At 67.7% G+C, this 81,661-nt stretch carries 82 protein-coding genes, 1 tRNA gene, 3 pseudogenes and 1 riboswitch; of the genes and pseudogenes, 65 read left to right on the top strand and 21 right to left on the bottom strand.

From position 1 onward, the window contains the following. The 6 genes from sufB to Q4F73_RS00030 all read left to right on the top strand — a co-directional run. Positions 1–809, top strand: an 809-nt coding sequence (gene sufB, locus Q4F73_RS00005) for a Fe-S cluster assembly protein SufB (protein WP_303357289.1), incomplete at its 5' end; no start/stop codon positions are given. Positions 810–812: 3 nt separating this feature from the next. Further along, positions 813–1,994 (top strand): Fe-S cluster assembly protein SufD, encoded by a 1,182-nt coding sequence (sufD, locus tag Q4F73_RS00010; RefSeq protein WP_303357290.1) that lies wholly within the window; start codon positions 813–815, stop codon positions 1,992–1,994. Positions 1,995–2,024: 30 nt separating this feature from the next. Then, a complete protein-coding gene (sufC, locus tag Q4F73_RS00015) occupies positions 2,025–2,780 on the top strand; it encodes a Fe-S cluster assembly ATPase SufC (RefSeq protein WP_303357291.1) in 756 nt (251 codons plus the stop codon). Next, positions 2,780–4,027, top strand: coding sequence for a cysteine desulfurase (locus Q4F73_RS00020; protein WP_303357365.1), 1,248 nt, complete (start codon positions 2,780–2,782; stop codon positions 4,025–4,027). Before sufC ends, Q4F73_RS00020 begins: the two co-directional genes overlap by 1 nt. Position 4,028: 1 nt before the next feature. Then, the gene (gene sufU / locus Q4F73_RS00025) at positions 4,029–4,481 is read left to right on the top strand and encodes a Fe-S cluster assembly sulfur transfer protein SufU (protein WP_303357292.1); all 453 of its coding nucleotides are present in this window, start codon (positions 4,029–4,031) and stop codon (positions 4,479–4,481) included. Next, positions 4,482–4,871 carry a metal-sulfur cluster assembly factor gene (locus Q4F73_RS00030; protein ID WP_303357293.1) on the top strand — a complete coding sequence of 130 codons (390 nt, stop codon included), beginning with the start codon at positions 4,482–4,484 and terminating at the stop codon, positions 4,869–4,871. On the opposite strand, the gene Q4F73_RS00035 is transcribed toward Q4F73_RS00030, so the two are convergent. Further along, positions 4,868–5,380: a hypothetical protein gene (locus Q4F73_RS00035; RefSeq protein ID WP_303357294.1), complete on the bottom strand. Its 513-nt coding sequence runs from the start codon at positions 5,378–5,380 to the stop codon at positions 4,868–4,870. The genes Q4F73_RS00030 and Q4F73_RS00035 overlap by 4 nt on opposite strands. Before the next feature lie 32 nt (positions 5,381–5,412). On the opposite strand from Q4F73_RS00035, the gene Q4F73_RS00040 reads away from it, so the two are divergent. Further along, positions 5,413–7,044, top strand: a complete 1,632-nt coding sequence (locus Q4F73_RS00040) for an ABC-F family ATP-binding cassette domain-containing protein (protein WP_303357295.1) — start codon at positions 5,413–5,415, stop codon at positions 7,042–7,044. A gap of 10 nt (positions 7,045–7,054) precedes the next feature. Further along, positions 7,055–7,312, top strand: a complete 258-nt coding sequence (locus Q4F73_RS00045) for a 50S ribosomal protein L12 (protein ID WP_303357296.1) — start codon at positions 7,055–7,057, stop codon at positions 7,310–7,312. On the opposite strand, the gene Q4F73_RS00050 is transcribed toward Q4F73_RS00045, so the two are convergent. Both Q4F73_RS00050 and Q4F73_RS00055 read right to left on the bottom strand, forming a co-directional pair. Continuing rightward, positions 7,300–8,040 carry a glutamine amidotransferase gene (locus Q4F73_RS00050; RefSeq protein ID WP_303357297.1) on the bottom strand — a complete coding sequence of 247 codons (741 nt, stop codon included), beginning with the start codon at positions 8,038–8,040 and terminating at the stop codon, positions 7,300–7,302. The genes Q4F73_RS00045 and Q4F73_RS00050 overlap by 13 nt on opposite strands. 33 nt (positions 8,041–8,073) lie before the next feature. Beyond that, positions 8,074–10,737 carry a cation-transporting P-type ATPase gene (locus Q4F73_RS00055; protein ID WP_303357298.1) on the bottom strand — a complete coding sequence of 888 codons (2,664 nt, stop codon included), beginning with the start codon at positions 10,735–10,737 and terminating at the stop codon, positions 8,074–8,076. Between the two features lie 80 nt (positions 10,738–10,817). Here Q4F73_RS00055 and Q4F73_RS00060 point away from each other — a divergent pair, with 80 nt between their 5' ends. From Q4F73_RS00060 to Q4F73_RS00070, 3 genes are read left to right on the top strand one after another with little or no spacing between them, the layout of a single operon-like run. Continuing rightward, a complete protein-coding gene (locus Q4F73_RS00060) occupies positions 10,818–11,057 on the top strand; it encodes a PLDc N-terminal domain-containing protein (protein ID WP_303357299.1) in 240 nt (79 codons plus the stop codon). Next, positions 11,054–11,557, top strand: a complete 504-nt coding sequence (locus Q4F73_RS00065; RefSeq protein ID WP_303357300.1) for a DUF1990 domain-containing protein — start codon at positions 11,054–11,056, stop codon at positions 11,555–11,557. Before Q4F73_RS00060 ends, Q4F73_RS00065 begins: the two co-directional genes overlap by 4 nt. Positions 11,558–11,579: 22 nt before the next feature. Then, the gene (locus Q4F73_RS00070; protein WP_303357301.1) at positions 11,580–12,290 is read left to right on the top strand and encodes an NAD(P)H-binding protein; all 711 of its coding nucleotides are present in this window, start codon (positions 11,580–11,582) and stop codon (positions 12,288–12,290) included. Position 12,291: 1 nt separating this feature from the next. Here Q4F73_RS00070 and Q4F73_RS00075 read toward each other — a convergent pair whose 3' ends face one another. From Q4F73_RS00075 to acnA, 3 genes are all read right to left on the bottom strand, one after another. Further along, positions 12,292–13,026, bottom strand: coding sequence for a glutamine amidotransferase (locus Q4F73_RS00075; RefSeq protein ID WP_303357302.1), 735 nt, complete (start codon positions 13,024–13,026; stop codon positions 12,292–12,294). An 11-nt stretch (positions 13,027–13,037) separates the two neighbouring features. After that, a complete protein-coding gene (locus Q4F73_RS00080) occupies positions 13,038–13,604 on the bottom strand; it encodes a TetR/AcrR family transcriptional regulator (RefSeq protein WP_303357303.1) in 567 nt (188 codons plus the stop codon). A gap of 102 nt (positions 13,605–13,706) precedes the next feature. Further along, positions 13,707–16,484 (bottom strand): aconitate hydratase AcnA, encoded by a 2,778-nt coding sequence (gene acnA, locus Q4F73_RS00085; protein WP_303357304.1) that lies wholly within the window; start codon positions 16,482–16,484, stop codon positions 13,707–13,709. A 272-nt stretch (positions 16,485–16,756) separates the two neighbouring features. Here acnA and Q4F73_RS00090 point away from each other — a divergent pair, with 272 nt between their 5' ends. From Q4F73_RS00090 to Q4F73_RS00100, 3 genes are all read left to right on the top strand, one after another. Next, on the top strand, positions 16,757–17,254 hold the full coding sequence (locus tag Q4F73_RS00090) for a DUF6676 family protein (protein WP_303357305.1): 498 nt from the start codon (positions 16,757–16,759) through the stop codon (positions 17,252–17,254). A 447-nt stretch (positions 17,255–17,701) separates the two neighbouring features. Further along, on the top strand, positions 17,702–19,525 hold the full coding sequence (locus Q4F73_RS00095) for a DIP1281 family NlpC/P60 protein (protein ID WP_303357306.1): 1,824 nt from the start codon (positions 17,702–17,704) through the stop codon (positions 19,523–19,525). Positions 19,526–19,562: 37 nt separating this feature from the next. Then, a complete protein-coding gene (locus tag Q4F73_RS00100) occupies positions 19,563–20,633 on the top strand; it encodes a ferrochelatase (protein ID WP_303357307.1) in 1,071 nt (356 codons plus the stop codon). Here Q4F73_RS00100 and Q4F73_RS00105 read toward each other — a convergent pair. Continuing rightward, entirely contained in the window at positions 20,600–21,313 is a 714-nt protein-coding gene (locus Q4F73_RS00105; protein ID WP_303357308.1) for a hypothetical protein, read from the bottom strand. The two genes, Q4F73_RS00100 and Q4F73_RS00105, sit on opposite strands and share 34 nt — an antisense overlap. Before the next feature lie 33 nt (positions 21,314–21,346). Here Q4F73_RS00105 and Q4F73_RS00110 point away from each other — a divergent pair, with 33 nt between their 5' ends. The 3 genes from Q4F73_RS00110 to Q4F73_RS00120 are packed head-to-tail and all read left to right on the top strand — an operon-like array spanning position 21,347 to position 23,864. Further along, complete coding sequence (locus tag Q4F73_RS00110; protein WP_303357309.1) at positions 21,347–22,195, top strand: DUF3097 domain-containing protein; 849 nt, start codon at positions 21,347–21,349, stop codon at positions 22,193–22,195. A gap of 20 nt (positions 22,196–22,215) precedes the next feature. After that, positions 22,216–22,644, top strand: coding sequence for an NfeD family protein (locus tag Q4F73_RS00115; protein ID WP_303357310.1), 429 nt, complete (start codon positions 22,216–22,218; stop codon positions 22,642–22,644). A gap of 5 nt (positions 22,645–22,649) precedes the next feature. Continuing rightward, a complete protein-coding gene (locus Q4F73_RS00120; RefSeq protein WP_303357311.1) occupies positions 22,650–23,864 on the top strand; it encodes an SPFH domain-containing protein in 1,215 nt (404 codons plus the stop codon). Here the strand turns inward: Q4F73_RS00120 and Q4F73_RS00125 are convergent. Both Q4F73_RS00125 and Q4F73_RS00130 read right to left on the bottom strand, forming a co-directional pair. Then, the gene (locus Q4F73_RS00125; RefSeq protein ID WP_303357312.1) at positions 23,861–24,439 is read right to left on the bottom strand and encodes a MarR family transcriptional regulator; all 579 of its coding nucleotides are present in this window, start codon (positions 24,437–24,439) and stop codon (positions 23,861–23,863) included. The genes Q4F73_RS00120 and Q4F73_RS00125 overlap by 4 nt on opposite strands. Before the next feature lie 10 nt (positions 24,440–24,449). Further along, positions 24,450–25,151 (bottom strand): TVP38/TMEM64 family protein, encoded by a 702-nt coding sequence (locus tag Q4F73_RS00130; protein WP_303357313.1) that lies wholly within the window; start codon positions 25,149–25,151, stop codon positions 24,450–24,452. Positions 25,152–25,217: 66 nt separating this feature from the next. Here Q4F73_RS00130 and Q4F73_RS00135 point away from each other — a divergent pair, with 66 nt between their 5' ends. Next, the gene (locus Q4F73_RS00135; protein ID WP_303357314.1) at positions 25,218–25,643 is read left to right on the top strand and encodes a cupin domain-containing protein; all 426 of its coding nucleotides are present in this window, start codon (positions 25,218–25,220) and stop codon (positions 25,641–25,643) included. 128 nt (positions 25,644–25,771) lie between these two features. After that, entirely contained in the window at positions 25,772–26,140 is a 369-nt protein-coding gene (locus Q4F73_RS00140) for a helix-turn-helix domain-containing protein (RefSeq protein ID WP_303357315.1), read from the top strand. Between the two features lie 48 nt (positions 26,141–26,188). Here Q4F73_RS00140 and Q4F73_RS00145 read toward each other — a convergent pair. Then, positions 26,189–26,274, bottom strand: a tRNA-Leu gene (locus Q4F73_RS00145). Between the two features lie 185 nt (positions 26,275–26,459). Between Q4F73_RS00145 and Q4F73_RS00150 the strand changes: the two genes are divergently transcribed. Genes Q4F73_RS00150 through Q4F73_RS00165 form a run of 4 tightly spaced genes read left to right on the top strand, consistent with a single transcriptional unit; the run spans position 26,460 to position 30,741 of the window. After that, positions 26,460–27,998, top strand: coding sequence for an ABC transporter ATP-binding protein (locus Q4F73_RS00150; RefSeq protein ID WP_303357316.1), 1,539 nt, complete (start codon positions 26,460–26,462; stop codon positions 27,996–27,998). Continuing rightward, positions 27,995–29,749, top strand: a complete 1,755-nt coding sequence (locus Q4F73_RS00155; protein ID WP_303357317.1) for an ABC transporter ATP-binding protein — start codon at positions 27,995–27,997, stop codon at positions 29,747–29,749. Before Q4F73_RS00150 ends, Q4F73_RS00155 begins: the two co-directional genes overlap by 4 nt. A 41-nt stretch (positions 29,750–29,790) precedes the next feature. Beyond that, entirely contained in the window at positions 29,791–30,330 is a 540-nt protein-coding gene (locus tag Q4F73_RS00160; RefSeq protein WP_303357318.1) for a YbhB/YbcL family Raf kinase inhibitor-like protein, read from the top strand. A 12-nt stretch (positions 30,331–30,342) separates the two neighbouring features. After that, a complete protein-coding gene (locus Q4F73_RS00165; RefSeq protein WP_303357319.1) occupies positions 30,343–30,741 on the top strand; it encodes a hypothetical protein in 399 nt (132 codons plus the stop codon). Between the two features lie 56 nt (positions 30,742–30,797). Here the strand turns inward: Q4F73_RS00165 and Q4F73_RS00170 are convergent, their stop codons facing one another. The 3 genes from Q4F73_RS00170 to Q4F73_RS00180 are packed head-to-tail and all read right to left on the bottom strand — an operon-like array spanning position 30,798 to position 33,872. Next, positions 30,798–31,907, bottom strand: coding sequence for a quinone-dependent dihydroorotate dehydrogenase (locus tag Q4F73_RS00170; RefSeq protein WP_303357320.1), 1,110 nt, complete (start codon positions 31,905–31,907; stop codon positions 30,798–30,800). Between the two features lie 28 nt (positions 31,908–31,935). Beyond that, entirely contained in the window at positions 31,936–32,958 is a 1,023-nt protein-coding gene (locus Q4F73_RS00175) for a YncE family protein (protein WP_303357321.1), read from the bottom strand. 14 nt (positions 32,959–32,972) lie between these two features. Further along, the gene (locus Q4F73_RS00180) at positions 32,973–33,872 is read right to left on the bottom strand and encodes an aldo/keto reductase (RefSeq protein WP_303357322.1); all 900 of its coding nucleotides are present in this window, start codon (positions 33,870–33,872) and stop codon (positions 32,973–32,975) included. A 72-nt stretch (positions 33,873–33,944) separates the two neighbouring features. Here Q4F73_RS00180 and Q4F73_RS00185 point away from each other — a divergent pair, with 72 nt between their 5' ends. The 9 genes from Q4F73_RS00185 (at position 33,945) to Q4F73_RS00225 (ending at position 42,961) form a co-directional block, all read left to right on the top strand. Next, positions 33,945–34,772 carry an undecaprenyl-diphosphate phosphatase gene (locus Q4F73_RS00185; protein ID WP_303357366.1) on the top strand — a complete coding sequence of 276 codons (828 nt, stop codon included), beginning with the start codon at positions 33,945–33,947 and terminating at the stop codon, positions 34,770–34,772. Positions 34,773–34,788: 16 nt separating this feature from the next. Then, entirely contained in the window at positions 34,789–36,021 is a 1,233-nt protein-coding gene (mshC, locus tag Q4F73_RS00190) for a cysteine--1-D-myo-inosityl 2-amino-2-deoxy-alpha-D-glucopyranoside ligase (protein ID WP_303357323.1), read from the top strand. A gap of 24 nt (positions 36,022–36,045) precedes the next feature. After that, entirely contained in the window at positions 36,046–36,423 is a 378-nt protein-coding gene (locus Q4F73_RS00195; RefSeq protein WP_303357324.1) for a hypothetical protein, read from the top strand. 4 nt (positions 36,424–36,427) lie between these two features. Then, positions 36,428–37,120: an HAD family phosphatase gene (locus tag Q4F73_RS00200; protein ID WP_303357325.1), complete on the top strand. Its 693-nt coding sequence runs from the start codon at positions 36,428–36,430 to the stop codon at positions 37,118–37,120. 28 nt (positions 37,121–37,148) lie between these two features. Next, entirely contained in the window at positions 37,149–37,412 is a 264-nt protein-coding gene (locus Q4F73_RS00205) for a phosphoribosyl-ATP diphosphatase (protein WP_303357326.1), read from the top strand. A gap of 9 nt (positions 37,413–37,421) precedes the next feature. Continuing rightward, positions 37,422–38,267 (top strand): ATP phosphoribosyltransferase, encoded by an 846-nt coding sequence (gene hisG / locus Q4F73_RS00210; protein WP_303357327.1) that lies wholly within the window; start codon positions 37,422–37,424, stop codon positions 38,265–38,267. A 93-nt stretch (positions 38,268–38,360) separates the two neighbouring features. After that, the gene (gene aspA, locus Q4F73_RS00215) at positions 38,361–39,842 is read left to right on the top strand and encodes an aspartate ammonia-lyase (protein WP_303357328.1); all 1,482 of its coding nucleotides are present in this window, start codon (positions 38,361–38,363) and stop codon (positions 39,840–39,842) included. Between the two features lie 130 nt (positions 39,843–39,972). After that, on the top strand, positions 39,973–41,283 hold the full coding sequence (locus Q4F73_RS00220) for an anaerobic C4-dicarboxylate transporter (RefSeq protein WP_303357329.1): 1,311 nt from the start codon (positions 39,973–39,975) through the stop codon (positions 41,281–41,283). A gap of 16 nt (positions 41,284–41,299) precedes the next feature. Beyond that, positions 41,300–42,961: a formate--tetrahydrofolate ligase gene (locus Q4F73_RS00225; protein ID WP_303357330.1), complete on the top strand. Its 1,662-nt coding sequence runs from the start codon at positions 41,300–41,302 to the stop codon at positions 42,959–42,961. 20 nt (positions 42,962–42,981) lie between these two features. Here Q4F73_RS00225 and Q4F73_RS00230 read toward each other — a convergent pair whose 3' ends face one another. Continuing rightward, entirely contained in the window at positions 42,982–43,794 is an 813-nt protein-coding gene (locus tag Q4F73_RS00230; RefSeq protein ID WP_303357331.1) for a RecB family exonuclease, read from the bottom strand. A 35-nt stretch (positions 43,795–43,829) separates the two neighbouring features. On the opposite strand from Q4F73_RS00230, the gene Q4F73_RS00235 reads away from it, so the two are divergent. The 11 genes from Q4F73_RS00235 (at position 43,830) to Q4F73_RS00285 (ending at position 56,870) form a co-directional block, all read left to right on the top strand. Continuing rightward, entirely contained in the window at positions 43,830–45,092 is a 1,263-nt protein-coding gene (locus tag Q4F73_RS00235; protein WP_303357332.1) for a M18 family aminopeptidase, read from the top strand. A gap of 16 nt (positions 45,093–45,108) precedes the next feature. Next, complete coding sequence (locus Q4F73_RS00240) at positions 45,109–45,945, top strand: tRNA (adenine-N1)-methyltransferase (RefSeq protein WP_303357333.1); 837 nt, start codon at positions 45,109–45,111, stop codon at positions 45,943–45,945. A gap of 73 nt (positions 45,946–46,018) precedes the next feature. After that, positions 46,019–47,524 carry a proteasome ATPase gene (arc, locus tag Q4F73_RS00245; protein ID WP_303357334.1) on the top strand — a complete coding sequence of 502 codons (1,506 nt, stop codon included), beginning with the start codon at positions 46,019–46,021 and terminating at the stop codon, positions 47,522–47,524. 5 nt (positions 47,525–47,529) lie between these two features. Further along, a complete protein-coding gene (dop, locus tag Q4F73_RS00250; RefSeq protein WP_303357335.1) occupies positions 47,530–49,092 on the top strand; it encodes a depupylase/deamidase Dop in 1,563 nt (520 codons plus the stop codon). Positions 49,093–49,106: 14 nt separating this feature from the next. Further along, positions 49,107–49,295 (top strand): ubiquitin-like protein Pup, encoded by a 189-nt coding sequence (locus tag Q4F73_RS00255; protein ID WP_303357336.1) that lies wholly within the window; start codon positions 49,107–49,109, stop codon positions 49,293–49,295. A 21-nt stretch (positions 49,296–49,316) separates the two neighbouring features. Further along, positions 49,317–50,711, top strand: coding sequence for a Pup--protein ligase (pafA, locus tag Q4F73_RS00260; protein ID WP_303357367.1), 1,395 nt, complete (start codon positions 49,317–49,319; stop codon positions 50,709–50,711). Next, positions 50,712–51,665, top strand: a complete 954-nt coding sequence (locus tag Q4F73_RS00265) for a YafY family protein (protein WP_303357337.1) — start codon at positions 50,712–50,714, stop codon at positions 51,663–51,665. It begins immediately after the preceding gene. Further along, a complete protein-coding gene (locus Q4F73_RS00270) occupies positions 51,662–52,648 on the top strand; it encodes a YafY family protein (protein ID WP_303357338.1) in 987 nt (328 codons plus the stop codon). Before Q4F73_RS00265 ends, Q4F73_RS00270 begins: the two co-directional genes overlap by 4 nt. Before the next feature lie 26 nt (positions 52,649–52,674). Further along, entirely contained in the window at positions 52,675–53,031 is a 357-nt protein-coding gene (gene tatA, locus Q4F73_RS00275) for a Sec-independent protein translocase subunit TatA (protein ID WP_303357339.1), read from the top strand. A gap of 97 nt (positions 53,032–53,128) precedes the next feature. Beyond that, on the top strand, positions 53,129–54,037 hold the full coding sequence (gene tatC / locus Q4F73_RS00280; RefSeq protein ID WP_303357368.1) for a twin-arginine translocase subunit TatC: 909 nt from the start codon (positions 53,129–53,131) through the stop codon (positions 54,035–54,037). Positions 54,038–54,083: 46 nt separating this feature from the next. Then, entirely contained in the window at positions 54,084–56,870 is a 2,787-nt protein-coding gene (locus Q4F73_RS00285) for an RNA helicase (protein WP_303357340.1), read from the top strand. On the opposite strand, the gene Q4F73_RS00290 is transcribed toward Q4F73_RS00285, so the two are convergent. Further along, positions 56,867–57,475 carry a trypsin-like serine protease gene (locus tag Q4F73_RS00290; protein ID WP_303357341.1) on the bottom strand — a complete coding sequence of 203 codons (609 nt, stop codon included), beginning with the start codon at positions 57,473–57,475 and terminating at the stop codon, positions 56,867–56,869. The genes Q4F73_RS00285 and Q4F73_RS00290 overlap by 4 nt on opposite strands. Positions 57,476–57,504: 29 nt before the next feature. Here Q4F73_RS00290 and Q4F73_RS00295 point away from each other — a divergent pair, with 29 nt between their 5' ends. Genes Q4F73_RS00295 through Q4F73_RS00305 form a run of 3 tightly spaced genes read left to right on the top strand, consistent with a single transcriptional unit; the run spans position 57,505 to position 60,109 of the window. Beyond that, the gene (locus tag Q4F73_RS00295) at positions 57,505–58,614 is read left to right on the top strand and encodes a Xaa-Pro peptidase family protein (protein WP_303357342.1); all 1,110 of its coding nucleotides are present in this window, start codon (positions 57,505–57,507) and stop codon (positions 58,612–58,614) included. Between the two features lie 4 nt (positions 58,615–58,618). Then, positions 58,619–59,392, top strand: a complete 774-nt coding sequence (gene ygiD / locus Q4F73_RS00300) for a 4,5-DOPA dioxygenase extradiol (RefSeq protein WP_303357343.1) — start codon at positions 58,619–58,621, stop codon at positions 59,390–59,392. 3 nt (positions 59,393–59,395) lie between these two features. Continuing rightward, a complete protein-coding gene (locus Q4F73_RS00305) occupies positions 59,396–60,109 on the top strand; it encodes an SDR family oxidoreductase (RefSeq protein ID WP_303357344.1) in 714 nt (237 codons plus the stop codon). On the opposite strand, the gene Q4F73_RS00310 is transcribed toward Q4F73_RS00305, so the two are convergent. Continuing rightward, on the bottom strand, positions 60,106–60,726 hold the full coding sequence (locus Q4F73_RS00310; RefSeq protein WP_303357345.1) for a hypothetical protein: 621 nt from the start codon (positions 60,724–60,726) through the stop codon (positions 60,106–60,108). The genes Q4F73_RS00305 and Q4F73_RS00310 overlap by 4 nt on opposite strands. A gap of 29 nt (positions 60,727–60,755) precedes the next feature. Between Q4F73_RS00310 and Q4F73_RS00315 the strand changes: the two genes are divergently transcribed. From Q4F73_RS00315 to Q4F73_RS00330, 4 genes are read left to right on the top strand one after another with little or no spacing between them, the layout of a single operon-like run. Further along, on the top strand, positions 60,756–62,063 hold the full coding sequence (locus tag Q4F73_RS00315; protein WP_303357346.1) for a lipase family protein: 1,308 nt from the start codon (positions 60,756–60,758) through the stop codon (positions 62,061–62,063). Positions 62,064–62,072: 9 nt separating this feature from the next. Further along, the gene (locus Q4F73_RS00320; RefSeq protein ID WP_303357347.1) at positions 62,073–62,564 is read left to right on the top strand and encodes an FxsA family protein; all 492 of its coding nucleotides are present in this window, start codon (positions 62,073–62,075) and stop codon (positions 62,562–62,564) included. Continuing rightward, complete coding sequence (lnt, locus tag Q4F73_RS00325; RefSeq protein ID WP_303357348.1) at positions 62,561–64,048, top strand: apolipoprotein N-acyltransferase; 1,488 nt, start codon at positions 62,561–62,563, stop codon at positions 64,046–64,048. The genes Q4F73_RS00320 and lnt overlap by 4 nt, the downstream gene beginning before the upstream one ends. Positions 64,049–64,060: 12 nt before the next feature. Beyond that, positions 64,061–64,867 carry a polyprenol monophosphomannose synthase gene (locus Q4F73_RS00330; RefSeq protein ID WP_303357349.1) on the top strand — a complete coding sequence of 269 codons (807 nt, stop codon included), beginning with the start codon at positions 64,061–64,063 and terminating at the stop codon, positions 64,865–64,867. Positions 64,868–64,936: 69 nt separating this feature from the next. On the opposite strand, the gene Q4F73_RS00335 is transcribed toward Q4F73_RS00330, so the two are convergent. Further along, positions 64,937–65,323, bottom strand: a complete 387-nt coding sequence (locus tag Q4F73_RS00335) for an RNA polymerase-binding protein RbpA (protein ID WP_303357350.1) — start codon at positions 65,321–65,323, stop codon at positions 64,937–64,939. A gap of 115 nt (positions 65,324–65,438) precedes the next feature. Between Q4F73_RS00335 and Q4F73_RS00340 the strand changes: the two genes are divergently transcribed. The 4 genes from Q4F73_RS00340 to Q4F73_RS00355 all read left to right on the top strand — a co-directional run bounded on the left by Q4F73_RS00340 (position 65,439) and on the right by Q4F73_RS00355 (position 67,804). Then, a complete protein-coding gene (locus Q4F73_RS00340; protein WP_303357369.1) occupies positions 65,439–65,777 on the top strand; it encodes a hypothetical protein in 339 nt (112 codons plus the stop codon). 8 nt (positions 65,778–65,785) lie between these two features. Continuing rightward, positions 65,786–66,490: a YceI family protein gene (locus Q4F73_RS00345; protein WP_303357351.1), complete on the top strand. Its 705-nt coding sequence runs from the start codon at positions 65,786–65,788 to the stop codon at positions 66,488–66,490. 6 nt (positions 66,491–66,496) lie between these two features. Next, complete coding sequence (locus tag Q4F73_RS00350) at positions 66,497–66,670, top strand: hypothetical protein (protein ID WP_303357352.1); 174 nt, start codon at positions 66,497–66,499, stop codon at positions 66,668–66,670. A 381-nt stretch (positions 66,671–67,051) separates the two neighbouring features. Next, positions 67,052–67,804, top strand: a complete 753-nt coding sequence (locus Q4F73_RS00355) for an amidohydrolase (RefSeq protein ID WP_303357353.1) — start codon at positions 67,052–67,054, stop codon at positions 67,802–67,804. A gap of 88 nt (positions 67,805–67,892) precedes the next feature. On the opposite strand, the gene Q4F73_RS00360 is transcribed toward Q4F73_RS00355, so the two are convergent. Beyond that, entirely contained in the window at positions 67,893–68,423 is a 531-nt protein-coding gene (locus tag Q4F73_RS00360; protein ID WP_303357354.1) for an SRPBCC domain-containing protein, read from the bottom strand. 35 nt (positions 68,424–68,458) lie between these two features. Here Q4F73_RS00360 and Q4F73_RS00365 point away from each other — a divergent pair, with 35 nt between their 5' ends. Next, positions 68,459–68,842, top strand: a complete 384-nt coding sequence (locus Q4F73_RS00365) for a VOC family protein (RefSeq protein ID WP_303357355.1) — start codon at positions 68,459–68,461, stop codon at positions 68,840–68,842. Here Q4F73_RS00365 and Q4F73_RS00370 read toward each other — a convergent pair. Then, a complete protein-coding gene (locus Q4F73_RS00370) occupies positions 68,839–70,119 on the bottom strand; it encodes a class I SAM-dependent methyltransferase (protein WP_303357356.1) in 1,281 nt (426 codons plus the stop codon). The genes Q4F73_RS00365 and Q4F73_RS00370 overlap by 4 nt on opposite strands. 172 nt (positions 70,120–70,291) lie before the next feature. Between Q4F73_RS00370 and Q4F73_RS00375 the strand changes: the two genes are divergently transcribed. From Q4F73_RS00375 to Q4F73_RS00400, 6 genes and pseudogenes are all read left to right on the top strand, one after another. Continuing rightward, positions 70,292–71,713: an NAD(P)/FAD-dependent oxidoreductase gene (locus Q4F73_RS00375; RefSeq protein WP_303357357.1), complete on the top strand. Its 1,422-nt coding sequence runs from the start codon at positions 70,292–70,294 to the stop codon at positions 71,711–71,713. Positions 71,714–71,796: 83 nt separating this feature from the next. Further along, positions 71,797–73,680: pseudogene (locus Q4F73_RS00380) on the top strand (pyruvate formate lyase family protein); the annotation flags it as partial. Further along, a pseudogene (gene grcA2, locus Q4F73_RS00385) lies at positions 73,660–74,214 on the top strand (autonomous glycyl radical cofactor GrcA2). The pseudogenes Q4F73_RS00380 and grcA2, both read left to right, overlap by 21 nt. Next, a complete protein-coding gene (gene pflA / locus Q4F73_RS00390) occupies positions 74,207–75,070 on the top strand; it encodes a pyruvate formate-lyase-activating protein (protein WP_303357358.1) in 864 nt (287 codons plus the stop codon). The pseudogene grcA2 and the gene pflA overlap by 8 nt, the downstream one beginning before the upstream one ends. Before the next feature lie 17 nt (positions 75,071–75,087). After that, a riboswitch (TPP riboswitch) is annotated at positions 75,088–75,183 on the top strand. Further along, positions 75,165–75,962, top strand: coding sequence for a hydroxyethylthiazole kinase (thiM, locus tag Q4F73_RS00395; RefSeq protein ID WP_303357370.1), 798 nt, complete (start codon positions 75,165–75,167; stop codon positions 75,960–75,962). Its footprint overlaps the riboswitch before it by 19 nt. A gap of 2 nt (positions 75,963–75,964) precedes the next feature. Then, positions 75,965–77,470 (top strand): annotated as a pseudogene (locus tag Q4F73_RS00400) (bifunctional hydroxymethylpyrimidine kinase/phosphomethylpyrimidine kinase); the annotation flags it as partial. On the opposite strand, the gene Q4F73_RS00405 reads toward Q4F73_RS00400, so the two are convergent. Beyond that, positions 77,449–78,039, bottom strand: coding sequence for a bifunctional 2-polyprenyl-6-hydroxyphenol methylase/3-demethylubiquinol 3-O-methyltransferase UbiG (locus tag Q4F73_RS00405; protein ID WP_303357360.1), 591 nt, complete (start codon positions 78,037–78,039; stop codon positions 77,449–77,451). The pseudogene Q4F73_RS00400 and the gene Q4F73_RS00405 overlap by 22 nt on opposite strands. A gap of 14 nt (positions 78,040–78,053) precedes the next feature. On the opposite strand from Q4F73_RS00405, the gene corA reads away from it, so the two are divergent. From corA to Q4F73_RS00420, 3 genes are read left to right on the top strand one after another with little or no spacing between them, the layout of a single operon-like run. Continuing rightward, positions 78,054–79,118 carry a magnesium/cobalt transporter CorA gene (gene corA, locus Q4F73_RS00410; protein WP_303357371.1) on the top strand — a complete coding sequence of 355 codons (1,065 nt, stop codon included), beginning with the start codon at positions 78,054–78,056 and terminating at the stop codon, positions 79,116–79,118. 10 nt (positions 79,119–79,128) lie between these two features. Continuing rightward, a complete protein-coding gene (locus Q4F73_RS00415; RefSeq protein WP_303357361.1) occupies positions 79,129–79,488 on the top strand; it encodes a hypothetical protein in 360 nt (119 codons plus the stop codon). Further along, positions 79,481–80,581: a trans-acting enoyl reductase family protein gene (locus Q4F73_RS00420; RefSeq protein ID WP_303357362.1), complete on the top strand. Its 1,101-nt coding sequence runs from the start codon at positions 79,481–79,483 to the stop codon at positions 80,579–80,581. Before Q4F73_RS00415 ends, Q4F73_RS00420 begins: the two co-directional genes overlap by 8 nt. Here the strand turns inward: Q4F73_RS00420 and Q4F73_RS00425 are convergent. After that, entirely contained in the window at positions 80,568–81,017 is a 450-nt protein-coding gene (locus Q4F73_RS00425) for a PaaI family thioesterase (protein WP_303357363.1), read from the bottom strand. The two genes, Q4F73_RS00420 and Q4F73_RS00425, sit on opposite strands and share 14 nt — an antisense overlap. A 63-nt stretch (positions 81,018–81,080) precedes the next feature. Between Q4F73_RS00425 and Q4F73_RS00430 the strand changes: the two genes are divergently transcribed. Continuing rightward, positions 81,081–81,661 (top strand): NAD(P)-binding domain-containing protein (locus Q4F73_RS00430; protein ID WP_303357364.1); only part of this gene is annotated, 581 nt, incomplete at its 3' end.

Genomic DNA, 81,661 nt, shown 5'->3' on the forward strand with positions numbered 1-81,661 from the left:
CGCTGCAGGCCTACTTCCGCATCAACACCGAGAACATGGGCCAGTTCGAGCGCACCCTGATCATCGTCGACGAGGACGCCTACGTCCACTACGTCGAGGGCTGCACCGCCCCGATCTACAAGTCGGACTCGCTGCACTCCGCGGTGGTGGAGATCATCGTGAAGAAGGGCGGCCGCTGCCGCTACACCACGATCCAGAACTGGTCGAACAACGTCTACAACCTGGTGACCAAGCGCGCCAAGGCCGAAGAGGGCGCGACCATGGAGTGGGTCGACGGCAACATCGGCTCCAAGGTGACCATGAAGTACCCGGCCGTGTGGATGACCGGCCCCTACGCCAAGGGTGAGGTCCTCTCCGTCGCCTTCGCCGGTGAGGGTCAGTTCCAGGACACCGGCGCCAAGATGACGCACATGGCGCCGCACACCTCCTCGAACATCATCTCCAAGTCCGTGGCCCGGGGTGGCGGCCGCGCCGCCTACCGCGGTCTGGTGCAGGTCAACGCCAACGCGCACCACTCGTACTCCAACGTCGAGTGCGACGCGCTGCTGGTGGACAACATCTCCCGTTCGGACACCTACCCCTACAACGACATCCGCAACGACCACGTCGTCCTCGGCCACGAGGCGACCGTCTCCCAGGTGTCGGAGGATCAGCTCTTCTACCTCATGTCCCGCGGCCTGAAGGAAGAGGAGGCCATGGCGATGATCGTGCGTGGCTTCGTCGAGCCCATCGCCAAGGAGCTGCCGATGGAGTACGCGCTCGAGCTCAACCGCCTCATTGAACTGCAGATGGAAGGATCGGTGGGTTAAACCGTGACCACAGCCACCGCTGTCGACGCCGCCACCCCGCACAACACCAAGGGTGACCTCTTCTCCTCCTTCAACGTCGAGGACTTCCCCGTCCCGGCCGGCCGGGACGAGGAGTGGCGTTTCATCTCCCTGCGCCGCATCCGCGGCCTGCACAACGGCAAGTTCGACGAGGCCACCGCGCAGGACGTGCGTATCGACGTCCCCGCCTCCGCCGCAGGTTCCGTCACCGCCGAGACCGTCGCCAAGGATGACGAGCGCCTCGGCCGTGCCGCCGCTCCCGTCGACCGGGTCGCCGCCCAGGCGTGGACCTCGATGGAGGAGGCCTCCTACATCGCCGTCGCCAAGGACGCGCAGGTGTCCGAGCCGATCACCGTGACCATCACCGGCCGGGGGGAGGGTGTCACCTCGTTCGGTGCCGTCGTCGTCGATGTCGCCGCCGGCGCTGACGCCGTCGTGTTCATCCGCTACACCGGAACCGGCACCCACGCCGACAACCTCGAGTTCGTCATCGGTGACAACGCGCGCCTGACCGTCATCGTCGACGCCGACTGGGACGCCGGTGCCGTGCACCTGTCCGGCCAGCACGCCCTGCTGGGCCGCGACGCCACGCTGCGCTACAACGCCGCGACCTTCGGCGGCGACGTCGTCCGCATGGTCCCGCGCGTGAAGTTCACCGCCCCGGGTGGTGACGCCGAGCTGCTCGGCGTCTACTTCGCGGACGACGGCCAGTACTTCGAGAACCGCCTCCTGGTCGACCACGCCGTGCCGAACTGCCGCTCCAACGTCATGTACAAGGGTGCGCTGCAGGCCGATCCCTCCTCGGATCTGCCCGACGCCCACACCACGTGGGTCGGCGACGTGCTCATCCGCGCCAACGCCCAGGGCACCGACACCTACGAGGTCAACCGGAACCTGGTGCTCACCGAGGGTGCCCGCGCCGACTCCATCCCCAACCTGGAGATCGAGACCGGCGAGATCGCCGGGGCCGGCCACGCCGCCACCGTCGGACGCTTCGACGACGAGCAGGTCTTCTACCTCATGGCCCGCGGTATCCCCGAGGCCGAGGCCCGCCGACTCATCATCCGCGGCTTCTTCTCCGAGGTCATCAACCGCATCCCGGTCGAGTCCATCCGCGAGGAACTGGAGAGCCGCGTCACCGACGAGCTCGAGTCCGTCACCGCTTAACCCACCCCCACAGATCTGAAAGAGACGTACATGTCCACCCTGGAAATCAAGAACCTCCACGCACAGGTCATCCCGACGGACGGCAGCAGCGAACCGAAGCCGATCCTCAAGGGCGTCAACCTGACCGTCAACTCCGGTGAGACCCACGCCATCATGGGCCCCAACGGCTCCGGCAAGTCCACCCTGGCCTACGCCATCGCCGGCCACCCGCGCTACGAGATCACCGACGGCGAGATCCTTCTCGACGGTGAGAACATCCTCGAGATGGAGGTCGACGAGCGTGCCCGCGCCGGCATGTTCCTCGCCATGCAGTACCCGACGGAGATCCCCGGTGTGTCCTCCGCCAACTTCATGCGCTCCGCCGTCACCGCCGTCCGCGGCCAGGCGCCGAAGCTGCGTGAGTGGATCAAGGAGCTCAACTCCGCCCGCGAGGCACTGCAGATCGACAAGTCCTTCTCCGAGCGCTCCGTCAACGAAGGTTTCTCCGGCGGCGAGAAGAAGCGCCACGAGGTCCTGCAGCTCGACCTGCTCAAGCCGAAGTTCGCCATCATGGACGAGACCGACTCCGGTCTCGACGTCGACGCCCTGCGCATCGTCTCCGAGGGCATCAACAGCTACCAGGAGGAGACCAACGGTGGCATCGTGATGATCACCCACTACAAGCGCATCCTCAACTACGTCCAGCCGGACTTCGTCCACGTCTTCGCCGACGGCCGCATCGTCACCACCGGTGGCGCCGAGCTCGCCGACAAGCTCGAGGCCGACGGCTACGACCAGTTCCTGTGATGACGGGCCACCTCGACGTCGATAAGATCCGGGAGCAGTTCCCGATCCTCGCGCGCACCGTCCGCGACGATCAGCCCCTGGTCTATCTGGACTCCGGCGCCACCTCGCAGCGACCGCTGCGCGTGTGGAAGGCGGAGGAGGAGTTCGTGCTCCACACGTTCGCCCCGGTCCACCGCGGCGCCTACCAGCTCGCGGAGGAGGCCACCGACGCCTACGAGAACGCGCGCGAGAAGATCGCGGCGTTCGTCGGCGCGCTGGGGCATGAGATCGCCTTCGTCAAGAACGCGACCGAGGGGCTCAACGCTGTCGCCGCCGTCCTCGGCGACGACCGGGCAGGCAAGTACCGGGTGACCGCCGATGACACCATCGTCATCACCGAGCTCGAGCACCACGCCAACCTCGTGCCCTGGCAGGAGCTGGCGCGGCGCACCGGTGCGACGTTGAAGTGGTACGCGATGACCGACGACGGGCGCATCGACCTCGATTCCCTCGAACTCGACGAATCCGTCAAGGTCGTGGCCTTCACCCACCAGTCGAATGTGACGGGTGTGGTCACCGATGTCGCGGAGATGGTCCGCCGCGCGCAGGCCGTCGGCGCCCTCACCGTGCTCGACGCCTGCCAGTCCGTACCCCACATGCCGGTGGACTTCCACGACCTCGGCGTCGACTTCGCGGCCTTTTCGGGGCACAAGATGTGCGGTCCGTCCGGCGTCGGTGTGGTCTACGGACGCGCCCCGCTTCTCGACGACCTGCCGCCCTTCCTCACCGGAGGATCCATGATCGAGGTGGTGACCATGGAGGGCTCCACCTACGCCCCGGCACCGCAGCGCTTCGAGGCCGGCACCCAGATGACCAGCCAGGTCGTCGGACTGGGTGCGGCCGTGGAGTTCCTCACCGAGCTCGGCATGGACAACGTCCACGCCCACGAGCAGGAACTCACCGCCTACGCCCTGGAACGCATGCAGACCGTCCCCGGGCTGCGCATCGTCGGCCCGACCACGGCCGTCGACCGCGGCGCGGCCATCGCCTTCACTCTCGAGGGTGTGCACCCGCACGACCTCGGCCAGGTCCTCGACAGCCGCGGTGTGTGCATCCGTGTCGGCCACCACTGCGCGTGGCCGGCGCACCGGGCGCTCGGCGCGCAGTCGACGGCCAGGGCCAGCTTCTACATCTACAACACACGCGCGGAGGTCGACGCCCTCGTCGACGCCATCGGCCACGCGCGGGAATTCTTCGGGGTGAACTGAAATGAACCTGGAGTCCATGTACCAGGAAGTGATCCTGGACCACTACAAGAACCCGCAGCACGCCGGCCTGCGCGAGCCCTACGAGGCGGAGGTGCACCACGTCAACCCGTCGTGCGGCGACGAGCTCACCCTGCGGGTGCAGCTCTCCGCCGACGGGGAGCGTATCGACGACGTGTCCTACCACGCCGAGGGCTGTTCCATCTCGCAGGCCTCCACCTCGGTGATGGCCGAGGAGATCATGGGCCTGCCCATCGACGACGCCAACGCCAAGCTCGCCGAGTTCGAGCGCATGATCCTCTCACGCGGCACCGTGGACGGGGACGAGGAGCTCATCGGCGACGGCATCGCCTTCACCGGTGTGTCCCGTTACCCCGCCCGCGTCAAGTGCGCCCTGCTGGGATGGAAGGCCTTCCAGGCCGCCACCGCCGACGCCCTCCACGAAAGGGAGAAGTAAATGACCGAGCAGAACCCCACCGACAACATCCAGCGCCAGCGCCCGGAGACGCTCACCGAGGAGCAGGAGGCGCTCGCCTTCGACGTCACCGAGTACCTCTACGACGTCATCGACCCCGAGCTGGGCATCAACGTCGTTGATCTCGGCCTCGTCTACGACGTGTGGATCGAGGACCGCGAGGGCGAGGACGTCGCCATGATCAACATGACGCTGACCTCCCCGGCCTGCCCGCTCACCGACGTCATCGAGGACCAGGTCCAGGCGGCGCTGGTGGGCAACGGCATCGTCGACCACATCGACCTCGAGTGGGTGTGGCTGCCGGCCTGGGGCCACCACATGATCACCGAGGACGGCCGCGAGCAGCTGCGCTCCCTCGGCTTCGCCGTCTAGCCGGATCCGCTCGCCTCACCCAGGCACGCCGCCATGAACGCCGCGTTGGCCGGGGTGGGGGCGAAGGCGGTCGGCCACGTGGACACCATGCCGTCGAGGATCCCGCCGTCGTAGTCGAAGGAGCGCGCCACCTCCAGCCGGTCGGCGCAGTACTCCACGATGTCCCCGTAGGGCCGCTGCCCGGCCTCCTGCCCGAGGTCCGCGGCCTCCCCGGCCCGCATCATGCCGAGGCCGAACAGGCCGACGGCGACGGGGATGAGGATCCAGCCACCGCGGCGTCGAGAAGCACGAGGCAGCGCGGGAGCGGGCGCGGCCGCCGGCTGGGGCGCGCGCGCCGTCCCGAGCGGGCGGGCGCTGACCTCCTGGAGGGAGGCCGCCGTCAGGCCGTGGTCCACCAGTGCGGTGCGGATCTGCGCGTCCGAGGGATCATCGGCAAAGCGCAGCACCAGCGAGCCGTGCTGGAACTGTCCCACCGTGTACTCGACGATGTAGTCGCGACCGACGTTCATGCCTCCACCTTAGATTGATAGGATGGCCCCTTGTGATTGTCACCAATGACCTCGAAGTTCGCGTCGGCGCCCGCACGCTGCTGACCGCCCCCGGCCAGCACCTGCGGGTGCAGCCCGGCGACCGCATCGGACTGGTGGGGCGTAACGGTGCCGGCAAGACCACCACGATGCGCATCCTGGCGGGGGAGACCCAGCCCTACGGCGGCGAGGTGACCACCTCCGGGGAGATCGGCTACCTGCCCCAGGATTCCCGCGAGGGAAACGTCGAGCAGACCGCTCGTGACCGCGTGCTCTCCGCCCGTGGCCTGGACCGCATCCGTTCCTCCATGGAACGCCAGCAGGAGATCATGGAGGGGGCGGAGACCGCCGGCAAGCGCGACGCCGCGATCCGCAAGTACTCCCGCCTCGAGGAGCAGTACTACTCGCTGGGCGGCTACGAGGCCGATTCCGAGGCCGCCCAGATCTGCGACAACCTCGGGCTGCCCGCCCGCATCCTCGATCAGCCGCTGCACACGCTCTCCGGCGGCCAGCGCCGCCGCGTCGAACTGGCGCAGATCCTCTTCGCCGCCACCAACGGTTCCGGCAAGTCGCAGACCACCCTGCTTCTCGACGAACCCACCAACCACCTCGACGCCGACTCCATCACCTGGCTGCGCGGGTTTCTGGCCAAGCACGAGGGCGGGCTCATCATGATCTCGCACGACGTCGAGCTTCTCGACGACGTGTGCAACAAGATCTGGTTCCTCGACGCCGTCCGCGCCGAGGCCGACGTGTACAACATGGGTTTCGCCAAGTACAAGGACGCCCGCGCCCTCGACGAGGCGCGTCGCCGCCGCGAGCGCGCCAACGCCGAGAAGAAGGCCGCTGCCCTGCAGAAGCAGGCCGCGAAACTCGGCGCCAAGGCCACCAAGGCCGCCGCCTCCAAGCAGATGCTGGCGCGCGCCGACCGCATGCTCGGCTCCCTCGACGAGGTGCGCGTGGCCGACCGCGTCGCCGCCATCTCCTTCCCGGAGCCCGCGCCCTGCGGCAAGACCCCGCTGTTCGCCAAGGGGCTGACCAAGATGTACGGCTCCCTCGAGGTCTTCGCGGGAGTCGACCTGGCCGTGGACAAGGGTTCGCGGGTGGTCGTCCTCGGCTTCAACGGTGCCGGCAAGACGACCCTGCTCAAGCTGCTGGCCGGAGTGGAGCGCACGGACGGCGAAGGTGGCATCGTCAGCGGTCACGGCCTCAAGATCGGCTACTTCGCCCAGGAACACGACACCATTGATCCGGCCAAGTCCGTGTGGCAGAACACCATCGAGGCCTGCCCCGAGGCCGGAGAGCAGGACCTGCGGGGCCTGCTCGGCGCCTTCATGTTCTCCGGCGAACAGCTCGACCAGCCCGCCGGCACGCTCTCCGGTGGTGAGAAGACCCGCCTGGCTCTGGCCGCGCTCGTCTCCTCCCGCGCCAACGTCCTGCTTCTCGACGAGCCCACCAACAACCTCGACCCCCAGTCCCGCGAGCAGGTCCTCGACGCCCTGCGCACCTACCGGGGGGCGGTCGTCCTGGTCACCCACGACCCCGGCGCCGTCAAGGCCCTGGAGCCCGAGCGCGTCATCGTCCTTCCCGACGGCGACGAGGACCTCTGGTCCGACGAGTACATGGAGATCGTGGAACTGGCCTAGTCTGGGGCACATGTTCGGCAACTCAGCACAGCAGGCGCGTATCGACGAGCTCACCCGGCGGGTGGCCTCCCTGGAGAAGACCGTGGCCGCCCTATGTCAGCAGGCCGGCCTGCCGGAGCCACCGGCGATGGGGGTCGTGGCCTCCGCTGCCGTGCGGGCACTGGTGGCCGAGGGCAAGCCGATTATGGCCATCAAGAAGCTCCGGGAGGAGACCGGTCTGGGGCTGCGGGAGGCGAAGCTGATCGTGGATGAGATTCAGCGCGCGTAGCGCACCGCGAAGTTCCGCAGGATGCGATCGTCGACGGTGAGGTCCACCCCGCGGGTGCCGGCGAGGATCTCGTCGAGCTCGTGGGGCTCGTAGTAGCCGGCGTCGGCGTAGATGCGCAGGCGCTGCTCGAACTGCGCGGGAGCGAGCTCGGGGTGGAACTGGGTGGCGTAGATGTTGTCCTGTACCCGGAACATCTGGGTGGGGCAGTTCTCGCCGGTGGCCAGGACGGTGGCGACGTCAGGAAGCACCGCCACCGCCTCCTTGTGGCCGACCATGGTGTGGAAGGACTGTGGCATGCCGTCCAGCAGGGGATCCTCACGCACGATGCTCACCTGGATGACCTGGGGTTTTTCGCTGTAGGTCTCGTCGATACGCGCGCCGATGGCGGTGCCGACGGTGCCGACGCCGTAGCAGGCGCCGAACAGCGGGAAGTCACGGTCGAGGACCTCGTCCATCATCACAGCCAGATCCGCCTCGACGCGCATCTGCAGGGGGGATTTCACCGGGTCGGAGGCGTTGAAGGGGCTGCCGCCGAGGATGATGCCGGAATAGTCGCGGACATCCACGCGCCCGAGTTCCCGGGCCTCCAGACGGAGCTGGACGATGCCGGAGGTTCCCAGGCCCATCTTCTCCCGGAAGCTGACGAGCTCGGCGGCCGCCGCCACGTCCTCGGGGCGGGTGCTCAGCAGCAGGAAGGGCTTGCGGGGGTGGATGGTCGATCCGGGCATACCAAGCAGTCTAGTCAACCGCCCGGGGCACTCCTAAACGCGGCGGCGGATGAACTTGTCCGTCTCCACTGCGGCGAAGACTATGACACCCGCCAGGATCGGCACGCCCCAGCTGAGCAGGCTCACGGAGGTGGTGTCGAAGGCCGCCTGCATGAACGGCAGGTAGGCGAAACTCAGCTGGAGAGCCAGCATGACGCCCACGCACAGCCAGGAGACCGGATTCGTGGTGAACAACTCCCTGCGCAGTGCGCTGACGCGGGAGAAGCGGGCCGAGAAGAGGTAGAAGACCTGCCCGATGACCAGTGTGTTCACGGCGATCGTGCGGGAGACATCCACAGCGGCGCCGTTGGTCTGCAGGTACTGGAACACGGCGATCGTGGCGCCGCCGATGAGGACGGAGACATAAAGGATGCGCAGGATCGCCTCCGAGTCCAGCAGCGCGGCCTCGGGGTTGCGGGGACGCCGGCGCATGATGCCCGGCTCGGCGGGCTCGAAGCTCAAGGCGAGGGACAGCGTCACGGCGGTGATGAGGTTGACCCACAGCACCTGCAGGGGGGTGATCGGCAGGGTCATGCCGACGAGCATGGCGACGAAGATGACCAGGCCCTGCGCGCCGTTGGTCGGGAGCATGAACACGATGGCCTTGCGCAGGTTGTCGTAGATCGTGCGGCCCATCTTCATGGCGGCGGCGATGGTGGCGAAGTTGTCGTCGGCAAGCACGATGTCGGCGGCGTCCTTCGTCGCCTCCGTGCCCTTGATGCCCATGGCCACGCCCACGTCGGCCTGTTTGAGGGAGGGGGCGTCATTGACGCCGTCGCCGGTCATGGACACGACCTCGCCGTTGGCCTGGAGCGCGCGGACCAGCCGCAGTTTGTGCTCGGGGGAGGTGCGGGCGAAGACGTCGTAGTCACGGACGATGGTCTGCAGCTCGGAGTCGCTGGCGGCCTCGAGCTCTGCTCCGGTGATGGCGCGGTGGCCGGACAGACCGACCTCCCTGCCGATTGCGGCGGCCGTGGAGGCGTGGTCACCGGTGATCATGCGCACCCGCACCCCCGCGGCCTGGACGGTGCGGACCGCCTCGAGGACCTCGTCGCGGGGCGGATCAATGATGCCGTAGAGGCCGAGGAAGATGAAACCGCCGGCGTCGATGTCCGCGACCTCCACGGCGTGCATCCCGGCCCCCGGGCGGCAGGCGGCGGCCAGCACGCGCAGGCCGCGCGCACCGAACTCCTCGATCTTGTCCTCCCAGTACTCCCGGTCCAGCGGCTCGGTGTCGCCTGCGGGCGTGGTCTGCCGGTCGCAGCGGTCGAGCAGCCGGTCCGGGGCACCCTTGAGGTGGATGACCGGGCCGTCCTCCATCTCATCGAGGGTGGCCATGTACTTGAACTCGGAGTCGAAGGGGACTTCGTCGATGCGCCGGTGCGCGGTGTCCACCCCCGCCTTAAGCGCAAAGGTGCGCAGGCCCCCGTCGGTCGGCTCGCCGGTGAGGACCCAGCGCTCGTCGCGCTTTACGACGCCCGCGTCATTCGCGTACGCCGCCACCTGCGCCATCCGCGCCAGGTCGGGGTGGTCGGTGGTGGTGACCACGCGGTCGTCGAGAAGCATCGTGCCCTCCGGCGCATAGCCGGTGCCGGTGACCTCGTAGGTGTGGTTGCGGGTGTGCACGGCGCGGACGGTCATCTCGTTGCGGGTGAGCGTGCCGGTCTTGTCGGTGCAGATGGTGGTGACCGAACCCAGTGTCTCGACGGAGGTCAGCCGTCGGGTGATCGCGTTGCGGGAGGCCATCTTCTGTACGCCGAGCGCCAGCGTGATGGCCATGACGGCCGGCAGCCCCTCGGGGATGGCGGCGACGGCGAAGCCGATGGCCGACATGAGCACCTCACCCCACGCCGTGCCGTAGATGATCACCGAGACGCCGATCATGAGCGCGGCCAGCAACACCGCGCCGATGGCCAGGATGGAGGAGAAGCGGCTCATGGAGCGGGTCAGCGGGGTCTGCACTCCCTCCACCTCGTCGAGCATGGTGGTGATGTGACCGATCTGGGTGTCCGCTCCGGTGGCGGTGACCACCCCCAGGCCCGTGCCGGCGGAGACGGTGGTACCGGAAAACGCCATGGAGGTGCGGTCGCCGAGATCGGAGGCCTCCTCCACCGCTTCGGTCTGCTTGTCCGAGGGCACGGACTCACCGGTAAGTGCCGATTCCTCGATCCGCAGGCTGGCGGTCTGGAACAACCGCAGGTCAGCCGGGACCTTGTCGCCGGGACGCAGGCGGACCACGTCACCGGGAACCAGCTCGGAGGAGTCGACGCTCACCCAGGCTCCGTCGCGCAACACCTCGGAGGTGGGGGAGAGCATGTCGCGGATGGCGGCGAGCGCGTCGGCGGCCTTGCCCTCCTGGAAGAAGCCGACCGCCGCATTGATGATGACCACCGCGGCGATGACGATGGTGTCCACCACCTCGCCGAGCACCGCCGTGAGAACCGCCGCCGCGATGAGGACGTAGATCATCGGGTCCTGGAACTGGCGAAACAGTCGCTGCCACCAGGTTTCCTCCGCGGCCTGGGGAAGTGCGTTCTCACCGTAGTGCTCCAACGCGCTCGAGGCGTCAGCGCGGCTCAGCCCTTCCGGTCGACTGCCCACATCCTCGAAGACGTCAGCGACGGGGAGGGCATGGGCGGCGGGGGCTGGGGTAGTCACATACGCCCACTGTACCCGCGTGCGATTGCGCTTATCAGTCGCGCAGACCCCCGGCGGCGAGGCTGGCTAAGCTGGACTCCATGATTAGCCGCAACCCTTCCCTGTCCCAGCTCCGCACCGAATTCAACGACATGTCCACCACCGCGCGCGTGAGCCTCATCGCCGGTGTCGCCGCGGAACTCGCCGCCAAGGTCGGCGCGTGGGTGGACCTCTACCGCCGCCCGGCGTCCAAGGTCCGTGGCCCGAAGTGGGCGTGGGCACTGGCGCAGTTCATCAACGGCATCGGCCCGGCGGCGTACTGGTCTGTCGGACGAAAATGATCACGCGCGGCCACCTGTCCTATCCCGCCCATCTCCAGTTGGCGACCCTGCAGCTGGCCCGCGGACGCAGCCCCCGGGAACTGGGTCTTCACCGCTGGACGGTGACCGACCACACGGTGACCCTCGGCCGTGGCGCCGAGGTGTTCGAGGCAGCCAGCGAGCGCCTGCTCACCTGGCAGGCCCACGCCCACGCCCGCGTCCGGGTGCAACGCCTCGGCCCACTCGTGCGGCTGCGTTTCGGCCCGACCACCTCCTCGTGCCTGATCATCCACGAAGAGAAGTCCCCGACCCGCACGCTGCTGGTCTACGGAACGCTGCCGGCACACGTGGAGTCGGGCGAGGAGGCCTTCCTCATCGAGCAGGCCCCCGACGGCACCGTGACCGGCCGGATCATCGCCTTCTCGCGGCACTCCTGGTGGCTGGCCAAGTGGGGTGGTCCGGTGGCGCGGGCGGTGCAGCGCTGGGCCACCCGCCGATACGCCGCCGGAATGCGACCCTGAAACTTTCCGTAGGGTGGTCTGCATGAGCGACGCACGCAACTCAAGTCCGAAGAAGGTTCTCATCATCGGCGGCCACGGCAAGGTCGCCCAACTCGCCACCTCCCGCCTGGTCAAGGCCGGCATGGATGTGACCTCTCTGATCCGCAACCTCGACCAGGCCCCCGACGTCGAGGCGCTCGGCTCCACCCCCTTCATCCGCGATCTCACGGCACTGAGCGCCGAGGACTGGGCCGAGCAGCTCCGCGATTTCGACGTGGTCATCTGGACCGCTGGTAACGGTGGCAAGGACGGCGCCGCCGCCACCTACGCCATCGACCGTGACGGGGCACTGGCCTGCATCGTCGGCCTCGAGCAGCTGCAGTCGGCCGGCGTCACCCCGCCCCGCCTGCTCATGGTCTCCTACCTCGGTTCCCTCGACCACGGCGTCGACCCGGAGGATCCCTTCCACCCTTACGCGGACGCGAAGGAAACGGTCGACCGCCACCTCATGGACACCGACCTCGACTACCTCATCCTGGCACCGGCGCGGCTGACCCTGGAGCCGGCCGGGGGGCTGGCGGTCGTCGACAATGCCCGGCCCAGCGACGACACCGTGACCACCTCGCGCGAGCTGGTGGCGAAGGTGCTGGTGGAGATGGCGGGACGAGATGACCTGCCCCAGACGAAGATCCTGCCGTTCATCGACGCCCCGGGCGGCGCCGGTGCCGGAGACGGCGAGATCTCCCGCCTGTAGCTCAGGGGGTGTCGTGGCGCTTGCAATGGTCGACGAAGTTCTCCAGGAGCTTGTTCGACCACGTCGTGTCAATCGCGGGCAGCGCCGCGAGAATCGCCTCGTAATCGGCGGGGGAGAAGTAGCCGTAGTCGTAGTAGAAGTCCATGCGCGACCGCATGGCGACCGCGTCCATGTCGGCGTGGAACTGGGAGGCCCACACCCGGTCACCCCGCCGGATCAGCTGCACGGGGCAGCTCGGCCCGGTGGCCAGGACGGTGAGCCCCTCACCGAGTACCTCGACGTTTTCGGTATGCCCCGTCAGTGACGTGAACACCTCCGGCAGTCCCGCGCAGAGCGGGTCCTGCCGACCCGCGGCGGTCAGCTCGACCGTCGTCTCACCGGAGGGCTCCGCGTGGGAATGCCCGATGGTGCCGCCCCGGGAGTGGGCCAGCCAGCTCGTGCCGTAGCAGACGAGGAACACCGGTACCCCGGAGTCGCAGATGCGGGCCAGCTCGGCGTGCACGTGGTGCTGCCACGCGTCCCAGGTCTCGTTGGTGATGTTGAGCGAACAACCGCCGACGAGGATGCCGTCGTAGGCCGCCAGATCTCCGGCGGTGTCCTCCACGCTGCCGATGTTGACGTGCGTGAGATCTCCCGGGTGCATGCGGGTGGCCTGGAGAAAATCCCGTTCCTCGGCAGCGGCGATCTGCTCGGCGAGGTCGCCGGAGCGCAGGGAGACGAGGAGGAACTGAGGCATGGATAGACAGCTTATACGCCGCGTCGCACGGAACCCTCGACCAGGTCGAGGACCTGCTCGAGTCCCTGCGTCGAGCCCCCCGATGCCAGCCGGGTGATCAACCCGTCGAGGACCGTCTCCAGGTAGGTGTGGAGGACCTCCGGGGTGACGTCGGTACGCATGCGGCCGTCGGCGCCGAGACGGGCGAGGCGGCTGCGGACGGCGTCGTCAAGCACCTCCTGGTGGGCGTGCCACCGGGCGCGGAACGCGGCGTCGGTACGCAGCATCTTCGTGATCTCCAGGCGCGTGGCCAGCCAGTCGTGGCGCTCCGGGTGGCGGAGGATGTCGCGCATCACCTCGACGAGGCCCTCCGCGGCGACGAGCTCGGCCTGCCGGGCGACGTCCTCGCGGGCCAGCGCCAAAAAGAGTCGCTCCTTGTCCCCGAAGTGGTGGAAGATGGCCCCCCGTGACTTGCCCGTGGCCTCCTCGAGACGGCGCACGGTGGCGCCCTCGTATCCGAACTCGGCGAAACACCGCCGGGCTCCTTCGAGGATCTCGGCCTGTCGACGCGTGAGTTCGTTGTCGCTGACCACGGGCATGGGGGACTCCTGTAGAAGAGGGGAGAGGGGGCTGCCTCCCCGGTAGCCGGGGATGCAGCCCCCTCTCAGAGGCAGTTCACACTGCGCAGGTGGACCGGGCGCCTAGTTGGCGGCGGCGATCATCTGACGCAGGACGTACTGCAGGATGCCACCGTTGCGGTAGTAGTCGGCCTCACCGGGGGTGTCGATGCGGACAACCGCGTCGAACTCGACGGTGGAGCCGTCCTCCTTGGTCGCGGTGACCTTGACGGTCTTCGGGGTCACACCGTTGTTCAGCTCCTCGATGCCCTCGATGTCGAAGGTCTCGGTGCCGTCCAGGCCCAGGGACTCGTGGGACTCGCCGGCCGGGAACTGCAGCGGGATAACGCCCATACCGATGAGGTTCGAGCGGTGGATACGCTCGAAGGACTCGGTGATGACGGCCTTCACGCCGAGCAGGATGGTGCCCTTCGCGGCCCAGTCACGGGAGGAACCGGTGCCGTACTCCTTGCCACCGAGGACGACCAACGGGGTGCCGGCGTCCTTGTAGTTCATGGCGGCGTCGTAGATGAAGGCCTGCGGGCCGCCCTCCTGGGTGAAGTCACGGGTGTAGCCACCGGTGACGTCGACCAGCTGGTTGGCCAGGCGGATGTTGGCGAAGGTACCGCGGACCATGACCTCGTGGTTACCACGACGGGAGCCCAGGGAGTTGTAGTCCTTGCGCTCGACACCCATGGAGTCCAGGTACTGGGCTGCCGGGGTGCCCGGCTTGATGGAGGAGGCCGGGGAGATGTGGTCGGTGGTCACGGAGTCACCGAGCTTGGCCAGGACGCGGGCGCCCTTGATGTCGGTGACCGGCTGCGGCTCGAGCGGCATGCCGTCGAAGTAAGGAGCCTTGCGGATGTAGGAGGAGTTCTCGTCCCACTCGAAGGTCTTACCGGTCGGGATATCCAGGTTCTGCCACTGCTCGTCGCCCTTGAAGACGTCGGCGTAGTCAGCCTCGTAGAGCTCGCGGGAGATCGCGCCTGCGATGGTCTCCTCGATCTCCTCGGTGGAGGGCCAGACGTCCTTGAGGAAGACGTCGTTGCCGTCCTTGTCCTGACCCAGGGCGTCGGTCTCGAAGTCGAAGTCCATGGTGCCGGCGATGGCGTAGGCGATGACCAGCGGCGGGGAGGCCAGGTAGTTCATCTTGACGTCGGGGGAGATACGACCCTCGAAGTTACGGTTGCCGGACAGGACTGCGGTGGCGGCCAGGTCGTGCTCGTTGATGGCGGAGGAGACCTCGGCCGGGAGCGGACCGGAGTTGCCGATGCAGGAGGTGCAGCCGAAGCCGGAGAGGTAGAAGCCCAGGGCCTCCAGGTCCTTCCAGAGGTCGGCGCGCTTGAAGTAACCGTCGACGACCTGGGAACCCGGGGCGCAGATGGTCTTGACCCACGGCTTGGACTTCAGGCCCAGCTCGTTGGCCTTGCGGGCCAGCAGGCCGGCTGCGACCAGCACGGACGGGTTGGAGGTGTTGGTGCAGGAGGTGATGGAGGCGATGGCCACCATGCCGTGGTCGAGGGTGTACTCGCCACCCTGCGGGGACTCGACGATGACCGGCGTGGAGGCGCGGCCCTCGGCGGAGTCGGCGGCGGACTCGCCGTTGCCCGGGAAGGACTGGTTGTAGTCGTCGCCCTCGGCCTTGGTGGCGCGGACCGGCTCAGCGGACTCGTCGGACGCGTAGGTCGGCAGGTCCTTGCGGAACTGGGCCTTGGACTCGGAGAGCAGGATGCGGTCCTGCGGGCGCTTCGGGCCGGCGATGGACGGCACGACGGTGGACAGGTCCAGCTCGAGGTACTCGGAGTACTCTGCCTCCGGAGCATCCTCCAGGAGCCACATGCCCTGAGCCTTGGCGTAGGCCTCGACGCGGGCGATGTCCTCCTCGGAGCGGCCGGTGAGCTCGAGGTACTTGATGGTCTCCTCGTCGATCGGGAACATGGCACAGGTGGAGCCGAACTCCGGGGACATGTTGCCGATGGTGGCGCGGTTGGCCAGCGGGACGGACTTGACGCCGTTGCCGTAGAACTCGACGAACTTCTGCACCACGCCGTGGTTACGCAGCATCTCGGTGATGGTGAGCACCACGTCGGTGGCGGTGACGCCGGCCGGGATCTCACCGGTCAGCTTGAAGCCGACGACGCGCGGGATGAGCATGGAGACCGGCTGGCCCAGCATGGCAGCCTCGGCCTCGATGCCGCCGACGCCCCAGCCCAGGATGCCCAGGCCGTTCTCCATGGTGGTGTGGGAGTCGGTGCCGATGCAGGTGTCCGGGTAGGCGACGCCGTTGTTGTCGAACACGACGCGGGACAGGTACTCGATGTTGACCTGGTGGACGATACCGGTGCCCGGGGGGACCACGCGGAAGTTGGAGAAGGACTCAGCACCCCAACGCAGGAACTGGTAACGCTCCTCGTTGCGCTGGTACTCGATCTCGACGTTCTTCTCGAGGGCCTCGGAGGTACCGAAAGCCTCGACGATGACGGAGTGGTCGATGACCATCTCGGCCGGGTTGAGCGGGTTGACGTCATCCGGGTTGCCACCGAGGGTCTTCACGGCCTCGCGCATGGTGGCCAGGTCGACGGCACAGGCGACACCGGTGAAGTCCTGCATGAGAACTCGGGCCGGGGTGAACTGGATCTCGATGGAAGGCTCGGCCTTCGGATCCCAGTTGGCGATTGCCTCGATGTGCTCGGTGGTGATGTTGGCGCCGTCCTCGGTGCGCAGAAGGTTCTCGCCGAGAACCTTCAGGGAGTACGGCAGCTTCTCCATGCCCGGCACGGCGTCGAGTGCGAAGTAGTCGTAGGACTTCTCGCCGACCTCGAGGGTGCGCTTGGCGTTGAAGGAGTTCTTGCTTTCGGTCACAGGGAGCTCCATTTCCTCTTCATTGAACTGGAATGTTCGATACCTGCACCCGTCTACCCCGGTCAAGGCAGGCGTGTACCGGCAGAACGCGGTGGTACTCCTCCGAGTCTAGGGATTCGTACCAACGACCGTCGCTGATTCTAACAGTACGAGCGTTTTGTTTGTGGGTTTCGGCAGGCCGCGCGGCGCGTCATCACCCCCGCCACACCCGCAGGGGATAGAAATAGCGGTGTCCGAGACTCATTTCCACGGAGAAAGCGACGGTCCGACCGATGATCCCTGAAGGTGTCGACATCGACGACCTCTCCCTCCAGCTGGCGGAGGACTCCGTCGCCTTCGACGCTGTCGCCCCGGCGGAGCGCATCGATTCCCTGGAGCCGGGGCTTATCGACGCCGTGACCCACGCCGGCGATTCCGGCTTCGGGTCCCTGGGCGTCGTCGTCCTGACACATACGCCCGCTCACACTCCGGATCTGCGTGACGTGGCCCAGGATCTTCTGCTCGGCACCGACCTGGAGACCGTCATCGTCCGCGCACCCGGCTCCGGGGCGATGGTCAGTGAGGTCCATTCGCGCGGGGCGCTCGAGTCCGCCCAGCATCCGTTCCTGGCCAACCCGGACGTGGTCGGGGGAGTGTTCGGCGTCATCGACGACGTCAACGGTTGGTCGACGAACTGGCCCTTCGCACTGGCGGCCATGGTGGCGGCACTCGCTGTGCTGGTGCTGGCCACGGGGTGGAGCGCCTGGAAGAAGTCCAGCCGCAGGGCTTGACCGAAGAATAACTTTTCCGGACCAAACTGTAGCCGCATCGTTATATGCCGACGCGGCCACTTCGTCATGCACGGCCTTAGATGTGAGGTAAATCACAGTAACGTTATCATTTCGTCATTTCCCAGGTCATCCCCATGATGGAAGTCATGTGGTCAGGCTTTACTCCTGTGAAGTTTGATAAACAATGGGTCACGAGAGTCGCGCGTGTTCTATGGTGCCCTTATCGGCTCACGGGTCGATGGAAATCTCCGGCAGGAGCAGGTGTCACGGTCGTACGGATCGTCATCGTCATCGCACGGGCATGTGGGGAAGCACGCCAGGCGCGAAGAGTCACCGCACCTTGACGAGGGGTCTGGATACCCGTGTGCCTCCACCGATGATCAATCGATTCGGCACCCGCCTCGTCAAGGCTGCCAACTTGATGTCGCGGGTTCGTGAGGAGTACACGTGGCCCCGACCACCCTGACCCGCGCACGCCTGCGTACGGTCGTCGCCAGCGCCTTGTGCGCGGCGACGCTGACGGCCTTCACCCCGGCCGTCGTCTCGGCAACTCCGGCGACGGCGCCCACCACCGAGTCCGCTGCCGCGGGCCTCGTCAACGACGTCACCCGGACCCAGGCCGAGATGGACCGTCTCGCCCTGGAGATCGGCGGACTCCACGAAGAGGTCAACAAGGCTCTCGTCGACCTGCATGACGCCCAGGCCACAGCCGAACAGGCCCGTCAGGCCGTCATCGTGGCCCGCGCGCAGCTCACCGAGACCCAGGAGAAGATCGAGGTCGCGCAGGCCCGCCTCGACGAGATCTCCCGGGCCACCTACCGGCGTAGTGTCACCCCGACCGCGGTGGCCACCCTCGCCGGCGAGGAAGCCTCCGCGGATTCGCTGGACCGCCAGACGTATCTGCGTACCAACGCGGAGAAGCAGCGCGCAGCCATCGAGGAGCTGGATCAGCTCCGCACCGAGCAGGCGAACCGCGAATCCGAGCTCCGCCAGCTGCGCAACATCGCCGAGGAGCGCGAGGCCCGGGCCCTGGGCCGGGAGGCCGAGGCGCGCGCCGCGATCGACTCCAACACCGCTCTCATCGGTGAGCTGAGTGAGGAGCGCGATCGCCTCGCCGCCGAGCGTGATGCCGCTCAGGAGCAGTTGGACGCTGCTCGCGAGGAGATCGCGACCGGCAATGCGCAGCGCCAGGACGCCGAGGAGTACCGCTCCGCCGAGGCCACGCGCCGTGCTGCCGAGGATGCCGCCGCTTCAGATGAGGCGGAAGCCGCCGAAGCCCGACGCATCGTCGAAGAAGAGTCCGCTGCCGCCGCTGCCGCGCAGGAGGCCGCCGAGGCCGCGGCCCGTCAGGCGGCCGAAGCGGAAGCCGCCGCTCAGTCCGCAGCCGAGGCCGACGAGCGCGAGCGTCGGGAGGCGGAAGCCGCCGCCGCCCGCGAGGCCGCTCGCCAGGCGGAGGAGGAGGCGACCGCGCGTCGTGAAGCTCAGGAACGCGCTGAGCAGGAGGCCGCCGAGCGCGCCGCCCGCGAGGCGGAGGCGCAGGCCTTCCGCGACGCCGCCACGGCCGCTGCCGTGGCTGCGGCGGCCGCAGTCATCGCCGCGTCGCAGCCCGATCACACCTCCCTGGACAACCCGTACCCGTCGGTGACAGATGAGGAGGCGGACCCGGAGCCGATTGCCGCGGTCCAGAACCCCGAGCCCGAGGTGGTGGAGGTCGTTCCGGAGCCGGAGCCCGAAGTTGTGCCTGAGGTTGTGCCCGAGGTGGAGGAAGAGCTGTCCACCGGCCCGATCCTCGAGACGATCGAGGATGTCACCGAACAGGCCGCCGAGGAGGTCGCCGCGATCGGTGACCGGGAAGCACAGATCGAGGCCGTCATCGCCCGTGCCCAGTCGCAGGTCGGTGTGCCCTACGCCTGGGGCGGCGGCAACGCCAACGGCCCCACCCGGGGTATCCGGGACGGCGGCATCGCCGACTCCCACGGTGACTTCAACAAGATCGGTTTCGACTGCTCCGGCCTGACCCTCTATGCGTTCGCCGGCGCCGGGATCGCCCTGCCGCACTACACCGGTTACCAGTACAACCACGGCGAGAAGATCGATCCCAGCCAGATGGAGCGCGGCGACCTCATCTTCTACGGTCCCGGCGGCAGCCACCACGTGGCGATCTACCTCGGTGACGGCACGATGATCGAGGCCCCGAACTCCGGCTCCAACGTCAGGATTTCCCCGGTCCGCTGGTCGGGCATGGCCCCCCACGCCGTGCGCCTGATCTAGTGCGGATCTCAACCTAAAGGTTGATAGGCTCAGTCGCATGACTGAACTGAATTTCGACGCCCTCCTCGTCCTCTCCTTCGGTGGCCCCGAAGGTGACGAGGAGGTCGTCCCCTTTCTGGAGAACGTCACCCGCGGCCGCGGCATCCCCCGCGAGCGTCTCGCCCAGGTCGGCGAGCACTACTTCCATTTCGGGGGCGTGAGTCCGCTCAACCGGCTCAACCGCGAGATCATCGCCAACCTGGGCCAGGAACTGAGCGAGCGCGGTCATGACCTGCCGATCTACTTCGGCAACCGCAACTGGCATCCCTACGGTGAGGAGGCGGCCGAGGAGATGGCCCGCGACGGTGTGCGCCGGGCGCTGGTCTTCGCCACCTCCGCCTGGGGCGGCTACTCCGCCTGCCTGCAGTACAACGAGGACATCAAACGCATCCTCGGCCACCTTGAGGAGGCGGGCGTCGAGCCGATCGAGTTCACCAAACTCCGCCAGTTCTACGATCACCCGATCTTCATCCGGCTCATGAGCGATGCGCTGCGGGAGTCGCTGGAGAAGGTGCCGACCGATCGGCGCGCCGCCACCCGGGTGCTGTTCACCGCCCACTCCGTACCCACGGCCGCCGATGAGGCCGCCGGCGGGGCGGAGGATTCCCACCTCTATTCCCGCCAGGTCGCGGAGGCCGCGCGCCTCATCGCCGAGAACGTCGGCGTGGACACCTACGACGTCGTGTGGCAGTCGCGTTCGGGCAACCCGCGCACCCCGTGGCTGGAGCCGGACATCGTCGACCACACCACCGCCCTCGCCGCGCAGGGCGTGCGGGCGGTCGTGGTCAGCCCGGTGGGCTTCATCTCCGACCACATGGAGGTCGTCTGGGACCTCGACACCGATCTGGCCACTGCCGCCCGCGACCTGGATGTCCATGTCGAGCGCACGCGGACCGCCGGCCCGGAGCAGGATTTCGCGGCCATGGTCGTCGACATCATCGAGGAGCTGGTCAACAACGATCCGCCGGCCTCCCTCGGTGAGGTCACCGTGCAGGGATGCACCGTCAACGGGCAGGCCTGCCGCCCCGGGTGCTGTCAGGTCAGCCGCCCGAACTCCCGCACCGCGTAGGACACCCCGGCCATCCGCGCGGCCCGGATGTGGCGCCACAGGCCCAGCAGCTGCGGGTCGATGCTGTGGTCACCCATCCGGGTCTTGACCGTCTCGATGATCGCGGCGACCCGGTCCGCCCGGGCGAACAGCTTGGCCGCGCGCGGTGGCACGGCAGCGGGGAGTCCCGGGGTGTCGTAGAAGTCCGCCAGCGTCCCCACCGTCAGACGCGGGGACTCCAGTGCGTCCGTCCGGTAGCCGCTGGACGTGATGATCCGCGCCGCCTCGTTCGTCGCCCTGGTCAGCAGCTCATCCGCCTCACCCGGGCTCGACCACGTCGGTGTCGGCAGCGGTTCCTCCTCCACGAACCACCGCCAGTTCCCCTCCCTGTCGGGCACGAGAACATGGGTCTCGGCCAGGACCAGCGCCCCGCTTATCGACGCCGCCGCGGCCGCCGCCTGCCCGCCCGCGGGCAGGGCGGGGGCCTCGCCGGGGCCGGAGAGGATGAGGCGGATGGCGGGGGAGGGGGCGTCGAGAAGCGCACAGCGACGGATGTCGCCCAAGACCTCGACCAACCCCTCGGACCCCAGGTCATGGAGCGCATCGATGAGATGGTCGGTCGCCTCCAGACCGTGGAGCCAGGCACCGAGCCAGACGGCGGTGTTCTGCAGGGGTGACCAGACCTCGGCGCGGATATCCATGGCGGGGCAGTCTAGCCGATAAGGTGATCCGCCATGAGCTTCAACGACCCCTATTCCGGCGATATCCTGTCCGGTCATGCCCGTTCCCGTCCGCGCGAGTATCCCCGGGTGCCGGCGGAGCCGGGCCTGGTCGTCGAGGTCCGCGGCGAGGACTACGTGGGTGCGGTCGTCGGCTGGGAGCGCACCTACGACGGTGAATTCGTCCGCCTCGAGGACCGGCGCGGAGTCAAGCGGCTTTTCCAGCTCGTGTCCGGCGGTTTTCTTATCGACGGCCGCCCCGTCACCCTCATCCGCCATCTGCCGAAGAAGGCGGAAGAGGTGCGGCGCTCCAACTCCGGATCCCGTCGGGTGGACAACGTCGAGGCGAAGGTCGCTGCCCCCTCGCGCATCTGGGTGGAAGGTGTCCACGACGCGGCCATCGTGGAGAAGGTGTGGGGCCATGACCTGCGCGTCGAAGGCGTGGTCGTCGAATACCTCGAGGGGCTGGACAACCTGGAGTCCCGCCTGGCCGAATTCGGCCCGGGGCGCGGGCGGCGCGTCGGGGTGCTGGCCGACCACCTCGTCGAGGGCTCGAAGGAGACCCGGATGACGCAGGCGGTCGGGGAGCATGTACTGGTCACCGGTCATCCCTACATCGATGTCTGGGCGGCGGTGAAACCCGCCTCGGTGGGCATCCGCGCCTGGCCTGAGGTGCCCTACGGGGAGGACTGGAAGTCGGGCGTGTGCCGGCGCCTGGGGTGGTCGGACCCGCGCGAGGGCTGGAACCGGGTCTACTCGGCGGTCACCAGCTTCCGCGATCTCGACTCCACCCTCATCGGGGCCGTGGAGCGGCTGGTCGATTTCGTCACCACGCCTGAGTTGTCCAAGGCCGACCTCTCCTAGCCGCTGGTACGTTGGACCCCGTGGGAGCAATAGTCTGGTTCATCGCAGCCCTTGTCCTCGCCGGCCTCGAGCTGGCCGTGGGCGAGTTCACCCTGCTCATGCTCGCCGGCGCCGCGTTGGCGGCCGCCGGTGTGTCCCTGGCCGGGGCGCCGCTGTGGGGCTCGGTCCTGGCCTTCGCGATCTCCGCCTTCGGACTGCTCGTGTTCCTCAAACCCTTCCTGCGCCGTCGTCTGGCGGCCCCGAAGGCACTGGACACCTCCCCCCAGGCTCTGGTCGGTTCCACCGCTGAGGTGCTGGCCCCGATCGGGGAACATGGCGGCCAGGTCCGCCTCGACGGATCCATCTGGTCCGCCCGCTCCCTCGACCCCACCCACACGTTCGCCGAGGGTGATCGTGTGTCCGTGATCAGTATCGACGGCGCCACGGCAGTCGTCTGGAAGGAATCGTAGAACCCATGGCCGGACTCATACTCCTGATCGTCCTCCTGATCTTCGTCGCCGTTGTCGTCATCAAGTCGATCGCCCTCATCCCGCAGGGTGAGGCAGCGGTCATCGAACGCCTCGGCAGCTACACCCGCACCGTCGCCGGTGGACTGACCCTGCTCGTGCCGTTCATCGACCGCATCCGTGCGCGCGTGGACACCCGTGAGCGCGTCGTGTCCTTCCCGCCGCAGGCCGTCATCACCCAGGACAACCTCACCGTCGCCATCGACATCGTGGTCACCTTCCAGATCAATGATCCGGCCAAGGCGATCTACGGTGTGGACAACTACATCGTCGGTGTCGAGCAGATCTCCGTGGCCACCCTGCGAGACGTGGTCGGTGGCATGACACTGGAGGAGACCCTCACCTCGCGTGAGACCATCAACCGCCGCCTGCGCGGTGAGCTGGACGCCGCCACCTCCAAGTGGGGTCTGCGCATCAGCCGAGTCGAGCTCAAGGCCATTGATCCGCCGCCGTCCATCCAGCAGTCCATGGAGATGCAGATGAAGGCGGACCGCGAGAAGCGCGCGATGATCCTCACCGCCGAGGGTCGTCGTGAGTCCGACATCAAGACCGCCGAGGGTGAGAAGCAGGCCCGAATCCTGTCCGCCGAGGGCGAGAAGCACGCCGCCATCCTGCAGGCGGAGGCCGAGCGCCAGGGGATGATCCTCAAGGCCGAGGGTGAGCGCGCCGCCCGCTATCTGCAGGCACAGGGTGAGGCACGCGCAATCCAGAAGGTCAACGCCGCCATCAAGTCCTCCAAGGTCACCCCGGAGGTGCTGGCCTACCAGTACCTGGAGAAGCTGCCGCAGCTCGCCGAGGGCCAGGCCTCCACGATGTGGATGATCCCCTCCCAGTTCGGCGACTCCCTCGAGCAGTTCGCCCGTGCCTTCGCCAAGAAGGACGACGAGGGTGTCTTCCGCTACGAGCCGACCCTCGTCGACGACGAGACCCGTCAGATGGCCGGCGAGGAGGACACCGACGAGTGGTTCAACACCGCCACCGATCCGGAGATCGCCGCTGCCGTCGCCGCCGCCACCGCGGTGGCGAACAAGCCCGTCGACCCCGAGCCGCACGAGATCAAGGCCCAGAAGGCCGCGGGTAAACCGCGCGAGATCGAACCCACCGCTCCTGCCCCGACCTATGACTTCGGGGAGCAGCCGGAACCGCACATCGAGGAGCGCTAGCTCGTCTCACCCGCGTCCGCGCGGGTCAGCAGATTGACCGCCAGCTGCCAGCCGGCGGTCTCCGCCTGCCACCCGGCCGCCTGCAGGCGCTGGGACATCGCCTGCTTGGAGATGCCCAGTTCCTCGGCGGCCTCATTCTGATTCAGCCCCGAGCGCACCAGGGCAGTGGCCTCGCGGCCCTCCAGGGTTCGTTTGCTCAACACGTGCCCGATGAGGGCGAAGGCGGCGGCGACATCCCCGGCGAGGGACGCGTGTCGACGGCGGGCGACAGCGACTTTGACTGTGCCGGCACGCGCCGAGCCCTTGAGCGCCGCCGTCGCGGTGGCACGCGCGTCGGCGGCATCGTCGGCGGTCGGGGAGACCCCGATGCCGATCGCCCAGCTGCCGTCGGACAGCAGTGCCATGACCGTGTCACACAGGGACTCCGGGGAATCGACGATGGCGCAGATGTCCTCGACACCGAGGATCTCGAACTCGCCGACACCGTCCAGGGTGGACAGGGCCTCGGCGGAGCGGCGCACCAGGTGCGCTCGACGTACCTCGCGTCCCCGGTACCGGGCATGTATGGCCAGCATGGCCATGAGTCTACGGCACAGGCTTGACTGGAAGGCGATGGTCCACGGCGAGTCCCGCCAGTCCGATGACCGCCAACATCACGGTCAGCGACAGGACCAGGGGATCGACCTCACCGGTCAGGGCGTCACCCAGGACCACCGTGACCACCGTCCCCGGCGCGGAGCCGAGCAGGGTGGCGACCGTGAACATCCCCACGGGCACACTCGTCAACGCCGCCGCATAGTTCATGATGGAAAACGGCACACCGGCGATCATCCGCAGGCTCATCACCGCCAGCCAGCCGCGCTGCTGCAGGCGGGTGTTGATCCCGGACACCGCCGGATGAGTCAGCCGCGGAGCCATCCACTCACCGAGCAGTCCGCGGACAACCGTAAGACTCAGCGCCGCTGCCACCGTCGTGGCGGTGAGAGCCACGGCGATGCCCACCCACGGGCCGAAGAGCACACCGCTGGAGAGCGTGAGAATCGTGCGGGGGACGGGGAACTGCGTCACCACCACGTATCCGAGCCAGAACAGCGCCACAAACCAGGCGCCGGAGGCGTCCGCCCAGGTCCGGAGGGTGGTGATGGCGGGGACGTCGATAAGCAGCGTCACGGCGAGGAAACCTGCCAGTGCCGTCGCGACGGCCAGGCGGCGGGCCCAGGACCAGGCGCCGACGGCTGCGGCGGCGTCGCGGACGAGCGCCACCACGAACTGCCGGAACCGATTCACAAGCGGCCAGTTTACGCCGCGTCGCTACACTGGGAAGCCGTACGTCTACGAACACAAGGAGTAAACATGGCAGACCTTCGTACCGACCACGGACCCAACCCCTACGTCCTGGACATCGAGGACGTGACCAAGGAGAACGAGGCCTTCCGCGACACCCTGTGGACCGGCCGCTACCTCCAGATGACCGTCATGGCCATCCCCGCCGGCGGTGAGATCGGCGCCGAGGTCCACGATGATCACGACCAGTTCCTGCGCCTTGAGGCCGGCAAGGGCCGCATCATGATCGGCGACAGCGAGGACAACCTGGACATCGACCAGGAGGTCGAGGACGACTTCGCCATCTTCGTGCCGGCGGGCAAGTGGCACAACTTCGTCAACGAGGGCTCCGAGACGGTGAAGCTCTACTCGATCTACGCTGCACCGGATCATGTTCCGGGCACCTACCACGAGACGAAGGACGACGCGGACAACGACCCAAACGAGCAGCACTAGGTTGCCGCGATAGGGTCCCTCTGAGGGGAACGCTCGATTTCCTCGAATTCTCAATTCGAGGAAATCGAGCGTTTGCAGTTTCGCACCCTACCCGCGCGGAAACCGCGGTTCCGGCTTATGCTCATCGCATGAGCGCGAAGCGCGAGAGGCTCGTCCTGCAGGGCATCAGCGGCCTCCTGGCGGCGGGACCGGTACACCTCGAGGGAGCTGGCGGGGGGCGATTAGAGCTGCCGGAGGCATTGAAAAAGGACCTGGCCTCCCTCATTCAGGCTCACCTCAACAATGAGCCGGTGGAAATCGTGCGCATGGACACGATGATCTCCACACAGGAAGCGGCGCGCATTCTCGGCGTGGACCGGACGACGGTCGTGCGGCTGATCGACAATGGCCTGCTGACGAGCGTGCGACACTCTGAGAAGGGGCATCGGCGTCTGCGGCGCGCTGACGTGCTGGAGTGGCAGAAGGACGCGACCCGCGAACGGCGAACGACCTGGTGACGAAAAATCCCGGCCCCCCTTAAGTAGGGGACCGGGATCTGAACTCTGTGCCCGGAGGGGGACTTGAACCCCCACGTCCGTTAATAGGACACTAGCACCTCAAGCTAGCGCGTCTGCCATTCCGCCACCCGGGCTGGGTGTCATTCACTTGTCTGTGTCCACCCTCTCGGCTGGGCACCTGCACTACTGTAGCCGCACATCCCGGAGAGACACAAATCCGCATGTCAACGCTAGTTACACGCGTGTAAGTGGTAGCTTTTTCACCACTATGCAACGCAACTATCAACCCCCACGTCGGATGCCCATGTGGTCGTGGTTCGTGCCCAGAGCAGTGCCCTCCCGGGACGTGGAGGTGGCGCCGGAACGGTGGCGTTCCCGCGCGTCGGGAGCCTGGCGGATGCTCGGCCTGCACGGCCGGGCGGTGACGGTGCTGATGGTCTCCATCTCGCTGGGCATGCTGGCCTCGGTGTTCATCTCGGTGGTGGTGGCCAACGGCGGTCTGCGTGCCTTCGAGGCCGGCTCGCTGCAGATCGCGGGGATCGTGATCCTGGTGTTGGCGGGGACCATGGCGGCGTCGTGGGTGGCGGAGTCGACGGCCGATGCCCTCACAGACCTGACGGCGGCCCGCACGGTGCATTCCCTGCGCCTGAGCCTGACCCGCCGCCTGCTGCAGTCGGAGCCGACGGACATGACCCCCGGCGAGGTGCTCAACACCATCGACGGGGATTCTCACCAGGTGGGCGAGCTCAAGGAGATCCTCAACTTCCCGGTGATGATGGCCGCCTACCTGCTCGGGACCGCCGTGGCGGTCGGGTTCTCCCACCCGGTGCTGGGGCTGCTGGTCCTCCTGGCGGGCATCGTGACGACGGCGACGACCTTCGCCACGGCACGGCCGCTGGCGCGGGTGGCGGCGCGGCGTCGAGAAGCGGAGGGTGCGGCGCTGTCCCTGGCCACCGACCTCGCGCAGGGCTCGCGCGTGGTCAAGGGCCTCGGGGCGGTGGAGGAGTCGACGCAGCGTTTCGACGTCGCCACCGGCCGGGCCCTGCGGCTCATGCTGGTGGAGGCGCGGATGACGGGGTGGTTGACCCTGGTGCGTCAGCTCGTGCCCACCCTGTGTGTGGTGGGCATCGTCGTCCTGGCGGCCGTGATGCTGCGGGACGGGACCGTGGCCGCGGCCGATCTGGTGACCGTCTCGCTGCTGGTCCCGCCGGCGATGATGTACCTGGGGTTCTCGTTGAGCTTCGGCGTGGACTATTTCTCCCGCGGGCTGGTGTCCACGGGACGGATCCGCGATCTGGTGGCAGGCCTTGCGCCGCGCGCCACCGCGGCCACGCCCGGTGCGCGCCCGCCCGCCGGGCTGACGGTGTGGTCGGCCACCGGCGCCGCGGGAGTGGAACGTGTCCGGGCCCGTCTGGCGCAGTGGGAGGCGTGGCAGGACCCTGACATCATCGTGGCCCCGCATGCGGCCGCGGTGTTCGAGGGAACACTGGCGGACAACATCGACCCACTCGGCACCGCGGACCCGGAGAAGGTGCAGGCGGCGTTGTCTGCGGCGGCCTGCGGGGACATCATCACCCGCCTCGGCGGGATGGACGGCGACACGTTGCCGGCCTCTCCGATCGGTGAGGCCGGGCTCAACCTCTCCGGTGGGCAGCGCCAGCGCGTCGCCCTGGCCCGGTGGCTGGTCCGGGACCCGGAGGTGCTGGTGCTGGATGAGCCCACCACCGGACTCGACGCCGTCACCCTGGACACCGTGGCACGTAACGTCGCCCGCCTCCGCCGGGGGCGCGCAACGGTGGTGGTGAGCACCTCCGCTGCCTGGCGGGCGGTCGCCGATCATGTGGAGGAGCTGTCATGAGCCGCGAAGATGCCCTGGCGCCCGCCAGTGTCAGGGAGACGGGACGGACGCTGCGGGCGCTGCCCACCAGCCCCGGACCCGCATGGTTGCTGGGGACCACCGCCGTGTTCGTGCTGGCGGTGGCGGCGATGACCGTCTCGGCGACGCTGCTGGGGCGTGCCGTCGACATCGCGGACGGGCCGTGGGAGCCTTTCGTGTGGCTGCTTTCCGGCGTGGCTGCCGCACTGCTCGTCGAGACCGCCGCCCGCTCCGTCGGCGGCTGGCTGCTCACCGCGCGCACGCGCATGATGTCGGTGGATCTGCGCCGGCAGGCTCTGGGCTCGGTGCTGCGGGCCCCGGTGCCCGATGTCCTGGAACTGGGAACGGGCAACGTCATCACCCGCCTCACCCAGGACATCGACACCGTCGTGCGGATGATGTCGGCCACCGGCATCCGCCTCGCGGTGACCATCCTCATGTTCCCGGTGACACTCGTCGCACTGGTGCTGGTCCACCCGCTTTTCGCCCTCTCCCTGGTGCTGACGCTGGCCGTGGTCTACCCGCTCCTGCGCCTTGTCCTGCCGCGGATGCCGCAGGCGGCGAACATCGTGGCCACCGCCGAGGCCCGGCGTAACGCGATTCTGCTCGACACCGTGCGCAGCCTGCCCACCCTCCGGGCCCTGCGGCTGGGCCCCTGGGCGCTGGAACGCACCCGCCGCGCCTCCTGGGACGCGGTGCAGGCCCGCGCCGACCGCGCTCCGCTGTTCGTCCATCTGCTCGGCTACGGCAACATCGCCTACGTCACGCTGCTGGCGAGCACCCTGGGGCTGGCGACGTGGCTGGTCAGCCGCGGAGACATCACGATCGGCGCCGCCACCGCGGCGATGGTGCTGGTGGTCCGCCTCGAGGGCCACGTGTTCAACCTCCTTTTCCTGGCCGGGGACATACAGGAGGCCGGCACCTCCCTCGGACGCGCCGTCGCCCTGGCCCGGCTGGCTCCCACCGACAGCCGCGACATCCCCGACGACCTGGAGGCACCGCCGGAGATCCGCATCGAGCACCTGCGGTTTTCTTATCCGGGTGGGGCGGACATCCTCCCCGACATCACCGTCACCCTGCCCGCCGGCAGCACCACCGCCCTCGTGGGGGCCTCCGGCGCCGGGAAGTCGACGCTCGCGGGGCTGCTGGCCGGGCTGCAGCGCCCGGATTCCGGCCGCATCCTCATTAACGGCGTCGACACGGCCGAGGTCGACGACGCCTGGACCACCCGCCAGGTCACCCTGCTCACCCAGGATGTGCACCTGTTTTCCGGAGCGCTGCGCGACGATCTGCTCATGGCCGCACCGCACGCCGGCGACGAGATGCTCATCGACGCCCTCGCCGCCACCGGGCTGGCTCCCGGCACCGCGACCTGGGCCCGCCACCTGCCCCGGGGCCTGGACACCCCGGTGGGGGCGGGGACGGACTCCCTGCCGCCGGAGGTCGCGCAGCAGGTGGCCCTGGCCCGGGTGATCCTGCGGGATCCGCCGGTGCTCATCATGGATGAGGCCACCTCCGAGGCCGGCAGCGACGACGCCCGCACCCTCGAGCGGGCCGCCACCGCCGCCGCACGGGGGCGCACCAGCCTCATCGTGGCCCATCGCCTCGATCAGGCCATGGTCGCCGACCGCATCCTCGTCATGGATGCCGGCCGCATCGTGGAAGAGGGCACCCACGCCGAGCTTCTCGACGCCGCGGGGCGCTACGCCGAGCTCTACTCCCGCTGGTCCTGAGGATCCCGACGTGTGAGGGACATCTCAGGTACAACGGGTATATGACTTCCTACGCCAATGATTCCCGTTTCCCCGGCCCCGACCCCTACGCCCCGCTCAAGGATCTGCCCTCCTTCCCCCTGAGCTCCAATGATCTGGAGGAAGGAGCGAAGCTCGCGGAGGAGCAGTGCGCTCCGGAGAACGTCTCCCCGCACCTGGCCTGGTCCGACCTGCCGGAAGGCACCAAGTCCCTTGCCGTGACCTGCTTTGATCCGGACGCACCGACCGCCTCCGGGTTCTGGCACTGGGCCGCCTTCAACATTCCCGTGGACACCACGGAGCTGCCGACAGGCGCAGGCAGCCAGGAGGATCTCGGCATCGACGGTGTCATCGCCTTGGCTAACGACTCCGGAGGGCGGGAGTACTACGGTGCGGCCCCGCCGGAGGGCCATGGACCTCACCGCTACCTCTACGCGGTGCACGCGGTGGACGTCGAGAAGCTCGACATCGATCCGGATTCCACGGCGACAGTGCTCGGCTTCAACCTGTATTTCCACTCTCTCGGCCGGGCCATTCTCTGGGGCTGGTACGAGAGCAAGTAGGCTCTTGAGGCTATGAGCCACAAGAACTCCCGCCCCGAGCGAACTTTCCGGGTCCCCCTGGCGCTGCGTGTGGGTGGCGCCTTCATGGCGCTCGCCCTCGCGCTGGCCATCTTCGCCGTCGTCTCCGTCTTCGCCGACGGTTGGATGGCGCCTTTCGCTGTGACTCCGCGCTTCTTGGTCATCCTTGTCGCCGCGATCATCCTGGGTGCCTTCGCGACCATTCGCACCGATCAGGCATCCAGTCGCACGCAGGTCATCGCGCTGGCGGTGGCGGTGGGAATCGTCATCTTCTCGCGCTTCATCCCCAATGATCCGCTGACGCTCATGGCCCAGTACTGGTTGGCGATGTACGCGGCCTTCGCCGCCATGTGCGCACTCATCATCCGTCGTTCGCTCATCCCGAAGGGCTAGGGCGGGCACAGCATGAGACCCTCGATCTCCGCGGAGATCGAGGGTCGTGTCGTGTCTTAGTCCCGGGCGGGATTGGCCAGCCACGGCAGTCCGGAGCCGATGGCCTCGGTGATGCTGCCCAACTCGTGGCGGTGGATCTGATCGGCGATACCCCGGTGGATGTCGCGGATCCAGTCCGGCCCGCCGTAGATGAAGCCGGTGTAGCCCTGCAGGAGGGTGGCGCCGGAGGCGATGCGCTCCCACGCCTGCTCGGGGGTGGAGATGCCACCCACGGAAATGAGCACCAGTTTCTCACCCACCTTCGCGTACAGGCGCTGAAGCACCTCGAGGGAACGCTGCGCCACGGGCGGGCCGGAGACACCGCCGGCGCCCATGGCCTCCACCTCGGCGGCCGGGGTGGACAGTCCCGCGCGGGAGATGGTGGTGTTCGTGGCCACGATGCCCGCCAGGCCCAGATCCAGGGCCAGCTCGGCGACGGCGTCGACGTCCTCGTCCGACAGGTCGGGGGCGATCTTGACCAGCACCGGCGTCTGGGTCGACTGCTGGACGGCGGCGAGGATGGGGCGCAGCGATTCGACCGCCTGCAGATCACGCAGGCCGGGGGTGTTGGGGGAGGAGACGTTGACCACCAGGTAGTCGGCCAGGTCGCCGAGGAGGGAGGCGGAGCGCCGGTAGTCATCTACCGCGTCCTCGGCGGGCACGACCTTCGTCTTGCCGATGTTGATGCCGATGACATCGCTTGACTGCCGCCGACGCAGGTTCTCCGCGGCGGCGGCGGCGCCGTCGTTGTTGAAGCCCATGCGGTTGAGGATGGCCTTGTCGTCCGGCAGCCGGAACAGGCGCGGGGTGGGGTTGCCCGGCTGCGGGGAGGCGGTGACGGTTCCCAGTTCGGAGTATCCGAAACCGAGGGCGGTCCAGGTGTCCGCGGCGGAGGCGTTCTTGTCGAAACCGGCGGCCAGGCCCAGCGGGCGCGGGAACGTCACGCCGAAGACCTCCTGCTCCAGCACCGGATCGGTGACCGGGACCACCTTGCCCAGCAGACGGTTGACGGGGCCTGCCGACTGGAGGACACCGAGGCCCCCGGCGATCAGGCCGTGAATACGCTCCGGGCGCAGGGTGAACATGCCCTTGAGGGCGAGCTGGTAGGCGGAGTGGCGCAGAGACACGGGGGTCCTTCCTGGTGGGGAATTCGGGTTAGGAAAATTCGGGGTCGGTGATGATCTGCACACCGTCGCCGGTGGCGGAGGCGATGACGAGGGTGCCGTCGGCAAGCACCACAACGTTGTGGGCGTCGGCGACGGTGTCCACGGCGCCGACCGGCTCCGGCACACCGGTCGACAGCTCGAAGGCGTGGAGCTGATTGTCGGCGGTGGTCGACACCCAGGCCAACTCCCGCTCGGAGTCCCAGGCCACGGCCCAGGGACTGCCCGCGACGGGCACGGTCTGGTGCAGACGCACGACGTTGTCGGCGGTGTAGACCGCGAGCTGGCCACCCCGGTTGTCGGAGGCCAGGACCAGACCCCTGTCGCCGGCGGCCGCCTGACCGATGCCCAGGCCCACGCGCAGTGTTCCCCCCTGGCGGCCGTCGCGCCAGTGGACGTCCTGGATGGTGGTGTTCTCGTGGTTGGTGCGCACCACGGCGTCATCGGCACCTGCGACGGGGACGGCGAGCAGCTGGGAGGTCAGGCCCGCGACGGAGATCGAGTTCTCCTCGGCACCGTCGACGAAGACGACGACGCGGTCATTCTCGCCGGAACCGACGACGAGCTCGCCGGTGGAGGTGAGCACCGCGGAGGCTGCGGGGACGGCGTCGGAGTCGGACACCGGGTGGGTGTCGATGTCCCCGGTGGTGGCGTCGATAAGCAGCACCTCATCGCCGCAGGCGAGAACGAAGGTGTCGGCGGCGGCGGTGAGATCACCGCAGTGCTCGGGGACGGTGACGTCCCGGGTGGCACCGGAACGGAACTCCTCGACCGTGCCGAGGGCGAGAGTGCCACCGGCACGCAGACCGAGGATGTCGCCGGCGGCCTCCAGGTCGCTGACGTCGAGATCCAGCGCGAGAACCTCACCGGCCGGCGAGGTGGAGGCGTCGGAGGTCTGCGGCTCCGCGTTACCGAGGTCCGGGACCTCCGGATTCGTCGGGCTCGTCCCGCAGGCCACGAGCAGCAGGGAGGTGGCGGCCACAGCCGCCAGGGCAGTCACATGTCCGGCATTCACGCTTCCTGAGCCTATCAGCGCGACACGTCGTCCAGAGCCTTGACTATCGCCCGGGGCAAGGCGGTGTCGGACACTGTGAGCAGCTCGCGCAGTTGCGCACGATGAGAGGCCCCCACCACGGTCGATGCCACCCCGGCCCGGTCGCGCGCCCACGCGAGGGCGACCACGGCGGGGGAGATGTCCAGTCCCTCGGCGGCGGTGGTCAGGGCGTCGACGACCGTGTGGGCCTTGTACCCCAGCCGGGCGTGGACCTCCGCCCGCACCCCGGAGGCCGGGCCGTCGCGGTAACGACCGGTGAGCACCCCCTGCGCCAGGGGAGCCGCCGCGATGATCCCCACGCCCAGGTGCCGCGCGGCCGGCACCAGCTCCTCCTCGATCCCACGGGCCAGCAGCGAATACTCGTGCTGGGTGGCCACCACCCGCGGCGTGGCGGTGACCGCCAGCTGCCACCCGGCGTAATCGCGGACACCGGCGTAGCGGGCCCGCCCGGTGCGCACCGCCCAGTCGAGGGTGTCGATCACCTCCGACGGGGGTGTGCGTTCATCCCAGTACCCCACCGACCACAGATCAAGGTGGTCGGTGTCCAGGACCCGGAGCGTCTCGTCGAGCTGGCGCATGAGAGCCCGCCGGGAACAGTCGACGCGCCGCCCGACAGGGGAGTCCGGGGCCACCCCGGCCGACGAGGAGAGCACGAGGTCGTGGCGCGGGACATCCGCGAGCACCTCGGCCACCACCTCCTGGGAGCGCCCCGCGCCGTAGAACGGGGAGGAGTCCAGAAGCGTTCCCCCGGCATCGATGAACATCCGCAGCATGACCTGCGCCTCTGCGGCGTCGGTCCCGACACCCCAGGTCGCGGTGCCCAGACCGAGATCCGAGACACGGAGTCCGCTTGCGCCCACCAATCGCTGTTTCACCCCGTCCACAGTAGTAGTAGCGTGGTCCGGGTGAATGACGTGACCAACCTGGCACTTGCGGCCACCGAACAGATGTCCTGGATGCAGGTCATCGTGCTCTCCATCGTGCAGGGACTGACCGAGTTCCTCCCGGTCAGCTCCTCGGGGCATCTGCGCATCGTCTCCGAGCTGTTCTTCGGCGCCGATGCCGGTGCCTCCTTCACCGCCGTCGTCCAGCTGGGTACCGAGCTGGCGGTGCTGGTCTTCTTCGCCAAGGAGATCTGGCAGATCCTCACCGGCTGGTTCCGCGGCCTGTTCAACAAGGAGGCCCGCGGTTTCGACTACCGCATGGGCTGGATGGTCATCGTGGGCACGCTGCCGGTGGCGATCATCGGCTTCTTCGGCAAGGACATCATCCGCGAGGGCGCCCGCAACCTGTGGATCACCGCCACCGTGCTCGTGCTGTTCTCCTTCGTGTTCATCTTCGCGGAGAAGTTCGGCAAGAAGCAGCGCAGTTTCGACGAGCTGACCATGAAGGACGCCGTCGTCATGGGCTTCGCCCAGTGTCTGGCGCTCATCCCCGGTGTGTCGCGTTCCGGCGGCACGGTGTCCGCGGGTCTGTTCATGAACCTCGACCGCGAGGTCGCGACCCGTTTCTCCTTCCTGCTGGCGATCCCCGCGGTGCTGGCGTCCGGGTTGTTCTCGCTTCCCGACGCCTTCGCCCCCCAGTCGGGCCAGGCCGCCACGGCCCTGCAGCTGGGTGTGGGTACGGTCATCACCTTTGTTCTGGGTTATCTCTCCATCGCCTGGCTGCTCAAGTTCGTCGCGCACCACTCCTTCGCCTGGTTCGCGGCCTACCGCATCCCGGTCGGCCTGGCGGTGATGGGTCTGCTGGCCTTCGGCGTCCTCGACCCGCTCTAGGGCTAAGGTTGTTGACATGCGTTCATGGCCCCATCCTGAGATCCCGCGTGTCGACGGCCCCGCCGTCCCCCTCTCCCTCCACGACACCGCCGACGGCGTGGTCCGTCCCGTGGAGGCCGCTGACACGGCCGGTATGTACGTCTGCGGCATCACCCCGTACGACTCGACCCACCTGGGCCACGCGGCCACCTACCTGACCTTCGACCTCATCCACCGCCTCCTGCTCGACCAGGGGGTGGATGTCCACTACGTGCAGAACATCACCGACGTCGACGATCCGCTCTTCGAGCGCGCCGAGCGTGACGGTGTCGACTGGCGTGAGCTCGGCGAGGGCCAGATCGATCTCTTCCGCTCCGACATGGAGGCGCTGCGGGTCATTCCGCCGCGCGACTACATCGGCGCCGTCGAATCGGTCGACGAGGTCGTCGAGCTGGTGGGCAGGCTTCTCGACGCCGGCGCCGCCTACATTCTCGACGACGAGTACCCCGACATCTACGCGTCCATCGACGCCACCGGGCACTTCGGATACGAGTCCAACTACGACCGCGCCACGATGGAGGAGTTCTTCGCCGAGCGCGGCGGGGATCCGGACCGGGCAGGTAAGCGGGATCCGCTCGACGCCCTGGTGTGGCGGGCCCACCGGGAGGGCGAGCCCGCCTGGGATTCCCCGTGGGGTCAGGGACGTCCCGGCTGGCACATCGAGTGCTCGGCCATCGCCACCAACCGACTGGGGGGATCGTTCGCCATCCAGGGTGGAGGCAGCGACCTCATCTTCCCGCACCACGAGTTCTCCGCCGCCCATGCCGAAGCGGGTCTGGGTGTCGAGCGCATGGCCGGCCACTACGTCCACTCCGGGATGATCGGGCTGGACGGGGTGAAGATGAGCAAGTCCCTGGGCAACCTCGTCTTCGTCCATCAGCTCACCGCCGCCGGACACGAGCCGGACGCCATCCGGCTCGGCGTGTTCGCCTCCCACTACCGCGCCAACCGGGACTGGTCGGAGCAGGTGCTCGCCGACGCCGAGGCCCGTCTGTCCACGTGGCGGGCCGCCTGCCGGCAGGCCGGTTCCCTGGCCGCCGCGCAGGCCCTCATCCAGGAGGTCCGGATGCATCTGGCCGCCGACCTGGACACGCCGGGGGCACTGGCGGTCGTCGACGCCTGGGCCGCCTCGACGCGCGGGGAGACCGAGGACGGGGCCTGCGAACTGATCCGTGACGGACTCGAGGCCCTGTTGGGCGTGCGGGTCTGAGGTTTTTCAGGGAGAATGGCCGCCATGAGCATCCGCAGGGATTTCCAGCCCACCGTCGACGAGTTCATCGCTGATCTGACCGAGTTCGCCACCGGCAGCTACCTCAAGGAAGAGGAGAAGGAGTTCTGGGATCAGCCCTTCGACCCGGCCGTGTTGCCGGACCTGAAGAAGATCCTGGAGAATCTCCTCGACACCCTCGACCTGCTCAGTGATCCGCCGGCGGAGGAGCTGGTCAAGGTGGTCCAGGCCGCCGTCGACGAGCTCGAGGCGTTCAACGCCCGCCACAACGGCGCGGTTCTGGAACCGGAGGAGACCGCGGTCCTCAACGAGCTGATCCATGACGCCTCCGCCGCCACCGGTGCCGATGACGAGGCACTCAACGAGCTTCCGGAGATCGATTAAACCCTTGCGTACCACTCCGGCCGCCATCTTCTGGGACATGGACGGCACCCTCGTTGACACCGAACCCCTGTGGGAGCAGTTCACCTACGAACTCTCCGAACTCATGGGCCGCCGCCTCACCCCGCAGCTGCGGGAGACGACGATCGGGGGGAGTTTCCGCCACACGATCGAAGTCTGCGCCACCCATGCCGGGATCACCGTCACCGACGACGATCATCCGCGCTACCGCGAGTTCATGAATGACCGGATGGGGGAGCTCATGCGGGCGTCGCTGGCCCCCAACCCCGGCATCACCGAGCTTCTCGACGATCTGGCGACACGCGACCTGCCCATGCTGGTGACCACCAACACCGAGCGCAGCCTGGCGGACATCTCGATCGGGGCCGTCGGCAGGCAGTACTTCGTCGATTCGGTGACCGGCGACGAGGTCCCCAGCCCGAAACCGGCCCCCGACATGTACCTGCGCGCCGCCGAGATCGTCGGCGCTGATCCCGCGGACTGCCTGGTGTTCGAGGATTCTGTCACCGGTATGACGGCGGCCGTGACCGCCGGGTGCCGGGTCATCGGCCTGCCCTGGTACCCCGACACCCGCGTACCGGAAGGTGTGGTCACCCTGGAATCCCTGCACGGGCGCAATGATTTCCGTGGGGCGGACGCCGACACAGTGATGGAGTGGTTCCACCAACTGCAGCGGTGAGGCAGGGGGCATGGAATAATGCTTGCTCGTGAAGAACTTTGACTCCCTGTTTGCCGAACTCACCGATCGTGCCGCATCCCGCCCCGAGGGCTCGGGAACGGTGGAGGCCCTGGACAAGGGTGTGCACCACATCGGCAAGAAGATCATCGAGGAGGCCGGGGAGGTCTGGATCGCCGCCGAATACCAGTCCGACGAGGAGCTGGCCGAGGAGATGAGCCAGCTCCTCTACTGGACGCAGGTCATGATGGTCGCCCGCGGGCTGACCCCCGCCGACATCTACAAGAACCTCTAGGAGACCACCATGATCAAGATCGCCGTGCCCAACAAGGGCTCGCTGTCTGAGGCCGCGGTGGAGATACTCCGCGAGGCCGGGTACAAGGGTCGCGGCGACAGCCGGGCGCTGGCTGTGTTCGACACGGCCAACGACGTCGAGTTCTACTTCCTGCGCCCCAAGGACATCGCCATCTACGTCGCCAACGGCAAGCTCGACATGGGCATCACCGGCCGCGACCTCGCGCGTGATTCCGGGGCCGACGTCAACGAACTCCTACCGCTCGGCTTTGGCTCCTCCACCTTCCGCTACGCCGCCCCGGCCGACGAGAACTGGCGCGTCGAGGATCTGGCCGGCAAACGCATCGCCTCCGCCTACCCCAACCTGGTCAAGGACGACCTGGCGGCGCGCGGCATCGAGGCCGAGGTCATCCGTCTCGACGGTGCGGTGGAAATCTCCATCAAGCTCGGCGTGGCCGACGCGATCGCCGACATCGTCTCCACCGGCAACACCCTGCGCCAGCAGGGGCTCGCACCCTTCGGTGAGCCGCTGGTGACCTCGGAGGCGGTGGTCGTCGGCCGCCGTGAGCTGGAGCTGACCTCGGAGCACAACCTGGTGCTGCGCCGCATCCAGGGCGTGCTCACCGCCCAGAACTACCTCATGATCGACTACAACATCGCCCGCGATCACCTCGACGCTGCCTCGGCCGTCACCCCGGGACTGTCCGGTCCGACGGTCTCCCCGCTGGCGCGCGAGGACATGGTCGCGGTCCGTGCCCTCGTGCCGCGCAAGGGTGTCAACGCCGTCATGGACCAGCTCGACGAGCTCGGTGCGGAGGCCATCCTCGCCTCTGAGCTGCGTATCGCCCGTATCTGACGGACCCATTCGGAGCGCGGCGGCGTCGATAAGCAAAATCGCTACGATGGGTGTCTGAGTGTTTCACCGCTTACCCAGCTGAGAGGACCAGCCTTGACCGACACTGTTGAGCCCACCGACGCTACCGAGGCCCCGACGACCACCACCGTCGCCCGGAAGACCCGTACCGAGGAAGACCTGCTCGGGCACATGGAGATCCCGAATCACGCCTACTACGGCATCCACACCATGCGTGCCATGGAGAACTTCCAGATCTCGCGCACCACCGTCAACCATGTCCCGGAGTTCATCATCGGTATGGCGCAGGTGAAGAAGGCGGCCGCCATGTCCAACCGTCGCCTGCACACCCTGCCCGCCAAGAAGCACGAGGCGATCGTCTGGGCCTGTGACCAGATCATCGAGCACGGCCGCTGCATGGATCAGTTCCCCATCGACATCTTCCAGGGGGGCGCGGGCACGTCGGTGAACATGAACACCAACGAGGTCATCGCCAACCTGGCGCTGGAGTACCTGGGGGAGGAGAAGGGCTCCTACGACGTCATCAACCCCAACGACGACGTCAACATGTCGCAGTCCACCAACGACGCCTACCCGACCGGCTTCCGCCTCGGCCTCTACGCCTCCATGTCGCTGCTCATCCAGCAGATGGAGGAACTGCAGAAGTCCTTCCGTGAGAAGGGCCGCGAGTTCCAGGACATCCTCAAGATGGGCCGCACCCAGCTGCAGGACGCCGTCCCGATGACCCTGGGTGATGAGTTCAACGCCTTCGCCCACAACCTCGCCGAGGAGCAGGCCGTGCTGCGCAACGCCGCGGACCGCCTGCTGGAGATCAACCTGGGCGCCACCGCCATCGGCACCGGGGTCAACACCCCGGCCGGCTACCGGCACCAGGTCACCGCCACCCTCGCGGAGATCACCGGTCTGGACATCAAGTCCGCCCTCGACCTCATCGAGGCCACCTCGGACACCGGCGCCTACGTGCACGCCCATTCCGCCGTCAAGCGTGCGGCGATGAAGCTGTCCAAGATCTGCAACGACCTGCGCCTGCTGTCCTCCGGCCCGCGCGCCGGCCTCAACGAGATCAACCTGCCGCCGCGCCAGGCCGGGTCGTCGATCATGCCGGGCAAGGTCAACCCGGTCATCCCTGAGGTGGTCAACCAGGTCTGTTTCAAGGTCTTCGGCAACGACCTCACCGTCACCATGGCCGCCGAGGCCGGCCAGCTCCAGCTCAACGTCATGGAGCCGGTGATGGCGGAGGCGATGTTCCAGTCGATCCGCATCCTCGGCAACGCGGCGGTCACGCTGCGCGAGAAGTGCGTCGAGGGCATCACGGCCAACCCCGAGGTCTGCCGTGCCTTCGTGGAGAACTCCATCGGCATCGTCACCTACCTCAACCCCTTCATCGGCCACCACAACGGCGACCTCGTCGCCCGGGAGGCCGCCACGACGGGCCGTTCCGTCAAGGACATCGTCTTGGAGCGCGAGCTCATGGACGCCGAGACCCTCGAGCGTGTGCTGAGCAAGGAGAATCTCATGCACCCGGAGTTCCGCGGACGTCTGTACCTGGATTCCTGACGGGGGAGTGAGCGGCGCCCGTTCGTGTGCGTTTCCACACAAACGGGCGTTTTCGCGTGTCCGTATCTTGGATCATCTGGTGGTCGGACCATAGGCTGGTAGATAACATCTACCTCCAAGGAAGGCCCCCATGATCCTTGCCCTCCAGATCCTCATCGTGCTCGGCGCCATCGTGCTGGGTGCGCGCCTGGGATCCGTCGCCATCGGTTTCGCCGGCGGCCTCGGCGTCCTCCTGCTCAGCCTCACCGGCGTCGCCGTCACCGCCGATGACATCCCCTTCGGTGTCATCGGCATCATCATGTGCGTCATCGCCGCCATCTCCGCGATGCAGCGCGCCGGCGGCATGGACTACCTCGTCCACCTCGCGGAACGCTTCCTGCGCCGCAATCCCCGCCAGATCACCCTGTGGGCGCCCGTGGTCACCTGGCTGATGACCGTGTTCGCCGGCACCGGACACACCGCCTTCTCCACGCTGCCCGTCATCGTCGAGGTGGCCAAGGAAGGCAAGGTCCGCCCCTCCCGCCCGCTGTCGGTGGCCGTCGTCGCCTCCCAGATGGCGATCGTCGCCTCCCCGATCTCCGCGGCGGTCGTCTTCATGGCCTCCATCCTCGAGCCCCTCGGCGCGAGCTACCTCACCCTGCTGGGCATCATGATCCCCGCGACTTTCCTGGCGATCTTCCCCACGGCACTGCTCACCAACCGCATGGGCAAAGAGCTTCTCGACGACCCCGTCTACCAGGAACGCCTGGCCAAGGGCCTCGTCCGCCCGCCGCAGGGGCAGGGGAACTGGCAGCCGCAGCCGGGTGCGAAGGCCTCGGTGTGGATCTTCCTCGCCGCCATCGTCGGAGTGATGCTCTACGCCACCGCCATCTCCGACCAGGTCGGCCTCATCGCTGATCCGACCCTTCCGCGCAACGAGGCCATCATGGCGATCATGCTCGGCGCCGCCACCGTCATCGTGCTGCTCACCCGCATTCCGGCCGACGAGATCATCAAGACCCAGGTCTTCCGCTCCGGCATGTCGGCCTCCGTGTGTGTGCTCGGCGTGGCGTGGCTGGGCACCACGATCATCAACCACTACATCGAGGACATCCAGGTCCTGGCCGGTGACGTGCTCTCCGCCAGCCCCTGGCTGCTCGCCGTGGTGCTCTTCTTCGCCGCCGCCCTGCTGTACTCGCAGGCCGCCACCGCCCAGGCCCTCATGCCCGCAGCCCTGGCCATCGGCGTCTCCCCGTTGACCGCCATCGCCGCCTTCCCGGCCGTGTCCGCCCTGTTCGTCCTGCCGACCTACCCGACCCTGCTCGCCGCCGTGGAGATGGACGACACCGGATCCACCCGCATCGGTCGCTTCGTCTTCGACCACCCCTTCATGATCCCGGGTGTGGTCAACATCGCCCTGTCCGTGCTCATCGGCTACGGACTCGGCGCCGTGCTGCTCTGAGGTTTAGCCTGGTGACATGACCTCCCTGACCGACGTCGCCATCGCCCAGGCCCACGCACTCGAACCCATCACGGAGATCGCCCTGCGGGCCGGGATCCCTCCCGAAGCACTCATCACCTTCGGGCCCCACAAGGCGAAGGTCGACATCACCCGCCTGGGGGACCGCCGCCCGCAGGGCCGACTGGTGCTGGTCACGGGCATGTCACCGACGCCGGCCGGGGAGGGCAAGTCGACCGTGCTCATCGGGCTGGCCGATGCCATGACCCGGCGCGGCCTGGTGGCAGCCGCCGCGCTGCGCGAGCCCTCCCAGGGGCCGGTCATGGGCATCAAGGGCGGCGCCGCCGGTGGCGGATACTCGCAGATTGTGCCCATGGAGGACATCAACCTGCACTTCACGGGTGATTTCCACGCCATCGCGGCCGCCACCAACACCCTGGCGGCCCTGGTGGACAATCACGTCCAGCAGGGCAATGCGCTGGGTATCGACGTCCGCCGTATCACCTGGCAGCGCTGCCTCGATGTCAACGACCGTTCCCTGCGCTCGGTCATCACCGGCCTCGGCGGTACCGCCCACGGCACGCCGCGGGAGACCGGTTTCACCATCACCGCCGCCTCCGAGATCATGGCCGTGCTGTGCCTGGCGCGTGACCTGGCGGACCTGCGGGAACGCCTGTCCCGCCTCACTGTCGCCTTCACCTTCGACGGTCAGCCCGTGACCGCCGCGGATCTGGGTGCCACCGGGGCACTCGCCGCGCTGATGAAGGAGGCGATCAACCCCAACCTGGTACAGACCCTCGGGGGTACTCCGGCGTATGTCCACGGCGGTCCCTTCGCCAACATCGCGCACGGCTGCAACTCGCTCATAGCCACCCGGGTGGCCCTGCAGCATTCGGACATCGTCCTCACCGAGGCCGGTTTCGGCTCCGACCTCGGCGCGGAGAAGTTCTTCGACATCAAGGCCCGTCACGGCGACCTGGATGTGGCCGGCGTGGTCATCGTGGCCACCATCCGTTCGCTGAAGTACAACGGCGGCATGGCGCGGGAGAATCTGGGCACCGAGAGCCTGGAGCACCTGCGGGAGGGCGTGCGCAATCTGGCCCGCCACGTGGCCAACATCCAGCAGTTCGGTGCGACCCCCATCGTGGCCCTCAACCTGTTCACCACCGACACTGTGGCCGAGCGCGACTTCCTGCGGGCATGGGCGAAGGACTACCACGTGGCACTCGAGGAGTGCGAGGTGTGGGCCCGCGGCGGTGAGGGCGCCGATGCCTTGGCGGGTGTCGTCCTCGACAACCTGGGGTCGGGCTCCCGCCCGCTCTACGATCCCCGTCACGGGGTCGAGGCCTCTATCGCCACCATCGCCCGGCAGATCTACCGGGCGGAGAAGGTCGAGTACTCGCCGCAGGCTGTCCGGGACCTGGCGGTGCTGCGCGACAACGGGTGGGATCAGCTGCCGGTGTGCATCTCGAAGACGCAGTACTCCTTCAGCGATGAACCCACCGCTCTGGGTGCCCCCACCGGCCATACGCTGCACGTACGGGAGCTCATTCCGCGCACGGGCGCCGGGTTCGTCGTGGTCCTCACCGGTGCGGTGATGACGATGCCGGGACTGCCCGCCCGCCCGGCCGCCGAGGGCATCGACCTCGGCGCGGACGGCAAGATCAGCGGCCTGTTCTGATGATCTTGTCCGTCAGTCCGTCAGTCCGCCGTTGAGCCCGGCCACCCCGGGTACTCCGGCGGCGTGCCCCCGAACTCCGGGCACAGGGACTGGAAGGAACACCAGCCGCACAGTTTCGACGTCTTCGGCCGGAAGCGCCCGGTAGCCCCGTCGGCGGCGATCTTGCCCCACAGGTCAGCCAGGTCGCGTTCGAAGTACTCCAGCTCCTCCTTCGACGGCGCCAGGAACATCGAGTCGAGCACCTTGAGGTACATCAGCCGCAGCTGGTGGGGGATGACCCCGTACAGCCGCCAGTACACCAGCGCGTAGAAGCGCATCTGGAACTGCGCGTCGTGGCTGTAGCGGGGGAGCGGCTTCTTTCCGGTCTTGTAGTCGACCACGCGCACCTCACCGGTCGGTGCGACGTCAACGCGGTCGATGAATCCGCGCACCGGCACCCCGTTGGGGAGGGTGGTGTCGACGTACATCTCCACGGCGTGGGCGTCGAAACCCTGCGGGTTCTCCATCTCGAAGTAGCCGCGCAGCAGGGTGCGGCATTCAACGAGGAAGTCGTGGAGCGAGTCCTCCGGTACCAACTCGACCAGCTCCGCGTCGGCCGCCAGCATCGTCCCCCAGTGCGGCTTGAGCTGCTTGACCGCTGCCGGGTAGGTGCGCTCCTCACGCGGCTGCGCGTGCATGTACTCCAGCACCGCGTGCACCAGGTTTCCCTTCACCTGCGGCAGCGTCTTCGGCTCCGGCAGGCGGTCGATGGCGCGCAGCCGGTAGAGCAGCGGGCACTGCCGGTAGTCGGAGGCGCGGGAGGGGGACAGGGCGAGCGGGCGTGGGGTGGTCATGATGGCCTTCACCTTATCCGTGGCAAGGTGGACTCATGAACTCCACTCGCGACTTCCTCGATTTCCTCGCCGCCGCCCCGAGCAGCTACCACGCCGCGCGCGTCGTCGCGGACCGGCTTATCGACGCCCACTTCACCCCCCAGCTCGAATCCTCCCCGTGGGACGCTTCCCCGGGTGGGCACGTCATGGTGCGTGGTGGGGCGGTCATGGCGTGGTGGGTCCCCGAGGACGCCTCCCCGGAGTCCGGTTTCCGGATCATCGGCTCGCACACCGATTCCCCCGGGTTCACCCTCAAGCCCTCCCCGGAGCTGGAGACCGCAGGGTGGGCCCAGGCCGGGGTCGAGGTCTACGGCGGACCGATCCTCGCCTCCTGGCTCGACCGCGAACTCACCTTCGCCGGCCGGGTCATCCTCGCCGACGGCTCCCAGCGCCTGGTGAGCACCGGCCCGGTGGCGCGCATCCCGCACCTGGCCATCCATCTCGACCGCTCGAAGGAACTGACCCTCGACCGGCAGCAGCACATGCAGCCGATCACGGGGCTGGTCGGGGAGGGGCACACCCCGGTGCTGCAGCTGGTGGCGGAACAGGTGGGCGTCGATAAGCGTGACATCGACGGCTTCGACCTCATCACCTGCGACACGCAGCGCGGGGAGATCTTCGGCGCGGACGCCGAGCTCATCGCCGCCGGGCGCATGGACAATCTCTCCTCGGTGCACGCCTCGCTGGTGGCGCTGCTCCACGCCGTCGAATCCGGGGACACCGGCAACGATGTCCTCGTCCTCGCCGCCTTCGACCACGAGGAGGTCGGCTCCGCCTCCGCGACCGGTGCCGCCGGACCCATCCTGGCGGACGTGCTCGAACGTACCGCTGCGGCACTGGGCGCCGACCTGGACGCCACCCGCCAGATGTACTCGCGCTCCTTCTGCGTGTCAGCCGATGCCGCGCATGCGGTGCACCCGAACTACGTGGGCAAGCACGACCCGGCGCACCACCCGATCATCGGCGGTGGGCCGGTGGTGAAGATCAACGCCAACCAGCGCTACGCCTCCACCGCCGACACCGTCGCCCGCTGGCAGCGCGCCTGTCGCGCCGCCGGGGTGCCCTCGCAGAGCTTCGTCGGCAACAACGCCATGCCCTGTGGTTCGACCATCGGGCCGATCACGGCCACGCGCCTGGGCATTCCCACCGTGGATGTCGGTGTCCCGTTGTTGTCGATGCACTCCGCCCGCGAGCTGGCCGGTGTCGCCGACCAGCTGTGGTTCGCCGAGGCTCTTGAGGCATACTTGATTGGTTCTTAGACGATAGGAGACCCCCGTGGCCTATTCCGGCCCCTTCCAGTCCGGTGACCGCGTCCAGCTCACGGACGCCAAGCGCAGGCACTTCACCCTCATCCTCACCCCGGGGGCGAAGTTCCACACCCACAAGGGCGAGATCCTCCACGACGACATCATCGGCATGGACGAGGGTTCAGTCATCCGTTCCTCCCTCGGCGCGGACTACCTCCTGTTCCGCCACCTCATGGTCGACCACGTGCTGTCGATGCCCCGCGGCGCCGCCGTCATCTACCCCAAGGACTCCGCCCAGATCCTCATCGAGGGTGACATCTTCCCCGGGGCCCGCGTGCTCGAGGCCGGTGCCGGCTCCGGTGCGTTGTCCATGGCGCTGCTGCGCGCCATCGGCCCGGAGGGGGAACTGATCTCCTACGAGATCCGCGAGGACCACCTGGAGTTCGCCGAAGCAAACGTCGACGAGTTCTTCAGCGGCCGCCCGGCCACCTGGAGCCCGCGCCTGGGAGACCTCACCGAGGTCACGGTCGAGGACCTCGGCGGGCCCGTCGACCGCGTCATCCTCGACATGCTCGAGCCGTGGGAGTGCCTCGACGTGGTCAAGGACGTCCTCATCCCGGGTGGCGTGTTCATGACGTACGTGGCCACCGTGCCGCAGTTGATGAAGGTCATGGAGGGTATCCGGGAGAAGCAGTGCTTCACCGAGCCGAAGGCCTGGGAGTCCCTGGTCCGCGAATGGAAGGTGGAGGGCCTGGCCACCCGCCCCGAACACCGCATGAACGCGCACACCGCCTTCCTCGTCTGGGCCCGCCGCCTGGCCGACGGTGTCACGCCCCCGCGCCCGCAGCGCCGCGCCCGGAAGTAATCGTCCCAGGGCAATCCCTGGCGATCACCCGGGGATGGACCACCCCTAGGGTGGCGCACGTTACAGTTGGGTCATGACCAACGCCGAGACCGCCGACCCCCGGGAACTCCAGCGGGAGCTTCGGACCCTGAGCAGCCGCAACTCGAAGCTGTCCCAACTGCTCAAGGCGTCACGTGACAAGCTCAAGGATCTCTCCGCCCAGATCGACGCCCTGGCCGAGCCCGCCTCGACCTACGGCGTCTACCTCGCCGGGGGACTGGGGCGCGACGCCGAGGTGTTCACCTCCGGCCGGCTCATGAGGCTCAAGGTCTCCCCGCACGTGGCACCCGATGAGCTGGTCCCCGGTGCCCTGGTGCGCCTGGGGGACGGGTCCATCGTGGTGGAGGTCTGCGGTTTCCCCGACACCGGCGAGCTGGGGGTGCTCACCGAGCGGGTCGGTCAGGGGCGCGCCCTGGTGGCCAACCCCACCGGGGAGGAACGCCTGGTGCGTCTAGCCGAGCCCATCGCCACCACCGCCCGCGCGGGTGACACCCTGCTGGTGGACTCCAAGGCCGGCCTCGCCTACGAACGGATCCCGAAGACCGAGGTCTCGCAGCTGTCGCTGGAGGAGGTCCCGGATGTCACCTACGACGACATCGGTGGCCTCGACGAGCAGATCGACCAGATCCGCGACGCCGTGGAACTGCCGTTCTCCCATCCGGAGCTCTATCGCCGCTACCAGCTCAACCCGCCCAAGGGTGTGCTGCTCTACGGCCCGCCCGGCTGCGGCAAGACGCTCATCGCCAAGGCGGTGGCCAACTCGCTCAGCCAGCGGCTCGGCGACGGTTCCGCCAGCTACTTCCTCAACGTCAAGGGCCCGGAGCTGCTCAACAAGTACGTCGGTGAGACTGAACGTCGCATCCGGCTCATCTTCGAGCGCGCCCGGGAGCTGGCGGGGGAGGGCCGCCCGGTGATCATCTTCTTCGACGAGATGGAGTCGATCTTCCGCACCCGCGGCTCCGGTGTGTCCTCCGACATGGAGACCACCGTCGTCCCGCAGCTGCTCACCGAGCTCGACGGCGTGGAGAACCTGGCCAACGTCATCATCATCGGCGCGACCAACCGCGAGGAACTCATCGACCCGGCCCTGCTGCGCCCGGGGCGACTCGACGTCAAGATCCGGGTGCAGCGCCCCACCCGGGACGGGGCGCGTGACATCTTCCGCCGCTACCTCACCGCCGAGGTCCCGCACGCCACGGGGGTGGAGGAGCTCATTGAGGTGGGCGTCGAGAAGCTCTTTGATCCGCGGCCCTTCGTCGAGCTGACGCTCATCGACGACACCATCGAGGTCCTCGACTACTCCGACTTCGTCTCCGGGGCGATGATCGCCAACATCGTCGATAGGGCGAAGAAGCTGGCCATCAAGGATCACCTGGCAGGTGTCAGCACGGCAGGTGTGTCCACCGCCCACATCGCGGAGGCGGTGGCCGCCGAGCAGAACGAGTCGGAGGACCTGCCGAACACGGCGAACCCGGACGAATGGTCGCGGATCGCGGGCCGGCACGGTAAGCGTGTCGTCCAGGCACGAGTGATTGGATAGAGGACATGAGCAGGTACATGGGTACGGAGACCGAGTACGGCATCTCCACGCCGAGCAACCCGGGGCTGAGCCCCATCGTCACCTCCACGCACGCCGTGGTGGCCTATGCGGCGATGAACACCGGCGCGCGCTCGCGCTGGGACTACGAGGAGGAGTCCCCGCTCAAGGACACCCGCGGCTTCGATCTGCGCCGCTACCACACGGTGCCCGTCGTGGAGGCGGATGCGGTGGGCATCGCCAACGTGGTCACCACCAACGGCGCGCGTTTCTACGTCGACCACGCCCATCCGGAGTACTCCTCCCCGGAGGTCTCCAACGCCTATGACGCCATGGTCTACGACGCCGCCGGCGATGTCGTCATGCGCAAGGCCGTGGCCAATGTGCAGGAGCTCTACGAGCAGGGCCTGAGCATTCTCAAGCACCACGACCCGTGCCCGCCGCTGAAGATCTACAAGAACAACGTCGACGGCAAGGGCGCCTCCTACGGTGCGCACGAGAACTACCAGTACTCGCGCAAGACTGATTTCCAGGTGCTCACGCAGGCACTCATCCCGTTCTTCGTCACCCGCAACGTCATCATCGGCGCCGGCCGCCTGGGCATCGGCGAGGCGGGGGAGCGCGCCGGCTTCCAGATCTCCCAGCGCGCGGACTACTTCCACCAGGAGATCTCGCTGGAGACGACGCTCAACCGCGGAATCGTCAACACCCGCGACGAGCCGCACGCCAACGCCGTCCACTTCCGCCGCCTGCACACCATCGTCGGTGACGCCAACATGTCGCAGACCGCGAACTTCCTTAAACTGGGCATGACGAAGCTGGTCATCGACGCCATCGAGAACGAGGTCGACTTCACCGACCTGCGCCTGGCCGACCCGGTCGCGGAGATCAAGAACGTCTCCCACGACCTCTCGCTCACCCACCGACTCACGCTTCGCGACGGCCGCGAGCTCACCGCCCTGGAGATCCTCGCCGCCTACCGCGAGCGGGTGGCAGCGGTCGATGCGGTCGACGAGCGCGTCATCGCCCTGTGGGGCGAGGTCATGGAGATGCTTGCCGACGACCCCCTGTCCACCTCCCACCTGCTCGACTGGACCGCCAAGTGGGCGCTCATCAAGGGCTACCTCGACCGCGGGGTGGACATCAGTGACCCGAAGCTCGCGCTCATCGACCTGCAGTACGCGGACATCGACCCGGCGAAGTCCCTCTACCATGCCCTGGTGCGCAAGGGTCGGATGGAGACTCTCGCCACGGAGGAGGAGATCGCGCGCGCAGCCGAGGTGCCGCCGGCCGATTCCCGCGCCTGGTTCCGCGGTGCCGTCTCCGCCCGCTTCCCGGATGACGTCATCGCCGCGAGCTGGCAGACGATGATCCTCAAGCACTCCGCGGGTACCGCCCGATTCCAGACCAACGAGGTGGACAAGCTCACCCGCGAGCACGTGGGCGACGTCATCGAATCCGCCGCGGACACCGACGAACTCGTCGCCGCGCTGACGGAGATGAACTACGCGCCGGACACTTACGTCACCCACCACAACAAGTCCCACATCAACAAGCCACACCAGCACTAGAAGGAGCACCCACCATGCCAGGACCCCAGTCCCAGATCTCCGCCGGCGGCGGCAAGGACAACGACGACGACGAGGCCCACGAGGCCGGCCAGGCCCAGCTGAACACCACCGGCACCGATGACCTCCTCGACGAGATCGACGGCCTGCTGGAGACCAACGCCGCCGAGTTCGTCCGCTCCTACGTGCAGAAGGGCGGCCAGTAAGTGATCTTCGCCCGCCGCATCATGGGGGTGGAGACCGAGTACGGCATCACCGCGGTCGCCGGTGAGGGCGGGCGCTCGCTCACCCCGGACGAGATCGCGCGGTATCTGTTCCGCCCGATCGTCGAGAAGTACTCCAGCTCCAACATCTTCACCCGCAACGGCTCGCGCCTCTACCTCGACGTGGGCTCCCACCCGGAGATCGCCACCGGTGAGTGTGACAGCCTGACGCAGCTGCTCAACCATGAGCGGGCGGGGGACCGGGTCGTCGATTCGCTCGCGCAGCGCGCCGAGGAGGCCCTGGCGACAGATCGTCTCGACGCCCGCGTCTACCTGTTCAAGAACAACGTCGACTCGGTGGGCAACTCCTACGGCTGCCACGAGAACTACCTCGTGGGCCGCCACCTGCCGCTGCGCAGCCTGGGCAAGCAGCTGCTGCCCTTCATGATCACCCGCCAGCTCATCTGCGGCGCCGGCATGGTGGGCCGTGCCACGGGCGGCTTCCAGCCCGGCTTCGTGCTCTCCCAGCGCGCGGACCAGGTGTGGGAGGGTATTTCCTCGGCGACGACCCGCGCCCGGCCGATCATCAACACCCGCGACGAACCGCACGGCGACTCGGAGCGCTTCCGCCGCATGCACGTCATCGTCGGCGACTCGAACATGTCCGAGCCCACCTTCGCGCTCAAGATCGGCGCAACGCAGCTGGTGCTCGAGATGGTGGAGGCCGGTGTCACCCTCCCAGACTTCGAGATGGACAACCCCATCGGGCACATCCGCGACATCGCCCGCGACATGACCGGCGCCACCCCGCTGCAGCTCAAGGCAGGCGGCACCGTCACCGCACTCGAGGTCCAGGAGGCCACCCTCGCCGCCGCCACCGACTGGCTCGAGCAGCGTCCCGACGAGGGCACCCCCACCACCGAGCTGCGCCGGGTGCTCGACCTGTGGACCCGCCAGTTGGAGGCCATCCGTACCCAGGACTTCTCGAAGGTGGACCGCGAGATCGACTGGGTGATCAAGATGAATCTGCTCAACCGCTACCGCGAGCGCCTGGGGGAGGACTGGAGCCATCCCAAGCTGGCGCAGGTCGACCTCAGCTTCCACGACATCCGCCCGGGTCGCGGCCTGTTCCCGCTGCTCGAATCGCGCGGACTGGTGGAGCGGTGGACCACGGATGAGGCGATCACCGAGGCCATCGACACCGCCCCGCAGACCACCCGCGCCCGGCTGCGCGGCCAACTGATCACCCGGGCGGAGGAACTCGCAGCGCCCATCACCACCGACTGGGTCCACCTCAAGGTCAATGAGCCCGAGCCGCAGCTGGTGGAACTTCTCGACCCGTTTACGCCCGTCGACGCGCGCGTCGACGATCTTCTGGCCTATCTTGAGGAGAACGCAGGTGAGTACGGGAGGACGTAGATGGCCACACAGGAGAAGACGGTAGAGCGCCTGCTCAACCTGGTCTTCGCGTTGCAGGACGCGGACCGGCAGGGGGTGGGCATGCTCACCCCGGAGTGGATCCGCACCCATGTCAACGGTTACCGGGACGGGACCCGGGACGCTTTTCTCCGTCGCCTCAACCGCGACATCGCCACCTTGGGCCGCGCCGGGGTACCGCTGGAACAGCGCAGTTCCGATACCGGTGGCGCCACCTTCCGCCTGCTCACCGACCGCTACGAGCTCCCGGCGGTCTCCTTCACCCCGGAGGAGGCCGCCGTTTTGGGCCTGGCCGGACAGATGGGGCAGTCCAGCGAGCTCGGTGTCTTCGCCCGCTCCGGGTGGACGAAGCTGGCCGCCGCCGGAGTCAGCCGGGATCTCTCGCAGGCTCCGGTGTTCACCGCCGTCAACGACACGCACCGTCTGGCGCCGGAGATCCTGGGCAACATCCTCACCATCATCCGCAAGGGCTACCGGATGTCCTTCGACTACGTCTCCACCCCCACCTCTGAACCGGTCCGCCGCACGATGGACCCGTGGGCGATCGTCAACCACCAGGACAAGCTCTTCCTCATCGGCCACGACATCGACCGCGACGCTCCCCGCTGCTTCCGTGTCCTGCGCATCGCCAAGGTCTACGCCAAGCACCAGAAGATCACCCACCCCCGGCCGGAGGATGATCTTCAGGACATCGTCGTCGAATCACTGCGGGCCCTGCACAGCCGTGTCGACGCCGTGCTCACCATCCCCGAGGACACCGCCCACGAGCTCGCCGCCGTCGGCACGCGCCGCGACGACGGGTTGACCGAGCTTATCGACGTCGACCGTGCCTGGCTGGCGCGTACCGCCGCCGGTTTCGCCCCGGATGTCATCGTCCATGAACCTGCCGACGTCCGCGATGACGTCATCGCCCTGCTGAAGGGAGCCCGCTCATGAGCCGCACCACCGACTCCGCCGACAAGCTCGAATCCATCGTCCGGGCTCTCAATCTCATCCCGTATTTCCGGGCGCATCCCGAGCGCAGCCTCATGGAGGCCGCCACGGACCTGGGCCGCGACCCGTCGGAGCTGCAGCGGGAGATGCATCGGCTGGCGTGCTGCGGGGTCGGTTCCTACCCGGAGGAACTGGTGGACCTCCAGGCGGACTGGACCCGGGTGTCCATCACCGAGTCGCAGGGCATGGACCGCCCGCTCCGCCTGACCCCCACAGAGGCCGGCGCCCTGCTGCTCACCCTCGAATCCCTCGAGACGATGTCCGGGCTGACGGACCGGGACGCCGTCGTCTCGGCTGCCGGGAAGCTGCGGGGAATCATGGGGGACAAGGCCGTGGCCATCTTCGATTCCCTGGCGGTGGACGATCCTGCAGAATCCACGCCGCAGGAGATTCTGCGCCAGGCGATCACCGAGGGGCGCCGCGTAGCGTTCACGTACTGGTCGCAGTCGTCGGACACGTCGACCCGGCGGGAGGTGGATCCGGCCAAGATCTTCGTCACCGAAGGGGAAACCTATCTGACGGCGTGGGACGAGGAGGCCGGTCGCCACAAGAACTTCCGGGCCGACCGCATGAAGGATGTCGCAATCCTCGCGCAGAAGGCCACCCCGAACCTGGACACACTGCCCTTCGATCCCGCGGATCCCTTCGGCTACCGCCTCATCGCGGACCAGGCTGACCTGCTCATCCATCCCCAGCACACGTGGCTGGCCGACTACTACCCGATCACGCTGGGGGAGGCGGCCGCAGACGGCCGGGTGCACGCCCGCATGCCCGTCGGGTCACAGAACTGGTTCATCCGCTTTGCCCTCGGGCAATCCGACCGCCTGACGGTGACGGGCCCGCCGGAGCTCGTCGACGAGGTGTCCCGCAGCGCGACGGGTGCATTGACAGCGTATGATGAGGGTTCTACGTTTGAGACCAACTGAGCTGCATTCTGAGAGGTAATACACACATGACTCCCGGCCCCTGGGAAATTCTGATCATCGTGCTCGTCGTCGTGCTCCTGTTCGGCGCGAAGAAGCTTCCTGACGCGGCCCGCTCCATCGGTCGCTCGATGCGCATCTTCAAGTCCGAGGTCAAGGAAATGAGCAACGACGACCAGCCGCAGCCGCAGCAGGGCCAGATCGCCCCGCCGCAGAACCAGCAGCAGGAGTTCTGGGAGCAGCCGCAGAACCAGCCGAACCCGAACTACGAGCCCCGCCAGCAGCCGATGCCGGGTTACCAGCAGCCGCAGCAGGGACAGCCGTACCCCGGTCAGCCCGGTCCCCAGGACCCGAACCAGCCCCGCCCGCACAACCCGAACCAGTAGAACAGGGACGTAGATCGCCATGTCCCTCCCGGAAGGCACCGCCACGCGTCGGCTGCGGTGGCGCAGCAAGCGCAAGAAGAAGTCGCCCACCGGAGACATGTCCCTGGTGGACCATCTCAAGGAGTTGCGCCGCCGTGTGATCATCTCCCTCGTGGCGATGTTCGTCGGCACCATCCTCGGCTTCATCTGGTACCAGCACGGCCCCTTCGGCTCCATGCCGCTCGGTGAGATTCTCCGTGGCCCCTACTGTGAACTGCCCCCGGAGATCCGCGCGGACTTCACCCGCGACAACGAATGTCGTCTGCTGGCCACGCGGCCGTTCGAGATGTTCATGCTGCGCCTCAAGGTGGGCGCCCTGGCCGGTCTGGTGCTCTCCTCCCCGGTGTGGCTCTATCAGATCTGGGCGTTCATCGTCCCGGGTCTGCACAAGAAGGAACGCCGCACCACCTTCACCTTCGTCTCCCTGGCGGTGCTGCTGTTCGTCATGGGTGCACTCATCGCCTACTTCATCGTCGGGTTCGCCCTCGAGTTCCTCATGACGATGGGCTCCGAGTTCGCGGTGTCGGCGCTGACCGGCCAGGACTACTACAACTTCCTGCTCGGCCTGCTCATCATCTTCGGCGTGAGCTTCGAGGTGCCGCTCATCATCGTCATGCTCAACATCGTCGGCGTCCTCCCGTACCAGACGCTCAAGGAAAAGCGCCGGATCATCGTGTTGATCCTGTTCGTGTTCGCGGCGTTCATGACTCCCGGCCAGGATCCCTTCTCCATGGTCGTCCTGGCGTTCTGCCTGGTGATGCTCGTGGAGATGGCCATCCAGTTCACCCGCTGGAACGACAAGCGCCGCCGCGAGGAGCGCCCGGAGTGGATGGACCTGGACGATGAGTCCGCATCCCCGCTCAACACCGCCCCCGGTGGGACGGATGCGCCGGCCCCGATCTCCCGGCCCGCGCCGGTGCAGACCTCACCCAGTACGCACGCGGGCGGGTTCGACGACGTCCTCTAGAGCGAGCTGGCTCGCTGGCTGCCGGCATTTCAGTAGCCTGGGTCTCATGAACGACACCCATGTCACTCACCTCGCGGAATTCGCCTCCCGCTTCTCCTTCCCGCTCGACGAATTCCAGCTGGAGGGCTGTCGTGCGGTCGAGGCGGGTCACGGGGTTCTCGTGTGCGCTCCCACCGGCGCCGGCAAGACGATCGTCGGCGAGTTCGCGGTCTCGCTGGCCCTGTCGCAGGGGACCAAGTGTTTCTACACCACGCCCATCAAGGCCCTGAGCAACCAGAAGTTCAATGATCTGCGCGCGGACTACGGCGAGGAGGCCGTCGGCCTGCTCACCGGTGACGTGTCGATCAACTCGCACGCGGAGATCGTCGTCATGACCACCGAGGTCCTGCGCAACATGATCTACGCGGGTTCCTCCACACTGGATCGGCTCAGCCACGTGGTCATGGACGAGATCCACTACCTGGCGGACCGCGAACGCGGCGCCGTCTGGGAGGAGGTCATCCTCAATCTCGACGAATCCGTCAACATCGTCGGGTTGTCGGCCACGGTGTCCAACTCCGAGGAGTTCGGTGACTGGCTGTCCACCGTCCGCGGCGACACCAAGGTCATCGTCACCGACCAGCGCCCCGTACCCCTCGAGCAGTGGATGATGGTCGGGCGCAAGGTCTACCCGCTCTTCGAACCGGGCAGCGGGGGAGAGGTCAACCGCGAGCTCGAGGACGTGATCAACCGGATTCAGTCAGACCAGGCCGAGGAGGGTCGCGCCGACTACGAGTCCGGCCGTGGTTTCCGGGCCCGTGCCGAGGGGCGACGCTCCGGAATGAAGCGTCCCCAGGACCGGCAGAAGCCGGTGGGCCGCCCGGACGTCATCCGGGTGCTGCAGGGCCGCGACATGCTTCCGGCCATCACGTTCATCTTCTCCCGTGCGGGATGCGACGGCGCCCTGTTCCAGTGCCTGCGCTCCAACCTGGTGCTCACCGACTACGAGGAGTCCCAGCGCATCGAGGAGATCATCGACGCCGGCGTCGAGGGCATCCCCGAGGAGGACCTGGAGGTTCTGCAGTTCTCCCAGTGGAAGGCAGCCCTCAAGCGCGGTTTCGCCGCCCACCATGCGGGGATGCTGCCGGCGTTCAAGCACATCGTCGAGAAGCTCTTCGTCCAGGGCCTGGTCCGCATGGTCTTCGCCACCGAGACCCTGGCGTTGGGTATCAACATGCCGGCGCGTTCCGTGGTGCTGGAGAAGCTGGTCAAGTTCGACGGCGAGGGCCACGTGGAGCTCACCCCGGGGCAGTACACGCAGCTCACCGGCCGCGCCGGCCGACGGGGCATCGATGTCATCGGCCACGCCGTGGTCCAGTGGAGCCCGGCGATGGATCCGCGGGCGGTCGCCGGACTGGCGTCCACACGCACGTACCCGCTGATCTCCACGTTCGCCCCGGGGTACAACATGGCCGTCAACCTGCTGGGCATGATCGGTTTCGAGCCCTCCCTGCGCCTGCTGGAGAAATCCTTCGCGCAGTACCAGGCCGACGGATCGGTCGTCGACGATGTCCGTGAGATCGAACGCGCCGAGCACCGGGTCCGCGAACTGCGGGCCCAGCTGAGCGACGCCATCGCCACCTTCGCGCCCCCTGTCCGCGACGGGGAGGATCCCGCCGGGCAGCTCATGGAGTACATACAGCTGCGGCGCGATCTCAGCGAGGAGGAGAAGGCCTCCCGCGTGCATTCTCTCGAGCAGCGCCAGCAGGAGACCGTCACCGTGCTGGGCAAGCTCCAGCTCGGCGACGTTCTGGTCATGCCCGGCCGCAAGCACCCGGTCCTGGCCGTGGTGGTCACCCCGGCGAACCAGACCCGCGATCCGCGCCCGTGGGTGACCACCGAGCAGGGCTGGTCCGGGCGCATTGACGCCTCCTCCTTCAACAACCCACCCCAGACCATCGGGCGGATGCGCCTGCCGCGCAAGGTGCTGGACAACCCGCGCCGCAACACCCGCTACATCGTCGACCAGTTCCAGCGCAACAGCTTCGGGCGGCCGAAGAAGATGCGGCAGAGCGCGCGGGTGCGGGACTCAAAGAAGGTCATTGCCCTGCGCGAGGCCATGCGCAACCACCCCGTCCACTCCTGGCCGGCCACCGACCGAGAGCAGCTGGCGCGGGTGGGGGAGAAGCTGGCTAGGCGCGAACGGGAGCTCACCCGCCTCAACGCGCGCGTCGAGAAGGCCACCGACACCCTCGGCCGACACTTCGAGCGCATCATCGGCCTGCTCTCCGAGATGAGCTACGTCGAGTTCGAGGGCACGGGCCCGGACCGCACCCCGGTGATCACCCCCGAAGGCGAGCTGCTCTCCCAGATCCACAACGAGTCCGACCTGCTCGTCGCGCAGTGCCTGCGCCGCGGCATCTGGAACGACCTGGACCCGGCGGAACTGGCCGGCGTGGTCTCCCTGTGCACCTTCGAAAACCGCAAGGACTTCGGTGGGGAGCCCAACGCCGCCACGGACCAGATGGCGGAGGCCATGGACGCCACCGTGCGTATCTGGCAGGAACTGGCGGCCGACGAACGTCGGCACCGGCTGCCGGTGACGCGGGAGCCGGAGGCCGGCTTCTCCCTGGCCATCCACCAGTGGGCGGCGGGTGCCCCGCTCGGCTACTGCCTGGCCGCGGCCGCCGAATCCGGAGCCGAGATGACCCCGGGTGATTTCGTGCGCTGGTGCCGCCAGGTGATGGACCTGCTCGGGCAGGTGGCCAAGACCGCCTACACCGATGATGTGCAGGCCAACGCCCGGCGCGCCATCGACGCCATCCGCCGCGGCGTGGTGGCCATCGGCAGCTAGTAGGCCTGCTCCAGGGCCCGCACCGCCGCCAGGATCGCCCGGCGGTGCGGTGCCACCTGGGCGACGGTCGCCAGCCCGGTGTTCACCCCGAAGGGGTCGGTGATCATGGACTGCACCGCCACGATCTCCTCGCCGATGATCACCGGCCCGCCGGAATCCCCCTTGACGGCCATGGGCCGGTTGTAGAGGATCGCGGCCGAGGACACCAACGTCGACAGATTGCGGCCCAGGGCGAAAGGCACCCGGGCCACCACCCGGCCGAACCTCTCCCTCTTGCGGTGCCAGCTCTTCCCGAAACCTTCGGTGCGGGTGGCGGCGAGGAAGGGGGAGGGGTGCGTCGCCACGCGCAGCAGGTGCTTTTGCGGTGACGGGCGATCCATCCGGAGCACGGCCAGATCAGTACGCGGGAGGCGCACGGCCCCCAGGATGCGGGCGTGGAAGAAGGCACCGCCCACGCGAATCGGCCCGCTGCGTTCGCGCAGGAAGTGCGCGCAACTGAGGATGTACTCGGTGGAGGATTCACCCGCTGTGGCGTCCGGGGAGATGAGCACACCCGAGCAGTAGGCGGGGCCGGCGCTGAGGCGGACAGTGATGGCGTGCGACACGCTTTCCCAGGGTACCTACGATGGGTGCCATGACTGATCTTTTTCCCACGGACGTCTACGCCACCCGCCTCTCCCACGCCGCGCGTTTGTGCCGCGAACAAGGATGGGCGGGACTGATCATCGGCACCGGGCCGGAGCTGGCGTATCTCACCGGTTCGTGGCTGAGCTCCCACGAGCGGCTGACCGCGCTGGCCATTCCGGCGGGTGGTCACCCGGTGCTGGTGGCCCCGCAGACGGACATCGCCGACCTGGAGTTGTCGGCGGTGCCGCACCTGGACATCCAGGTCAGTGGCTGGGTGGACGGGGAGGACCCGCATGTCCGCGCCGTGGAGGTCCTCGACCACGGGCCGGTAGGCCTGGGATCGTCGTTGACCACGTTGCATGTGCTCCGTTTACAGGAGCTTATCGACGCCCCCACCCACCCCGCCGCCACCGGTCTCAAGGAGCTGTTCATGCGGAAGGACGCCGCGGAGATCGAGCAGTTGGCGCTGGCGGCTGCCGCCATCGACCGGGTGCACGAACGTGTCCCGTCTCTGCTGCGGGCGGGCCGCTCGGAAGCGCAGGTGGCGGCGGACCTGCGAACGCTCATCCTCAAGGAGCACGACGTGGTGGACTTCGTCATCGTCGGCTCAGGGCCCAACGGCGCCAATCCACACCACTCGCATTCCTCCCGGGTGCTGGAGACAGGGGATGTGGTGGTCGTCGACGTCGGTGGTACCCGCGGTCCGGGCTATCATTCCGACTCCACCCGGACCTATGTCGTGGGAGGTGCCGACCACGCCCCGGAGGACGCCCGTGCCGCCTATGAAGTCCTGCATGCGGCGCATGCCGCAGCCCTGGCACAGGCCCGTCCCGGGGTGAGCGCGGCGTCGGTGGACCGGGCCGCGCGCGAGGTGATCGAGCAGGCCGGCTACGGGGAGTTTTTCATTCACCGCACCGGCCACGGGATCGGCCTGTCCACGCACGAGGAGCCGTTCATCATGGCGGGCAATGACCTGGTCCTGGAGCCGGGCATGTGCTTTTCCGTCGAACCGGGGATCTATTGTCCGGGCCGGTGGGGAATGCGCCTCGAGGATATTGTTGTTGTGTCCACTACAGGCGTAGAATCGCTGTCACATCAACAACGAGAACTGAGGTAAACCCATGAGCGCCACCCGCGCACTCTTCGTCGGTCACGGCACCCCGATGAACGCCATCGAGGACAATGACTTCACCCGCACCTGGACGGCACTGGGGGAGGAGACCACCCCACGCGCCATCCTGGCCGTCTCCGCCCACTGGTACACCCACGGCACCGGGGTCACCGCCATGTCCGACCCGCGCACCATCCACGACTTCTACGGCTTCCCCCAGGAGCTTTTCGACGTCCAGTACAACGCCCCCGGGGATCCGGAGATCGCGGAGCTGGTCCGCGATGTCGCCAAGCCGACCCTGGTGCAGAGCGACCACGACTGGGGCCTCGATCACGGCACCTGGTCCGTGCTCAAGCACATGTACCCGAACGCGGACATCCCGGTGGTGCAGCTGTCCATCGACGCCACCAAGTCCCTGCAGGAGCACTACGACCTGGGCACCCGCCTGGCACGCCTGGCCACGGAACATGACGTCCTCATCGTCGGCTCCGGCAACGTCGTGCACAACCTCTCCCTCATCGACTGGCACGGCGGCGACACCGGATTCACCTGGGCCGATGACTTCGACGAGGCCGCCCGCGACATCATGCTCGACGATCCCGATCGGCTGGCCACCCTGCGCGAACACGCCGGATACACCCGCTCCGTGCCCACCCCGGATCACTTCCTTCCGCTGGCGTACATCGCCGGGGTATCCGCGGCCACCGGCGGCAGCGTCGACGTCTTCAACGAGCAGCGCACCATGGGTTCGCTGTCGATGACGGGCTACCGGGTAGCGTCGTAGGACATGAACGCCATCCTGGTCCTCGGCGGCACCTCCGAGATCGGCCGCGAACTCGCCGCCCGCCTGTGCTCCGGCCGCGAGGTCATCCTCGCCTCCCGGAGGCAGCCCGAGACACAGATGCTTCTCGACGCCGGCGCCACCGCCGTCCACCACCTGCCCTTCGAGGCCACCGATCTGGCCACCCACCGGGGCCTCATCCAGGAAGCGGTGGACCGTGGAGTGAGCACCGCGATCGTCGCCTTCGGCATCCTCGGGGAGCAGTCCCGGGCCGAGCACGATGAGGCGCACGCGGTGGAGATCGCCACCGTCGACTACACCGCCCAGGTCTCGGTCCTGACGGTCCTGGCCGATCTCCTGCCGCGCGGGGAGCTCATCGCCTTCTCCTCGATCGCCGGGTGGCGCGCGCGGCGGGCCAACTACGTCTACGGCTCGACCAAGGCCGGACTCGACGCCTTCTGCCAGGGCCTGGCCGATCGCCTGCACGGCAGCGACCTGCGCCTGATCATCGCCCGCCCCGGCTTCGTCATCGGTTCGATGACCGCGGGCATGGATCCGGCGCCGCTGTCGGTCACCCCGGCGGACGTCGCCGACGCCGTCGCAGCGGAGATCCGCGACGGACGTGGCAGCACCACCCTGTGGATCCCGCGCCGCCTCCGGCTCCTGGCCTGGGTCATGCGGCTCGTGCCGCGCCCGATCTGGCGCACGATGCCCCGTTAACTGACCTCGTACTCGCCCTCGCCGAGGGCCAGGTACTCGATGTGTCCCTCGGCCGGCGCGCCGCAGCGCTGTTCGCAGCCGACGAAATGGACACGGCCCTCCACGCCGGTGGCCACGGCCTGCAGGGCGTCGAGGTGGACGTCGGAACGCGAGAGCCCGCAGTTCCCGCATGCGGAGACACGCAGCAGGTCCGAACCGGAATCGAAAATGAGCCCCAGCGGCGCCAAGACGCGCACGACCTGTTCCGCCACGCCCTCCTCCAACCCCTCGATCTGGATGATGCCGCCCCGGCACAGCCGCACCGGCGCCTCAACAACGTCGAGCATCCGGGCGACCCGCGTATCCATCATGCCCAGTCGCAGGCCGGCCCCGAGGGTGACCAGACCGTCCGACTGCCCGAGCCACCCGATCTCACCGGACTCGGTGACGGTGGCAGCGGGGTGGAAGCCGGGGACGTCGATAAGCACCGGCCCGTAGAGCCGCACATGGCCGGCATCGGTGATGTGGATGTGGCCGTCGCCGTGGGCGTCCGCGGCCGCGGCCAGGGGTTCCCAGGCGCCGGGCGGGACGACACCGTCAGTGGGTGCCAGGTCGAGGAAGGCGGGTTCTGCGCTCACGGAACCTCATTGTAGTTAAGGTGGAACGCATGATCGGCAGGCGAACACCCCTGATTCACCGGGCCGGTGTGCGCTCGACCGTCGCCCGGGCGTGGCTGCCGCTGGCGCACGATGTCGGGAGGGGAGTCCTGCGCCGAATCGGTGGCCGGGGAGCCTCGCCGGAACGCCCCACCTTCGCCGAATGGGACGGGGAACCCAGCTTCTCCGACGCCACGTGGGTGATCGGACAGCGGCCGGGGACACTGCTGGCCTCCGCCCCGATGCGCCTCATGGGAGGTGGCAGCGCCAATCCCACCGTCGCCACCCGCATGGAGTACGTCACCACCGACGCCCGCGGGCACACGATCACCGCCACCGGTGCCTACCTCCACTCCCGCAGCCCGTGGCGGGGCGGCCCCCGGCCCGTCGTCGCCTTCGCCCCCTCCACCCAGGGCGTGGCCCCGCACTGCGACCCCTCCTACTCCATGTCGGTCGGCATGAGCGTCACCCTGCGCGGGCCGGTCGACATCGTCGCCAGCTACGAACTGCCCGCCATCACCGCGATGCTCGCCGCCGGGATGCACGTCGTGCTCACCGATTATCCCCGCGACCCGGACTTCGGCTGGCAGCTCTACTGCGACCACCCCTCCGGCGGGAACGCGCTTCTCGACGCCGTCCGCGCCGCCCGCCATCTGGGGCTTCCGGAAGACTCCCCGGTGGGTATGTGGGGGTTTTCCCAGGGCGGGGCCGCGGTCGGCATGGCCCTGGAACGCGGCGACTACGCCCCGGAGATCACCCCGGTGGCCGCCGTCATCGGCGCCCCACCCTCGCGACTCGACGAGGTCCTCGCCCACGTCGACGGTTCCCTGGTCACCGGTGTGCTCTCCTATGCCGTCGCCGGCCTCATGGTGGCGTCCGCGGACATCCGCGCCGAGATTCTCGGGGCCCTGACCCCGGAGGGCCTGGACCATTTCACCTCCGACATCTCCACGTGCGCCGTGAGCTCGGTGTTCACCTCCGGCTGGCGCGGCACCGACCGCTGGACCCACGCCGGTGTGCCCCTCGGGGAGCTTCTCGACGATCTGCCCTGCGTCTCCGCCGAGTTCGACGCCCGCGCGCTCGGCGGCACCGCCCCCGAGGTACCCGTCCTGCTGTGGGGCTCGCGACACGACGACGTGGTCCCCGTCGGGCAGGTACGCCGCCTCCGCGATCAGTGGCGGGGGCGAGGCGCCGACGTCACCTGGTTCGAGGACCGCACCTGGCCGATCCCGGGGCGGACCGGCGCCAACCACTTCGGCCCCTACTACCGGCACCTCACCCACCATGTCGGGTGGTTGATCGACGAACTGCGCAGGTAGGGTGGGTTCGTGCCGTTTCTTCTCGCTCTGCTCCCTGTCCTCATCATCGAGGCCCTCGTCTTCTGGGCTGTCGGATCCTGGCTCGGCGTCGGCTGGGCCCTGCTCATCATGTTCGGTCTCATGGCGGCGGGGCTTATCGCCATGCCGTTCGAGATGCGGCGCGTGGGCCGCCTCGCCGCCGGCCAGAAGATCTCCGCGGGGCGCCTGGCCGGGGACTACGGCCTGTTGACCGCCGGTGCCATACTCGCGGGCACCCCGGGTATCGCCACCTCGATCCTGGGTCTGCTGCTCATCCTCCCGCCGACCCGCGCCCTGGCGCGTCGCGTCGCGGCAAAGAAGATGATGAAGTCCATCGAGGATCTCGGCGTGCGCAGCTACGAGGCGACTGCTTCTCGACGCCCCGGCACCACCTACGGCAGCTTCGGCGACCCCGAGCAGGTCATCGACGAGCAGGAGGTCAGGGACTGGACCCGCGACGTCCGCCCGGAGGACTTCAAGTGACACTCCTGCTGCGGCTGCTCATTGCCGCGGCCTCCGGCTTTCTCGCCTACGCCTCCAACGAGCCCCTCGGCTGGTGGATCGCGGGCATCGCCGGTATGGCCGGGCTCTACATCTCCCTCATGCCCTGGCGGGGGAGAGGACCTGGACTTCCCACCGGAGCTCTGCTCGGTTTCACCCACGCGTTGGTGCTGTATCTGTTCATGCTTCCCTGGATCGGGGAGTTCGTGGGCAACCTTCCCTACATCGCGTTGTCCGTGGTCTGCGCGCTCTATGCCCTGGTCACCGGTGTCGGCGGTGTGGCCGTCGCCCGCTGGCGATTCGGATTCCTCGCCTTCCCCTTCGTCTACGTCCTGGTGGATTGGGCGCGGAGTTCCTTCCCCTTCGGGGGCTTCGCCTGGGTCCGGCTGGCCTGGGGGCAGATCAACGGCCCGCTGGCCAACCTGGCCGTGTGGGGAGGCCCGGCGCTGGTCAGTTTCGCCGCCGCGCTGGTGGGAACGGGCCTGGCGGCCCTGCTGATCCGCCACCGTGGGGCGCGGGTGGCCGGAGTCATCGCCGTCATTGTGCCGCTGCTGGCGGGCCTGGTGACAGGACTGACCGTGGTCAACCGGGAGGAGGCCACCGTGGGGGAGACCCGCGTGGCCGCCGTGCAGGGCAACGTCCCGCGCATGGGGCTGGATTTCAATGCCCAGCGCCGCGCCGTCCTGTCCAACCACGTCCGGGTCACCGAGGAACTGGCGGGGGAGGAGCTCGACATGGTCATCTGGCCGGAGAACTCCTCCGACGTCAACCCCTTCGCGGATTCGGAGGCGGGCGCCCTCGTCGACCGGGCGGTGGCCGCCGTGGACACTCCGGTGCTCGTGGGTACCATCACCCGCGATGAGGTCGGCGACCGCAACACGATGGTCGTCATGGACCCGGAGTCCGGCCGCGGCGACCAGCATGACAAGCACTTCCTCCAGCCCTTCGGCGAGTACATGCCGATGCGCGATTTCTTCCGCAACTTCTCCGAGTACGTCGACCAGGCCGGTGACTTCAAGCCCGGCCCGCCCGAGTTCACGGTGCGGATGTCGGACGTTATCGTCGGCGTGGCCACCTGCTACGAAGTGGCCTTCGACCCTGCGTTGCGCACGGCCGTCATCGATGGCGCGCAGATCCTGACCACTCCGACCAACAACGCCACCTTCGGCTTCACCGACATGACCTACCAGCAGCTGGCCATGAGCCGCCTGCGGGCGATCGAGGTCGACCGGGCGGTGGTCGTCGCCGCGACCTCGGGCGTGTCCGCGATCGTGCACCCGGACGGATCCGTCAGCCAGGAGACCGGCATCTTCGAGCCCGGAAAACTCGTGGAGACTCTGCCGTTGCGCGACACCATCACGGTCGCCGCGCGCTACGGTGGGATCGTCCAGACCGGGCTTATAATCCTAGGTGGCCTGCTGCTGCTCACCGCTCTGGTGACCGGCCGGCACAGAACTACCGCATAGAAGGAGACCTTCGTGACCAATACCAGTGCCGCGACCCTGGTGATCATCCCCACCTACAACGAGCTGGAGAACCTCCCGCTCATCGTGGGTCGGGTCCGCGCCGCCACCCCGGAGGTCGACATTCTCGTCGTCGACGACAACAGCCCCGACGGCACGGGGGACAAGGCGGACGAGCTCGCCGCCGATGACTCCCACATCCATGTCCTCCACCGCGAGGGCAAGGGCGGGTTGTGTGGCGCCTATGTCGCAGGTTTCCAGTGGGGCCTAGAGCGCGAGTACGCGATCCTGTGCGAGATGGACGCCGACGGTTCCCACGCCCCGGAGCAGCTCCACCTGCTCCTCGAGGAGATCGCCGACGGCGCCGACGTCGTCATCGGCTCGCGTTATGTCCCCGGCGGCAAGGTGGTCAACTGGCCCAAGAAGCGCTGGATCCTGTCCAAGGGCGGCAACCTCTACATCTCGCTGCTGCTCGGCGCGGGGCTCACGGACATGACCGCCGGGTACCGTGCGTACCGACGCGACGTCCTCGAGGCCCTCGACCTCGATGAGCTGTCCAACGCCGGCTACATCTTCCAGGTCGACCTGGCCTGGCGTGCCGTGTCCGGTGGTTTCGATGTCCGCGAGGTGCCCATCACGTTCACCGAGCGTGAGATCGGCGAATCCAAGCTCGACGGCAGCTTCGTCAAGGACTCCCTCGTCGAGGTGACCAAGTGGGGGATCACCCACCGGATGGAGCAGGCCAAGGATGCGCTCAGTGTCGGCAAGCGCATGGTCTCCCACGAGTACCGCCACTGGAAGCGCGCCCGCCAGCGCGACTGACCACAACTGGCCACGAAAAAACCCGGTGAGCTTCCAGCTCACCGGGTCTGTTTTTCTTGGCTGTTTATCTTAGCCGTTCTGCTCGGCCTCTGCGGCCTGCTGCTCCTTGAGCAGGCGGGCGGCGGAGCGGCGACGCTTGCGCAGGAGCTCGATGCGCTCCTCCAGAAGAACATCCAGCTCCTCGAGGGAGCGACGCTCCAGCAGCATGTCCCAGTGCGTGCGCGGCGGCTTGACCGGCTTGGACTCAACACCCTCACCCTCGATGAGGGTGCCCAGCTGGCCGTTCTTACACATCCACTCCTCAGGGATCTCCGCATCGTCGGCGAAGGGGACCTCGTAGATCTCGCCGTTGTCGGTGCGGTACTTCACCATCTGGCGCGGGGCAAGATCATGGTCGCGGTCAGTTTCATAGCTGACGGCACCCATGCGGCTGCCGCGGAGTACGCGATCTGCCATTGCGGCATCATCCTTTTCGTTGGTTGAAGTTCTTCAGACGTATCAGTATAACGTGCGGGCCACCGGGTTTGTTCCCGACAACGGGCGCCGTTTCGGATATGGTGGTCACGTGACGATATCCACCACCAAACCCGCTGGGTCCACAGCGTCATGTGCGTGGTGCGGCAAGGAGCTGGTGCTCACCGGCCGGGGCCGTCCGCGCAAGTACTGCAGCAGATCGTGTAAACAACGCGCCTACGAGCAACGCCAGAACGTGACGGGTACCAGTATCCCGGCGGAAGCGGTTATCATTCATCCGGAACGCGCCGCAGCGTTGAGGGACTCACTCTTCGAGCTGCGGTGCGCGGCTGAAGACGTCGCCACTGCATCTGCGGAGGGCGCCGAACCGGACGAGATCCGCGTCCTGTGCTCCGAACTGGTGGCACTCGCACGGACGATTGAGAAGTTGAGGTAACAGGGTCGATGACCACCAAGAGCAAGCCGGCCAGCAAGATCATCATCGCGATCTTCGTCATCCTTATCGTCCTGCTGGCCCTCGTGGCCGTGGTTCCCATGCTCTTTGCGGTGGCCATGGGTCCGGGAGTGAAGACCGAAGGGCTGAAGGCCGAGGGCGCCGAGCCGGCCAGCACCGACATCGACGGCGAGTGGCAGGTCGCACACCAGAGGGGAAACGACAACACGACTTCCGTGGGTTTCACCTTCTTCGAGCTTCTGCCGTCCGATCGTCGCGAGACCTCGGGTTCCACGCAGGCGGTCGAGGGCTGGGCGACCATTGAACAGGGCACCGTCCGTGCCGGTGAGATCATCGTCGACATGGACACCGTCTCCACCGACAACGAGCGGCGCGACATCAACGTCCGCCGCAAGATCTTCCACACCGACGAGTTTCCGACGGCCACGTTCACCATCACCGAGCCGGCTGACGTCTCCGATGTCCCGGCCGACGGCACCCCCGGAAAGGTGACTCTCAACGGTGACATGGAGATCCGTGGTGAGACCCGTCCGCTCAGCCACGAGTTCGACATCCTCCGCGACGGCGACCGCGTCGTCCTGTCGGGCGACGTTCTCATCGACCGTAACGAGTACGGCGTGGAGTCACCCGAGTTCGTCGCCGCCAAGATCGACGACACCGGCGAGCTCAACATCCGCATTCTGCTGGAGAAGTAGAACTTGATGAATCCTTCTCGCATGATCCCGATGATCTGGGTCCGTCTCATCGTCATCTTGGCCTTCGGCATCTACGTGACGTGGGACGGCTACTGGTTCGTCGGGATCATCGCCGGAATCCTGGTGCTGGTGTCCATCTGGCAACTGTGGATGGCGTACAAGTACCGGGACCGGGAATAGGTCTTATTACGTCACTGTGACGTAATTGGGCAGTCTTCGGGGAGCGGGGACAGGCCCTTATGGCTATGGCAAGTGTCAGCTTCTGGCCGGTCCTCATCGCCTCGGCCATCATGGCAGAAGGCCTGCAGCTCTGCCTCCAGCTAGAGACGCCGATCTAGATGACTGACGCTTGAGAGGCCTTTCGCGTGTATCGCGAGCGGATGACTTTGCTTCAGGCACACCCAGGGGTGAACGTGCACTCGGTGTCTGCCGCGCCGCAGAGGGAGTCCGACGATAACCGCGGGGATTCTTAGGACGAGCAGACTGGGGCCTGAAATAACGCCGATAATGTACATTATGTCAGTTTAGATATCGCCCATCAGTCGGTGCCAGAATGGGATCATGCTCCCGGCCCTCTTCGACGCGCACCTCCACATCATCGACCCGCGTCACCCCCTCATCCCCAACCAGGGTTTCGTACCGGATCCGTTTTCGGTCACCGATTACCGCCACCGCACGAAAGGCCTGAAGATCACCGGAGGCGCAGTCGTCGCCGGTTCCTTCCAGGCCTTCGACACGGGCTTCCTCATCGCCGCGCTCAGGAAGCTCGGCCCCCGTTTCGTCGGGGTGGCCCAGATTTCGGGCGACACCTCGGACTCGGAGATCCTGCGTCTCGACGCCCAGGGCATCCGCGCCGTCCGTTTCAACCTGGCGCGCGGCGGATCGGCGGGCCTCGATGTCCTTGACAGCCTGGCGCGCCACGTCCACGAGGTCGCCGAGTGGCATACCGAACTGTACGTCGATTCCCGCCATCTCCCCGAACTCCACGACACCCTCGCCGCACTCCCCGCCGTGAGCATCGACCATCTTGGAATGAGCCGTGAAGGCCTGCCCCACCTGCTCCGTCTCGTCGAGGCCGGCGTCAAGGTGAAGGCCACCGGCTTCGGACGCCTCGACTTCGATGCGCTCGAGGCCGTCACGGCCATCATGGACCTCGACCCCACGGCGCTTATGGCCGGCACGGATCTGCCCTCCACCCGCGCACCGCGTGCCTTCGAGGAGGCTGATCTCCAACTTCTGCGGGACAATCTTTCCCCCGAGCACCTCGACGCGGTCTTCCACTCCAACGCCGAGGCGTTCTATCTCGACCCGTAGATTATGTCACCGCTCTTTCGCCCAGTCTGATCATTTCCGTCCTGATCGATCAGGGCGGAAACGATCACATCGGGCGTAACTCCTGTGACTACGTCTCCTCCGGCATCTGCCCCGGCTCCTCGGGACGCTCGCTGGCGTAGTGCTCGCACAGGACCGGGTGGTAGTCGGCCCAGTCGAGGGAATCCACGTCTCCCCCCTCCAGCGCCAGGGCCAGCATGTCCAGGTAGTACTCCCACCCGGGGCCGATATCGGCGGCGGCGTACTCGATACCGTCCAGGCGCTGGCGGAACTCCAGGTCGGTCTCCTCGCCGTCCGCGCTGAGCATCAGGGACAGTGCCCACGCGCCGGCGGGGCTGTCGAGGGTCACGGCCAGGGCCGACGGTGCCTCGCAGTGCTGGATCCGCGCCTCCCCCGGATGGTCCGGGGCCTCGCGGGTGGTCAACATGACCGACCCACTGGCCGGATCACCGGTGAAGGTGCCGTACCAGGTGCCCAGCAGGTCGGGATCCGTGAGGTGGTTCCACACGGTATCGATGGTGTGCGTCAGGCGGCGGGTGATGATGATCTCGGGGCATACGGCGCCGGTGGACAGGTATCCGGTGGGTTCGCGGGAAGTCATGTCCCCATCGTGCCACCGCGGCTAGGATTGCGCTCATGACTCTTCACGCCAACGTCTCTCCCTACCGCCGCTTCCCTGGTACTGCCGCCGAGGCCATGAACACCTACGCCGAGATCCTCGGCGTCGAGGTGGAGATCATGCCCACCCCGGACGGGGCCGTCATGCACGCTGAACTGCGGAAAGACGGCCGGGCCTTCCTCCTGGCCTCCGACACCTTCCCCGGTGAGGAGCACGTCGCCGGCACCGACACTCCCCTGGCGATCACCGGCGATGACGAATCCGAGATCCGCGGCTACTGGGATCGTCTCGCCGACGGCGGGGAGATCCTCCAGCCGCTCGTCGCCGCGCCGTGGGGCGCGATCTTCGGTCAGCTGCAGGATCGTTTCGGCACCCGCTGGATGTTCAACATCGCCGCTTAACGACGCCCCCGTCGGTTCCGGTGCGTCATCGTGAACTGGACGGTGTCGAGCATGCCGAGGCGGAACAGGGCCTCACGCAGGGCGAACTGATAGACCCAGAGGCGCCGGAAGGCGATGTCAAAACCAGCGGCGGCGGCCTCGCGCAGATGCCCTTCAAACAGGGATCGCTGCAGGGACAGGGAGAGTTCGTGGTGGCTGCCGAGGTGGGTCTGCCCGACGACCCGCAGCCCGGACTCCCGGTCGGCCAGTTTGTGCACGTCCTGGGCCGTGGGGTGATCCAGGCCCGGCCACACATAGGCCCGCAGCACGTCCAGCGCCTGCCGGGCCACCGGAGTCATGGCGTCGGTGGCTGTGACGGTCTGAACAGCCGCGTAACCGCCGATGGTCAGCAGGCGGTCGAGCGTGCGGATGTAGCGCACCCGGTCCTTCGGCTCGAGGATCTCGAGCTTCTCCACCGACACGATGGCGTCGTAACTGCCCCGCCAGTCCCGGGGACCGGGCACCGGCGAGTCGATGACGGACACGTGCACGGAGGAATCCACACCGGCGAGCAGCAACTGCTCCCCCACGGCGCGCGCCTGCGCCTCATCGGCCGTGAGCGAATCGACGGTCGCGCGCCGATGTGCGGCTTCGATCGCCACCGCGCCACCGGAGGTGGCGAACTCCAGCAGGTGGGTGCCGGCGGTGACGCGGGCGGCGTCGAGAAGCATCGTCACCGTGCGGGTCTGCGCGTCGCCGAGGTCCTCCCGGTCGACCCCCACGGGCTCGGAAAAGGTCTGCAGGTCAATGACATGGGTGTCCGGACCCCGCCCGGGCGTGTGGCTGGGTACGGCGGTGCGCACGGTCGTCGGCACGCCGGAGGCGAAGACCCCGCCGAAGGCGCTGAGGCCGTCGCCGGAGCCCAGTGCCACGAGTTCGGCCGGCAGCTCACCGCCGCTGTAGCCCTCGGGCGCATGAGTACGCGCGCGGGGCCGGTATCCGGTCGCGATGAGCGCGGCAAGGACCTCCACGAGACGCTCCGAACGCCATTCGCCGGCCATGAAACTCTCCGCCAGACCCAGCCAGCCGGATACAGCCAGACGGGGGAACAACGCCTCGTGTTCGACGATGAGATCCGGGTCCCCGTCCGGGTCGAGACTGAGCCCGGCGTTGGCGCAGGCGCGGGCGAAACCGGCCTCCGCTACGCGTGCACGCAGGTCAACGAGGCGCCCGGCGGGAACGCGGGCGACTCCGGGCCAGGTGGTCGCGTCGATCGCCACGAGATGGGGATGTCTCACAGCGCCTGATCCTATCCCCCTGGCCCGCCGCAACCAGGAAGGCGCGTCCGGCCCGATGCCCGGTTCCGGGGTTGACTTCGCACATCTGCTCACTTGGCTCACGGTTCGCCTGAGGAACGATATACGATGGGTGCCGTTGATTCCCACGAAAAAGATGAGGAACTCTTAATTCATGACGAACACTCCTTTCCGTCCTGAGGGCGGCCGCCACCACGTGGTCATCATCGGCTCCGGCTTCGGTGGCCTGTTTGCGGCTCAGGACCTGAAGAACGCAGACGTCGACATCACCATCATCGACCGCACGAACCACCACCTCTTCCAGCCGCTTCTCTACCAGGTGGCCACCGGCATCCTGTCCTCCGGTGAGATCGCCCCGTCCACCCGTCAGGTACTCAAGGGCCAGCGCAACGCCAACGTGGTCAAGGGCGAGGTGACCAACGTCGATCTGGACAAGCAGATCGTCACCACCTCTCTCGGTGCCTACACCCGCGAGTTCCAGTACGACTCGCTCATCGTCGCCGCCGGCGCCTCGCAGTCCTACTTCGGCAACGATCACTTCGCAGAGTTCGCTCCGGGCATGAAGACCATCGATGACGCCCTGGAGATCCGCGCCCGCGTCGTCGGTGCCTTCGAGCGCGCCGAGCTGGCCAAGGACCCGGCACAGCGTGAGCGCCTGCTGACCTTCGTCATCGTCGGCGCCGGCCCGACCGGCGTCGAGCTGGCGGGTCAGCTCGCCGAGCTCGCCCACCGCACCCTGGTCGGCGAGTACTCCAACTTCTCCACCTCGGCCGCCCGGATCCTGCTTCTCGACGGCGCACCCCAGGTCCTCCCGCCCTTCGGCAAGCGTCTGGGCCGCACCGCCCAGCGCCAGCTGGAGAAGCTCGGCGTCACCGTCAAGCTCAACGCCATGGTCACCAACGTCGACGAGAAGACCGTCACCTACAAGTCCACCACGGACGGCGCCGAGACCACCATCGAGGCCTTCACCAAGATCTGGTCCGCCGGTGTGGCCGCCTCCCCGCTGGGCGCCCTCGTCGCCGAGCAGGCCGGAGTCGAGCTGGACCGCGCCGGTCGCGTCATGGTCAACGACGATCTCACCGTCGGTGAGCACCGCAACGTCTTCGTCGTCGGCGACATGGCCAACTACAAGAATCTCCCCGGCGTGGCCCAGGTGGCCATCCAGGGTGGTCAGTACGCCGCCGAGCAGATCGCCGACGAGATCTCCGGTCGCACCGCCGCGGACCAGCGCCCGGCCTTCGAGTACTTCGACAAGGGCTCCATGGCCATCGTCTCCCGCTTCAACGCCGTGGTGAAGATGGGCAAGGTCGAGGTCACCGGCTTCATCGGCTGGCTGCTGTGGCTGGCGGTCCACGTCCTCTTCCTCGTGGGCTTCCGCAACCGTTTCGTCTCCATGATCAACTGGGGCGTCAACGCGCTCTCGCGCACCCGTTACAACCTGGCGACCACCCGCCAGCAGCTGCACTCGCGTACCGCGCTGATGAAGCTGCAGGCCATCACCTCCGAGATCGAGGGCGACACCCCGATCGAGCTGCGTGACACCACCAAGTTCACCGGTAAGAAGCAGCTGCGTTAAGGCCTCTTTTCCACCACGTCAAGCCCGGGCATACGCCCGGGCTTTTCGCTTGGGCTGTGGCGGGCCGCAGGCGCTATACTGGTATGCGGTTGACATTATTTCGTATCACCTATTCTTCCCACCCATCGAAGACTCGAGAGGTTGATTTCGTGACCACCGTTATCCCACCTGTAACCCAGGCCTGGGAAGGTTTTGCTGAGGGGGCGTGGACCGACACCATCGATGTCCGCGATTTCATCCAGCACAACTTCACGCCCTACACCGGCGACGCCACCTTCCTGGCGGGCCCCAGCGACAAGACCCTGCGTACCTGGCAGCACCTGGAGGACAACTACCTGTCCGTCGAGCGTGAGCGTCGGGTGTTCGACATCGACACCGACACCCCGGCCGACATCGACGCCTTCGCTCCCGGTTACATCTCCGACGACGATGACATCGTCGTCGGCCTGCAGACCGAGACCCCGCTCAAGCGCGCCATGATGCCCTACGGCGGCTGGCGCATGGTGGAGACCGCGATCCGCGAGGCCGGCAAGGAGCCGAACCAGCAGGTCAAGGACATCTTCACCCGCTACCGCAAGACGCACAACGATGCCGTCTTCGACATCTACACCCCGCGCATCCGCGCGGCCCGCTCCTCCCACATCATCACCGGTCTGCCCGACGCCTACGGCCGTGGCCGCATCATCGGCGACTACCGCCGGGTGGCCCTCTACGGCGTCGACAAGCTCATCGCCGACAAGGAGGCCGCCAAGCATGCCGTGCATGACGCCGGGTTCTCCGAGCACTGGGCGCGCTACCGCGAGGAGCACGCCGAGCAGATCAAGGCGCTGAAGAAGCTCAAGACCATGGCCGCCTCCTACGGCTTTGACATCTCCGGGCCGGCCACCACCGCGCAGGAGGCGGTGCAGTGGACCTACTTCGGCTACCTCGGAGCGGTGAAGTCCCAGGACGGTGCCGCCATGTCCATCGGTCGCCTCTCCAGCTTCTTCGACATCTACTTCGAGCGTGATCTCGCCGCCGGTATCATCACCGAGGATGACGCCCAGGAGATCATCGACGCCCTGGTGATCAAGCTGCGCATCGTGCGCTTCCTGCGCACCATCGACTACGACCAGATCTTCTCCGGCGACCCCTACTGGGCCACCTGGTCGGATGCCGGCTTCATGGAGGACGGCCGCCCGCAGGTGACCAAGACCTCCTTCCGCCTGCTGCAGACCCTGCGCAACCTGGGCCCGGCCCCGGAGCCGAACATCACCATCTTCTGGGATGACGCACTGCCGGAGGGCTACAAGGAGTTCTGCGCCGCCATCTCCATCGAGACCTCCTCCCTGCAGTACGAGTCGGACAAGCAGATCCGTGACCGCTGGGGCGATGACTCCGCCATCGCCTGCTGCGTGTCCCCGATGCAGGTGGGCAAGCAGATGCAGTTCTTCGGCGCCCGCGTCAACGCCGCGAAGTCCCTGCTCTACGCCATCAACGGCGGCCGCGACGAGGTCAGCGGCAAGCAGATCGTCGAGGGCTACGCGCCCATCGACGGTGACGGACCCCTCGATTTCGACGAGGTGTGGAACAAGTACGAGGACATGCTCGACTGGGTCATCGGCACCTACGTCGAGGCCCTCAACATCATCCACTGGTCCCACGACAAGTACGCCTACGAGGCCATCGAGATGGCGCTGCACGACTCGGACATCATCCGCACCATGGGCTGCGGCATCGCCGGCCTGTCGATCGTCGCCGACTCCCTGTCCGCCATCAAGCACGCCGAGGTCTACCCGATCCGCGATGAGTCGGGCCTGGTCGTCGACTACCGCACCGAGGGCGAGTTCCCCTTCTACGGCAACGATGATGACCGCGCCGACGACATCGCCGCCACGATCGTCCACACCGTCATGGCGAAGATCAAGGAGATCCCGCTCTACCGCGACGCGATCCCCACCCAGTCCGTGCTCACCATCACCTCGAACGTCGTCTACGGCAAGGCCACGGGCAACTTCCCCTCCGGCCACCGCGCGGGCACGCCCTTCGCACCGGGTGCCAACCCGGAAAACGGCGCCGACAACCACGGCATGGTCGCCTCCATGCTTTCGGTGGGCAAGCTGGACTACAACGATGCCCTCGACGGCATCTCCCTGACCAACACCATCACCCCTTCCGGGCTCGGCCGCACCAAGGACGAGCAGGTCACCAACCTCGTCGGTATCCTCGACGCCGGATTCATCATGGACGAGAACTAGGAGAACCCTGATATGTCCACCAAGACCTTCGACGAGCGCATGGCCGACATGAAGGCCGCCCGCGAGACCAACAACATGGAGTCCGGCCTCTACCACGCCAACATCAACGTCCTCGACCAGTCCACGCTCGAGGATGCGATGAACAACCCGGAGAACTACCCCAACCTCACGGTGCGTGTCTCCGGCTACGCGGTGAACTTCGTCAAGCTGACCGAGGAACAGCAGCGCGACGTCATCTCCCGCACCTTCCATCACGGTGCCTAAGGACGGCGTCACCGGCGTCGTCCACCTCACCCCCGAGGAGGGCGAGCGACTCCGCGGGGTCGCCGCCGGCCTCGGGGGTACGGCTGAGGATCTCACCCGCCCCGAGCTTCTCGACGCCCGCGTCACCGGCGACGTCGCCCTCGTCCACTCCTGGGAGATGGTCACCGCCGTGGACGGTCCCGGCACCCGCATGACCCTGTTCCTCACGGGCTGTCCCCTGCGCTGCCAGTACTGCCACAACCCGGACACGATGGAGATGCGCACCGGCACCCTCGAGCGCGTCGAGGACGTGGTCAAGCGCATCACGCGCTACAAGCGCGTCTTCAAGGCCACTGGCGGCGGCCTGACGATCTCCGGTGGGGAGCCGCTCTTCCAGCTCGCGTTCACCCGCCGGGTGCTGGCCGAGGTGCATGGCGCCGGCATCCACACCGCGATCGACACCTCCGGTTTCCTCGGTGCCCGCCTCAGTGACGAGGATCTGGAGAACATCGACCTGGTGCTTCTCGACGTCAAGTCCGGCAACGAGGCCACCTACCGCGAGGTCACCGGTCAACCGCTGCAGCCCACGCTCGACTTCGGGGCGCGCCTGGCGTCGCTGAACAAGCCGGTGTGGGTGCGTTTCGTCCTGGTTCCGGGGCTCACGGATGACCCGGAGAACGTCGCCCAGGTCGCCGACATCGTCGCCGGCTGGCCCAACGTACAGCGCGTGGAGGTGCTCCCCTTCCACAACATGGGCGCGGACAAGTGGCAGGACCTGGGTATCCGCTACAACCTGGAGAACACCAAGCCACCGACCGCGGCCTCCCTGCAGGCCACCCGGCGGGCCTTCCGCGACCGCGGCATCGACACCTACTGAGTTCTGCTACTCTCTCTCACAACGACATGGGGTGCGCGGAGTACGCGCTGAGATCACACCCACCGAACCTGCTCTAGTTCGCACTAGCGAAGGGATTGTCTTGAGTTTTCTGCACCTGCGTGATCAGATGCGCGACACTGCACCCCTTGTCCAGTGCCTGACGAATTCCGTGGCCATGCCCCTGAGCGCCAATGTGCTGCTCGCGGCAGGCGCGTCCCCCGCGATGATCGACACCCCGGAGGAGTCCGCGGACTTCGCGGCCGTCGCCTCGGGTGTCCTGATCAATGTGGGAACGCCCAGCGCCGAGCGCTACGCCGGCATGGAAGCGGCCGTCCGCGGTGCCACCATTGCTGGCACCCCGTGGGTCCTCGACCCGGTCGGGGCCGGCGCGCTGCCGCACCGCACACGCTTCGTCGAGAAGCTTCTCGACGCCTCCCCCACCGCCCTGCGCGGCAACGCCTCCGAGATCTCCGCGCTGGGCGGCGGCGGAAAGGGCGGCCGCGGCGTGGACTCCGCCGACACCGTCGAGCAGGCCCTGCCTGCCGCGCAGGTACTCGCCCAGCGAACCGGCGGTGTGGTGGCGGTGTCCGGGCCTGAGGACCTCATCGTCTCCTCGCAGCGCGTCACCCGGCTGAACTCCGGCGATCCGCTACTCACGCTGGTCAGCGGCTCCGGGTGCTCCCTCGGGGCGTTGTGCGCGGCCTACCTGGGGCTGGACGGCGATGCCCATGACGCGGTCCTGGCCGCGCATGCCCATGCCGGAGCCGCCGCCCAGATCGCGGCGCGCACCGCCGCCGGACCGGGCAGCTTCGCCACCGCCTGGCTCGATGCCCTGCATCATGTCACCTCCGCAGAGATCGCGGAGCTCGTCTCCTGGAAGGACCACTCATGACCCCCCGCATTCTCTCCATCGCCGGCACGGACCCCACCGGCGGCGCCGGCGTGCAGGCGGACCTCAAGTCGATCGCCGCAGCGGGGGGCTTCGGCATGGCGGTGGTCACCGCGCTGGTCGCCCAGAACACGCAGGGCGTGCGTTCCGTGCACACCCCGCCGATGTCCTTCCTCCGTGAGCAGCTCGACGCCGTCTTCGACGACGTCACGGTCGACGCGGTGAAGATCGGCATGCTCGGGGACGTCGACACCGTCGCCGAGGTCACCCGCGCGCTCGAGGCCCATGAGGTCGACCACGTCATCCTCGACCCGGTCATGGTGGCCAGCTCCGGTGACCGTCTGCTCAATGAGGACGCGGAGGCTGCCGTCCGCGAGCTGGTGCGCCGCGTCGACGTCATCACCCCCAACCTCCGGGAGCTCGCGGTCCTCTGCGACACGACGATGGCCACCACCCTGGAGGAAGGCATCGCACAGGCCCGCGACCTGGCCGCGGACACCGGGACCACCGTCATCGTCAAGGGTGGGCACCTGCGCGGTCCGGAGGCCGACAACGCCGTGGTCACCCCCGAGGGCTTGGTCCACCACGTGCCCACCCGACGCATCGACACCACCAACACCCACGGCACCGGCTGCTCCCTCTCCGCCGCCCTGGCCACCCGCATTGCCCGCGGTGACTCCGTCGACGAGGCCCTCGACTGGTCCACCCGCTGGCTGCACGAGGCGATCCTCCACGCCGCGGACCTGGAGGTCGGACAGGGCAACGGCCCCGTCGACCACTTCCACCGGGCCCGCCGCCTGGAGGCCGCCGCCGACACCACCCCGTGGGCCCCGCGCACGGATGTCCCCGCCCCGACCCCGCACCTGGCACCGGCCGGCCCGCACACCCAGGCGATGTGGGAGGCCACCGGCGAGGTGTGGAACGAGATCATGGAGCTGAGCTTCCTGCGCGAGCTCGCCGACGGAACCCTGCGTCACGCCGACTTCGCCTTCTATCTCGACCAGGACGCCCAGTACCTCAACCGCTACTCGCGTGCCCTGGCGCTGCTCTCGGCCACCGCTCCGGACCAGGAGGGCCAGACCTTCTGGGCGGAGGCCGCCCGCGAGGTGCTCGACGGTGAGGCGGAACTGCACCGCGAGTGGATGAGCGGCAATGACCTCACCGTCACCACCCCCTCCCCTGTCACCCTCGGCTACACCAACTTCCTCGTCGCCTCCTGTGCGGTCGAGCCCTACGTGGTCGGGGCCGCGGCGGTGCTGCCGTGCTTCTGGCTCTACGCGGAGATCGGTATGGAGCTGGCCAGGTCCAACACCCCCGAGCATCCGTACCACGCCTGGCTGTCCACCTACGGCGGCGAGGACTTCAACGCCGGCGCCCGCCTGGCCATCGAACACACCGAGCGCGCGCTGGCCGCCGCCTCACCGCAGCAGCGTGAGCAGGCGATGACCGCCTACCTCCACGCCTGCGTATACGAGCGGGAATTTTTCGCTCAGGCCGACCGCGCCTGGTAGAAGATCGCCACGAGGAAGTCCGAGTCCTCCTCGAAGGGCCGCAGGTCCCAGGTGGAGAAGACGTTCTCGGGCTCCAATCCGGCCGCGGTGGCCGTGGCCATGAAGTCGTCGAAACCCCAACCCCGTCCGGCGCCGAAGCCGGCGACGAAGCGTCCCCCCGGTACCAGGGCGGCGGCGATGGCCTCCAGGGCCTGCTGCCGCCCGCCCGGGTCGAGGAAGCCCATGACGTTGCCTGCGGAGACCACCAGGTCGAAGCCGCCGGGCAGCGGGTCCGCACACAGGTCGGCGACCTCGAACGCGGCCTCCGGATACATCTCGCGGGCGTGCCCGACGAGCACCGGGTCGATGTCCACGCCGACCACGTCATGACCCCGCTGCGCGAGGTAGCCGGCGATGCGCCCCTGCCCGCAGCCGGCGTCGAGGATGCGGGCGGCGCGGGGGACGAGGGCGTCGATAAGCCGGGCCTCGCCGTCGATGTCATCGCCGCGGTCGATCATCTCCTGCCAGCGGCGGGCATAGTTCTCCGAATGCTGCGGATTCTCCGAGGTCATATCTTTCCAGGTGGGCATGAGGCCAGTATAGGATCGTCTGCGTGCCCAACCCCTTCGAACGTCCCCGCCGGTCGCCGGAGCGCCCCCGGCTGAAGGTCCCGGTGGAACGCGCCATCGACCACTGCCGCGTATTCCTCGACGGCGCCCGGCTCCCCGGCGAGTACATCCCCTCCTCCGCCCTGAACGAGGTGCGCGAGCACGGCAGCGGATTCGTCTGGCTCGGGCTGCGCGAACCCGATGACCAGCAGATGCAGCGCGTCGCCGAGAAATTCGGCATCCACCCCCTCATCGTCGAGGACGCCGTCACCGCGCATCAGCGCCCCAAGGTCGAGCGTTACGACGACCAGCTGTTCATGGTCGTGCGCTCCGTCAAGTTCCGCGCCGAGGCCTCGGAGGGCAACTCCCGCGAGATCATCTCCACCGGCGAGGTGCAGATGCTCGTGGGTCCCGATTTCATCATTACCGTCCGCCACGGCGCCGAGCTGCCGGAGCTCTCCAGCGTGCTGGAGGACAACCCCGAACTGGTCACCCTGGGGCCCGCCGCCCTGGCCTGGCGGGTGGCCGACCACCTCGTCGACGAATACGGCCGCATCGCCGCCCTGCTGGAGCAGGAGGTCGATGACCTGGAGGAAGAGGTCTTCACCCCCGGCTCGCGTTTCAACATCGAGCAGATCTACATGTACAAACGCGAGATCCTCGAGATGCGGCACTCCACCGATCCGCTGGCCCCCGCGTTGCGGACGCTCATCACCGACAACCGCGACATCCTCGGCAAGCAGCTGCGCAGCTACTTCCGCGACGTCCTCGACCATGAAATGACCGTCCGCGACCAGATCGCCGGTTATGACGAACGTCTGTCGGCGCTGATCGACGCCTCCGTCGCCAAGATCACCATGCAGCAGAACACCGACATGCGTACGATCTCCGCGGTGGTCGGCATGGCGGCCGCGCCGACGCTCATCGCCGGTATCTACGGCATGAACTTCACCAACATGCCCGAGCTGGAATGGGAGTACGGCTACTTCGTGGTGCTCGGTGTCATCGCGCTCATCGTGGCGTCGATGTTCTGGTGGTTCCGCCGCAACAACTGGTTGTAGCCTGGGCGGCATGAGAAGGACACTGATCACGGTCGCCACCGCCGCCCTGGCCCTCGGCCTGGCACCGGCCGCCCACGCCCAGTCCAGCATCGACCACCGCCAGGAGGGAACGGTGTGGGCACCGCGCCTGACCGAGGTGACCCGCCACGAGGTGCTGCCCGGCAACCAGGTCCGCGTGCACTACGTCACGGGTGATCCGGCCTGCTACGGCGCCCATGCCGTGGCCGTGGAGACCCCCTGGGCAGTCCACGTGCGGGTGGTCACCGGTCCCCGCGTCGGCGGAGCGGATGTGTGCACCATGATCGCCCTGGAGGAGTCCCAGGTGCTGCAGCTGAGTGCCCCGCTGGGAGGACGCAGCCTCCATGTCTGACATCCTGCTGTTCGGAGCCACCGGTTTCGTCGGCCGCCTCACCGCTGCCTATCTGGCCGACCACGACAACGTCATCCTGGCCGGCCGCGACGCCGCCGCACTGGAAGCGCTGCGCGACGAGATCAACCCGGCGTGGGAGATCGCCACCGGTGACGCGCACTCCGGCTCCGACATGGCGGCCCTCGCCGCCCGGGCCGGGGTGGTCATCAGTTGCGTGGGACCCTATTCCCGTCTCGGCTGGGAGATGGTCAACGCCTGCGCGGAAGCAGGCACCGACTACGTCGACCTGTGCGGCGAAGTGCCCTTCATCCGCCGCGTCATCGACACCCACCACGGGACCACCACCGCCCGTATCGTCCACTCCTGCGGCTTCGATTCCGTGCCCTCGGACATGGGCGCCTTCGCCCTGCGTCAGCACGCGGGGGAACCGCTGGAGGAGGTGACCATGGTCGTCGAGAAGCTCAAGGGCGGGCTGTCCACCGGCACCCTCGACTCCATGCGCGAGGTCTCCGCGCAGGCGCGCGCCGACCGCACCGTGGCCCGCAACCTGCACAACCCCTACAGCCTCTCCCCTGTCCCCTCCGAGGAGCCGCGCCTGGACAATGCGCGGGACTTCCGGATCACCCGGCTGAAGGATTCCCGCTGGGCCGGGCCCTTCTTCATGTCCATGTTCAACACCCGCATCGTGCGCCGCTCCAATTCGCTGCGCGGGGAGCGCTTCGTCTACCACGAGCGCTGGGCCACCGGCCGCGGGATCCTCGGCCGCCTCAAGGCCTACGCTCTGGCCGGCATCACCGCCACGCTGTTCGCCGCGTCCCAGAAACCAGCCCTCCAGCGCCTGGTACCGCAGCCGGGCGACGGCTATTTCCGCTTCACCCACCAGGGTGTCACCGCCACCGGCCGGGAGGTCTCCTGCACCGTCGCCGCCGACGGGGACCCGGGATACGAGGTCACCGCGATGATGCTGGCCGAGGCAGCCCTCACCCTCCTGGAACGGCCCGGAGCCGGAGGAGTTCTCACCCCGTCCACCGCCCTCGGGGCGCCCTACCTCGAGCGGCTGCAGGCCAACGGGATGCGCTTCACCTGTTCATGACCATGGTTCGCAGCGTCGAGCGGGCCACCAGCCGACCCTCGTTGCGCATGAGGATCTCCCACAGCTGAGTGCGCCCTCCGGCCTGTACCGGGGTGGCCTTCGCCTCGATGACACCTTCCCGCACACCGGCGATGAAGTCGGTGTCATTGTTGACCCCCACCACGGGGGCTCCCGCGGTCACCAATCCCGCGAGGCTGCCGACCGATTCCGCCAGTGCGCACAGGGCCCCGCCGTTGACCAGTCCGGCAGGCTGCAGCAGATGGGGCCCGACGGGAAGTTCGGCGCGAACCCGACCGTCGGCGACCTCGAGATAGCGGATGCCCAGATGCGCGGACAATCCGACATCGCGGCTGTTGAGCACCTCCAGGGAGTCCTTGTCCAGGGCTCGACCGGTCCCGGCGAGGCGAAAGAGGTCGGTGTATGCGAGGTCATCCATGTCTGAATCCTATCGACATCCTATCGAGGCGGCCCCGCGGCCCAGTGTCTACACTCTTAAGCCATGAGCACCCCTGAGAATCTCGCCCAGATCGGCGTTGTCGGCCTTGCTGTCATGGGCTCCAACCTCGCCCGTAACTTCGCCCACAAGGGTCACACCGTGGCCGTCTACAACCGCTCGCCTGAGAAGACCCGCGCGCTGATGACCGCGCACGGTGACGAGGGTGCCTTCCTCCCCTCCGAGACCATCGAGGATTTCGTCGCCTCCCTCGAGCGCCCCCGCAAGGCGATCATCATGGTCCAGGCAGGTCCCGCCACCGATGCAGTGATCAACCAGCTGGCGGACGCCATGGAGGACGGCGACATCATCATCGACGGCGGCAACGCCCTCTACACCGACACCGTCCGCCGCGAGACCGAGATGGCCGCCCGCAACCGCCACTTCGTCGGCGCCGGCATCTCCGGCGGCGAGGAGGGCGCCCTCAACGGCCCGTCGATCATGCCGGGCGGTCCGGCGGAGTCCTGGGAGACCCTCGGTCCGCTGCTCGAATCCGTCGCCGCGGTCGTCGACGGCACCCCGTGTGTCACCCACATCGGCCCCGACGGCGCCGGCCACTTCGTCAAGATGGTCCACAACGGCATCGA

This window comes from Corynebacterium sp. (genome assembly GCF_030535495.1).
Classification (GTDB): domain Bacteria; phylum Actinomycetota; class Actinomycetes; order Mycobacteriales; family Mycobacteriaceae; genus Corynebacterium.

Coding starts and splice junctions, on each gene's coding strand:
- sufC (WP_303357291.1), top strand. CDS start 2,025: ATGTCCACCCTGGAAATCAAGAACCTCCACGCACAGGTCATCCCGACG.
- Q4F73_RS00020 (WP_303357365.1), top strand. CDS start 2,780: ATGACGGGCCACCTCGACGTCGATAAGATCCGGGAGCAGTTCCCGATC.
- sufU (WP_303357292.1), top strand. CDS start 4,029: ATGAACCTGGAGTCCATGTACCAGGAAGTGATCCTGGACCACTACAAG.
- Q4F73_RS00030 (WP_303357293.1), top strand. CDS start 4,482: ATGACCGAGCAGAACCCCACCGACAACATCCAGCGCCAGCGCCCGGAG.
- Q4F73_RS00035 (WP_303357294.1), bottom strand. CDS start 5,380: ATGAACGTCGGTCGCGACTACATCGTCGAGTACACGGTGGGACAGTTC.
- Q4F73_RS00045 (WP_303357296.1), top strand. CDS start 7,055: ATGTTCGGCAACTCAGCACAGCAGGCGCGTATCGACGAGCTCACCCGG.
- Q4F73_RS00050 (WP_303357297.1), bottom strand. CDS start 8,040: ATGCCCGGATCGACCATCCACCCCCGCAAGCCCTTCCTGCTGCTGAGC.
- Q4F73_RS00060 (WP_303357299.1), top strand. CDS start 10,818: ATGATTAGCCGCAACCCTTCCCTGTCCCAGCTCCGCACCGAATTCAAC.
- Q4F73_RS00065 (WP_303357300.1), top strand. CDS start 11,054: ATGATCACGCGCGGCCACCTGTCCTATCCCGCCCATCTCCAGTTGGCG.
- Q4F73_RS00070 (WP_303357301.1), top strand. CDS start 11,580: ATGAGCGACGCACGCAACTCAAGTCCGAAGAAGGTTCTCATCATCGGC.
- Q4F73_RS00075 (WP_303357302.1), bottom strand. CDS start 13,026: ATGCCTCAGTTCCTCCTCGTCTCCCTGCGCTCCGGCGACCTCGCCGAG.
- Q4F73_RS00080 (WP_303357303.1), bottom strand. CDS start 13,604: ATGCCCGTGGTCAGCGACAACGAACTCACGCGTCGACAGGCCGAGATC.
- Q4F73_RS00090 (WP_303357305.1), top strand. CDS start 16,757: ATGATCCCTGAAGGTGTCGACATCGACGACCTCTCCCTCCAGCTGGCG.
- Q4F73_RS00100 (WP_303357307.1), top strand. CDS start 19,563: ATGACTGAACTGAATTTCGACGCCCTCCTCGTCCTCTCCTTCGGTGGC.
- Q4F73_RS00105 (WP_303357308.1), bottom strand. CDS start 21,313: ATGGATATCCGCGCCGAGGTCTGGTCACCCCTGCAGAACACCGCCGTC.
- Q4F73_RS00110 (WP_303357309.1), top strand. CDS start 21,347: ATGAGCTTCAACGACCCCTATTCCGGCGATATCCTGTCCGGTCATGCC.
- Q4F73_RS00120 (WP_303357311.1), top strand. CDS start 22,650: ATGGCCGGACTCATACTCCTGATCGTCCTCCTGATCTTCGTCGCCGTT.
- Q4F73_RS00125 (WP_303357312.1), bottom strand. CDS start 24,439: ATGCTGGCCATACATGCCCGGTACCGGGGACGCGAGGTACGTCGAGCG.
- Q4F73_RS00135 (WP_303357314.1), top strand. CDS start 25,218: ATGGCAGACCTTCGTACCGACCACGGACCCAACCCCTACGTCCTGGAC.
- Q4F73_RS00140 (WP_303357315.1), top strand. CDS start 25,772: ATGAGCGCGAAGCGCGAGAGGCTCGTCCTGCAGGGCATCAGCGGCCTC.
- Q4F73_RS00155 (WP_303357317.1), top strand. CDS start 27,995: ATGAGCCGCGAAGATGCCCTGGCGCCCGCCAGTGTCAGGGAGACGGGA.
- Q4F73_RS00160 (WP_303357318.1), top strand. CDS start 29,791: ATGACTTCCTACGCCAATGATTCCCGTTTCCCCGGCCCCGACCCCTAC.
- Q4F73_RS00165 (WP_303357319.1), top strand. CDS start 30,343: ATGAGCCACAAGAACTCCCGCCCCGAGCGAACTTTCCGGGTCCCCCTG.
- Q4F73_RS00185 (WP_303357366.1), top strand. CDS start 33,945: ATGTCCTGGATGCAGGTCATCGTGCTCTCCATCGTGCAGGGACTGACC.
- mshC (WP_303357323.1), top strand. CDS start 34,789: ATGCGTTCATGGCCCCATCCTGAGATCCCGCGTGTCGACGGCCCCGCC.
- Q4F73_RS00195 (WP_303357324.1), top strand. CDS start 36,046: ATGAGCATCCGCAGGGATTTCCAGCCCACCGTCGACGAGTTCATCGCT.
- hisG (WP_303357327.1), top strand. CDS start 37,422: ATGATCAAGATCGCCGTGCCCAACAAGGGCTCGCTGTCTGAGGCCGCG.
- Q4F73_RS00220 (WP_303357329.1), top strand. CDS start 39,973: ATGATCCTTGCCCTCCAGATCCTCATCGTGCTCGGCGCCATCGTGCTG.
- Q4F73_RS00225 (WP_303357330.1), top strand. CDS start 41,300: ATGACCTCCCTGACCGACGTCGCCATCGCCCAGGCCCACGCACTCGAA.
- Q4F73_RS00230 (WP_303357331.1), bottom strand. CDS start 43,794: ATGACCACCCCACGCCCGCTCGCCCTGTCCCCCTCCCGCGCCTCCGAC.
- Q4F73_RS00235 (WP_303357332.1), top strand. CDS start 43,830: ATGAACTCCACTCGCGACTTCCTCGATTTCCTCGCCGCCGCCCCGAGC.
- arc (WP_303357334.1), top strand. CDS start 46,019: ATGACCAACGCCGAGACCGCCGACCCCCGGGAACTCCAGCGGGAGCTT.
- dop (WP_303357335.1), top strand. CDS start 47,530: ATGAGCAGGTACATGGGTACGGAGACCGAGTACGGCATCTCCACGCCG.
- Q4F73_RS00255 (WP_303357336.1), top strand. CDS start 49,107: ATGCCAGGACCCCAGTCCCAGATCTCCGCCGGCGGCGGCAAGGACAAC.
- pafA (WP_303357367.1), top strand. CDS start 49,317: ATGGGGGTGGAGACCGAGTACGGCATCACCGCGGTCGCCGGTGAGGGC.
- Q4F73_RS00265 (WP_303357337.1), top strand. CDS start 50,712: ATGGCCACACAGGAGAAGACGGTAGAGCGCCTGCTCAACCTGGTCTTC.
- Q4F73_RS00270 (WP_303357338.1), top strand. CDS start 51,662: ATGAGCCGCACCACCGACTCCGCCGACAAGCTCGAATCCATCGTCCGG.
- tatA (WP_303357339.1), top strand. CDS start 52,675: ATGACTCCCGGCCCCTGGGAAATTCTGATCATCGTGCTCGTCGTCGTG.
- tatC (WP_303357368.1), top strand. CDS start 53,129: ATGTCCCTGGTGGACCATCTCAAGGAGTTGCGCCGCCGTGTGATCATC.
- Q4F73_RS00285 (WP_303357340.1), top strand. CDS start 54,084: ATGAACGACACCCATGTCACTCACCTCGCGGAATTCGCCTCCCGCTTC.
- Q4F73_RS00295 (WP_303357342.1), top strand. CDS start 57,505: ATGACTGATCTTTTTCCCACGGACGTCTACGCCACCCGCCTCTCCCAC.
- ygiD (WP_303357343.1), top strand. CDS start 58,619: ATGAGCGCCACCCGCGCACTCTTCGTCGGTCACGGCACCCCGATGAAC.
- Q4F73_RS00305 (WP_303357344.1), top strand. CDS start 59,396: ATGAACGCCATCCTGGTCCTCGGCGGCACCTCCGAGATCGGCCGCGAA.
- Q4F73_RS00315 (WP_303357346.1), top strand. CDS start 60,756: ATGATCGGCAGGCGAACACCCCTGATTCACCGGGCCGGTGTGCGCTCG.
- Q4F73_RS00335 (WP_303357350.1), bottom strand. CDS start 65,323: ATGGCAGATCGCGTACTCCGCGGCAGCCGCATGGGTGCCGTCAGCTAT.
- Q4F73_RS00345 (WP_303357351.1), top strand. CDS start 65,786: ATGACCACCAAGAGCAAGCCGGCCAGCAAGATCATCATCGCGATCTTC.
- Q4F73_RS00350 (WP_303357352.1), top strand. CDS start 66,497: ATGAATCCTTCTCGCATGATCCCGATGATCTGGGTCCGTCTCATCGTC.
- Q4F73_RS00355 (WP_303357353.1), top strand. CDS start 67,052: ATGCTCCCGGCCCTCTTCGACGCGCACCTCCACATCATCGACCCGCGT.
- Q4F73_RS00360 (WP_303357354.1), bottom strand. CDS start 68,423: ATGACTTCCCGCGAACCCACCGGATACCTGTCCACCGGCGCCGTATGC.
- Q4F73_RS00365 (WP_303357355.1), top strand. CDS start 68,459: ATGACTCTTCACGCCAACGTCTCTCCCTACCGCCGCTTCCCTGGTACT.
- Q4F73_RS00375 (WP_303357357.1), top strand. CDS start 70,292: ATGACGAACACTCCTTTCCGTCCTGAGGGCGGCCGCCACCACGTGGTC.
- Q4F73_RS00405 (WP_303357360.1), bottom strand. CDS start 78,039: ATGCCCACCTGGAAAGATATGACCTCGGAGAATCCGCAGCATTCGGAG.
- Q4F73_RS00415 (WP_303357361.1), top strand. CDS start 79,129: ATGAGAAGGACACTGATCACGGTCGCCACCGCCGCCCTGGCCCTCGGC.
- Q4F73_RS00420 (WP_303357362.1), top strand. CDS start 79,481: ATGTCTGACATCCTGCTGTTCGGAGCCACCGGTTTCGTCGGCCGCCTC.
- Q4F73_RS00425 (WP_303357363.1), bottom strand. CDS start 81,017: ATGGATGACCTCGCATACACCGACCTCTTTCGCCTCGCCGGGACCGGT.